88 protein-coding genes are annotated in these 101,435 nt (G+C 72.9%); 36 read left to right on the top strand and 52 right to left on the bottom strand.

All coding sequences use genetic code 11. From position 1 onward, the window contains the following. Positions 1-568: 568 nt before the first annotated feature. Positions 569-1,597 (top strand): tryptophan--tRNA ligase, encoded by a 1,029-nt coding sequence (gene trpS / locus AB0E62_RS29995; RefSeq protein ID WP_362200632.1) that lies wholly within the window; start codon positions 569-571, stop codon positions 1,595-1,597. Between the two features lie 103 nt (positions 1,598-1,700). Here trpS and proC read toward each other — a convergent pair whose 3' ends face one another. The 3 genes from proC to AB0E62_RS29980 all read right to left on the bottom strand — a co-directional run bounded on the left by proC (position 1,701) and on the right by AB0E62_RS29980 (position 3,517). Continuing rightward, a complete protein-coding gene (gene proC / locus AB0E62_RS29990) occupies positions 1,701-2,513 on the bottom strand; it encodes a pyrroline-5-carboxylate reductase (RefSeq protein WP_362200629.1) in 813 nt (270 codons plus the stop codon). Between the two features lie 96 nt (positions 2,514-2,609). Further along, positions 2,610-3,131 carry an EamA/RhaT family transporter gene (locus AB0E62_RS29985; protein ID WP_362200626.1) on the bottom strand — a complete coding sequence of 174 codons (522 nt, stop codon included), beginning with the start codon at positions 3,129-3,131 and terminating at the stop codon, positions 2,610-2,612. Between the two features lie 62 nt (positions 3,132-3,193). Next, on the bottom strand, positions 3,194-3,517 hold the full coding sequence (locus AB0E62_RS29980; RefSeq protein ID WP_362200623.1) for an SH3 domain-containing protein: 324 nt from the start codon (positions 3,515-3,517) through the stop codon (positions 3,194-3,196). A 160-nt stretch (positions 3,518-3,677) separates the two neighbouring features. Here AB0E62_RS29980 and AB0E62_RS29975 point away from each other — a divergent pair, with 160 nt between their 5' ends. Further along, the gene (locus AB0E62_RS29975) at positions 3,678-5,807 is read left to right on the top strand and encodes a serine/threonine-protein kinase (RefSeq protein WP_362200620.1); all 2,130 of its coding nucleotides are present in this window, start codon (positions 3,678-3,680) and stop codon (positions 5,805-5,807) included. Between the two features lie 100 nt (positions 5,808-5,907). Here the strand turns inward: AB0E62_RS29975 and ilvD are convergent, their stop codons facing one another. The 4 genes from ilvD to AB0E62_RS29955 all read right to left on the bottom strand — a co-directional run bounded on the left by ilvD (position 5,908) and on the right by AB0E62_RS29955 (position 9,767). Beyond that, entirely contained in the window at positions 5,908-7,761 is a 1,854-nt protein-coding gene (gene ilvD / locus AB0E62_RS29970) for a dihydroxy-acid dehydratase (RefSeq protein ID WP_362200617.1), read from the bottom strand. 123 nt (positions 7,762-7,884) lie between these two features. Further along, positions 7,885-8,505 (bottom strand): TetR family transcriptional regulator, encoded by a 621-nt coding sequence (locus tag AB0E62_RS29965; RefSeq protein WP_362200614.1) that lies wholly within the window; start codon positions 8,503-8,505, stop codon positions 7,885-7,887. Further along, positions 8,502-9,329, bottom strand: a complete 828-nt coding sequence (locus AB0E62_RS29960) for a sugar phosphate isomerase/epimerase (protein ID WP_362200611.1) — start codon at positions 9,327-9,329, stop codon at positions 8,502-8,504. Before AB0E62_RS29960 ends, AB0E62_RS29965 begins: the two co-directional genes overlap by 4 nt. Before the next feature lie 186 nt (positions 9,330-9,515). Further along, positions 9,516-9,767 carry a hypothetical protein gene (locus AB0E62_RS29955; protein ID WP_362200608.1) on the bottom strand — a complete coding sequence of 84 codons (252 nt, stop codon included), beginning with the start codon at positions 9,765-9,767 and terminating at the stop codon, positions 9,516-9,518. A gap of 472 nt (positions 9,768-10,239) precedes the next feature. Here AB0E62_RS29955 and AB0E62_RS29950 point away from each other — a divergent pair, with 472 nt between their 5' ends. Further along, positions 10,240-11,544 (top strand): MFS transporter, encoded by a 1,305-nt coding sequence (locus AB0E62_RS29950; RefSeq protein ID WP_362200605.1) that lies wholly within the window; start codon positions 10,240-10,242, stop codon positions 11,542-11,544. A 100-nt stretch (positions 11,545-11,644) separates the two neighbouring features. Here the strand turns inward: AB0E62_RS29950 and AB0E62_RS29945 are convergent, their stop codons facing one another. Continuing rightward, the gene (locus AB0E62_RS29945) at positions 11,645-12,577 is read right to left on the bottom strand and encodes a Ppx/GppA phosphatase family protein (RefSeq protein WP_362200602.1); all 933 of its coding nucleotides are present in this window, start codon (positions 12,575-12,577) and stop codon (positions 11,645-11,647) included. Positions 12,578-12,648: 71 nt separating this feature from the next. Between AB0E62_RS29945 and AB0E62_RS29940 the strand changes: the two genes are divergently transcribed. Next, the gene (locus AB0E62_RS29940; RefSeq protein WP_362200599.1) at positions 12,649-13,506 is read left to right on the top strand and encodes a hypothetical protein; all 858 of its coding nucleotides are present in this window, start codon (positions 12,649-12,651) and stop codon (positions 13,504-13,506) included. Between the two features lie 655 nt (positions 13,507-14,161). On the opposite strand, the gene AB0E62_RS29935 is transcribed toward AB0E62_RS29940, so the two are convergent. Then, on the bottom strand, positions 14,162-16,036 hold the full coding sequence (locus AB0E62_RS29935; RefSeq protein WP_362200596.1) for a hypothetical protein: 1,875 nt from the start codon (positions 16,034-16,036) through the stop codon (positions 14,162-14,164). A 184-nt stretch (positions 16,037-16,220) separates the two neighbouring features. Between AB0E62_RS29935 and radA the strand changes: the two genes are divergently transcribed. Further along, a complete protein-coding gene (gene radA / locus AB0E62_RS29930) occupies positions 16,221-17,630 on the top strand; it encodes a DNA repair protein RadA (protein ID WP_362200593.1) in 1,410 nt (469 codons plus the stop codon). Positions 17,631-17,710: 80 nt separating this feature from the next. After that, complete coding sequence (gene disA, locus AB0E62_RS29925; RefSeq protein ID WP_362200590.1) at positions 17,711-18,835, top strand: DNA integrity scanning diadenylate cyclase DisA; 1,125 nt, start codon at positions 17,711-17,713, stop codon at positions 18,833-18,835. 166 nt (positions 18,836-19,001) lie between these two features. Here disA and AB0E62_RS29920 read toward each other — a convergent pair whose 3' ends face one another. After that, on the bottom strand, positions 19,002-19,835 hold the full coding sequence (locus AB0E62_RS29920; RefSeq protein WP_362200587.1) for a hypothetical protein: 834 nt from the start codon (positions 19,833-19,835) through the stop codon (positions 19,002-19,004). 178 nt (positions 19,836-20,013) lie between these two features. Here AB0E62_RS29920 and AB0E62_RS29915 point away from each other — a divergent pair, with 178 nt between their 5' ends. The 6 genes from AB0E62_RS29915 (at position 20,014) to AB0E62_RS29890 (ending at position 25,279) form a co-directional block, all read left to right on the top strand. Next, positions 20,014-20,889, top strand: a complete 876-nt coding sequence (locus AB0E62_RS29915) for an A/G-specific adenine glycosylase (protein WP_362200584.1) — start codon at positions 20,014-20,016, stop codon at positions 20,887-20,889. A 273-nt stretch (positions 20,890-21,162) separates the two neighbouring features. After that, entirely contained in the window at positions 21,163-21,702 is a 540-nt protein-coding gene (locus tag AB0E62_RS29910; RefSeq protein ID WP_030606104.1) for a SigE family RNA polymerase sigma factor, read from the top strand. A 41-nt stretch (positions 21,703-21,743) separates the two neighbouring features. Beyond that, positions 21,744-22,346, top strand: coding sequence for a hypothetical protein (locus AB0E62_RS29905; protein ID WP_362200581.1), 603 nt, complete (start codon positions 21,744-21,746; stop codon positions 22,344-22,346). Positions 22,347-22,383: 37 nt separating this feature from the next. Continuing rightward, positions 22,384-23,082: a two-component system response regulator CseB gene (gene cseB / locus AB0E62_RS29900; protein WP_362200578.1), complete on the top strand. Its 699-nt coding sequence runs from the start codon at positions 22,384-22,386 to the stop codon at positions 23,080-23,082. Positions 23,083-23,092: 10 nt separating this feature from the next. After that, a complete protein-coding gene (cseC, locus tag AB0E62_RS29895) occupies positions 23,093-24,436 on the top strand; it encodes a two-component system sensor histidine kinase CseC (RefSeq protein ID WP_362200575.1) in 1,344 nt (447 codons plus the stop codon). A gap of 81 nt (positions 24,437-24,517) precedes the next feature. Then, positions 24,518-25,279 (top strand): SDR family oxidoreductase, encoded by a 762-nt coding sequence (locus tag AB0E62_RS29890; RefSeq protein ID WP_362200572.1) that lies wholly within the window; start codon positions 24,518-24,520, stop codon positions 25,277-25,279. Between the two features lie 118 nt (positions 25,280-25,397). Here AB0E62_RS29890 and AB0E62_RS29885 read toward each other — a convergent pair whose 3' ends face one another. Then, entirely contained in the window at positions 25,398-26,960 is a 1,563-nt protein-coding gene (locus AB0E62_RS29885; protein WP_362200569.1) for an MDR family MFS transporter, read from the bottom strand. Between the two features lie 125 nt (positions 26,961-27,085). Between AB0E62_RS29885 and AB0E62_RS29880 the strand changes: the two genes are divergently transcribed. Then, complete coding sequence (locus AB0E62_RS29880; protein WP_362200566.1) at positions 27,086-27,685, top strand: helix-turn-helix domain-containing protein; 600 nt, start codon at positions 27,086-27,088, stop codon at positions 27,683-27,685. A gap of 15 nt (positions 27,686-27,700) precedes the next feature. Here AB0E62_RS29880 and AB0E62_RS29875 read toward each other — a convergent pair whose 3' ends face one another. Next, entirely contained in the window at positions 27,701-28,252 is a 552-nt protein-coding gene (locus tag AB0E62_RS29875) for a M23 family metallopeptidase (protein ID WP_362200563.1), read from the bottom strand. A 474-nt stretch (positions 28,253-28,726) separates the two neighbouring features. Here AB0E62_RS29875 and AB0E62_RS29870 point away from each other — a divergent pair, with 474 nt between their 5' ends. Beyond that, positions 28,727-29,368, top strand: a complete 642-nt coding sequence (locus tag AB0E62_RS29870) for an HAD family acid phosphatase (protein ID WP_362200560.1) — start codon at positions 28,727-28,729, stop codon at positions 29,366-29,368. A gap of 60 nt (positions 29,369-29,428) precedes the next feature. Further along, the gene (locus tag AB0E62_RS29865; protein ID WP_362200557.1) at positions 29,429-32,425 is read left to right on the top strand and encodes an NACHT domain-containing protein; all 2,997 of its coding nucleotides are present in this window, start codon (positions 29,429-29,431) and stop codon (positions 32,423-32,425) included. Positions 32,426-32,479: 54 nt separating this feature from the next. Here AB0E62_RS29865 and AB0E62_RS29860 read toward each other — a convergent pair whose 3' ends face one another. Beyond that, positions 32,480-35,005 (bottom strand): ATP-dependent Clp protease ATP-binding subunit, encoded by a 2,526-nt coding sequence (locus AB0E62_RS29860; RefSeq protein ID WP_318202086.1) that lies wholly within the window; start codon positions 35,003-35,005, stop codon positions 32,480-32,482. A gap of 430 nt (positions 35,006-35,435) precedes the next feature. On the opposite strand from AB0E62_RS29860, the gene AB0E62_RS29855 reads away from it, so the two are divergent. Continuing rightward, positions 35,436-36,128, top strand: coding sequence for an SCO3374 family protein (locus AB0E62_RS29855; RefSeq protein WP_362200554.1), 693 nt, complete (start codon positions 35,436-35,438; stop codon positions 36,126-36,128). Here the strand turns inward: AB0E62_RS29855 and AB0E62_RS29850 are convergent. From AB0E62_RS29850 to AB0E62_RS29805, 10 genes are all read right to left on the bottom strand, one after another. Continuing rightward, positions 36,107-36,442, bottom strand: a complete 336-nt coding sequence (locus AB0E62_RS29850) for an Lsr2 family protein (RefSeq protein WP_030606126.1) — start codon at positions 36,440-36,442, stop codon at positions 36,107-36,109. The two genes, AB0E62_RS29855 and AB0E62_RS29850, sit on opposite strands and share 22 nt — an antisense overlap. A 204-nt stretch (positions 36,443-36,646) precedes the next feature. Further along, positions 36,647-37,180, bottom strand: coding sequence for an amino-acid N-acetyltransferase (locus AB0E62_RS29845; RefSeq protein ID WP_362200551.1), 534 nt, complete (start codon positions 37,178-37,180; stop codon positions 36,647-36,649). A gap of 9 nt (positions 37,181-37,189) precedes the next feature. Then, positions 37,190-37,648: a BlaI/MecI/CopY family transcriptional regulator gene (locus AB0E62_RS29840; RefSeq protein WP_362200548.1), complete on the bottom strand. Its 459-nt coding sequence runs from the start codon at positions 37,646-37,648 to the stop codon at positions 37,190-37,192. Positions 37,649-37,866: 218 nt separating this feature from the next. Next, positions 37,867-38,043 carry a hypothetical protein gene (locus tag AB0E62_RS29835; protein WP_362200545.1) on the bottom strand — a complete coding sequence of 59 codons (177 nt, stop codon included), beginning with the start codon at positions 38,041-38,043 and terminating at the stop codon, positions 37,867-37,869. Positions 38,044-38,471: 428 nt separating this feature from the next. After that, positions 38,472-39,098, bottom strand: coding sequence for a hypothetical protein (locus AB0E62_RS29830; protein WP_362200644.1), 627 nt, complete (start codon positions 39,096-39,098; stop codon positions 38,472-38,474). A gap of 179 nt (positions 39,099-39,277) precedes the next feature. Further along, entirely contained in the window at positions 39,278-40,075 is a 798-nt protein-coding gene (locus AB0E62_RS29825) for a type III pantothenate kinase (RefSeq protein WP_362200543.1), read from the bottom strand. 4 nt (positions 40,076-40,079) lie between these two features. Further along, the gene (gene nadC / locus AB0E62_RS29820) at positions 40,080-41,057 is read right to left on the bottom strand and encodes a carboxylating nicotinate-nucleotide diphosphorylase (protein WP_362200540.1); all 978 of its coding nucleotides are present in this window, start codon (positions 41,055-41,057) and stop codon (positions 40,080-40,082) included. A gap of 5 nt (positions 41,058-41,062) precedes the next feature. Next, positions 41,063-42,784, bottom strand: coding sequence for an L-aspartate oxidase (locus AB0E62_RS29815; RefSeq protein WP_362200538.1), 1,722 nt, complete (start codon positions 42,782-42,784; stop codon positions 41,063-41,065). After that, positions 42,781-43,773, bottom strand: coding sequence for a pantoate--beta-alanine ligase (panC, locus tag AB0E62_RS29810; protein ID WP_362200535.1), 993 nt, complete (start codon positions 43,771-43,773; stop codon positions 42,781-42,783). The genes AB0E62_RS29815 and panC overlap by 4 nt, the downstream gene beginning before the upstream one ends. Next, the gene (locus tag AB0E62_RS29805) at positions 43,770-44,726 is read right to left on the bottom strand and encodes a DUF2520 domain-containing protein (RefSeq protein ID WP_362200533.1); all 957 of its coding nucleotides are present in this window, start codon (positions 44,724-44,726) and stop codon (positions 43,770-43,772) included. The genes panC and AB0E62_RS29805 overlap by 4 nt, the downstream gene beginning before the upstream one ends. Before the next feature lie 168 nt (positions 44,727-44,894). On the opposite strand from AB0E62_RS29805, the gene AB0E62_RS29800 reads away from it, so the two are divergent. Continuing rightward, complete coding sequence (locus AB0E62_RS29800) at positions 44,895-46,091, top strand: beta-eliminating lyase-related protein (protein ID WP_362200530.1); 1,197 nt, start codon at positions 44,895-44,897, stop codon at positions 46,089-46,091. A 53-nt stretch (positions 46,092-46,144) separates the two neighbouring features. Here AB0E62_RS29800 and AB0E62_RS29795 read toward each other — a convergent pair whose 3' ends face one another. Next, on the bottom strand, positions 46,145-46,351 hold the full coding sequence (locus tag AB0E62_RS29795) for a hypothetical protein (RefSeq protein WP_362200527.1): 207 nt from the start codon (positions 46,349-46,351) through the stop codon (positions 46,145-46,147). Between the two features lie 163 nt (positions 46,352-46,514). Here AB0E62_RS29795 and AB0E62_RS29790 point away from each other — a divergent pair, with 163 nt between their 5' ends. Beyond that, positions 46,515-47,618: a DUF5937 family protein gene (locus AB0E62_RS29790; protein WP_362200524.1), complete on the top strand. Its 1,104-nt coding sequence runs from the start codon at positions 46,515-46,517 to the stop codon at positions 47,616-47,618. Between the two features lie 27 nt (positions 47,619-47,645). On the opposite strand, the gene AB0E62_RS29785 is transcribed toward AB0E62_RS29790, so the two are convergent. After that, entirely contained in the window at positions 47,646-48,317 is a 672-nt protein-coding gene (locus tag AB0E62_RS29785) for a response regulator transcription factor (protein WP_362200521.1), read from the bottom strand. Between the two features lie 70 nt (positions 48,318-48,387). Then, positions 48,388-49,593, bottom strand: a complete 1,206-nt coding sequence (locus tag AB0E62_RS29780; RefSeq protein WP_362200518.1) for a sensor histidine kinase — start codon at positions 49,591-49,593, stop codon at positions 48,388-48,390. A 118-nt stretch (positions 49,594-49,711) separates the two neighbouring features. Here AB0E62_RS29780 and AB0E62_RS29775 point away from each other — a divergent pair, with 118 nt between their 5' ends. Continuing rightward, entirely contained in the window at positions 49,712-50,836 is a 1,125-nt protein-coding gene (locus AB0E62_RS29775; protein ID WP_362200515.1) for an SAM-dependent methyltransferase, read from the top strand. 42 nt (positions 50,837-50,878) lie between these two features. Here AB0E62_RS29775 and AB0E62_RS29770 read toward each other — a convergent pair whose 3' ends face one another. Beyond that, positions 50,879-52,030 carry an NADH-quinone oxidoreductase subunit D gene (locus AB0E62_RS29770; protein ID WP_362200512.1) on the bottom strand — a complete coding sequence of 384 codons (1,152 nt, stop codon included), beginning with the start codon at positions 52,028-52,030 and terminating at the stop codon, positions 50,879-50,881. A 31-nt stretch (positions 52,031-52,061) separates the two neighbouring features. Here AB0E62_RS29770 and AB0E62_RS29765 point away from each other — a divergent pair, with 31 nt between their 5' ends. Both AB0E62_RS29765 and AB0E62_RS29760 read left to right on the top strand, forming a co-directional pair. Beyond that, a complete protein-coding gene (locus AB0E62_RS29765; RefSeq protein ID WP_362200509.1) occupies positions 52,062-52,565 on the top strand; it encodes a PH domain-containing protein in 504 nt (167 codons plus the stop codon). A 74-nt stretch (positions 52,566-52,639) separates the two neighbouring features. Then, positions 52,640-53,926 carry a PH domain-containing protein gene (locus AB0E62_RS29760; RefSeq protein ID WP_362200641.1) on the top strand — a complete coding sequence of 429 codons (1,287 nt, stop codon included), beginning with the start codon at positions 52,640-52,642 and terminating at the stop codon, positions 53,924-53,926. Positions 53,927-54,007: 81 nt separating this feature from the next. Here the strand turns inward: AB0E62_RS29760 and AB0E62_RS29755 are convergent, their stop codons facing one another. Beyond that, a complete protein-coding gene (locus AB0E62_RS29755; RefSeq protein ID WP_362200506.1) occupies positions 54,008-55,885 on the bottom strand; it encodes a hypothetical protein in 1,878 nt (625 codons plus the stop codon). Positions 55,886-55,979: 94 nt separating this feature from the next. Continuing rightward, positions 55,980-57,107, bottom strand: coding sequence for an alpha/beta hydrolase-fold protein (locus tag AB0E62_RS29750; protein ID WP_362200503.1), 1,128 nt, complete (start codon positions 57,105-57,107; stop codon positions 55,980-55,982). 227 nt (positions 57,108-57,334) lie between these two features. Between AB0E62_RS29750 and AB0E62_RS29745 the strand changes: the two genes are divergently transcribed. From AB0E62_RS29745 to AB0E62_RS29720, 6 genes are all read left to right on the top strand, one after another. Continuing rightward, positions 57,335-59,146: a phosphatidylglycerol lysyltransferase domain-containing protein gene (locus AB0E62_RS29745; protein WP_362200500.1), complete on the top strand. Its 1,812-nt coding sequence runs from the start codon at positions 57,335-57,337 to the stop codon at positions 59,144-59,146. A gap of 77 nt (positions 59,147-59,223) precedes the next feature. Continuing rightward, the gene (folP, locus tag AB0E62_RS29740; RefSeq protein ID WP_362200497.1) at positions 59,224-60,138 is read left to right on the top strand and encodes a dihydropteroate synthase; all 915 of its coding nucleotides are present in this window, start codon (positions 59,224-59,226) and stop codon (positions 60,136-60,138) included. Next, a complete protein-coding gene (locus AB0E62_RS29735) occupies positions 60,135-60,668 on the top strand; it encodes a nuclear transport factor 2 family protein (RefSeq protein WP_362200494.1) in 534 nt (177 codons plus the stop codon). The genes folP and AB0E62_RS29735 overlap by 4 nt, the downstream gene beginning before the upstream one ends. Before the next feature lie 269 nt (positions 60,669-60,937). Beyond that, the gene (gene folB, locus AB0E62_RS29730) at positions 60,938-61,297 is read left to right on the top strand and encodes a dihydroneopterin aldolase (protein ID WP_362200491.1); all 360 of its coding nucleotides are present in this window, start codon (positions 60,938-60,940) and stop codon (positions 61,295-61,297) included. Continuing rightward, positions 61,294-61,905, top strand: a complete 612-nt coding sequence (folK, locus tag AB0E62_RS29725; RefSeq protein WP_362200488.1) for a 2-amino-4-hydroxy-6-hydroxymethyldihydropteridine diphosphokinase — start codon at positions 61,294-61,296, stop codon at positions 61,903-61,905. Before folB ends, folK begins: the two co-directional genes overlap by 4 nt. Positions 61,906-61,997: 92 nt before the next feature. Then, positions 61,998-62,486 (top strand): DUF3180 domain-containing protein, encoded by a 489-nt coding sequence (locus tag AB0E62_RS29720; protein ID WP_362200485.1) that lies wholly within the window; start codon positions 61,998-62,000, stop codon positions 62,484-62,486. Positions 62,487-62,508: 22 nt separating this feature from the next. Here AB0E62_RS29720 and folE read toward each other — a convergent pair whose 3' ends face one another. The 6 genes from folE to dacB form a co-directional block, all read right to left on the bottom strand. Continuing rightward, a complete protein-coding gene (gene folE / locus AB0E62_RS29715) occupies positions 62,509-63,114 on the bottom strand; it encodes a GTP cyclohydrolase I FolE (RefSeq protein WP_362200482.1) in 606 nt (201 codons plus the stop codon). Positions 63,115-63,247: 133 nt separating this feature from the next. Beyond that, complete coding sequence (gene ftsH, locus AB0E62_RS29710) at positions 63,248-65,287, bottom strand: ATP-dependent zinc metalloprotease FtsH (RefSeq protein WP_362200479.1); 2,040 nt, start codon at positions 65,285-65,287, stop codon at positions 63,248-63,250. Between the two features lie 195 nt (positions 65,288-65,482). Beyond that, entirely contained in the window at positions 65,483-66,043 is a 561-nt protein-coding gene (gene hpt / locus AB0E62_RS29705; RefSeq protein WP_030606186.1) for a hypoxanthine phosphoribosyltransferase, read from the bottom strand. A 126-nt stretch (positions 66,044-66,169) separates the two neighbouring features. Then, positions 66,170-67,201 (bottom strand): tRNA lysidine(34) synthetase TilS, encoded by a 1,032-nt coding sequence (gene tilS, locus AB0E62_RS29700; protein ID WP_362200475.1) that lies wholly within the window; start codon positions 67,199-67,201, stop codon positions 66,170-66,172. A gap of 194 nt (positions 67,202-67,395) precedes the next feature. Next, positions 67,396-68,529 (bottom strand): zinc-dependent metalloprotease, encoded by a 1,134-nt coding sequence (locus AB0E62_RS29695; protein WP_362200472.1) that lies wholly within the window; start codon positions 68,527-68,529, stop codon positions 67,396-67,398. A gap of 57 nt (positions 68,530-68,586) precedes the next feature. Then, complete coding sequence (gene dacB, locus AB0E62_RS29690) at positions 68,587-70,140, bottom strand: D-alanyl-D-alanine carboxypeptidase/D-alanyl-D-alanine-endopeptidase (RefSeq protein WP_362200469.1); 1,554 nt, start codon at positions 70,138-70,140, stop codon at positions 68,587-68,589. A gap of 124 nt (positions 70,141-70,264) precedes the next feature. On the opposite strand from dacB, the gene AB0E62_RS29685 reads away from it, so the two are divergent. Continuing rightward, on the top strand, positions 70,265-70,756 hold the full coding sequence (locus AB0E62_RS29685; RefSeq protein ID WP_029381130.1) for an inorganic diphosphatase: 492 nt from the start codon (positions 70,265-70,267) through the stop codon (positions 70,754-70,756). A gap of 132 nt (positions 70,757-70,888) precedes the next feature. Further along, on the top strand, positions 70,889-72,550 hold the full coding sequence (locus tag AB0E62_RS29680; RefSeq protein ID WP_362200466.1) for a threonine/serine exporter family protein: 1,662 nt from the start codon (positions 70,889-70,891) through the stop codon (positions 72,548-72,550). Between the two features lie 27 nt (positions 72,551-72,577). Here AB0E62_RS29680 and AB0E62_RS29675 read toward each other — a convergent pair whose 3' ends face one another. The 6 genes from AB0E62_RS29675 to AB0E62_RS29650 form a co-directional block, all read right to left on the bottom strand. Beyond that, complete coding sequence (locus AB0E62_RS29675; RefSeq protein WP_362200463.1) at positions 72,578-73,597, bottom strand: DedA family protein; 1,020 nt, start codon at positions 73,595-73,597, stop codon at positions 72,578-72,580. Between the two features lie 200 nt (positions 73,598-73,797). After that, positions 73,798-74,616 carry a MerR family transcriptional regulator gene (locus AB0E62_RS29670; protein WP_362200460.1) on the bottom strand — a complete coding sequence of 273 codons (819 nt, stop codon included), beginning with the start codon at positions 74,614-74,616 and terminating at the stop codon, positions 73,798-73,800. Positions 74,617-74,689: 73 nt separating this feature from the next. Continuing rightward, positions 74,690-75,331: a PadR family transcriptional regulator gene (locus AB0E62_RS29665; protein WP_362200457.1), complete on the bottom strand. Its 642-nt coding sequence runs from the start codon at positions 75,329-75,331 to the stop codon at positions 74,690-74,692. 23 nt (positions 75,332-75,354) lie between these two features. Next, positions 75,355-75,897, bottom strand: coding sequence for a DinB family protein (locus AB0E62_RS29660; protein WP_362200454.1), 543 nt, complete (start codon positions 75,895-75,897; stop codon positions 75,355-75,357). Between the two features lie 116 nt (positions 75,898-76,013). Then, positions 76,014-77,474: an aldehyde dehydrogenase family protein gene (locus AB0E62_RS29655; RefSeq protein ID WP_362200451.1), complete on the bottom strand. Its 1,461-nt coding sequence runs from the start codon at positions 77,472-77,474 to the stop codon at positions 76,014-76,016. A 95-nt stretch (positions 77,475-77,569) separates the two neighbouring features. Further along, the gene (locus AB0E62_RS29650) at positions 77,570-78,394 is read right to left on the bottom strand and encodes a helix-turn-helix transcriptional regulator (protein ID WP_362200638.1); all 825 of its coding nucleotides are present in this window, start codon (positions 78,392-78,394) and stop codon (positions 77,570-77,572) included. Between the two features lie 371 nt (positions 78,395-78,765). Here AB0E62_RS29650 and AB0E62_RS29645 point away from each other — a divergent pair, with 371 nt between their 5' ends. Next, positions 78,766-79,239, top strand: a complete 474-nt coding sequence (locus tag AB0E62_RS29645; RefSeq protein ID WP_362200448.1) for an ATP-binding protein — start codon at positions 78,766-78,768, stop codon at positions 79,237-79,239. A 137-nt stretch (positions 79,240-79,376) separates the two neighbouring features. Here AB0E62_RS29645 and AB0E62_RS29640 read toward each other — a convergent pair whose 3' ends face one another. From AB0E62_RS29640 to rpmG, 5 genes are all read right to left on the bottom strand, one after another. Further along, a complete protein-coding gene (locus tag AB0E62_RS29640; RefSeq protein ID WP_362200445.1) occupies positions 79,377-79,646 on the bottom strand; it encodes a DUF397 domain-containing protein in 270 nt (89 codons plus the stop codon). 389 nt (positions 79,647-80,035) lie between these two features. Next, positions 80,036-80,269 (bottom strand): 30S ribosomal protein S18, encoded by a 234-nt coding sequence (gene rpsR / locus AB0E62_RS29635; RefSeq protein ID WP_362200442.1) that lies wholly within the window; start codon positions 80,267-80,269, stop codon positions 80,036-80,038. Then, entirely contained in the window at positions 80,269-81,411 is a 1,143-nt protein-coding gene (locus tag AB0E62_RS29630) for a GTP-binding protein (RefSeq protein WP_362200439.1), read from the bottom strand. Before AB0E62_RS29630 ends, rpsR begins: the two co-directional genes overlap by 1 nt. Continuing rightward, positions 81,408-81,662 carry a type B 50S ribosomal protein L31 gene (locus AB0E62_RS29625; RefSeq protein WP_362200436.1) on the bottom strand — a complete coding sequence of 85 codons (255 nt, stop codon included), beginning with the start codon at positions 81,660-81,662 and terminating at the stop codon, positions 81,408-81,410. Before AB0E62_RS29625 ends, AB0E62_RS29630 begins: the two co-directional genes overlap by 4 nt. Before the next feature lie 9 nt (positions 81,663-81,671). Continuing rightward, a complete protein-coding gene (rpmG, locus tag AB0E62_RS29620) occupies positions 81,672-81,836 on the bottom strand; it encodes a 50S ribosomal protein L33 (RefSeq protein ID WP_362200433.1) in 165 nt (54 codons plus the stop codon). 62 nt (positions 81,837-81,898) lie between these two features. Here rpmG and rpmB point away from each other — a divergent pair, with 62 nt between their 5' ends. The 3 genes from rpmB to AB0E62_RS29605 all read left to right on the top strand — a co-directional run bounded on the left by rpmB (position 81,899) and on the right by AB0E62_RS29605 (position 83,257). Next, positions 81,899-82,135: a 50S ribosomal protein L28 gene (rpmB, locus tag AB0E62_RS29615; protein WP_362200635.1), complete on the top strand. Its 237-nt coding sequence runs from the start codon at positions 81,899-81,901 to the stop codon at positions 82,133-82,135. After that, positions 82,135-82,440, top strand: a complete 306-nt coding sequence (rpsN, locus tag AB0E62_RS29610) for a 30S ribosomal protein S14 (protein WP_362200430.1) — start codon at positions 82,135-82,137, stop codon at positions 82,438-82,440. The genes rpmB and rpsN overlap by 1 nt, the downstream gene beginning before the upstream one ends. A gap of 301 nt (positions 82,441-82,741) precedes the next feature. Then, positions 82,742-83,257, top strand: coding sequence for a DUF4232 domain-containing protein (locus tag AB0E62_RS29605; RefSeq protein WP_362200427.1), 516 nt, complete (start codon positions 82,742-82,744; stop codon positions 83,255-83,257). A gap of 24 nt (positions 83,258-83,281) precedes the next feature. Here AB0E62_RS29605 and AB0E62_RS29600 read toward each other — a convergent pair whose 3' ends face one another. Then, positions 83,282-84,391, bottom strand: coding sequence for a DUF2786 domain-containing protein (locus AB0E62_RS29600; protein ID WP_362200424.1), 1,110 nt, complete (start codon positions 84,389-84,391; stop codon positions 83,282-83,284). A 331-nt stretch (positions 84,392-84,722) separates the two neighbouring features. On the opposite strand from AB0E62_RS29600, the gene AB0E62_RS29595 reads away from it, so the two are divergent. Beyond that, positions 84,723-85,469, top strand: a complete 747-nt coding sequence (locus AB0E62_RS29595) for a Clp protease N-terminal domain-containing protein (protein WP_362200421.1) — start codon at positions 84,723-84,725, stop codon at positions 85,467-85,469. Between the two features lie 61 nt (positions 85,470-85,530). Then, positions 85,531-87,219 carry a bifunctional 3'-5' exonuclease/DNA polymerase gene (locus tag AB0E62_RS29590; protein ID WP_362200418.1) on the top strand — a complete coding sequence of 563 codons (1,689 nt, stop codon included), beginning with the start codon at positions 85,531-85,533 and terminating at the stop codon, positions 87,217-87,219. Positions 87,220-87,267: 48 nt separating this feature from the next. On the opposite strand, the gene AB0E62_RS29585 is transcribed toward AB0E62_RS29590, so the two are convergent. The 3 genes from AB0E62_RS29585 to AB0E62_RS29575 form a co-directional block, all read right to left on the bottom strand. After that, a complete protein-coding gene (locus AB0E62_RS29585) occupies positions 87,268-90,735 on the bottom strand; it encodes a BTAD domain-containing putative transcriptional regulator (RefSeq protein ID WP_362200415.1) in 3,468 nt (1,155 codons plus the stop codon). An 872-nt stretch (positions 90,736-91,607) separates the two neighbouring features. After that, positions 91,608-92,327, bottom strand: coding sequence for a DUF4097 family beta strand repeat-containing protein (locus AB0E62_RS29580; protein ID WP_362200412.1), 720 nt, complete (start codon positions 92,325-92,327; stop codon positions 91,608-91,610). Positions 92,328-92,340: 13 nt separating this feature from the next. Next, on the bottom strand, positions 92,341-94,107 hold the full coding sequence (locus tag AB0E62_RS29575) for a BTAD domain-containing putative transcriptional regulator (protein ID WP_362200409.1): 1,767 nt from the start codon (positions 94,105-94,107) through the stop codon (positions 92,341-92,343). A gap of 537 nt (positions 94,108-94,644) precedes the next feature. Here AB0E62_RS29575 and AB0E62_RS29570 point away from each other — a divergent pair. Further along, complete coding sequence (locus AB0E62_RS29570; protein ID WP_362200406.1) at positions 94,645-96,579, top strand: BTAD domain-containing putative transcriptional regulator; 1,935 nt, start codon at positions 94,645-94,647, stop codon at positions 96,577-96,579. Between the two features lie 48 nt (positions 96,580-96,627). On the opposite strand, the gene AB0E62_RS29565 is transcribed toward AB0E62_RS29570, so the two are convergent. Then, complete coding sequence (locus AB0E62_RS29565; protein ID WP_362200403.1) at positions 96,628-99,492, bottom strand: amino acid adenylation domain-containing protein; 2,865 nt, start codon at positions 99,490-99,492, stop codon at positions 96,628-96,630. Next, the coding region (locus AB0E62_RS29560; protein WP_362200400.1) for a condensation domain-containing protein at positions 99,489-101,435 on the bottom strand (1,947 nt) is incomplete at its 5' end. The genes AB0E62_RS29560 and AB0E62_RS29565, both read right to left, overlap by 4 nt.

Here is a 101,435-nt window from a genome sequence, read left to right as displayed (position 1 = left end):
TCTTTTCTCGATCCGATTTCCTCGGTGCTTTCCAGGTTCCCGCTCTCGCGTTTCCCTTTCCGGCGGTTCCGACTCTATCAGATCCTTTCGGCGTCCGATCCCCGGTCGGCGGGGTTTGCCTTCCCGGCTGTTAGGCCGTTCCGACGAGTGAGACTTTAGCGGATTCCCGGCTCCCGAGCTAATCGGGGCCTGCGCCCTTTCGAACGCGGATTCCTCATTTCGCAAATACGCACGCCAAAACAGTCGGCGCCGGAGCGTCGATGAGTGGGTGGTGCTTGCGGAATGGCTGTCCGGGGACCGACCGGAGTCGGCGCTCACGTCGGACAACTCGGAGAACAGTACGGATCGGCACGGGGTGTGTCAACTCCCTGCCGGGGGGCACTCCCCGGGCGTACTGTGGACGACGTGATGACGCGTACGTGCACCCAGCTCTGGTGGGCCGCCTGACGGCGGCCGTACTCACGTATGCACTCAACGGCCGCCGCTTCGGCGGCCGTTCTCGTCTCTCCCTCCGGGTCCGAGGGGGCCGGCCGCAGGAGCGGCGGTCCCGACCAGAAGGTGAGTGGACATGACCCGTGTTTTCAGCGGGATCCAGCCGACCGGACATCTGACCCTGGGCAACTACCTGGGGGCCATGCGCCGCTGGGCCGAGGTGGACCAGTACCGGGCCGACTCGTTGTTCTGCGTGGTGGACCTGCACGCCCTGACCGTGGAGCACGATCCGGCGCGGCTGCGCAGGCTCAGCAGGCAGACGGCGACGCTGCTGCTGGCGGCCGGGCTCGACCCCGAGGTGTGCACCCTGTTCCTGCAGAGCCATGTGGACGAGCACACCCGGCTGTCGTATCTGCTGGAGTGCGTGGCGGCCGACGGCGAGATGCGGCGGATGATCCAGTACAAGGAGAAGGCCGCGAAGCAGCGGGAGCGCGGCGGCGGCGTGCGGCTGTCCTTGCTGACGTACCCGGTGCTGATGGCCGCGGACATCCTGGCGTACGGCGCGGACGAGGTGCCGGTCGGTGAGGACCAGACGCAGCACGTGGAGCTGACCCGGGATCTGGCGGTGCGGTTCAACCAGCGCTACGGGCACACGTTCGTGGTGCCGCGGACGACGCTGCCACCGGTGGGTGCGCGGGTGATGAACCTCCAGGACCCGACGCGGAAGATGGGGAAGTCGGACGAGGCGGGGAACGGGGTCGTCTATCTGCTGGACGAGCCGGACGTGGTGCGCAAGAAGGTGCTGCGGGCCGTCACGGACAGCGGACGGGAGGTCGTCCACGACCGGGCGGAGCGGCCGGGGCTCGCGAACCTGCTGGAGATCCTCGCCGCGTGCACGGGTGGGGACCCTGAGTCGCTGGCGGCCGTTTACGACTCGTACGGCTCTTTGAAGAAGGACACGGCGGAGGCCGTGGTGGAGGTGCTGCGGCCGGTGCGGGACCGGCACCGGGAGCTGTGCGCCGATCCGGCGTATGTGGAGGGGGTGCTGCGGGACGGCGCGGAGAAGGCGCGGGCGCTGGCCCGGCCGACGGTCGATGCGGCCTACAGGGCGATCGGGCTGCTGCCCCCCGTGGCGGAGCCCTCGCTGAGCGGCGCTGCCCGCTAGCCGCTCGTCAGCTGTTCGTCAGACGGGTTCCGGCCCGCGGGCGGTGGTGGCCGCCGCCCGCGGGGCACTGTGCCGGCCGGGCCGGTCAGTCCTTCTTGGCCGGTCAGTCCTTCTTGCCGGAGGCGAGTTCGCGGCTGCGGTCGCGGGCGGCTTCGAGGGCGGCGATGAGGGCGGCGCGTACGCCGTGGTTCTCCAGCTCGCGGATGGCGTTGATCGTGGTGCCGGCCGGAGAGGTGACGTTCTCCCGGAGCTTGACGGGGTGCTCGCCGCTGTCGCGGAGCATCACGGCGGCGCCGATCGCGGACTGGACGATCAGTTCGTGGGCCTTGTCGCGGGGCAGGCCGAGCAGGATGCCGGCGTCGGTCATGGCCTCGACCAGGTAGAAGAAGTAGGCCGGGCCGGAGCCGGACAGCGCGGTGCAGGCGTCCTGCTGGCTCTCGGGGACGCGCAGGGTCTTGCCAACACCGCCGAAGATCTCCTCGGCGTGCGCGAGGTGCTGCTCGGTGGCGTGGCTCCCGGCGGAGATGACGGACATGGCCTCGTCGACGAGGGCGGGGGTGTTGGTCATGACCCGGACGACGGGGGTGCCCGGGGCCAGGCGCTCCTCGAAGAAGGAGGTGGGGATGCCGGCGGCTCCGCTGATGACCAGGCGGTCGGCGGGCAGGTGCGGGGCGAGTTCGTCCAGGAGGGTGCCCATGTCCTGCGGCTTGACCGTGAGGATCAGGGTGTCGGCGGTCTTGGCGGCCTCGGTGTTGGTGACCGGGTTGACGCCGTGACGGGCGCGGAGTTCTTCGGCGCGTTCGGGGCGGCGGGCGGTGACCAGGAGGTCGGTGGGGGCCCAGCCGGCCCGGATCATTCCGCTGAGCAGGGCTTCGCCGATCTTGCCGGTGCCGAGGACTGCGACTTTCTGGCTCATGCGGATCAGTCTGGCACCGGGGTGCGCGGTGCGGGCCGCCTGTCCGGTGGGCGGAACGGCGGCGGGCCGGACCGGCCGGCCTGACGTACGGGCGGGTCAGCGGCGGCGTTTCCTGCGGGACGGGTTGCCCGTGCGGCGGGTGGCGCGGCGGGCGTGGGCCTCGCGGGCCTGCTCGTACTCCTCGCGGTGCAGCTTCTCGCCCGGTGCCTCGGTGAGGGAGCGGACGAAGTAGGCGAGGAGGGAGCCGACGAAGCCGATGGCGAGCATGCCGCGCAGGGACGCCTGGCGCTGCGGGTCGTGCCGCTTGCCGAAGCCCTCCCAGGTGTTGCGGAAGGCGAACGCGCTGCAGATCGCGAACATCACCACGACCAGCACGGTCACGAAGGGGCCGGTGTCGGCGATCCGGAGGCCCTCGTAGGCGAGGCGGAGCACCAGGCAGGAGACGGCCGCGGCGGCGAGGGAGCCCACGGCGACGCCGGCGCGGCGGGCCCCGTAGCCGTGGTCGTGGTCGACCCAGGAGGTGCCGAAGAAGCGCAGGGGCTCGGGGCGGGGGCCGCTCGGCTCCGCGCCGCCGGTGGGGGCCGCCGGGCCGTCCGGGGTGCCGGTGTCGTCGCTCACGGCACGATTATCGCCCCGGTCGCGGGCGGCCTCCCGGCCGGGGCTCGGTCCGGTGGGTGCGGTCAGCCGCAGCGGGGGGCGATGTAGCCGTCGCTGCCCGTCTGGATGTAGGCGTCCGAGACGTACTCGCCGTTGTCGATGAGGTCCCAGATGTTGGTCGTGCCGTAGGGGCCGGAGACCGTCGTGCCGGGTGTCTGGCAGTAGATCGGCAGCCGGACGCCCAGCGGCAGCACGCGGACCAGGTTGTACTCGGTGCCCGGGCCGCTGCGGACGTTCAGCCGGACGCCCGGGGCGACGGCGTAGGTGCGCAGGGCCGCGGCCGCCTGTGCCGTCACGCCGTCCTGGCCCTCGTCCACGCCCCCGGCCTCTTGTGTGTCGACAGACATGAAAGGTCCTCCCCCGTTGATTCGCGCATGCGGTGGGAGCCGGCGCGAAACCTGTGCGCGCGGCTCGGGCACAGACGCTAGCAAGCCGCCTCTGCCTGGTACGAGTCATCGATTAGGCTCCGTGCGTCGCGCGCGCGGACGAACAGCACGGGGGTGGTCCATGGCGCCACAGCGCAACGCCGGAGCGAACGCGGAAGCGGAACTTCCGGAATACGCCGGCCACTACCGGCTGGAGTCCTGTCTGGGCTCCGGCGGCATGGGGGTCGTCCACCTCGCCCGGAGCACCTCGGGGATGAGGCTCGCGGTGAAGGTCGTACACGCCGAGTTCGCCCGGGATCCCGAGTTCAGGGGCCGTTTCCGGCAGGAGGTGGCCGCCGCGCGCCGGGTCAGCGGGGCCTTCACCGCGCCCGTCGTCGATGCCGACCCGGAGGCCGACCGGCCCTGGATGGCCACCCTGTACATTCCCGGGCCGACCCTCTCGGAGCACGTCAAGCGGAGCGGTCCGATGGCTCCGGAGCAATTGCGCCGGCTGATGGCGGGGCTCGCCGAGGCGCTGCGCGACATCCACCGGGTCGGGGTGGTGCACCGGGATCTGAAGCCCGGCAACGTGCTGCTCGCCGAGGACGGGCCGAAGGTCATCGACTTCGGTATCTCCCGGCCCAAGGACAGCGAGCTGCGCACCGAGACCGGCAAGCTGATCGGTACTCCGCCGTTCATGGCGCCGGAGCAGTTCCGGCGGCCCCGCGAGGTCGGTCCGGCCGCCGACGTCTTCGCGCTGGGCTCGGTGATGGTGCACGCGGCCACCGGGCGCGGCCCGTTCGACTCCGACAGTCCGTACGTCGTCGCCTACCAGGTCGTCCACGACGAGCCCGATCTGACCGGTGTGCCGGTGGGGCTCGCGCCGCTGGTGCGGCGGTGCCTGGCCAAGGAACCCGCTGACCGGCCCACGCCGGACGAGCTGATGCGGGAGCTGCGTTCGGTGGCGGCCTCGTACGACACCCAGGCGTTCATACCGGCCCAGCGGACGGGTGGGGACGCCCCGGAGAGCCCGGCACCGGTGCCCGGCGACACGGCCGCCGGGCGGCTCCGGGTGTGGCGCCCGGGCCGGCGGCTCGGCCGCGGGCGGGCGGTGGCGCTGGCGGCGGGGGTGCTCGGGCTGGCGCTGGCGCTAGCGGGCGGGCTCGTCGCGGTGTGGGGGACGGGGCGAAACGATCAGGCTCCCCGGGACGGGACCGGGCCGGCCCTGACGGCGGCCTCCGGGGGCTGGACCGCCCGGCCCGCGGTCGGCGGGGAGGGCATGCCGCAGTGCTCCTACGGCGCCGGGAAGCTGCTCTGCGCGCGGCCGGGCGCCGTCTTCGCGCTCGACCCGGCCGACGGCCGGCTGCTGTGGCGGCACGCGACCGGGACCCGGGCCACGAGCGGTCCGCCGGTGGTCTCCGGCGGGCTGGTGCAGCCGTACACCGACGGCGGCTCCCGGCTCGCCGGGCTCGACCCGGCCACGGGCAGCCAGGTGTGGGGGCGCCGGCTGCCCGCGGGCACGGCGGTGCGCTACGCCGGTGACACGGCCCTGCTCACCGGTGCCGACGGCACGGTCACCGGGGTGGACGGCGCCACGGGCCGTACCCGCTGGCACGGGACCGTGCCGGGGCAGGGCGCGCCGTCCTTCGTCGCGTTCCCCGGCGACTCCTCGGCCTACGCGACCCGGGTGTCCGCCGACGGCACGCACACCCGGGTGACCGCCGTGGATCCGGCGAGCGGCCGGGTGCGCTGGGACGTACGGCTGCGCGGCTGGCTCAAGCCGGTCGCCGCGCGGGCCGGCGGGCCGGTGTTCTTCCTGGCCGTCGACAGCGGCTACGGCGCCCGGGAGGTCGTCCGCTACACCCCGGCGACCGGCGCCTCCCGGCGGGTCGCGCTGCCCGCCGTGCTCGACGGCGCGCACGCCACCGCGCGCGGGGACGTGGTCTACGTGCTGGCCGCCGGAGGTTCCCTGGAGGCCGTGGACGTGGCGGCGGGCCGCCGGCTGTGGCATCTGGAGACGTCGGTGAGCCGGGGTTCGCTGCCGGTCGCGCGGGCCGGGCGGGTGTACCTGACCTCGGGCGACGGCCGGCTGCTCGCCGTCGACGCGGCGCGGGGGCGGCTGGTGGGGCAGACGCCCGCACGGCTGGGCGCCGACTCGGCGCAGGTCATGAGCACACCGCCCGCTCCGGTGCCCGTCGGCACCCGGGTCTGCGCGACGGCGCCCGACGGCACGGTGTTCACCGTGGACGGCCGCGCGCCGGGGGCCTGGTGACACCGGTGCCGCAGGGCCTCGTACGCCGAAGCGCGCCGAAGTACGCCGAAGCGCGCCGAAAGGGCCGCCCCCGTCCGGAGGCGGCCCCAGTCGGTGCCGGTCAGCCCAGGCGGGACACGTCGCGCACCGCGCCCTTGTCGGCGCTCGTGGCCATCGCGGCGTAGGCGCGCAGGGCGGCGGAGACCTTGCGGTCGCGGTTCTTCGGGGCGTACACGCCGTTCAGGGCCTGCTCGCGGCGGGCCAGTTCGGCGTCGTCGACCAGCAGCTCGATCGTGCGGTTCGGGATGTCGATGCGGATGCGGTCGCCGTCCTCGACCAGGGCGATGGTGCCGCCGGAGGCCGCCTCGGGGGAGGCGTGGCCGATGGACAGGCCCGAGGTGCCGCCGGAGAAGCGGCCGTCGGTGATCAAGGCGCAGGTCTTGCCGAGGCCGCGGCCCTTCAGGTACGAGGTCGGGTACAGCATCTCCTGCATGCCGGGGCCGCCCTTGGGGCCCTCGTAGCGGATGACGACGACGTCGCCGTCCTTGACCTCCTGGGTGAGGATCCGCTGGACGGCCTCCTCCTGGGACTCGCAGACGACCGCCGGGCCCTCGAAGGTCCAGATCGACTCGTCCACGCCGGCCGTCTTGACCACGCAGCCGTCGACCGCGAGGTTGCCGCGCAGCACGGCCAGGCCGCCGTCCTTGGAGTACGCGTGCTCGGCGGAGCGGATGCAGCCGTTCTCGGCGTCCTCGTCCAGGGCCTCCCAGCGCTCGGACTGGGAGAAGGCCTCGGCGGAGCGGACGCAGCCGGGGGCCGCGTGCCACAGCTCGACCGCCTCGGGCGAGGGGGAGCCGCCGCGGACGTCCCAGGTCTTCAGCCAGTCGGCCAGGGAGGGGCTGTGCACGGCGTGCACGTCCTCGTTGAGCAGGCCGGCCCGGTGCAGCTCGCCCAGCAGGGCGGGGATGCCGCCGGCGCGGTGCACGTCCTCCATGTAGTACGTGCGGTCCTTGGCGACGTTCGGGGCGACCTTCGCCAGGCAGGGCACGCGGCGGGAGACGGCGTCGATCTCGTCCAGGCCGAAGGGGACGCCCGCCTCCTGGGCGGCGGCCAGCAGGTGCAGGATCGTGTTGGTGGAGCCGCCCATCGCGATGTCCAGGGCCATCGCGTTCTCGAAGGCCTGGAAGGTGGCGATGTTGCGGGGCAGGACGGTGTCGTCGTCCTGGTCGTAGTAGCGGCGGGTGAGGTCCATGACCGTGCGGGCCGCGTTCTCGTACAGGGCGCGGCGGGCGGTGTGGGTGGCGAGGACCGAGCCGTTGCCGGGCAGGGACAGGCCGATGGCCTCGGTCAGGCAGTTCATCGAGTTGGCGGTGAACATGCCGGAACAGCTGCCGCAGGTCGGGCAGGCGTTCTCCTCGATGCGGAGGATGTCCTCGTCCGAGATCTTGTCGTTGACCGCGTCGGAGATGGCGTCGACCAGGTCGAGCGTGCGGACCGTGCCGTCGACCAGGGTGGCGCGACCGGACTCCATGGGGCCGCCGGAGACGAACACCGTCGGGATGTTCAGGCGCAGGGCCGCCATCAGCATGCCCGGGGTGATCTTGTCGCAGTTGGAGATGCAGATCAGGGCGTCGGCGCAGTGGGCCTCGACCATGTACTCGACCGAGTCCGCGATCAGGTCACGGGAGGGCAGGGAGTACAGCATGCCGCCGTGGCCCATGGCGATGCCGTCGTCGACCGCGATGGTGTTGAACTCGCGCGGGATGCCGCCGGCCTCCCTGATGGCCTCGCTGACGATCCGGCCGACCGGCTGGAGGTGGGTGTGGCCGGGCACGAACTCGGTGAAGGAGTTCGCGACGGCGATGATCGGCTTCCGGCCGATGTCCGCACCGGGTACACCGGAGGCGCGCATAAGGGCGCGGGCGCCCGCCATGTTGCGACCGTGGGTGACTGTGCGGGACCTCAGCTGGGGCATCGTCGCTCACTCCTTCAGACGGGTGTGCCTGCTGTCGAGCGTACGCCGGTCATCCAGCTGGCGGGACAGGGTGTCCGAATCCCGGGACACCTGTTCCACGGCGGCCCCTCCGAGGACGGCTCCTCACGGGGCGGTCAGCTGGACCTGCACGACGGGGGCGACGCGGGCGATGATCCGCTCCAGGTCCGCCGACGCCAGCGGCTCCAGCCGGATCACGTACCGCAGCATGGCACAGCCCACCAGCTGGGCGGCGGCCAGTTCGGCGCGCAGCTCCGCGTCCGGCAGCTCCAGCCGGGCGGCGATGCGGCGCATCAGCTGGGCGGCGACCAGCCGGCGCAGGACGGCGGCGGCCGTGTCGTTGTCGACGGCCGAGCGCACGATCGCCAGCAGCGGGGCCCGGGTGGCGGGGTCGTCCCAGATGCCCAGCACGAACCGGGTCAGCCGCTCGCCGATCCCGTCCGCGGGGCCCTCGGCGATCGTGTCCGGCGCGTGCAGGGCGGGGGCGAAGGCGACCTCGACGGCCGCCTCGAAGACCTGTTCCTTGGTGCCGAAGTAGTGGTGCACGAGCGCCGAGTCCACCCCGGCGGCCTTGGCGATCCCGCGGACGGACGTCTTCTCGTACCCGCGCGCGGAGAACTCCTCGCGGGCGGCGGCGAGGATGCGGTCCCGGGTGCCGGCGGACTCGGTGCGCGGGGGGCGGCCCCGGCGGCGGGCGGGCGGGCCGGGGGTGCTGCCGGCGGTCATCGCCGGGGCACCCGCACGGCCGCCGCGCCCAGGTGGGCGCGGGTGAAGGCCAGGGCCTCGGCGAGGTCGGCCTCGCGCTCGGCGCCGGACATCGCGCGCCGGGTGTTCACCTCGATCACCACATGGCCGTCGAAGCCGGTGCGCACCAGGCGTTCCAGCAGCTCGGCGCAGGGCTGGGTGCCGCGGCCGGGCACCAGGTGCTCGTCCTTGGCCGAGCCCCGGCCGTCGGCGAGGTGGACGTGCCCGAGGCGGTCGCCCATGCGGTCCACCATGTCCAGGGCGTCGGTGCGGGCCGTCGCCGTGTGGCTGAGGTCGATCGTGAAGTGCCGGTAGTCGTCGTGGGTGACGTCCCAGTCGGGGGCGTAGGCGAGCATCTCGCGGTCGCGGTAGCGCCACGGGTACATGTTCTCGACGGCGAACCGTACGTCCGTCTCCTGCGCCATCCGCCAGATGCCCTCGACGAAGCCCCGGGCGTACTGCCGCTGCCAGCGGAACGGCGGGTGGACGACGACGGTGGAGGCGCCGAGCTTCTCCGCCGCCGACCGCGCCCGGCGCAGCTTCGTCCAGGGGTCGGTGGTCCACACCCGCTGGGTGATCAGCAGACAGGGGGCGTGGACGGCCAGGATCGGGACGCCGTGGTAGTCCGACAGCCGGCGCAGCGCCTCGATGTCCTGGCTGACCGGGTCGGTCCACACCATGACCTCGACACCGTCGTAACCGAGGCGCGCGGCGATCTCGAAGGCGGTCGCCGTGGACTCCGGGTAGACGGAGGCGGTCGAGAGCGCGATGCGCACGTCCGTTGGTTCAGCCACGTCCGTCACCATACGGCGTGGAGCGGGGCGGGTGCCGGGTGCCGATTCGCCGTTGTGAGGTTCGCCATGCGGGCGCGGGAGCGCGGTGCCGCTCGGGGAGCCATCCGAACTGGCTGCGGACGCCCACCGAATCGGAAGTCGCTGAGTTCCGCCGCAGTTCGATAGTGGATGAAGCAACTGTCGTCAGTTCAATTTCTTTTACGGGGGGTTGCGAGGCCGGGTCAACGTCCAGCCCGTCCACGGATGCCCGCGCCGGGCCCGGCCGAGCATCTGGGTGACCGCCGTCCCGGCCGCCTGGGCGAGGTTGGTGGTGCGGCCGGCGTACTGGAGGCGCCCTGCGTCGTCGTAGCGGCCCAGCAGCAGTGCCCGGGGAGCAGACAGCGCGCCCGTGACCGCGCCGGCGACCGCCTCCGTCGCCTCGCGCGTCTTGTACTTCTGCCAGCCCCTCACCGAAGGCGGCAGGGATCTCCAGCCGCTCGAAGACCACGCCCACCATCCCGACCGACGCCCACCACAGCCACTCGTGCACCGTGGCCGCCTCCGTGGTCGCCGGGCACAGCCCAGGGTGCCGACGGCCGCCGCGCGGCGTACACGGACTCCAGCGCCGCTCCGCGCCGCCGGTAGGGCCAGCCGGTCGTGTCCGTCCCCGACAGCCGCAGCGGATCGAAACTCGACGGAATGCGCCGGCCACTCGCCCGCCGCCCGGGCCACGCCGGCGCCGCGCCCCGCAAGCCGGCCCTGCAGCCGCTCGAAGGCAAGCCGCCCTTCGGCATCGCACACGACCAGCTCACCGTTTATGTGAGCGTCCACGACTGTCTCAGCTTCAGCCCGCATTCCGCCTCTGCCGGTGGTCGCTCGGCCGTCTGCAACAGGTGGCTCATTGTGACTCTGCGATCTGTTCCGCGTCCTAGGGTTCGTACTCGTGACGATCACTACGGGAAGGTCAGTGCTGTGGCGTGACCAGCGGTTCGTTCTGCTCGCGTCGGCTCGGACGATCTCGGTTCTGGGCAATGGGTTTGCTCGGGTGGCCCTGGCTTTCGCTGTGCTGGATCTTCCCGGCGCCAGTCCTGGGAAGCTGTCTGCGGTGCTGGCCTGCCAGTCGCTGCCTCAGCTGGTGTTCATCCTGTTCGGTGGTGTGATCGCTGACCGGATGTCGCGGTCCCGGCTCATGGTCATCGCCGATGGCGTGGGAGCGTTGGCCTACACCGGGCTGGCTGCCATGGCGTTGTCCGGACATGCACCCCTCGCTGGGATGTGTGCTCTGGCGGGGACAGCCGGACTGGCGACCGCTCTGTTCGCGCCAGCGATGGACGGCCTCGTACCGCTCGTGGTACCCGCAGAACGGTTGCAGCAGGCCAACGGTCTCCTGCGGATGAGTACGAACACCTGCCTCCTTCTCGGGCTGGCGCTGTCGGGCGTGGTCGTCGCGTGGGTCGGCGCAGGCTGGGGGCTGGCCCTGAACGCCGTCTCGTTCGCCATCAGTGCACTGCTGACAGGCCGCCTGCGATTGCCGGCAAAGCCGGCCGCCACGTCGTCCGTGTGGGCGGACCTGCGCGAGGGCTGGCACGAATTCGCCTCGAGGCAGTGGCTGTGGGTGGTGGTGATCCAGTGCACGGCCGTGGTCTCCGTCTTCAGCGCGACCCTCGCAGTTCTGGGACCGCTGGCGGCCCAGCAACATCTGGAGGGTGCCAGATCCTGGTCGGTCATCGTGGCTGCCCAGGCACTGGGAGCCATCGCCGGTGCCGGACTTGCCGTACGAGTTCAGGCCAGCCGCCCCGTTCTGGTCGCGGTCATCGCCACCTTCCCGGCCGCTTTTCCCATGCTGTTCCTGAGCATCTCGGCCCCTCTGTGGCTGATCGCCACCGCCATGTTCTGTGCGGGTGTCGCCAGCGACGTCTTCAACGTCCTGTGGGCCAGCACGCTGCAACACGAGATCCCCGAACAGGTCCTCTCTCGCGTCAGTTCCTACGACCTGTTCGGATCCCTGGCCTTCGCTCCGCTCGCTCTGCTCGCCGCTGGTCCTGTTGCCCAACGTTTCGGTTCGGGCACGGCTCTGGCCGGCTGCGCAACCGTCGTCGTACTCGCCACCCTTGCCGCCCTGTCTTCTCCGCAGGTCCGGGCACTTCGGCGCTCCACATCCCCGCTCCAGGCATCGGCAGCCACAAGCGATCAAACTGCGAAGAAGCCACCCGCTGATCCCTGCCCGTCCGAAACACCGCACACCTGAGACACCCGCACAGGTCACATGACACCATCCAGTGCGGTCGCATCCGGGAGCTGCGCCGCACCTGCCACGATCTCCGGAAACGCCGGCGTCGTCCGGGACGCTAGGCCGCGACCATGTGGTCGAGGCGCCGCAGGATCACGCCCTCCCTGAGGGCCCACGGGCAGATCTCCAGGCGCTCCACGTCGAAGAGGTCCATCGCGGCCTCGGCCACCAGGGCGCCCGCGAGCAGCTGGCCGGCCCTGCCCTCGGACACGCCGGGGAGTCCGGCACGCTGGCCGGTGGTCATGCCGGCGAGTTTCGGTACCCACGCCTCCAGGGATTGCCGCTTGAGTTCCCGCTGGACGTAGAGGCCGTCGGCGCTGCGGGCGGCACCGGCTATGCGGGCGAGCTGCTTGAAGGTCTTGGAGGTGGCCACCACGTGGTCCGGGGCGCCGAAGCGGGCGAACTCGCCGACCGTGCGGGCGATCTCGGTGCGGACGTGGCGGCGCAGGGCGCGCACGTCCTCGGGGTCGGGCGGGTCGCCGGGCAGCCAGCCGGCGGTGAGGCGGCCGGCGCCGAGCGGCAGGGAGACCGCCGCGTCCGGCTCCTCGTCCATGCCGTAGGCGATCTCCAGGGAGCCGCCGCCGATGTCCAGGACCAGCAGCTTCCCGGCGGACCAGCCGAACCAGCGGCGGACGGCGAGGAAGGTGAGCCGGGCCTCCTCCGCGCCGCTGAGGACCTGGAGGCGTACGCCGGTCTTGTCGGCCACGCGCCCCAGGACGTCGTCGGCGTTGCCGGCCTCGCGGACGGCGGAGGTCGCGAACGGCAGCAGGTCCTCGACGCCCTTGTCCTCGGCGGCCCGGAGCGCGTCCTGGACGACGTCGATCAGCCTGTCGATGCCGTCGTCGCCGATGGCGCCCCGGTCGTCGAGGAGTTGGGCGAGCCGGAGTTCGACCTTGTGGGAGTACGCGGGCAGCGGGCGCGCGCCGGGGTGGGCGTCCACCACCAGCAGATGCACCGTGTTCGAACCCACGTCCAGGACACCGAGTCTCATATACGGAACGCTACTGCCAGAACGTCCGTCCTCGGTGTCCCCGGTGCTTCCCCGCCACTTACCCTGGACGGGTGCCAAAGACGAAGAAGGCAAAGACCGACAAGGACGCCAAGAACGTCAAGGTCGGCAAGGCGGACAAAGAGCGCAAGGCCGCCAAAGCACTCGAGGAGGCGAAGGTGAGCGACGAGAAAGGGCTCGACTTCGCCCGCGCCTGGGTGGAGTTCCCGGACCCGGCGGACGACGAGCAGGTCTTCCGGTGCGACCTGACCTGGCTGACCTCGCGCTGGAACTGCATCTTCGGCAGCGGCTGCCAGGGCATCCAGGCGGGGCGCGCGGACGACGGCTGCTGCTCACTGGGCGCGCACTTCTCCGACGAGGACGACGAGAAGCGGGTCGCCGAGCACGTGGCACGGCTCACCCCGGACATCTGGCAGCACCACGACGAGGGCACGCGGGGCGGCTGGATCTCCGAGGACGAGGAGGGCTCCCGGCAGACCCGGCCGTTCCAGGGCTCGTGCATCTTCCAGAACCGGCCGGGGTTCCCGGGCGGCGCGGGCTGCTCGCTGCACATCCTGGCCCTGAGGGAGGGCCGGGAGCCGCTGGAGACCAAGCCGGACGTGTGCTGGCAGCTGCCGGTCCGGCGGACGTACGACTGGATCGACCGCCCGGACGACACGCGCGTGCTCCAGGTGTCCATCGGCGAGTACGACCGCCGGGGCTGGGGCCCGGGCGGCCACGACCTGCACTGGTGGTGCACCTCGGCGACGTCCGCCCACGGGGCGGGTGAGCCGGTCTACGTCTCCTACCGCGCCGAACTGACCGAACTGATGGGCAAGGCCGGCTACGACCGCCTGGCCGAACTGTGCGAACAGCGCCTGGCATCCCAGCTGCCCCTGGTGGCCCCGCATCCGGCGGACCCGGGGGTCTAGCGGGGGGGGTGTCCCAGCCCGGCGGGCCGGCGCGCCCGGGTCGGGAGGGGCGGTACCGCGACCCCGCACGGTGAACGAAGCCCGACAGGCGGAATGAGCCGGCAGACCGGACTGCGGCCGGACCACGGAACCGGGGGACCGGGGAACCGGGGAACGAGGGGAACGAAAGGCCGCCAAGTCCTCAGACGAAGCACCCCGGGCCCGGATCGAGGAAGCCCCCGGGCCCGGCGGGTGAGGTGGCGACGCCTCGCTCCTCGGACCGCCGTCCCGGACCTTCCTCGGACCGCCGTCCCGGACCTTGATATCGCCGCCCCAACCCCGCCGAGCCCGCCCCCATCCCAGCCGTGCCGCTCGTCTCCCGGTCCGCCGTTTCGCCCCGCCCCAACCCCGCCGAGCCCGCCCCCATCCCAGCCGTGCCGCTCGTCTCCCGGTCCGCCGTTTCGCCCCGCCCGTCCGCCGCCCCGGCCTCGCTCCCCGTCCACGGCGTTCACAGCGCCACCCCGACCCGCCCCGCCGAGCCCGCTCCGACCCGGCCCCGCCGCGCCGACCCGTCGGCCCGACCCGCGTTCCGCCGTCCCGGCAGCCTGCGGGTCTTTTCCGTCAGCCGGCGTAGCTTTCCCTCCGGGCGGGATGACCCGTGGTTGGTCCCCGCTCCCTAGCTTCCCGAAGGGCTCGGTGTCGTCGATTCGGGCGGGGTGGAGGGCGTCGCTTCCGGCGTGGGCGGTGGGGGGCTCGACGGGGGCGGTGTCGGTTCCGGGGGTGCGGAGGAGGGGGCCGGTGGAGGGGGCGCGGGTGTGGACGGGGCCGGAGAGGGGGGTGCGGAGGACGGACGGGGGGCCGGGCGGGTCGGTGCCGTGCCGTAGCCGTCGATGGAGACGACCGCGCCCGCCGGGGCCACCGCCACGCGCGCGTGCCAGGGGCCGGACGGCTCACGGAGATGATCGACGTACACCTTGATCGTCAGCGTCCGGCCGGGCGCGAGGGTCCCCGACGACCGGCTGAAGTAGAGCCACGCGGCCGGCGTGGACACCGACCAGCGGACCTCGGACGACTCCGGGGACGCCGTGAGGGTGATCAGCGTGGTGTCGCCCTCGTTCGCCGCGCCGACCGTCAGCCGGGCCGTGTCCCTCCGCGTCGTCCCGCCGACGCTCACCACCTGCACGGAGACGTCCGCCTTGCCGTCGCCGCCGATGCGCGGACCCGTCTTCGCCCTGGCGCTCCCCGCGTTCTCGTAGCCCCCGGCCGGGCCGTCGCCGAACGCGTCGGGGCCCTGGGCCTCGCGCGCGGTCGCGGACGGGCCGTCGTCCTCCCCGGCCGGGCCGCCCCGGTACGCGGCCCACAGCGCGAGGACGGGCGCGGCGACGACCGTGGCGACCACCGTCGTCGTCACGGCACGCGCCCGCATCCGGTCGCGGCGGGCCGCGCGGTCCTTGGCGTCCATCGGGAAGCCGCGCCGGTCGAAGCGGGGTACGGGCCCGCGCGCGCGTGGCTGGTGGGCCAGCGCCCTGTGCAGGGCCGGGCGCGGTGCCTCCAGGACGGGCAGCTCGGCGGGGGTGACCGTGGCGCCGGGCCAGCGGCCGGGGACGGCACGCTCGGCGGTGCGGCGGCAGCGCGGACAGTCGTCCACGTGCCGGACCAGCTCGTGGCGCAGGGTCGTGCTCAGCACCAGCCGGCTGTCGCCGGTGAGGTGGGCCACGCTCGGACAGCCGCCCGCCTCGACGACGGCGAGGGCCGCCCGGGTGCGCTCGACCTCGCAGGCGGCGGAGGCCAGCAGTTCGCGTGCGGCGGCGGGCCGCAGGCCGAGGACGGCGGCGACCTCGTGGGCGGCGAGGCGGTGGCGGACGGCGAGTTCCAGGGCCTCGCGCTGCTCGGGGGTGGTGCCGGCCGCCTCCGGCCAGGCCAGCAGGGCGAGTTCACGGCGCAGCCGCTCGTCGGCCTCCGGCCCGGGAGCCGTCTCCGGAACGCCCTTCCCGGCACCTCTGGCCGCACCTCTTCCGGCGTCTGCGCCGGCACCGGTCCCGGCCCCGGCCCCGGTGCCTTGGCCGAGCGGCGCCCCGGCGCCCGTCACCGCTCCTCGCCCGCTCTCCGCTCCTCGCCCGCCCTCCGCGCCTCTCCCCACGGTCCCGCCCCGCCCCGCCGCATGCGCCCGCTGACGTTTCCGCTTCGCCTCGGCCAGCCGGCGCAGGCACGCCCAGCGGGACAGGGCGTACAGCCAGGCTCTGAGGTCGTCGGCGGACTCGGGGAGGCGATGGCCGCGCCGCTCGGCCACCGCGAGGGCGTCGGCGAGGGCGTCGGTGGCCGCGTCGTGGTCGCACAGCACCGACAGGCAGTAGGTGAACAGGCCGTCCAGATACGGGTCGTAGCGCGCCGGAGTGCGCTGGGCGATGGCGCGCGCGGCGGCCCGGTCGCGCGCCTCACGGGCCTCGCGGGCCGCACCCGCCTCACGTGCCTGTCCTGCGTCACACGCCTCGCTGTGCGCCTGGCGCGCCCCGGTCGTGCGGGTGGTCGTCTCCGGACTGCTGCTCATCACCCGTGCGACCGTAGGCGTCGGTGGAGTGCTCATTCCGGAACCTTGAGCAGTTTTAATCCATACGGGTGAAACGATCCCTCATAAGGGGACAGGAATGCTTTGTTCCGCACCCGTATGCCGGTGGGCACCGGCCGGAAGCGCTCGCCCCGGCCGCGTTGTCAGTGCGGGGGGCTACGGTTTCCGCATGGCTGCCCGTACCAAGACCACCAAGGACCGCCCGTCGTACCGCTGCACGGAGTGCGGCTGGCAGACGGCCAAGTGGCTCGGCCGCTGCCCCGAATGCCAGGCGTGGGGCACGGTCGAGGAGTACGGCGCGCCCGCTGTGCGCACGACGGCGCCGGGCCGGGTGAGCACCTCGGCGCTGCCCATCGGCCAGGTCGACGGCCGGCAGGCCACCGCCCGTACCACCGGCGTGCCCGAGCTGGACCGGGTGCTCGGCGGCGGCCTCGTACCCGGCGCGGTCGTCCTGCTCGCGGGCGAGCCGGGCGTCGGCAAGTCCACGCTGCTGCTGGACGTGGCCGCCAAGTCGGCGAGCGCCGAGCACCGCACCCTCTATGTCACCGGCGAGGAGTCGGCGAGCCAGGTCCGGCTGCGCGCCGACCGCATCGGCGCCCTGGACGACCATCTGTACCTGGCCGCGGAGACCGACCTGTCCGCCGTCCTCGGCCACCTGGACGAGGTCAAGCCGTCCCTGCTGGTCCTCGACTCGGTGCAGACGGTCGCCTCGCCCGAGATCGACGGCGCGCCCGGCGGCATGGCACAGGTCCGGGAGGTGGCCGGTGCCCTGATCCGCGCCTCCAAGGAGCGCGGCATGTCCACGCTGCTGGTGGGCCACGTCACGAAGGACGGCGCCATCGCCGGCCCCCGCCTCCTGGAACACCTGGTGGACGTCGTCCTGCACTTCGAGGGCGACCGGCACGCCCGCCTGCGCCTGGTGCGGGGCGTGAAGAACCGGTACGGGGCGACGGACGAGGTCGGCTGCTTCGAACTGCACGACGAGGGCATCACGGGCCTCGCCGACCCCAGCGGCCTGTTCCTGACCCGCCGCGCCGAGCCGGTGCCGGGCACCTGCCTGACCGTCACCCTGGAGGGCCGCCGCCCGCTGGTGGCCGAGGTGCAGGCGCTGACCGTGGACTCGCAGATCCCCTCCCCGCGGCGCACGACGTCCGGTCTGGAGACCTCGCGGGTGTCGATGATGCTCGCCGTCCTGGAGCAGCGCGGCCGGATCAGCGCGCTCGGCAAGCGGGACATCTACTCCGCGACGGTGGGCGGCGTGAAGCTGTCGGAGCCCGCCGCCGACCTCGCCGTCGCGCTCGCGCTCGCCTCCGCCGCCAGCGACACCCCGCTGCCGAAGAACCTGGTGGCGATCGGCGAGGTGGGCCTGGCCGGCGAGGTCAGACGGGTCACGGGGGTGCAGCGCAGGCTCGCCGAGGCGCACCGGCTGGGCTTCACCCACGCCCTCGTACCGTCCGATCCGGGGAGGGTGCCGTCCGGCATGAAGGTGCTGGAGGTCGCCGACATGGGCGAGGCGCTGCGGGTCCTGCCGCGCTCCCGTCGCCGAGAGGCCCCACGGGAGGCGGAGGAGCGCCGGTAGACTTTGCCCTGGTCTCGCCCGTCCGTACGAACCGAGTGCGGGTGCGGGAGCGCGTCAGAACCTGCGACCGGAGGAGTGCAGTGGCAGCCAACGACCGGGCAGCGGCTCCCGGCAAGTCCGGTGGGAGTGCCGGTTCCGAGGGTCTGATGCGCGCCTCGCTGAGCGCCGTGGCGCCGGGCACGCCCCTGCGGGACGGCCTGGAGCGGGTCCTGCGCGGCAACACCGGCGGTCTCATCGTCCTCGGCTCCGACAAGACGGTGGAGGCGATGTGCACGGGCGGGTTCGTGCTGGACGTCGAGTTCACCGCCACCCGGCTGCGCGAGCTGTGCAAGCTGGACGGCGGCATCGTGCTGTCGTCGGACCTGTCGAAGATCCTGCGCGCGGGCGTGCAGCTGGTGCCGGACCCGACGATCCCCACCGAGGAGACGGGCACCCGGCACCGCACGGCGGACCGGGTGAGCAAGCAGGTCGGCTTCCCGGTGGTCTCGGTCTCCCAGTCGATGCGGCTGATCGCCCTGTACGTGGACGGTCAGCGGCGCGTCCTGGAGGACTCGGCGGCGATCCTCTCCCGCGCGAACCAGGCGCTGGCGACCCTGGAGCGGTACAAGCTGCGGCTGGACGAGGTCGCGGGCACGCTGTCGGCGCTGGAGATCGAGGACCTGGTGACGGTCCGGGACGTCTCGGCGGTCGCGCAGCGGCTGGAGATGGTCCGCCGCATCGCCACCGAGATCGCCGAGTACGTGGTCGAGCTGGGCACCGACGGCCGGCTTCTCGCGCTCCAGCTGGAGGAGTTGATCGCGGGCGTGGAGCCGGACCGGGAACTGGTCGTCCGCGACTACGTGCCCGAGCCGACGGCCAAGCGGTCCCGCACCGTCGAGGAGGCGCTGGCCGAGCTGGACGCGCTGACCCACGCGGAGCTGCTGGAACTGGGCACGGTGGCGCGTGCGCTGGGCTACACCGCGTCGCCCGAGTCGCTGGACTCCGCGGTCTCGCCGCGCGGCTTCCGCCTGCTGGCCAAGGTGCCGCGGCTGCCGGGCGCCATCATCGACCGGCTGGTGGAGCACTTCGGGGGCCTGCAGAAGCTGCTGGCCGCGAGCGTGGACGACCTGCAGGCCGTGGACGGCGTGGGCGAGGCGCGGGCGCGCAGCGTACGGGAGGGGCTGTCGCGGCTGGCGGAGTCGTCGATCCTGGAGCGGTACGTCTGAGGTCCGGCGGGGCGCCTGACAGCTCGGGCCCTTGCGTCGTACGGCGGCTGCGGGTGCGCTGCGGCCACTCGGGCCCTTGCGTCGTACGGCGGCTGCGGCCACTCGCGCCCACGCGGCGCGGCCGCGCAGTGTCACGGCCCCGCGCCCCTTCGGGGGTGCCGTCCCGTCAGTCCGCTGACAGGACGAACGACGCCTGGAGCTTGCCGTGACCCGGGGCCTTGGCCTCCAGCAGGTACGTACCGGGCTTCGCCGGGCCGCCGGACGGCGTGCCGCAGTGGGCGGTGCTCGGCTTGCGGTCCCACTTGACGGTGTAGGTGATGCTCTGGCCGGCCGGCACCCGGAAGGCGAGGCTGCCCGGGCCCTTGGGGCAGTCGTCCGAGGACCAGAAGGGGTCGTCGCCGTCCGCCGGGGTGATCGTCAACACCGCGTGTTCCGGACCGAGATCGACCTTGCAGTCCGCCGACGAGCCGTTGCGCGCGGTGAGTTCGAAGGTCGGGGTCTGGTCCGGCGAGTAGGAGTTGCGCACGCTGCGCAGGCTCAACTGCACCGCGGTGGCCGTGCAGTCGGACAGCGCGGTGGAGCCGGGGAGCGCGTCGTCCGCGGCGACGGCGGCACCGGAACCCGCGCCCGGGGCACCGGCCGAGCCGGAGGAGCCGCCGGCGCCGGACGAGCCGCCGGAAGAACCGGCCGACCCGGTCGCACCGCCGGTGCCGGAGCCCCCGGAGGCCGCGCCGCCGCCGGTGTCGCCGCCGCCCGACTCGTCGCGCCCGCCCGGGTGTTGGCTGATCGCGGAGCCGGACGGACTCGGTCCGGGCGTGATGACATGCGTGGGGTTCTTGCCGTCGGACCCGGCGGTGCCCTTCTTTCCGCCCCCGCCGCCGGTGGTGACGATCAGCGTGATCACCAGCGCCAACAGGGCGACCACGGACAGCAGTACGACCCTCCGACGCCAGTAGATGGAGGAGGGAAGCGGCCCGACCGGATTGCGCAGAGATCCCACGCGCAAACTGTACGAGAGATCGCCGCGCTTGCTCGCGTCACCCGCCGCGACGCGGTGAACTTTTCCGGATCATCATTTGGTAACTGCGTTGGACGGCACGGTTCTTCCCCCTTCGCCACGCTCGGTGACCGCGCCCTCACGCACGCGGCCCGGCCACCCGTGGCAGGATCGAAGGGCCATGACTGAGAAGCTCCACGCCCCCGTGATCGCCTGGTTCGACGCCCATGCCCGTGACCTCCCCTGGCGCCGCCCGGAGGCGGGCCCGTGGGGCGTGATGGTCAGCGAGTTCATGCTCCAGCAGACCCCGGTGAGCCGGGTCCTGCCCGTCTACGAGGAATGGCTGGCCCGCTGGCCGCGCCCCGCCGACCTGGCGAAGGAGGCGCCCGGCGAGGCCGTGCGCGCCTGGGGCCGGCTCGGCTACCCGCGCCGCGCCCTGCGGCTGCACGGCGCCGCGGTCGCCATAACGGAGCGGCACGGCGGGGACGTGCCGACGGACCACGCGCAGCTGCTGGCGCTGCCCGGGATCGGCGAGTACACGGCCGCGGCCGTCGCGTCCTTCGCGTACGGGCAGCGGCACGCGGTACTGGACACCAATGTGCGCCGGGTGATCGCGCGGGCGGTGACCGGGGTGCAGTACCCGCCGAACGCGACCACGGCCGCCGAGCGGCGCCTGGCGCGGGAGCTGCTGCCCGAGGACGAGCGGACCGCCGCGCGGTGGGCCGCCGCCTCCATGGAGCTGGGCGCGCTGGTGTGCACGGCGAGGAACGAGGGGTGCGGGCGGTGCCCGATCGCCGCGCAGTGCGCCTGGCGGCTGGCGGGCAAGCCGGAGCACGCGGGGCCGCCGCGGCGCGGGCAGACGTACGCCGGTACGGACCGGCAGGTGCGCGGCAAGCTGCTGGCCGTGCTGCGGGAGGCGCACGCGCCGGTGCCGCAGGCGGTGCTGGACCGGGTGTGGCACGAGCCGGTGCAGCGGGCCCGCGCGCTGGACGGGCTGGTCGCGGACGGCCTGGTGGAGCCGCTGCCCGGCGGTCTGTACCGGCTGCCGCTCGGCTGACGTACAGCCAGATCACAGTCCTGCGGCTTCCGTTACGAAGGAACCGATGCGGCAGATCGCCGCATAAAGGGACGTAATTCCCTTGCGCCATACCCCGGTGCGGCCTCCGTTACACAACCGACGGACAGCCGAGGGCCGGCCGCAGGCTGGTCCGCACAGCCCCGTGACAACCGCTCCGTAGTTTCTTCTCCGTGCCCGGCGGACCACCGGGCACGGGACAGCGGGACCTCCGGCACGAGCCGGGGGCGCGACGGGGAACGGAGGCGGTCGATCATGGCGCAGGGCGAGGTGCTCGAATTCGAGGAGTACGTCCGCACCCGGCAGGACGCGCTGCTGCGCAGCGCCCGCCGGCTGGTCCCGGACCCGGTCGACGCCCAGGACCTGCTGCAGACCGCGCTGGTGCGGACGTACGGCCGCTGGGAGGGCATCGCCGACAAGCGGCTCGCCGACGCCTATCTGCGCCGGGTCATGATCAACACGCGGACCGAGTGGTGGCGGGCGCGCAAGCTGGAGGAGGTCCCGACCGAGCAGCTGCCGGACGCCTCCGTGGACGACGCCACCGAGCAGCACGCCGACCGGGCCCTGCTGATGGACGTCCTGAAGGTCCTCGCACCGAAGCAGCGCAGTGTCGTGGTGCTGCGACACTGGGAGCAGATGTCCACAGAGGAGACGGCCGCGGCCCTCGGCATGTCGGCCGGTACGGTCAAGAGCACGCTGCACCGGGCGCTCGCCCGGCTCCGCGAGGAGCTGGAGGCCCGCGATCTGGACGCACGCGCGCTGGAGCGTGAGGAGCGGGAGCGTTGCGCGGCCTGACCGGGGCCGGATCCGAACGGGTCCGAGGGAGTTCACAGGCGGTGATCGCGGTGGGGGCCGCGCTCGCCGCCCTCGCCCTTTTCCTCGCCGCCTGCGGCAGCGGGGGCACCGGTGCCCGGGACGAGGGCCCGGCGCACGCCTCGGCCGGGGCGGTGGCCGACGCCTCCCCCTCCGCCGGGACCGCCTTCGGCAAGTTCCGGCGGGTGGACGCCGTGGCCCTGCTCGAACGCGACCCCCAGGTGTCGCCGGCGGTCAAGCGGGAGCTGAAGCCGTGCGACGGCGACGACTACCAGGTGGACGTCTCGTACGGAGACCTCACCGACGCCCCGGTGGACGACGTCGTCATCAACGTGATGACCTGCGCGGACTGGGTCGGCATCGGCTCGTACGTCTACCGGGACGTGAACGGCGCGTTCAAGAACGTCTTCAAGAGCGAGGAGCCCCCGGTCTACGCGGAGATCGACGGCGGCACCCTGTCGGTGACCAGGCAGTATTACGAGCAGAACGACCCGATCTCCAGCCCCTCCGGTGACATCGTGACCCCCTACACCTGGAAGGCGGGCCGGTTCGTCCCCGGCAAACCCACCCGCAACGAGTACGGCAATTCCACCGACGCGTCCCCGCAGCCCGTACCGTCCCCCTGACCCCCGCACGCACACCACGAGGACTGAGAACACCGGGATGGCAGACCAGACCCACGTCCTGTTCGTCGAGGACGACGACGTCATCCGCGAGGCCACCCAGCTCGCCCTGGAGCGGGACGGCTTCGCGGTCACCGCGATGCCCGACGGCCTGTCCGGCCTGGAGGCGTTCCGGGCGGACCGGCCGGACATCGCCCTGCTGGACGTCATGGTGCCGGGCCTGGACGGGGTCAGCCTGTGCCGGCGGATCCGGGACGAGTCGACCGTCCCGGTGATCATGCTGTCGGCGCGCGCCGACTCCATCGACGTCGTCCTCGGCCTGGAGGCGGGCGCCGACGACTATGTGACCAAGCCGTTCGACGGCGCCGTGCTGGTCGCCCGGATCCGTGCGGTGCTGCGCCGCTTCGGGCACGCCGGCGGGGAGCGGGCGCAGGAGTCCGGGGCCTCGGCCGCCGGCACGCTGGCCTTCGGGGACCTGGAGATCGACACCGACGGCATGGAGGTACGGCGGGCCGGGCAGCCGGTGGCGCTCACCCCGACCGAGATGCGGCTGCTGCTGGAGTTCTCCTCCGCGCCGGGCACCGTGCTCTCCCGCGACAGGCTGCTGGAACGCGTGTGGGACTACGGCTGGGGCGGGGACACCCGGGTCGTGGACGTGCATGTGCAGCGGCTGCGGCAGAAGATCGGCCAGGACCGGATCGAGACGGTCCGCGGCTTCGGCTACAAGCTGAAGGCCTGAGCGGGCCGGTATGCGGGGGATCTTGCGGCACCCGGTCCGGCGCATGGAGCGCGCGGGACTGCGCACGGGGCTGAGATGGAAGCTGAGCGCGGCGATCGCGCTGGTGGCCGGTCTGGTGGCGGTCGTGCTCAGCCTGGTCGTGCACAACGCGGCCCGGGTCTCGATGCTGGACAACGCGCGCGAGCTGGCCAACGACCGCCTGGTGCTGGCCCAGCGCAACTACGAACTGAACCGGGGGCCGGTCTTCCCCTACGTCAAGGTGGACGACCCCGAGCTGCCGGAGGCGCTGCGCCGGAGCGTCGAGCGGGCCCGGCGGGCCAGTGACGTCTCCGGGCACGGCAAGGACCCGGACATCTGGGCGGCCGTACCGGTCAAGGGCGGCCATGTGCTGTCCGTGCACATGCATCTGCCCGACCGCAGCACCGACATGCTCAAGGACCTGGACCAGGCCCTGGTCATCGGCTCGGTCGCGGTGGTGCTCGGCGGCAGCGCGCTGGGCGTGCTGATCGGCGGCCAGCTGTCGCGCCGGCTGCGCAAGGCCGCCGCGGCGGCGAACCGGGTCGCCAACGGCGAGACCGACGTGCGGGTGCGCGAGGCCATCGGCGGGGTCGTACGGGACGAGACCGACGATCTCGCGCGCGCGGTGGACGCCATGGCGGACGCGCTGCGGCAGCGGCTGGAGGCCGAGCGGCGGGTCACCGCCGACATCGCGCACGAGCTGCGCACCCCGGTGACCGGCCTGCTCACGGCGGCCGAGCTGCTGCCGCCCGGCCGACCCACGGAACTGGTCCTGGACCGCGCGAAGGCGATGCGCACGCTGGTCGAGGACGTGCTCGAGGTGGCCCGGCTGGACAGCGCCTCGGAGCGGGCGGAGCTCCAGGACATCATGCTGGGCGAGTTCGTGGCGCGCCGGGTGGCGGCCAAGGACCCGGACATCGCCGTACGGGTGGTGCACGAGTCGGAGGTCACCACCGATCCGCGGCGCCTGGAGCGGGTCCTCTTCAACCTGCTCGCCAACGCCGCCCGGCACGGCCGCCCGCCGGTCGAGGTCACCGTGGAGGGGCGGGTCATCCGGGTCCGCGACCACGGCCCCGGCTTCCCCGAGGAACTGCTGGCGGAGGGGCCGAGCCGGTTCCGCACCGGCAGCAAGGACCGCGCCGGGCAGGGCCACGGGCTGGGACTGACCATCGCGGCCGGCCAGGCACGGGTGCTCGGCGCCCGGCTGACCTTCCGCAACGTACGCCCCGCCGGCACGCCCGCCGAGCGGCCCGCGGAGGGCGCGGTGGCCGTCCTGTGGCTGCCGGAGCACGCCCCGACCAGCACCGGCAGCTATCCGGTGCTGCCGGTGTCCTGAGGGGAGCGGCGCGGAATACCGTCGGGGGCGGGCGAGTTGGGCACGGTCGCCCCTGTCCGCCCACAGCCGCACGGAGCACCGATGAGCAGCCGCACCTCCTCCCCCGGCCCCGACTCCTCCCGCGCCGCCCCGCTCCGGGGGCGCACCGTGGTGCTGATCGGCGGTGGTTCGGGCATCGGGCTGCGGGTGGCGCACCAGGCCGTGGCGGCGGGTGCCGAGGTGGTGCTGGGCGGACGGACCCCGGCCCGGCTGGCCGCCGCCGCCGAGCGGCTGGGCCCGGCGGCCGTCTGGCGGACCGTGGACATCACCGACAAGGCGTCCCTGGCCGCGTTCTTCGCACCGCTGGAGCGGGTGGACCACCTGTTCACCTCGGCCGCCTCCTACCGGGTCGGCCCCATGCTCGCCCTGAGCGACGAGGACGCCGAGAGCCCGTTCGTCTCCAAGTTCTGGGGCCAGTACCACGCCGTCCGGCACGCCGCGCCCAAGCTGGCCGCCGACGGTTCGGTGGTCCTGATGTCCGGCGCGGCCGGGGCGCGGCCGCCGGCACCCGCGCCCGCGTACGCGGCCTGCAACGCGGCGATCGAGGGGCTGGGGCGCGGTCTGGCGGTCGAGCTGGCGCCGGTCCGGGTCAATGTCGTCTCGCCCGGCACCGTCGACGGGAACCTGTGGGCGGGCCGTCCCGCCGCGGACCGGGAGGCGGCGTTCGCGCAGTACCGCAGGGACACGCTGCTGCACCGGCTCGGCACGGAGGACGAGATCGCACAGGCCGTGGTGTTCCTGTTCGCCAACGGCTTCACGACCGGCTCGACGCTGTATCCCGACGGCGGCTACACCCTGCGCTGACCCGCGCGGCGGCACCGGCCGGCGTCGCCCTCGGAGCAGACACCCCGCAGGAGAGCCGGAAGGAACGGCCGAAGGCCCCGGCGGCGGACACGCGCCGGGGCCTTCGGTCCGGGGAGGCTCAGAGGGCCTCGGCCATCGGCTGCGGCGCCGCGTCGGCGCCGGCGGCCTTCGGCCCGCCCTGCAGCGGCACTTCCTTGACGAACAGGGACGCGATCAGCACCAGCACCGCGATCCCGGCGCCCAGCAGGAACGCGGAGTGCGTTCCCGCGGACACCGCGTGCTGGTAGGCCTCGCGGGCCGCCGCCGGCAGCTTGTTCAGGCTGTCCGCGTCGAGCTGCGCCGACTTCGCGGTGAGCTTCGAGCCCACCGTGCCGGCCCGCTCGGCCATGACGTCCTGGACCCGGTGGTTGAACAGCGCGCCCATGATGGCGACGCCGAAGGAGGAGCCGAGCGTGCGGAAGAGGGTGGCCGAGGAGGAGGCCACGCCCATGTCCTTCAGCTGCACGCTGTTCTGCGCGACCAGCATGGTGATCTGCATCAGGCAGCCCATGCCCGCGCCGACCACGGCCATGAAGACGCCGGAGGTGAGCCGGCTGGTGCCCGTGTCCATGGTCGACAGCAGGTACAGGCCGACGATCATCAGGGCGCCGCCGGCGATCGGGAAGACCTTGTACCGGCCGGTGTTGGTGGTGATCCGTCCGGCGATCATCGACGTCACGAGCATCGCGCCGAGCATCGGCAGGAGCAGCAGGCCGGAGTTGGTCGCGGACGCGCCCTGCACCGCCTGCTGGTACAGCGGCAGGAACAGCGTGGCGCCGAACATCACGAAGCCGGTGATGAAGCCGATGACGGCCATCAGGGTGAAGTTGCGGCTCCTGAAGATGTGCAGCGGCAGCACCGGCTCGGCGGCCTTGGTCTGCCAGAACACGAACCCGATCAGCGCGGCCACGCCGATGCCGGTCAGCTCCATGATCCGCGCGGAGGTCCAGGCGTACTCGGTGCCGCCCCAGGTGGTGACCAGCACGATCGCGGTGATGCCGACGGTCAGCAGGACGACGCCCAGGTAGTCGATGCCCGCCTTGGACCGCTTCCTCGGCAGCTGGAGCACGACGGTGACCAGCGCGAGAGCGACCGCGCCCAGCGGCAGGTTGATGTAGAAGGCCCAGCGCCAGCCCCAGTTGTCGGTGATGGTGCCGCCGACCAGCGGGCCGCCGATCATGGCCAGTGCCATCACGCCGGCCATCATGCCCTGGTACTTGCCCCGCTCCCGGGGCGGCACCAGGTCGCCGATGATCGCCATGACGCCGACCATGAGACCGCCGGCGCCGAGCCCCTGCACGGCCCGGAACCCGATCAGCTGGCCCATGTCCTGCGCCATGCCGCTCAGCGCCGAGCCGATGAGGAAGATCACGATGGAGCTGAGGAAGGCGCCCTTGCGCCCGTACATGTCGCCGATCTTGCCCCAGACCGGGGTGGAGGCCGCAGTGGCCAGGGTGTAGCCGGTGACGACCCAGGAGAGGTGCTCCAGGCCGCCCAGTTCGCCCACGATCGTCGGCATCGCCGTGCCCACGATCATGTTGTCGAGCATCGCGAGCATCATCGCGATCATGAGGGCGAGCAGAACCACTCGCACACTTCTGGGGCGTTTGCCCGCTATGACGCCTTCTACTGTGTCCGCCATCGTTTTTCCGTTTCCCCCAGGGCAGTACTTACTTGCCGCCCGGCTAGTTCTCACTACACTGGAAGGTAGACGCGTTACTAGCCGGGCGTCAAGTAAGTTTCCGCGGGAGCGCGAGGAGTACGAGGATGGGCGGCACCATGGACGGCACCAAGCAGCAGCGCCGCGGCAACACCCGCCAGCGCATCCAGGACGTGGCCCTCGAACTCTTCGCGGACCAGGGCTACGAGAAGACCTCCCTGCGGGAGATCGCCGAGCACCTCGAGGTCACCAAGGCGGCGCTGTACTACCACTTCAAGACGAAGGAAGAGATCATCGTCAGCCTCTTCGAGGACCTGACGAAGCCGATCGAGGACCTGATCGAGTGGGGCCGTCGGCAGCCGGGCACCCTGGAGACCAAAGAGGAGATCATCCGCCGCTACAGCGAGGCGCTGGCGGGCGCGGAACGCCTCTTCCGCTTCATGCAGGAGAACCAGGCGACGGTACGGGAGCTGCGCATCGGCGAGACCTTCCAGGACCGGATGCGCGGACTGCGGGACATCCTCGTCGACCCCGAGGCGGAGCTGGTGGACCAGGTGCGCTCGGTCAGCGCGATGTTCACGCTGCACGCCGGGATGTTCGTGCTCCAGGACGTCGAAGGCGACTCCGAGAAGAGGCGCGCGGCCGTTCTCGAAGTCGCCTTGGACATGATCCGGCAGGCGCACGAACACGCCTGCCGCAAGGGCTAGGAGCAGGTCGGACGGTCAGACCGTCACGCCGTGGGAGCGCAGGAACGCGACCGGGTTGACGGCGGAGCCGTAGTTCGGGGTGGTGCGGATCTCGAAGTGCAGGTGGGGACCGGTGGAGTTGCCGGTGGAGCCGGACAGCGCGATGTGCTGGCCGGTCCGCACGACCTGACCGATCCGCACGTCGATGCGGGACAGGTGCGCGTACTGCGAGTAGGTGCCGTTGCCGTGCTTGATGACGACGGCGTTGCCGTACGCCGGACCGTCGCCGGCGCCGTTGGGGCCGGCCTTGACGACGGTGCCGCCGTGCGCGGCGACGACCTCGGTGCCGGTCGGCACGGCGAAGTCCTGACCGCTGTGCTTGGCGACCCAGTGGCTGCCGGCCTGCATGTAACCGGCGGAGAGCGTGTAGTGCTTCACCGGGTCGACCCAGGACGTGGCGGACGCGGTGGCGGCGCTCGCGACCCCGGTGCCCAGCACGGCCGTGGCGCCGAAACCGGCGGCCAGGACGGCCACGCGGGTGCGGAGCGAGGACGTACGGGCGGAGCGGGACGTGAAGCGTCGGAACATCGTGACCTCGTGAGTTCGGGGACTGGTCGGCCGCCCGGTGCGCGGACGTCCACGAGGACATCCACCGAAGCGGCCATTACTTGGTAACCGAGCACCCCGAAGCCTGACAAAGAGCCTCTCTACGGCACCGAGTAGTAGATGGCTTCCAAAACAGACAATTACCGGCACTCATCCGGTCCGGGAGCCACCCTCCCTGACGTCGGACTTTCCCTCGCCCTCCGCCGCGACTTCCGGGATAAAAGTCCCTTTTATCCGCCTATTTCCATCCACTGAGCGCCTTAGTAGGTGACGTAGGTCCTGTGCGGCACATCACCGGCCGGATAACCCGGCGGGCACGGAATTGTGACCCAGGCCGCTGTCCGCCTACCGCCCGGTAACCCTGTCGTTCCTCCCGCGCCACCCTCGGCCCGGATCATGCCCCTGTCATTCAGGACGCGTACGGACGCGCGTACGGACGTGAGAGGACCCCCACCGATGACCAGACGCCCCTGGGCGCGCCGCAGCTCCGTGACCGCCGTCTCCGTGGCCGCGCTGGCCGCCCTGGCCGTACAGACCGCCCCGGCCGTACAGGCGGCGGACAGCACGCCGGCGGCCTCGGCCCGTCCGGTGGCCGCCGCCGCGAAGGCCGACCGCGCCACCTGGCAGAAGGACTGCCAGGCGGTCATGGACCAGGCCCTGCCGTACCTGAAGCAGCGCATCGCCGCCGCCCGGCCCGGCGAGAGACAGGCGATCGTCCTCGACATCGACAACACCGCCCTGGAGACCGACTTCGGCTTCAGCTACCCCCAGCCCGCCAACCGGCCCGTCCTCGACGCCGCCCGCTACGCCCAGGAGCACGGCGTCTCCCTCTTCTTCGTCACCGCCCGCCCCGGCGTCCTGTACTGGCCCACCGAGTACAACCTCGAACACGACGGCTACGAGGTCTCCGGCCTGCGCGTGCGCGGCCTGACCGACCTCTTCGAGGACGTCGCCGCCTACAAGACCGCCCAGCGCGCCGGCATCGAGAAGGACGGCTACACGATCATCGCCAACATCGGCAACAACCCCACGGACCTGTCCGGCGGCCACGCCGAGAGGGCCTTCAAACTGCCCGACTACGACGGCCAGTTGTCGTAACACCCCGCGTCCCCACTGACTAGGCTCTCTCCATACGCCGTACGCACACGGGGGTGACGGATGGAGCCGGCGGTACTGGGCGGCAAGCTGGTCTCGAGCCTGATCGGCCCGCTGGTGAGGAAACTCTTCGTCCAGGACGGCCCGGGCGCGGCCCTGGTCGACCGGCCGGTACGGCTGTCGGCGCTGGTGTCGTTCCGGGGCGAGAAGCGGACCCTGGGCGAGAAGGAGGTCCACCGGCTGGCCGAGCGGATCGTGGCCCAGGCGGTGGAGTCGCCGGGCGAGCCCCCGTTCCCCGCCGACGAGCAGGCGGCCGTCGCCGACGCACTCGCCCGCCGCCTGCTCGCCCTCGGGGAGCTGGAGATGGAGGACGTGCAGGCCGTACGGCTGGGCAGCACGGAACTCGCCCGGCGGCTGCTGCGCCACGCCCCGCCTCCTGTCGGTCTGTCCACCGACGCCCACGCCTTCCTCGACTCCGCCGCCGAGTGGGCCTGCCTGCACATCCTGGAGTTCTTCACCCGGCGGTCGTCCTTCGTGGCCCGCACCCTGGTGGAGCAGAGCCGCGCCCAGGCGGAGCTGATAGCGAAGGTGGACGAGCTGATCGCCCGCACCCCGCGCCCCGACGCCCGCGACACGGCCTTCGAACGCCGTTACCTGCCCTACCTCGCCGATCGCCACGACCACATCACCATCTACGGCATCGACCTGCGTGACTCCCCCGACCGCTGGCCGCTCGAAGTCGCCTACCTCAGCCTGGAGGCGACCATCCAGGACGAGTGGCCACGCGGCCCGGAATCCGCGGAGCGCCCGCCCGCCACCCCCGGCCGGCTGCCCGCAGAGGAGGCGCTGACCGGCGGCTCCCGCGTCCTCCTGCGCGGGGACGCCGGTTCCGGCAAGACGACGCTGGTGCAGTGGCTGGCGGTCACCGCGGCCCGCGACGCCGGCCGGATCCCCTTCGTCCTCCCGCTGCGCACCCTGGTCCGCACCGGCCCGCTGCCCGCGCCGGACGGCTTCCTGACGGCGGTGAGCTGTCCGCTGACCCCGCCCCAGGGCTGGGCCGAGCGCGTGCTGGCCGCGGGCCGGGGCCTGCTCCTGGTCGACGGCCTGGACGAGATCCCGGCCACCGACCGCCACGGCGTCCGCCACTGGCTGCGCTCCCTGCTCGCGGCCTACCCCGGCAACGCCGTCCTCCTGACCTCCCGCCCGACCGCCGTACGCCCCGACTGGCTGGGCGAGGAGGGCTTCCGGGAACTGACCCTGGCCCCGATGCGCCGTGCCGAGGTGGCCACGTTCGTGCGCCGCTGGCACGAGGCCGCGCGGGCGCCGGAGTACGAACAGCCGCTGCTGGACTCGCTGCGCACCAAGCGCGACCTGGCCCGGCTGGCCACCAACCCGCTGATGTGCGGCCTGATCTGCGCCCTGCACCGGGAACGCCGGGGCTATCTCCCCACCGGCCGCAAGGAGTTGTACGACGCCGCCCTCACCATGCTCCTCGCCCGCCGGGACCGGGAGCGGGGCATGGGCGCCGAACTGGGCGAGGAGGCCCAGCTGGAGCTGCTCCAGCGGCTGGCGTACGCGCTGGTGCTCAGCGGCCGCACGGAGATGGACCTCGATACGGCCGAGGGAATCGTGGAGCGCTGCCTGCCCGCGATCGCGTCGGCGTCCGGGGACGCGGCGACGGTGCTGCGGGCGCTGCTGCTGCGCAGCGGCCTGCTGCGGCAGCCGGCGGAGGGGGTGGCCGACTTCGTCCACCGCACCTTCCAGGACTACCTGGGCGCGCGCTACGCGGTGGCGGAGGGCCATCTCGACGTCCTGGTCAGCCACGCCGACGACACCCAGTGGGAGGACGTCATCCGCATGGCGGTGGCCCAGGCGAGGCCCCGCGAACGGGTCTCGGTCCTGCGCCGGTTGCTGGCCCGTGACACCCCACGCCTGACCCTGCTGGCCCTGGCCTGCCTGGAGCACGCGGCGGCTCTGGACCCGGGCGTCCGGTCGGAGGTCGAGGAGCGGGCGGGCGCGCTGATCCCGCCCCGGACGAAGGAGGACGCGAAGGCCCTGGCGGAGGCGGGCCCGCTGGTCCTGGAACTGCTGCCGGGACCGGAGGGCCTCACGGACGAGGAGGCACACGGAGTCACGGTCACCGCCTCCCTGCTGGGGACGGAGGAGCCGGACGCCGCGCTGGCCGTGCTACGGCGGTTCCGGGACCACCCGGACCTGGATGTGCGGCGGCAACTCGTGGGCACCTGGGGGCGCTTCGACGCCGGTGTCTACGCGGCCGAGGTGCTGGACCACCTGGACCGCACGGACCTCGTCCTGACCTGCGAGTCGGCGGAGCAGCGCGCGACGCTGGCCCGGATGCGTCCGTGGCACCGCCTGCACTTCAGGGGCGAGCACCGGATCGAGGACATCCTCGCCGCGGTACCGGCACCGGAGGCGGTGACGGCCCTCACCCTGTCGGCCGACCCGGAACTGACCGATCTGGGCGCCCTGGCGCCGTTCCGTTCCCTGCGCGCTCTGTCGGTGTACGACTGCCCCGCGGCAGGCGGTGTGGAGGGCCTCGCCGAGTTGCCGCTCGCGCGGTTCGACTGCTCGAACATCGCCGAGGTGAACGGACTGCGTGCCTTGCGGTCGCTCACCAGGCTCTCCGTGAACCAGCGGCTGCCCGGCACCGATCTCCGCCAGGTCCTGCCGGTCGACGCTCCGCTGGAGTTCCTCCACCTTGACGAGTACAGCATCCAGGACACACGGCTGCGCGGGCTCGAGCACTGGACGGATCTGCGCACGCTGAGCCTCGGACTGCTGCCCGCCTACCTGTCGGCCGACGACTGGAGACGGCTCGGCGGCCTGTCCGAACCGGCCCCGCTCCATCTCGACATTCCAGAACTCCCCGGCATCCGGGCGTTGCGCGTCTACTGGGCACTCGGCACGGAGGATCTGTCCACTCTGGCAGCCCGGCTCCCGGGCCTGCGCTCGGTCAGCGTGGCGACCCACCTCGACCTTGCGCTCTCCCACGTCGAGGCCCTCTTCCCGCACGCGCGAGTGGCTCTGCTGCAAGGCTGAAGGGGCCGGCGCCCAAAGGCACCGGCCCCTTCACCCGGCTGAACCGCCGGAGGCCTACGCGTCCTTGCTCAGGTTCGGACCCGCTCCGCCCGCGGCCTGCTCGATCGGCGGGGCGTCCGGCAGAGCCGACTTCTCCTCACCGCGGAAGGTGAACGTGGCGGCGTCGCCCTCGCCCTCGGTGTCCACGACCACGATGTGACCGGGGCGCAGCTCGCCGAAGAGGATCTTCTCCGAGAGCGTGTCCTCGATCTCGCGCTGGATCGTGCGGCGCAGCGGCCGGGCGCCCAGCACCGGGTCGTAACCCTTCTTGGACAGCAGCTCCTTGGCGGACTGGGAGAGCTCGATGCCCATGTCCCGGTCCTTCAGGCGCTCGTCCACCTTGCCGACCATGAGGTCGACGATCCGCAGGATGTCCTCCTGCGTGAGCTGCGGGAAGACGACCACGTCGTCCACGCGGTTGAGGAACTCGGGGCGGAAGTGCTGCTTCAGCTCGTCCGACACCTTGTTCTTCATGCGCTCGTAGTTGGTCTTCGTGTCACCCGCGGCGGCGAAGCCGAGGTTGAAGCCCTTGGAGATGTCCCGGGTGCCGAGGTTGGTCGTCATGATGATGACCGTGTTCTTGAAGTCCACGACCCGGCCCTGGGAGTCGGTCAGGCGGCCGTCCTCCAGGATCTGCAGCAGCGAGTTGAAGATGTCCGGGTGGGCCTTCTCGACCTCGTCGAACAGGACGACCGAGAACGGCTTGCGGCGCACCTTCTCCGTCAGCTGGCCGCCCTCCTCGTAGCCCACGTAGCCGGGGGGCGAACCGAAGAGACGGGAGACCGTGTGCTTCTCGCTGAACTCCGACATGTCGAGGGAGATCAGCGCGTCCTCGTCACCGAAGAGGAACTCGGCGAGCGCCTTGGACAGCTCGGTCTTACCGACACCGGACGGGCCGGCGAAGATGAACGAACCACCCGGACGCTTCGGGTCCTTCAGACCGGCGCGGGTACGGCGGATCGCCTTCGACAGCGCCTTGACGGCGTCGTTCTGGCCGATGACCCGCTTGTGCAGCTCCTCCTCCATGCGGAGCAGGCGGCTGGACTCCTCCTCGGTCAGCTTGAAGACCGGGATGCCGGTGGCCGTGGCGAGGACCTCGGCGATCAGCTCGCCGTCGACCTCGGCGACGACGTCCATGTCGCCGGCCTTCCACTCCTTCTCCCGCTTCGCCTTGGCGGCGAGGAGCTGCTTCTCCTTGTCGCGCAGCGAGGCGGCCTTCTCGAAGTCCTGCGAGTCGATCGCGGACTCCTTGTCCCGGCGGACGCCGGCGATCTTCTCGTCGAACTCGCGCAGGTCCGGCGGAGCGGTCATCCGGCGGATGCGCATCCGCGAGCCGGCCTCGTCGATCAGGTCGATCGCCTTGTCCGGCAGGAAGCGGTCCGAGATGTAGCGGTCGGCCAGGGTGGCCGCCTGGACCAGGGCCTCGTCCGTGATCGAGACGCGGTGGTGCGCCTCGTACCGGTCGCGCAGGCCCTTGAGGATCTCGATCGTGTGCGGCAGGGACGGCTCGGCGACCTGGATGGGCTGGAAGCGGCGCTCGAGGGCCGCGTCCTTCTCCAGGTGCTTGCGGTACTCGTCCAGCGTGGTCGCACCGATGGTCTGGAGTTCGCCGCGGGCCAGCATCGGCTTCAGGATGCTCGCCGCGTCGATGGCGCCCTCGGCGGCTCCCGCACCGACCAGCGTGTGCAGCTCGTCGATGAACAGGATGATGTCGCCGCGGGTGCGGATCTCCTTGAGCACCTTCTTCAGGCGCTCCTCGAAGTCACCGCGGTAGCGGGAGCCGGCGACCAGGGCGCCGAGGTCCAGCGTGTAGAGGTGCTTGTCCTTGAGCGTCTCGGGGACCTCGCCCTTGACGATGGCCTGGGCCAGGCCCTCGACCACGGCGGTCTTGCCGACGCCCGGCTCACCGATCAGGACGGGGTTGTTCTTCGTACGGCGGGACAGCACCTGCATGACCCGCTCGATCTCCTTCTCGCGCCCGATGACCGGGTCGAGCTTGGACTCACGAGCGGCCTGGGTGAGGTTGCGGCCGAACTGGTCCAGGACGAGAGAGGTCGAGGGGGTGCCCTCGGCCGGGCCGCCCGCGGTGGCCGTCTCCTTGCCCTGGTACCCGGAGAGCAGCTGGATGACCTGCTGCCGCACCCGGTTGAGGTCTGCGCCCAGCTTGACCAGGACCTGGGCGGCGACGCCCTCGCCCTCGCGGATCAGGCCGAGCAGGATGTGCTCCGTGCCGATGTAGTTGTGGCCCAGCTGAAGGGCCTCGCGGAGCGACAGCTCCAGGACCTTCTTGGCACGGGGGGTGAAGGGAATGTGGCCGGACGGGGCCTGCTGGCCCTGACCGATGATCTCCTCCACCTGCTGGCGGACCGCCTCAAGCGAAATGCCGAGGCTCTCCAGGGCCTTAGCGGCGACACCTTCGCCCTCGTGGATGAGACCCAGGAGGATGTGCTCGGTGCCGATGTAGTTGTGGTTGAGCATCCGGGCTTCTTCCTGAGCCAGGACGACAACCCGCCGCGCGCGGTCGGTGAACCTCTCGAACATCGTTAATCGCTCCTCAGAGCGGTCAGGCAGTGGGGGGAACTTCCCCTCCCTGTCCTTCCGCAGCTTAGTCCCGCAAGCGGGGACCGCTCATTCCAACTGCCGACACCGTCGATGGCCTCCTGACCGTGTGCGCCGACATCTGCTCCAACCCGATGGTGCGAGACGATGTTCCCGCAGGCCAGGCAGTTACCCCACTCGCCAGTACGCCTTCGGCGAACGTGAGACGGCCTGTTCTGCGTGTCGCCCCCTCCCACTAGGGATGTCTTACCCGCAGGGACTGACACTCCATGCCGCGCGCACCGGTTCCCTCCGCTATGGGCGAACAACCTTGCGTCTCCCCGGACCCCCGCGCGCCTCCTCGACCGGCACGCTGCGCAGCCACTGCGGCACCCAGCGTAACTCGGATGCCGCTGTGCCGGTTGCAGTGGGCATGCCTGGCTCCGCTCCCCTGACACCCGCGCTCCCCCTCCCCCGCCGGCCCGTCACCCCGGGCGCACCGGCGCCCGGCGGCCCGGGCACCGGCCTCGGCCCGGAGGCCGGTGCCCGGCACTGGTACGAGAACGAACTGGGCTGGCCGACCGTGCCCGGACGGCCGCTGCGGCTGGTCACGGGGGTGCGGTTCGACGTGCTGGAGGTGCCGGCCGAGGCGGGCGCGCGGGCGCTGCGGCATCTCGCGCCGGGCTCCCCGGTGATCCTCCGGGGCGACCGCATGGAGCTGCTGCTGGCCCCGGGCAGCGCGGAGGAGCTGCCGGGACTGCTGGAGTGGCTGGAGTGGGCCCCCGTGACCCTGGACCTGCGGGCCCTGGGACCGGGCGGCACGCTGGCGGCCCCGGCGCCGGCCGGCCCCGCGGGGACCGGGTCCCGGCGGGCGGTGTCAGCGCAGGGGGCCGCTGTGTGGCTGCGGCCCCCCGGACCGGGACGCGAGGACGTCGAGGCCTCGCTGCCGGCCATGCCGGGCCTGCCGGGTACGGCGGCCGGGCCGGCCGTGGGACGCGTGCGGGGCGCCCCCGATCTCGTACGGCTGGTGGACACGGTGGCAGCGCACTGTCACCGGGTCCGGTTGCGGCGCGGGTGCGCCGGGCGTCCCGCCGGCCGGCGGGATCAGCCGTTGGCCTTCTCGTAGGCCTCACGGATCGACGCGGGAACGCGGCCCCGGTCGTTGACCTCGTAACCGTTCTCCTTCGCCCAGGCGCGGATGGCCGCGGTGTCCTGGTTGCCGCCGGAAGCGGCACGCGCCTTTCCACGCCCGCCGGAAGCACGGCCACCGGTACGGCGTCCGCCCTTCACATAGGGCTCGAGAAGGCCGCGCAGCTTGTCCGCGTTGGCGGTCGTGAGGTCGATCTCGTACGTCTTGCCGTCCAGCGCGAACGTCACGGTCTCGTCCGCCTCGCCGCCGTCGAGGTCGTCGACAAGAAGGACCTGAACCTTCTGTGCCACCGCATTTCCTTTCATCGATAACGTTGAGGACCAGCGGGTGTGCGGCGTCCGCCGTTTCGCCGCCCCTGTTATATGCAGTACTGCAGTACGTCGGAAAGCAAACCGCTTTTGCCGGAAAAACACAAACCCTCGGGAGCGACTCGGCACCCGGACCCGGTCCGGAAACATGCGCGTTTCGGACATAGGGCACCAGGGCAATGACGATCACAGATGCAGAAGCATCCGGCTGTTGCCCAAGGTGTTCGGCTTCACTCGTTCGAGACCGAGGAACTCCGCGACGCCCTCGTCATAGGAACGCAACAGCTCCGCGTACACATCGGTGTCGACCGGCGTCTCGCCGATCTCCACGAAGCCGTGCTTCCCGAAGAAGTCCACTTCGAAGGTCAGGCAGAAAACGCGGCGAACGCCGAGCCAGCGCGCGGTCTGCAGCAACTTCTCCAGCAACTGATGCCCCACGCCGGCGCCCTTGAGGCCGGGCTTCACCGCCAGAGTGCGCACTTCCGCCAGGTCCTCCCACATGACGTGCAGCGCCCCGCAGCCGATCACCTCGGCGTTGTCGTCGCGTTCGGCGACCCAGAACTCCTGGATGTCCTCGTAAAGCGTGACGGGCGCTTTGTCGAGCAGGATGCGGTCGCGGACGTAGGCGTCGAGGAGGCGGCGCACGGCCGGGACATCGCTGGTCCGGGCCCGCCGGACGGTGATGGCTTTTGCGGGGACTTCGGGACGCTCTGCTGACATGAGCGGACGCTATCGCCCGTCGGCGTCCTTCGCCGAGCCGGGGTTCTCCTCTTGCCGGGCTTCGGGGGCTTCCTGTTGCCGGGCTTCGGGGGCTTCCCGGGTTTCTTCCGGCCCCTGGACGATGCGTACGGCGTCCCTGAGGGCCTGGCGCTGTTCCTCGCTCATCATGCCGAAGAAGGCGACGAGAGCGGCGGCCGGGTTGTCACTCTGGGACCAGGCGTCGTTCATCAGGGCGGCGGCGTACGCGGCGCGTGTCGACACGGCCTCATATCGATAGGCCCGGCCTTCCGCCTCACGGCGGACCCAGCCCTTCTGATGGAGATTGTCCAAAACGGTCATCACGGTGGTGTACGCGATCGAGCGTTCCTGCTGGAGGTCTTCCAGGACTTCTCGAACGGTCACCGGGCGGTTCCACTTCCACACCCGCGTCATGACCGCGTCTTCGAGTTCTCCCAATGGGCGAGGCACAGCTCAGACAATAGTGGGAGATCCGGTCAAACGCGTGCCGGACGTGCGCTATGCCTGCAAACCCGATCAAAAAGGGCGCGGACTCCGGAAACGAAGGTCCGGTGGGGAGGGTGAGCCGGCCGAGGGCACACGAACGAAACCGGCGGCAGGGCTCGCCGCGTCACGAAGGCCCCTGCCGGGGCGGGGAATCCGGGGATCCAGCCGTCCGGGGCCCGCGCTCAGGCGTCGGCGGCGGGGCGCTGGGGCGCGCCGTCCATGCGGGCGAGCGCGGCGTCGACGGCCGCGTCCTCCTTGGCCTTGGCGGCCCCGCCCTGGGTCTTCACGATCACCCTGACCACACCGATGAAGAACGCGGCCATGACGACCGGGGGCACGAGCGCGGAGACGTAGTCCATGCATCCAGAGTAGCCACGGGAACCCGGACGAAAGGCCCGGGGTACACGAACCGCCGACACGCCCACCCGGCCGACAGCACCGCGACAGCGCACAGGCAGCGCCGGGCCTTCCGCCCCCCGCGGCCGACCACCCCGCAGCCACCGACGACACACGGTCGCCGACAGGACCCCGGCACCCGGCCACAAACCCGCACGAGCAATGCAGACGGAGGTCACCCGCCCTCCGGTCCGCAGCCGCCGACGACGACCGGCCCCTCGACGGGGCCACTCGCGCCCGACAACGGGACCCGTACGGGTGGTGCGGGTGGGGAACTCACCCCTCACCGACCCGCAGCCGCCGACGGCGAACCCCGGCAGGGCCGCCCGCACGCCGGCCACGAAACCCGCGCGGACGGTGCCGGCCGGAAACGGGTCCGGCCGGAGGCCGGTCAGACCGCGGCCAGTTCCTGCGGAGCAGCCGGCGGCTTCGGCTTGCGGCGCGGGAAGACCTCGCCCGGCGTGGGAATGGGCCGCTTCGGCGTCCCCGGGGCCGAGCCGGGCCGCTCCGCCGGAGGTGCGGGCTTCTCCGTGGGCGCTCCGCCCGTCCCGTCGTCCCGCCGTGACCCGGACTCCCCCGCCCCGCCCGGGAGGGCCAGCAGACGGGTCCGCGCGGGCGGCACCGCGGGGGCCGGCACCCTGCGCGCACCCTGTGCGAACCGTGCCCGTACGTCCTGTTCGGCCAGCGCCCGGCAGCGCTCCAGCAGCGCCGCGGCCACCCGGTTCCCGCTCAGCGCGCGGAGTGCGGCGAGATCGTCCGGTGCGGGGCGGTGCCCGGCTCCGAGGGCCTCCTCCAGCAGGGTGAGGTAACCGGCGGCCGTACCCGGCAGAGCGGCCCGGTAGCGGCCCAGGTCGGCCACCAGGAAGGCGCGGAGTCTGGCACCCTCGCTCAGCGCCTCGTCCAGCGACTCGGCGAGCCGGAGGCAGTCCTGCACGTCCTCGGCGGAGGCGTGGCCGGGGTGGAGGGCGAGGGCGAGGGCACGGCGGAGCACACGCAGCTCCTCCGCGCCGAACGCCATGCCGCCGCGGGATCCGTATGGCGTGGGCATGCGGCGACGCTATCGCTAATCGGACAAAAGCGTCAGATCAGGATGTTTTTCCGTCGCGTGTCGTTCCCCGGTTCCCTCGTCCGGGGCCACCGGGGAGGCCTGGCGAGGCCCCGGGGAAGGCCGGCGCCCGCGCGGGCGCCGGCGCCGCCTCACAGCCGGGACACGTTCCGTTCGTAGACCAGGCGCAGCCCGATCAGCGTCAGCCACGGCTGGTGCTCGTCGATCACCGAGGACTCGCCCAGCACCATCGGCGCGAGCCCGCCCGTGGCGATCACCGTCACGTCGTCCGGGTCGTCGGCCAGCTCCCGGGCCATCCGGTCCACCACCCCGTCGACCTGGCCGGCGAACCCGTAGACGATGCCCGCCTGCATGGCCTCGACCGTGTTCTTGCCGATCACGCTGCGCGGCCGGGCCACCTCGATCTTCCGCAGCTGCGCGCCCTTGACGCCCAGCGCCTCCACGGAGATCTCGATGCCGGGCGCGATCACCCCGCCGATGTACTCCCCGCGCGCGGAGACCGCGTCGAACGTGGTCGCCGTGCCGAAGTCGACGACGATCGCCGGGCCGCCGTACAGCTCGACGGCCGCGACCGCGTTGATGATCCGGTCGGCGCCGACCTCCTTCGGGTTGTCGGTGAGGATCGGCACGCCCGTCTTCACGCCCGGCTCGACCAGGACGGCGGGTACGTCGCCGTAGTACCGCCGGGTGACCTCGCGCAGCTCGTGCAGCACCGACGGCACGGTGGCGCAGATCGCGATGCCGTCGATGCCGTCGCCCAGTTCCTCGCCGAGCAGCGGGTGCATGCCCATCAGGCCCTGCAGCAGCACCGCCAGCTCGTCCGCCGTGCGGCGCGCGTCCGTGGAGATGCGCCAGTGCTCGACGATGTCCTCGCCGTCGAACAGGCCGAGGACGGTGTGCGTGTTGCCGACGTCGATGGTGAGCAGCATGGCGTCACTCCGCTTCGCGCAGATCCAGGCCGATGTCCAGGATCGGCGAGGAGTGGGTGAGCGCGCCGACGGCCAGGAAGTCCACGCCCGTGTCGGCGTACGCGCGCGCGTTCGCGAGCGTCAGCCGGCCGGAGGCCTCCAGCAGCGCCCGGCCGCCGACGATGCCGACGGCCTCCGCGCACTCGCCGGGCGTGAAGTTGTCCAGCAGGATCAGGTCGGCGCCCGCGTCCACCACTTCGCGCAGCTGGTGCAGGGTGTCGACCTCGACCTCGATCGGCACGTCCGGGAAGGTCTCCCGTACGGCCTTGAAGGCCTGCGCGACACCGCCGGCGGCGACCACGTGGTTGTCCTTCACCAGGGCCGCGTCGGACAGCGACATGCGGTGGTTGACGCCGCCGCCGCAGCGGACCGCGAACTTCTCCAGCGCGCGCAGCCCCGGGGTCGTCTTCCGGGTGTCGCGCACGCGCGCCTTCGTGCCCTCCAGCGCGTCCGCCCACGCGCGCGTGGCGGTCGCGATGCCGGACAGCCGGCACAGCAGGTTCAGGGCGCTGCGCTCGGCGGTGAGCAGGTCGCGGGTGCGGGTGGTGACCGACAGCAGCTTCTGCCCGGCCTCGACCCGGTCGCCGTCCTCCACGTGCCGTTCGACCTCGAACTCGTCCGTGCAGACCACGGAGAGCACGGCCTCGGCGACCCGCAGGCCGGCCACGACGCCCGCCTCGCGCGCGGTGAGGTCGCCGGTGGCCACCGCATCCTCGGGGATGGTCGAGACCGTGGTCACGTCCACGCCGCCGTCCAGGTCCTCCTGGATGGCGACGGTGGCGATGTCCTCGACCTCGACGGGGTCGAGCCCGGCGGCGGCCAGCAGCTCGGCGAGCGCGGGGTCCAGCCCGCACTCCAGGTACTCCTCGTCGCCCTCGGCGCCGCAGCCGCAGCCGTCGCCGCAGCCGCCGGTCGGGACGAGAGGAAGGTCGTCGGTGCTCACGTCTGTCACTGCTCCTGGGGGCGCTGGGTCTGCCGGGTAGGGGGGAAGTCTGCGGTGTCGGTGGTGCGCACGGCCAGCGACCGGTCCGGATTGAGCCGTACGACGATGTGGCGCCGCCAGTGGGTGTCGTCGCGGTCGGCGCGGTCCTCGCGCCAGTGGCAGCCGCGGGTCTCCTCGCGCAGCCGGGCGGCGGCGACCAGGACCCGGGCCACGCACAGGAGGTTGGTGGCCTCCCAGGTGTCCACGCCGGGCTCGGCGGTCTTGCCGTTCTCCTCCAGCGCCTCCCGGGCCTCGGCGTGCAGCCGCTGGAGCCGGCCGGCGGCCCGGGCGAGGGACTCCTCGGAGCGCAGCACGCCCGCGCCCTCGGTCATGATCCGCTGGATGGCGAACCGGGTCTCGGCGGCGAGCAGCGGGTGGGCCGGCTGGTCCGGCTGCGGGACGGGCGCGGGCACGCGCGCGTGGAGGCCGCCTCCCGCCCGCTCGGCGGCGATGTCGGCGGCGATGCGCTCGGCGTAGACGAGCCCTTCGAGCAGGGAGTTGGAGGCGAGCCGGTTGGCGCCGTGCACACCGGTGCACGCCACCTCGCCGCACGCGTACAGGCCGGGCACGGTGGTGCGGCCGTGGGCGTCGGTGCGCACGCCCCCGGAGGCGTAGTGGGCGGCCGGGGCGACCGGGACGGGCTCGGTGACCGGGTCGATGCCGTGCGCGCGGCAGGCGGCCAGGATGGTCGGGAAGCGCTGCTCCCACATCTCGGCGCCGAAGTGCCGGGCGTCCAGGAACATGTGCTCGGCGCCCTGCTCCAGCATCCGCCGCAGGATGCCCTTGGCGACGATGTCCCGGGGCGCCAGCTCGGCCAGCTCGTGCCGGCCCACCATGAAGCGCACGCCGTCGCCGTCGACCAGGTGGGCGCCCTCGCCGCGCACCGCCTCGGAGACCAGCGGCTGCTGGCCCTCGGCGTCCGCGCCGAGGAACAGCACGGTCGGGTGGAACTGCACGAACTCCAGGTCGGAGACCTCGGCGCCCGCGCGCAGCGCCAGCGCCACGCCGTCGCCGGTCGACACCGACGGGTTGGTGGTCGCGGAGTACACCTGGCCCATGCCGCCGGTCGCGAGGACCACCGCGGGGGCGTGCACGGCGCCCACGCCGTCGTGCTGGCCCTCGCCCATCACGTGCAGGGTGACCCCGGCCGTACGGCCGTCGGCGTCCGTCAGCAGGTCCAGGACCAGCGCGTTCTCGATGGTGTGCAGCCCGCGCGCGCGGACCGCCGCCACGAGCGCGCGGGAGACCTCCGCGCCGGTCGCGTCGCCGCCGGCGTGCGCGATGCGGCGCCGGTGGTGGCCGCCCTCGCGGGTGAGGTGGATGCCGCCCTCGTCGTCGGTGTCGAAGTGGGCGCCGGTGGAGATCAGCCGGCGGACCGCGTCGGGGCCCTCGGTGACGAGGGTCCGTACGGCCTCCTCGTCGCACAGGCCCGCCCCGGCCACCAGGGTGTCCTCGAGGTGCTGTCCGGGGGTGTCGCCCTCGCCGAGGGCGGCGGCGATGCCGCCCTGCGCCCAGCGCGTGGAGCCGTCGTCCAGCCGGGCCTTGGTGACCACGACGGTGGTGAGTCCGGCGGCCTGGCAGCGCAGGGCCGCGGTCAGGCCGGCCACCCCGGAGCCGACGACGACCACGTCCGCGGAGATGGCCCAGCCGGGGGCGGGCGCGTGCAGTCGTATGCCTGTGCTGGTCACGAGGCGGCTCCGAAGGTGAGGGGGATGTTGTCGATCAGCCGGGTCGCGCCGACCCGGGCGGCGACGGCGAGGACGGCCTCGCCGGTGAAGTCGTCACCGATCTCGCCGAAGTCGGCGGGGTCGACCAGCGCCAGGTAGTCCAGCCGCAGCGGCGGGTCGAGGCGGGCGGCCTCGTCCAGGACCTGGCGGGCGGCGGCGCGCACGGCCGCCGGGCCGCCGGGCGCGGCGGTGGCCACGGCGTGCGCGTCGGCCGCCGCGCGGGACTCGCCTATGGCGCTCAGCGCCTCGGCACGCGCGTGCGTGGAGGGCACTTCCCGGGCCCGCGCGCGCAGCGCCTCCTGGGCCGCGTGCCGGTCCCGGCCGGCGAACAGCGCGCGGGACAGCGCGAGCGCGGTCCGGCGCTCGTCCGGCGACAGGTAGCGGTTGCGGCTGGACAGGGCGAGCCCGTCCTCCTCGCGCACGGTCGGCACGGCGACGATCTCGACACCGAAGTTGAGGTCCCGCACCATGCGCCGGATCAGGGCCAGCTGCTGGGCGTCCTTCTGCCCGTACAGGGCGACGTCGGGGCGGGTGAGGTGCAGCAGCTTGGCGACGACGGTGAGCATGCCGTCGAAGTGGCCGGGCCGCGAGGCACCCTCCAGGCGCGCGCCCATGGGGCCGGCCGACACGCGCACCTGGGGCTCGCCGCCGGGGTACACCTCGTCCACGGAGGGCGCGAACACGGCGTCCGCGCCCGCCCGCCCGGCGAGTTCCAGGTCGGCGTCCAGGGTGCGCGGGTAGCGGTCCAGGTCCTCGCCGGCGCCGAACTGGAGCGGGTTGACGAAGACCGTGACGACGACCTCGCCGTCCGGGCCCGCGATCTCGCGGGCGGAGCGGATGAGGGTCGCGTGGCCCTCGTGCAGGGCGCCCATGGTCATCACGACGGCGCGGCGGCCGTGGCGCACGCGCGCGTGCAGCTCGTCGGCGGTGCTCAGCAGGGCGGTGGTCATCGGTCGTTCCCCTCGGTGCCGGTCGTGCCGTCGTCTCCCTGGTCCGGGTGGCCCCCGTCGGCGAGTACCCCCAGGAGGTCCTCGGCGAGTTCCGGCTTCAGCAGGCCGGCCGCCAGCGCGCGGTCGGCGGTCGCGCGGGCCATCGCGAGGTAGCCGGCCACGGTCTGCGGGGCGTGCCTGCGCAGTTCGGTGATGTGTGCGGCGACCGTGCCGGCGTCCCCGCGGGCGACCGGGCCGGTCAGGGCGGTGTCACCGGAGCGCAGCGCGTTGTCCAGGGCGGCGCCGAGCAGCGGGCCGAGCATCCGGTCGGGCGCGCCGACGCCGGCCGTGCGCAGCAGTTCCATGGCCTGGGCGACGAGGGTCACCAGGTGGTTGGAGCCGAGGGCGAGGGCCGCGTGGTAGAGCGGGCGGTTCTCCTCGCTGATCCACTCCGGTTCGCCGCCCATCTCGATCACCAGGGCCTCGGCGGCCAGCCGCAGTTCCTCGGGCGCGGTGACGCCGAAGGAGCAGCCCGCGAGGCGCTGCACGTCCACGGGGGTGCCGGTGAAGGTCATCGCCGGGTGCAGGGCCAGCGGCAGCGCGCCCGCGCGCAGGGCGGGGTCGAGGACCTTCGCGCCGTACCGGCCGGAGGTGTGCACCAGCAGCTGGCCCGGCCGCACCGCGCCGGTCCCGGCGAGGCCGGCGACCAGGCCGGGCAGGGCGTCGTCGGGGACGGTGAGCAGCACCAGGTCGGCGCGCTGGAGCACCTCGGCGGGCGGCACCAGCGGGACGTCCGGGAGCATGGCCCCGGCGCGCCTGCGGGAGGCGTCGGAGACTCCGGAGACGGCCACCGGGCGGTGCCCGGCGAGCTGGAGGGACGCGGCCAGCGCGGGGCCCACGCGGCCGGCGCCGACGACACCGACGGTGAGCCGCGCGGGGCGGTCCTTGAGGTCTGGCTGGTGGACTGTACTCACGCGACGGCGGCCTTCCCGTTCCAGTCCGCTCTGGGTACCGGACGATTTCTCGTCATGTTAACGCTATCGGGTGGGCCGACGGCCGGTTGTCCACAGGCTGTGGGTTTGTCCACACCCCCGCGCGAAAAACCGACGGCCCGCGCGCGGGGGGAACGGCATGATCCGTCCATGACTGATGCGGCGGTACCGGACGGACACGAGGACGACGACCTGCGGGCGGGCGTTGAGCCCCCTGCGGCGGAGCGGATGCGGGAGCGGCGGCGGGCCGCCTTCGCGAAGGCGGAACGGGTGCTGTGGCGGCCGGGCTTCCGGCGCACGGTGCGCGAGCGGCTGGCGTTCCTGGACGCGGCGTCCGAGGTGTACGACCTGGACCGGTACGCGGACGTCTACGGCGACGGGATCGTGGAGGACCTGGAGAAGCGGGTCGCGGCCCTGCTCGGCACGGAGGCCGCCGCGTTCTTCCCGACCGGCACGATGGCCCAGCAGGTGGCCCTGCGCTGCTGGGCGGGCCGCACCGGCAGTCCCACCGTGGCCCTGCACGCCCTGGCCCACCCCGAGGTGCACGAACGGCATGCGTTCAGCCAGGTCAGCGGGTTGCGTCCGGTACGGGTGACCGGTGAGCCCCGGCTGCCCACGGCGGCCGAGATACGCGACTTCCCCGAGCCCTTCGGGACGCTGATGCTGGAGCTGCCCCTCCGGGACGCCGGTTTCGTGCTGCCCGCCTGGGAGGAGCTGACCGAGGTCGTCGAGGCCGCGCGGGAGCGGGACGCGGTGGTGCACTTCGACGGCGCGCGCCTGTGGGAGAGCACGGTCCGCTTCGGCCGGTCCCTGGCGGAGATCGCGGGCCTCGCCGACAGCGTCTACGTGTCGTTCTACAAGTCCCTCGACGGCTTCGGCGGGGCCGCGCTGGCCGGCCCGGGGACGCTGGTTGAGGAGGCCAGGACCTGGCGGCACCGGTACGGCGGGGCCGTCTTCCAGCAGTTCCCCACCGTGCTGTCCGCACTCGTCGGACTGGAGCGCGAGCTGCCCCGGCTGCCGGAGTACGTGCGGCACGCCCGCGTGGTCGCCGCCGCGCTGCGCGAGGGCCTGGCGGCGGCCGGGGTGCCGTGGGCGCGCGTGCACCCCGAGGAGCCGCACACCCACGAGTTCCGGGTCTGGCTGCCGTACGACGCCGGCGTCCTGATGGAGGCGGCCGTGTCCCAGGCCGAGGAGACGGGCACGTTCCTCTTCTCCGAAGCCTGGGACCGGGGCGGGCCGGGGCTGGCCTTCACCGAGGTCTCGGTGCGCTCTCAGGGCCTGGAGTGGACGGCGGACGACGTGCGGACGGCCGTCGCCGACTTCGCGCGGCGGCTCCCCGGCGCGTGACCGGCGCCCGCCCCGCGCCCGTCCACACGGCCCGCACGCCGTGGGCTACGGCGTCACAGCGCTCTCGGGTCCAGCCACCGGCGCAGGGCGTACCGCAGCCGGCCGTGGGCCGGGCGCTCGGCGACGACGGCGCTGAAGGGCCGGTGGTCCCTCACCGCGCGCAGCGCGTCCAGGTCGTGCCGGCCCGGCGCGGGCGGTTCCGGCTCGCCGTGCAGACGGGCGCGGTAGCTGTCGAGGAGGTACTGCTGGGTGATGCTCATGGCGGACCGCCTTGTCGGGACGTGGCTGATCGGGTGACTGATCGGGCTCCGCGGCTGCCCCGGTGCCTCAAGCCTGCTGGCCCGCCGCCCGGTTGTCCCGTCGATTGACGGCTGACGTCAAACGACGGGGGCCGCTGTCAGTGGCCGGGTGCACGATGGGGGCATGAGCGTGACCATCGACATCACCGGACTGCCCGTGGAGCGGGTCGCCGTCGTGCCGTCCCCGCTGGCGGAGCTGGGGATGGCGCTGCACGCGCTGAGCGAGCCCGGCCACCATCCCGACCTGCGGGGCTGGGCGACCGCCGTCTCCTCCCGGCTGGAGCCCTGCCTGGCCGACCGGCTGTGCGAGGCGGACTTCCTGTGGCGTTCGACGTTCTCGGACGTCTTCGCCCCGTTCGCCGGCATCCCGGGCGGGCGCGCGCTGCCCGGGGCCACGCTCGCCGAGGAGCTGGACCTGCTGGACAAGCTGACGGACGCCCAGTTCGTCAACGCGGCCCTGGAGTTCACCTGCCAGCTGCGCTACGACGTCCAGGAGGACGGCCCGCTGGACGATCCGGAGCTGCGCCGGCGCTCCCTGGAACTGGCCGCCGCGCGCGGGGCCGTCCAGGAGCGGTTCACGCGCCGCCTGCTGACGGACCCGCCGGCCGTGCGCGCGTGGTTCCGGCAGCTGATGCTCGACTGCGACGACGCGTTCTTCGCCGACACCTGGGCCCGGATCCAGCCCCAGCTGGCCGCCGACGCCCGGCACAAGACCGAACTGCTGCGCCGCAAGGGCCTCGGGGAAGCCCTCGCCGCCCTGTCCGGGGCGGTGTCGCTGGACGAGGAGGGCCGGGTGATCACGGTCGACAAGCTGGTGACGGGCCGCACCGCCACCGGCGACGGCGGCCTGGTGCTGGTGCCGACCAGCCTCGGCTGGCCGCACGTGATGGTCCTGCACCGGTACGGCTGGCAGCCGACGATCACCTATCCGGCGAGCGGTCCCCGGCCGCAGGCCCCGTCCGTGGAGCAGCTCACGCGCCGGCTGGACGCGCTGGCGCACCCGGTGCGGATGCGGCTGTGCCGGCACCTCGCGCGCGCCCCGCACACCACCAGCGAACTGGCCGACGCGCACGGCATGACCGCGCCCGAGATATCCCGGCACCTGTCGGTGCTGAAGAAGGCCGGCCTGATCACCGACTGCCGGCGCGGCCGGTACGTGCAGCACCAGCTGGACCTGACCGCGGTGGCCCGGCTGGGCAGCGACTTCATCGAGGGCGTCCTGCGCTGAGCACCGCCCCGGAGCCGGCCGGTGAGGTCAGCCGTGGCCGCCCGCGCGGACGAGCCCCGTCTCGTACGCGAGGACGACCACCTGCACCCGGTCCCTGAGGCCGAGCTTGGTCAGGATGCGGCCCACGTGGGTCTTCACCGTCGCCTCGCTCAGCACCAGCCGGGCCGCGATCTCGCCGTTGGACAGGCCCTGCGCGACCAGCACCATCACCTCGCGCTCGCGCTCCGTGAGCCGTTCCAGCTCCTTGTGCCGGGGCTCGTTGCCGGTGGCGGGCAGCATCGGCGCGAAGCGGTCCAGCAGCCGCCGGGTGGTGGAGGGCGCGACGACCGCGTCGCCGCTGTGCACCGCGCGGATCGCGGCCAGCAGGTCGCCGGGCGGCACGTCCTTGAGCATGAAGCCGGAGGCACCCGCCTTCAGCCCGGAGAAGGCGTACTCGTCCAGGTCGAACGTGGTCAGGATGAGCACCTTCGGCGCGTCGGGCTCCGAGCAGATCCGCCGGGTGGCCTCCACGCCGTCCAGCTTCGGCATCCGGACGTCCATGAGGATGACGTCGACGGCGGTGGACCGCACCACCTGAAGGGCCTCCACGCCGTCACCCGCCTCCGCGACGACCTCCATGTCCGGCTGGGCGGCGAGCACCATCCGGAACCCGGTGCGCAGCAGCACCTGGTCGTCGACGAGCATCACGCGGATCGTCATGGGTCCTCTTCCGTGTCTTTCGGTTGCCGTCTTTGTGGTGCGGTGGGGCGCGCGGGAGCGCGCGACGGGGTCAGTGCGCCGGCTTGAGCGGCAGCAGGGCGCTGATGCGGAATCCTCCGCCGGGGCGCGGCCCCGCGTCCAGCGTGCCGCCGACCATGCCGACGCGCTCGCGCATGCCGATCAGGCCGTGCCCCCGGCCGTCGGCGCCGCCCTCCTCGTACAGCTCGTGCGGGGCACCCTTGCCGTCGTCCTCGACCAGCAGGCCCAGGCCGTCGTCGAAGTAGACCAGCCGTACGCTCGCGCCCGCCCCCGGGCCGCCGTGCTTGCGCGTGTTGGTGAGCGCCTCCTGCACGATCCGGTACGCGGTCAGCTCCACCCCGCTGGGCAGCGGCCGCGGGGTGCCCTCCACCTTGAAGTCGACCGGCAAGCCGGAGCTGCGGCACTGCTCGACGAGGTCGTCGATCTGCTCGACGTCGGGCTGCGGGACGTACTCCCCGGTCTCCTGGTGCTCGCCGGTGCGCAGCACGCCCAGCAGGCGGCGCATCTCGGCGAGGGCCTGCCGGCCGGTGGAGGAGATCGTCTCCAGGGCCTTCCTGGCCTGGTCGGGCGCGGTGTCCAGCACGTAGTTGGCGCCGTCGGCCTGCACCACCATCACGGACACGTTGTGCGCCACCACGTCGTGCAGCTCGCGGGCGATACGGGCGCGCTCGGCGGCGACCGCGACCTTCGCCTGTGCCTCGCGCTCCTTCTCCAGGCGGGCCGCGCGCTCCTCCAGCTGGGCGAAGTAGGCCCGCCGGGTGCGCATGGAGTCACCGAGCACCCAGGCGAGGGCGAAGGGCACCGTCTGGAACACGGCGATGGCGACCTGCCCGGCGAAACTGGCCTGCTCCTGCGGCCAGCGGATCTGCGCCAGGGTCGCCGCGCAGAGGCTGACGGACAGGGCGAGCCGGGAGGACCAGCGGGCGCCGACCGCCGCGACCGTGTAGGTGATCACCAGCATGGCGAAGTCGGCGACGGTCGTCTCGACGTCCAGGACCAGCTGGGCCAGCCCGGTCCCCAGGGCGACCAGCAGCATCGGCTCCGGGAAACGGCGGCGCAGCGCCACGACCACGCACAGGACGGCGGAGACGGCGATACCGGCGGGCAGCGACCCGTGGTGGTGCGGCGAGCCGTCGAAACTGACCTCGCTCATCCCGGACATCCCGAACAGGACGACGGCCCAGAAGGTGTCGACCCAGATCGGGTGGCGGCGGAGGAAGTCATAGAGGCGCTGCACGTAACCCAGCGTAGGGAAACCGGGTGCGTGCGGGGGTCAACCGGAGGGCCGATCCGCGCCCGGCGCGCGTACTCCGCAAGGTGGATGTCGTGCTCATCTGTGCGCCTAGGCTGGCCCCGTGACGGACGAGACGACGGCGGGGGAACGCCCCGGGGATCCCGGCCCGCGCGGCTGGCGCGCGGCGGCCGGGGCGGCGCTGTACGGGCCGGGCGGCTTCTACCGGCGCCCGGAGGGCCCGGCCGGTCACTTCCGCACCTCCGTGCACGCCTCCCCGCTGTTCGCGCGGGCCGTGGCCCGGCTGCTGTGCCGGGTCGACGCGGCGCTCGGCCGGCCCGCCGTGCTGGACTTCGTCGACCTGGGCGCCGGGCGCGGCGAGCTGACGCGCGGGGTGCTCGCCGCGCTGCCGGCCGGGGTGGCCGCGCGCACGCGCGCGTACGCCGTCGAGATCGCCGGCCGCCCGGCCGGCCTGGACGGACGGATCGACTGGCGGAGCGAGATCCCGGACACCGTCACCGGGCTGCTGTTCGCCAACGAGTGGCTGGACAACGTGCCCGTGGACGTCGTGGAGGCGGACGCGGCCGGCGTGCCCCGGCTGGTGCTCGTCGCGGAGGACGGCTCCGAGCGGCTCGGGGAGCCGGTGACGGGGGCGGCGGCCGACTGGCTCGCGCGCTGGTGGCCGCTGCCGGCCGAGGCGGGACTGCGGGCGGAGATCGGGCTGCCCCGGGACGAGGCCTGGGCGGCGGCCGTGGCCCGGGTGGCGCGGGGGCTCGCGGTGGCCGTGGACTACGCGCACACCCTGGACACACGCCCGCCCTTCGGGACGCTCACCGGCTTCCGGGAGGGCCGCGAGACGGCGCCCGTGCCGGACGGCTCGTGCGACATCACGGCACACGTCGCACTGGACGCGTGCGCGGCGGCACCGAACGCGGTGGCACCGCCGCGCACACCGTCGGCTCCGGCGCGGGCGCCCTCCGACCCGGCACAGGGAACTCCCGGGACAGCGCGCGAGCTGCCGAGTCCGCGCCTGCTCACACAGCGCGCCGCCCTGCACGCCCTGGACATCACCGGCGTACGCCCCCCGCTCGCGCTGGCCTCCACGGACCCCGCCGGCTACGTCCGCGCCCTCGCGAGCGCCGGGGAGGGCGCCGAACTCACGGCGGCGGGCGGCCTCGGCGACTTCGGCTGGCTGCTCCAGCCGGTCGGCGTCCCGGACCCCCTCGGGCCGGGCCCGCGGGCACCGTAGCGGGCCCGGCGCGGCCCGCGTGCCGACGGCCCGCTCGACGGCCTACTTGTCGATGTCGCCCACCACGAAGAACATCGAGCCCAGGATCGCGACCATGTCCGCCACCAGCGTCCCCGGCAGCAGCTCGGTCAGCGCCTGGATGTTGTTGTACGAGGCCGAGCGCAGCTTCAGCCGGTACGGGGTCTTCTCGCCCTTGCTGACCAGGTAGTAGCCGTTGATCCCGAGCGGGTTCTCGGTCCAGGCGTACGTGTGCCCCTCGGGGGCCTTCAGCACCTTCGGCAGCCGCTGGTTGATCGGCCCGGGCGGCAGCTCGCCGAGGCGGTCCAGACAGGCGTCGGCGAGGTCCAGGGCGTTGTGGGTCTGCTCCAGCAGCACCTCGAAGCGGGCGAGGCAGTCGCCCTCGGCGCGGGTCACCACCTTCAGGACGTCCTGGAGATCGCCGTAGGCCAGGTACGGCTCGTCGCGGCGCAGGTCGAAGTCGACGCCCGAGGCGCGTGCGATGGGCCCGCTCACGCCGTAGGCGTGCACCGCCTCGGGCGCGAGCACCCCCACGCCGCGCGTGCGCCCCCGGAAGATCTCGTTGCCCAGCACCAGGTCGTCGAAGACGTCCATGCGCGAGCGCACCGCGGCGACGGCCTCGCGCGCGCGTGCCGTCCAGCCCGCCGGCAGGTCCTCCTTGAGGCCGCCGACCCGGTTGAACATGTAGTGCATGCGCCCGCCGGAGACCTCCTCCATGACGTTCTGGAGCACCTCGCGCTCCCGGAACGCGTAGAACACCGGCGTGATCCCGCCCAGCTCCAGCGGGTAGGAGCCGAGGAACATCAGGTGGTTCAGCACCCGGTTCAGCTCGGCGAGCAGGGTGCGCGTCCACACCGCCCGCTCGGGGACCTCCATGCCGAGCATCCGCTCCACCGCGAGGACCACGCCCAGCTCGTTGGAGAACGCCGACAGCCAGTCGTGGCGGTTGGCGAGCACGATGATCTGCCGGTAGTCGCGCGCCTCGAACAGCTTCTCGGCGCCCCGGTGCATGTACCCGATCACCGGCTCCGCGCGGACGATGCGCTCGCCGTCCAGCACGAGTTTCAGCCGCAGCACGCCGTGCGTGGACGGGTGCTGCGGACCGATGTTGAGCACCATGTCGGTGCTCTCCGCCGCACCGCCGATGCCGACCGTGGTCTCCGTCGTAGGAGTCATGGGCCCAGTTTCCCCTACGTACGCTGGGCTCATGGAAACGGGGAGCCTGGACGGGACCGGAACGCCGGCGGACCAGCCGGTGTGGCGGCGGCTGGAGCCGGGGCTGCTGCGGGTGCGGCGGCTGCTGCTGACGGTGTGGGCGGGGGTGTTCGCGGTGGCGGCCGGCCTGCTGCCGGGGCTTTTCGCGGGCCCCGCGTGGGCGGCGTGCGCGCTGCTGCCGCCGGCGTGCGCCGCCGTGTGCTGGCGGCTGCTGGAGCGCAACTGGCGCTCCTGGCGCTACGCCGAGCGCGCCGACGACCTGCTGATCAGCCGCGGTGTCCTGTGGCGCGAGGAGACGGTGGTGCCGTACGGGCGGATGCAGCTGGTGGAGGTGACCTCGGGGCCCGTGGAGCGGCGTTTCGGGCTGGCCACCGTGCAGCTGCACACGGCCGCCGCCGCGACCGACGCGACCATCCCCGGCCTGGACCCGGCCGAGGCGGAACGGCTGCGCGACCGGCTCACCGAGCTGGGCGAGGCACGATCGGCGGGCCTGTGACGCCCCCGGAGCGGGCCGGGGGCGCGGACGGCGGCACACCGGAGCGCGCGGCCGACGCCGGGCGGCCGCCCGTCATCGAGCGCCGGCTGCACCCGGTCACGCCCCTGCGCCGGGCGTGGGCGCCGCTCGCCGTGCTGGCCGGCTGGGCGGTGCACGACCCGAACGGCGCGCAGGAGCAGCTCGCACGGCTCACGGACACCATGCTCCTGCTGGGGCTCGCGGTGCTGGTGCCGGCGGCCGGCCTCTACGGCTTCCTGACCTGGTGGTTCACGCACTACGCCGTCACCGACACCGAGCTGCGGATCCGCACCGGACTGCTGTTCCGGCGCACCGCGCACATCCGGCTGGAGCGGGTCCAGGCCGTGGACGTCTCCCGCCCGCTGCTCGCGCGCGTGGCGGGTGTCGCCAAGCTGCGCATCGGCGTCGTAGGCACCGACGACAAGGACGAACTGGCCTTCCTGGGCGAGCGCGAGGCGCGCGCCCTGCGTGCGGAACTGCTCGCGCGCGCCGCCGGTTTCGCTCCCGAGACGGCGCGTGCGGTCGGAGAGGCACCGGCGCACATCCTGCTGCGTGTGCCCCCGCGCGAGCTGGCGCGCTCCCTGGTGCTGACGGGCGCCACCTGGGGGTCGCTGTGCGCCGCGCTGGTCGTCCCGACCGTGCTGTGGCTCGTCACGGACAACCTGTGGACGGTCCTCGCCACCGCCCTGCCGCTGCTCGGCACGGCCGGGGCGAGCAGCGCGGGCCGGTTCGTCACCGAGTTCGACTGGACGGTGAGCGAGTCCCCGGACGGGCTGCGCATCGACCGCGGACTGCTGGACCGCGCCCACGAGACGGTGCCGCCCGGCCGGGTGCAGACCGTGCGGATCGTGGAACCGCTGCTGTGGCGGCGGCGCGGCTGGGTCCGGGTCGAACTCGATGTGGCCGGATCCGACAACTCGGTGCTGATACCGGTCGCCCCGCGACCGGTCGCCGAGTCGGTCCTCGCACGAGTGCTGCCCGGGGTGACGGTGCCGGCGGAGCTGTCGCGGGCGCCGGGCCGGGCCCGCTGGTGCGTGCCGGTGTGGTGGCGCGGGCACGGGCTCGCGGTCACCGGTCCGGTGTTCGCCGCCCGCAGCGGCCTGCTGTGCCGCCGGCTCTCGCTGGTCCCGCACGCCAAGGTGCAGAGCGTACGGCTCACCCAGGGGCCCTGGGAGCGCCGCTGGGGCCTCGCCGACGTCCATGTGGACACCGGGGCCGGCAAGACCGTCACAGCCCGGCTGCGCGACGCCGCGGAAGCCGCGCGGCTCCTCGCCGAGCAGGCGGAGAGGTCCCGTACGGGCCGCAGGGACGCCCCGCCGGACCGCTGGATGACGCCGGGCTGACCGGCACGGGATCCGGCCGGTACGCCGCGGGCCCGGCTCCCTCGGGGGAGGCCGGGCCCGTTCCGTGCTGCCGCATGTCGCTCAGGAGGCCGCGCTGCGCAGCCCCTGTACGTCGATCTGCTCGGTCTCGTCGTGCGCCGTCAGGTCGATGATCTGACCGGCCCCCCGGGACCGCTCGTCGGCGGGCTTGAACCCGGTCTCGGCCTCGGCCTTGTGCACGGCGAGCGCCTCGGGGCCCACGACGTCGGCCAGGTCCTCGTTCTGCACCGAGTCCAGCGCGGCCTTCGGGGCGCCCTTCTGCGTGCCGAAGAAGTCGAACCCGCCCTCGGTCACCGGCCGCCGCGCGGGCGCGGGCGGCACGACGGCCACGGCGGCGGGCACACCGGGGCTCCCGGCAGCCGGCCCCACGGGCACGGCCCCGGCCGCCGGCACGCCGTCCACGGCACCGTACGGCCGCTCCGCACCGCCCTGCGCCTGCGCAGTGGCGGGACGAGAGGCGCCGGCCGCCGGGGCGTGGGAGGCGGGACCGGCGACCTCGGGGGCCGCTCCGGGCACGGACCCGGCAGCCGACACCGACCCAGCAGCCGGAGCCGCGGCGGGCCCGGCAGCCGGAACCGAGCCGGGAACGATCGCGGACCCCGCAACCGGAGCGGATCCGGAAACCGAGGCGGCCCCCTGCGCGGGAGCCGGAACGGCAACGGCCCCAGGACCCTGAGCGGCCCCCGGCACGGAAGCGACCCCGGACCCAGCAGCCACAGCGGACCCCGAAGGCGGAGCAGCCCCCGCCGCAGAAGCGGCCCCGGGCCCGGCAACGGGAACCGAGCCGGATGCGGCACCCGGAGTCGACGCGGACGCGGGAGCAGCCCCCGGAGCAGACCCGGCGACCGGTGCCTCCTCGGGCCGGGATACGGGCCCGGTCTCGGTCTCGGTCTCGGTCTCGGAAGCGGGAGCGCTCCCCAGCGCCGGAGCGGACGCGTCGCCCTCCGGCCCGGAAGCGGACGCGTCGCCCCCCGGCCCGGAAACGGGCGCGTCGGCCGCGGACCCCGCGCCCTCGCCATCCGCCGGCCCGGAAACCCGCTCCGCGCCGGCCGTGGGCACCACCGCACCCGGCGTCCCCGCCACGGCTTCCGCCGGACCGGGCTCCCCCGCTCCGGACTGGACCGCACCAGGCGCCGCGCCCGCGAGTCCGACCGCACCCGGCGCGCCCGTCAAGGGCTCCGCCGCCCCGGTCCCGTCCGTCACCGACGTCCCCGCGCCGGGCTCATCCGCCTCGGTCCCGGCTTCCGTCGCCGCACCCGCCGGACCGGAGCCGCCCTCGGGCTCCGCCGGGGCCTCCCGTTCGAGGCGGGCCAGTGCCGTGAGGGCGCGGCGGTACAGGCGGGCGCCCTCGGAGGAGAACACCGCGGGGGCCGACGGCGCGGCCCCGGCCGGGCCGGAGGGCCCGGCGCCGCGGGCGGGCGGCAGGGCCGGGGCCGTCGGGCGGGCGGGTCCCGGGTCCGGTGCGGTCGCCTCGAGTTCCAGCAGCCGGCGCCCCTCCAGGGCGCTGGCCCGCTCGGTCTCGGCGGTGGCGTACCGGCGCAGCAGCGCGGCGTGCTCGTTGCGCAGTCCGGCCAGTTCGGCGCGCTTGGCGCGCAGCCGCTGCTCCAGCTTCGCGCGCAGCTCGCGGGACTCCTCGATGTCGGTCTCCAGTTCGGCGACCCGTTCCTCGAAGCGCCACTCGTCACCGGCACGCGCGCGCGTCAGCTCGGCGACCTGCCGGCCCGCCTGGACGTCCCAGCGGCGCATCACGAACGCGCCGAGGACCGAGGTCGCCGCCGCGGCGGCGGCCAGCGCGCGCAACACCGTGGCCTCGGAGAACACCCAAGGGGCCGACGCACAGACGACGGAGACGCCGGCGATCGCCGAGGGAGGCAACAGCCGGTGCAGAGGAGAGGAATGGCGGTGGCGTCCACGTGGCATGGCCAGAAACTTACCGCGCGTAGGTGGATCGTGGGCCCCGGGCCGTAAAAACACGGCCACACCGGGGACCTCACGATACGTCAGGGCACGCGGCTCAGTGATCGGTCAGCCGCCCGCTGATCCACTGGAGCGTCGGCGGTATCTCGCGCCGCCAGGTGTTGAAGTTGTGCCCGCCGCTGTCGAGGATGATCGACGAGATCCGGGTCTCGTCCGTGGCCTGCACCTGCTGGATGAACTTCATCGTGGCCTTGTAGTTGTGCTCCCCGACCCTGCTGCTGGTGACGAGCAGCGAGGTGTCCGGCGCGGGCTGGTGCCGCAGCAGCCAGAACAGGTCGGCGCGGTTGCGCAGCTTGGCGTCACCGTGGAAGAGGTCGCCGGTGGTGGGGTCGATCGGCGCCTTGTAGTACGGCGACAGGCCCGCGCCGGCCGCGTACACCCGCGGGTGGTGCATGGCGAGCTTGAGCGCGCAGTAGCCGCCGGTGGAGTCGCCGATGACGCCCCAGCCGCCCGGGTGCCCGCCGGCCCGGTAGTGGCCGCGCACGGCGTCCGGCAGGTCCTTGGCGAAGAACGTCTCCGCCTGCGGCCCGCCCGGCACGTCCACGCACTCGGTGTCCCGCGGCGGCGCCACGGTCGGCCGCAGCATCACCAGGATCATCGGCTGCACGCGCCCGTCCCTGGCCAGCCGCTGCGCGGTGCTCGGGTAGTCCAGCTTGTCCACCAGCGACCGCGCGGTGCCCGGGTAGCCGGTCAGCACGACGGCCGTCGGGAACGTGCGCGTGCGGTACCGCGGCTGGAAGTACTCCGGCGGCAGGTACACGTACGCCGGGGTCGCGATGTGCGTCGTACGGCCGACGATGTCCACCTTCTGGATCTGCCCGCCCAGCTCCGGCCGCGTGGCGCGCACGCCGGGCACCTCGGAGGTGGAGACCACCTGGAGCGGGCCGCCGCCGGCGCCGTGCTCCGAGTGGTCGACCACCACCCCCTGCCCGGTCTCCGTGCCGAACAGGTCGGCCCAGCTGGCGTAGAAGCCGAAGGCCTGGTTGGCGGCGAGGCCGACGGAGGCGAAGAGCGCCACCTGCGTGGCCAGCAGCAGGCCGACCCGCCCGCCGACGGACCGCCAGGTGAGCCGGGCCAGGCGCGGCCACAGCCACACCGTGCCGATGAACAGCACGGCGGCGACCGCTATCGCCAGCATCAGCACTATGTTGCTCGTGAGACCCATGGGCTGTTTCCTGCCTGCGCTTTCCGCCCGTGCCGTGCCCACGCCTGGTGCGCGCGCTCGCCCGGGGCTTTCCTTGGCCTTTGACCCGACTTTCCGGTGCGGAGTGAACCTCCCGCGCCCAGACACCGTCCTAGAGGGCGCAATGTCGCCGGATGCCCCGATCGGCACCGGAATCAAGGTCTCTCGCACAACTACGGGATGCGATGTCTGTCAGGATAGATGGGGAAATGTCGGGCGAGGTTCCGGGCCGGGCACGCCGGACTCGGCGCCTGCCGCGCGCTCCGCGCCCCGAGTCCGTTCCCGTTCTGGTCGGCCGGGCGGCCACGCTCGTGGGCCTCCTGGACATCGCCGCGGGTGTCTTCCCGCGCTTCCGGCACAGCCGTATGCACGCCCTGGCCGAGGTGCTGCCGGGCTCCTTCGGGCCGTTCGCGGCGGCGCTCTCGCTCAGCGCGGGTGTGCTGTTGCTGCTGCTCGCGCACGGGCTCAAGCGGCGCAAGCGCCGGGCCTGGCGGGCCGCGGTGGCGCTGCTCCCGGCGGGCGCGGCGGCCCAGTTCGCGTACCGGCACTCGCTCGTCGGCGCGGTCATCGCGGTCGCCCTGCTGGTGCCGCTGCTGCGCCACCGGGACCAGTTCGCCGCCCTGCCCGATCCGCGCAGCCGATGGCGCGCGCTCGCCAACTTCGTGCTCATGAGCGCCGGTTCGCTCCTCCTCGGGCTCGTCATCGTCAGCGTCCACCCGGGCCGGACGATCGGCGACCCGAGCCTGGCCGACCGGCTGACGCACGTCGTCTACGGGCTGTTCGGCTTCGAGGGCCCGGTCGACTACCAGGGCAACACCTCCTGGACGGTCGCCTTCTCCCTCGGCGCGCTCGGCTGGATCACCGCGGCCACCACCATCTACCTGGCCTTCCGCCCGGAGCACCCGGCCGCCCGCCTCACCGCGGAGGACGAGGAGAAGCTGCGCGCCCTGCTGGCCCGGCACGGCGGGCGCGACTCGCTCGGCCACTTCGCGCTGCGCCGCGACAAGGCGGTGGTGTTCTCGCCGAGCGGCAAGGCCGCGGTCACCTACCGGGTGGTGTCCGGGGTGATGCTCGCCAGCGGCGACCCCATCGGGGACGTCGAGGCCTGGCCGGGCGCCATCGAGCGCTTCATGGACGAGGCCCGGGCCCACTCCTGGACGCCCGCCGTCATGGGCTGTTCGGAGACCGGCGGCGAGGTGTGGACGCGGGAGACCGGCCTGGACGCCCTGGAACTGGGCGACGAGGCGGTGGTGGACGTGGCGGATTTCTCGCTCGCCGGACGCGCGATGCGCAATGTGCGCCAGATGGTCAAGCGCATCGAGCGGGCCGGCTACGAAACCCGGGTACGGCGCATCCGTGACCTCGGGGAGGCCGAGCTGGAGCGGATCCGCCGGGCGGCGGAGGACTGGCGCGGCACGGACACCGAGCGCGGCTTCTCCATGGCGCTCGGCCGCATCGGCGACCCGGCCGACGGCGACTGCCTGATCGCCACCGCGCACAAGCAGGACGAGGAGCCGGGCGAGTACGGCGACCTGAAGGCGATCCTGCACTTCGTGCCGTGGGGGACGGACGGCGTCTCGCTGGACCTGATGCGCCGCGACCGCGCCGCCGACCCGGGCATGAACGAGCTGCTGATCGTCGCCGCCCTCCAGGCCGCCCCCAAGTTCGGCATCACCCGGGTCTCGCTGAACTTCGCGATGTTCCGCTCCGCCCTCGCGCGCGGGGAGAAGATCGGCGCCGGTCCGGTGCTGCGCGCCTGGCGCGGGCTGCTGGTGTTCCTCTCGCGCTGGTTCCAGATCGAGTCGCTGTACAAGTTCAACGCCAAGTTCCAGCCCCGCTGGGAGCCGCGGTTCGTGGTCTACCGGGCCCCCGCCGACCTGCCCCGGATCGGCTTCGCCGCCATGCAGGCCGAGGGCTTCGTCGACCTCGCCGTGCCGCTGCCGCGCTTCCTGCGCCGGCGCCGCCCGGCCCCCGGCCGCCCGTGCGCGCACGTGGGCGAACGGGACGTCCGGGCGGTCTGAGGGCCGGCGGCCGTCCGGTGCGGCCCGCGGGGGGCCGCCGCGCGTTCCCGGCACCGGCCTGGGCCTACGCTGAACGTATGAACAGCATCAGCGGGCGCGGCCGGGTGGCCGGCCTTCCGGCATGGGACCGGTGCGCGGTCATGGGGGTCGTGAACGTGACCCCCGACTCCTTCTCCGACGGCGGCCGCTGGTTCGACACCACCGTCGCCGTCAAGCACGGCCTGGACCTGGTCGCCGAGGGCGCGGACCTGGTCGACGTGGGCGGCGAGTCCACCCGGCCCGGCGCCACCCGCGTGGACGAGGCCGAGGAGCTGCGCCGGGTCGTCCCCGTGGTGCGCGGCCTGGCCTCCGAGGGCGCCGTCGTCTCCGTCGACACCATGCGCGCCTCCGTCGCCGAACAGGCCCTCGCGGCCGGCGCCGTCCTCGTCAACGACGTCAGCGGCGGCCTGGCCGACCCCGCGATGATCCCGGTGGTGGCCGCCGCGGGCGCCCCCTTCGTCGTCATGCACTGGCGCGGCTTCCTCCAGGGCGGCAACGTCAAGGGCGTCTACGCGGACGTGGTCGGCGAGGTCGTCGGGGAACTGCACGCGCGCGTGGAGGCCGTGCTGGCCGGCGGCGTCGCCCCGGACCGCGTCGTCGTCGACCCGGGCCTGGGCTTCTCCAAGGAGGCCGAGCACGACCTGGCCCTGCTCGCCCACCTGGACCGGCTGCGCGCCCTCGGGCACCCGCTGCTGGTCGCCGCCTCCCGCAAGCGGTTCCTCGGCCGGGTGCTGGCCGGACCCGAGGGCCCGCCCCCGCCGGCCCGGGAGCGGGACGCGGCCACGGCCGCCGTCTCCGCGCTCGCCGCGCACGCCGGCGCGTGGGCGGTACGCGTCCACGAGGTGCGCGCCACGGCGGACGCGGTACGGGTCGCGCGGGCCGTGGAAGAGGCACGCGGCGCGGGTCACGCCCCCGGCGCGGACGGCGCGGACGGGGCGGAAGAAGCCCGGTGAGCGCCCCCCACACCGACGTCGAGCAGGTGGAAGCCGCCAACACCGCCTTCTACGAGGCACTGGAGCGCGGCGACTTCGACGAGGTCTCCGCGCTGTGGCTGACGCCCGCGGAACTGGGCGTGGACGAGACGTACCACGACCCCGCGGACACCGGCGTGATCTCCTGCGTGCACCCCGGCTGGCCGGTGCTGACCGGCCGCGGCGAGGTCCTGCGGTCGTACGCCCTGATCATGGCCAACACCGACTACATCCAGTTCTTCCTCACCGACGTGCACGTCTCCGTGACCGGCGACACCGCGCTGGTGACCTGCACGGAGAACATCCTCAGCGGCGGGCCCGCCCCGGAGGAGGGCGCGGAGCTGGGGCCGCTGCTCGGCCAGCTCGTCGTCGCCACGAACGTGTTCCGGCGCACCCCCTCGGGCTGGAAGCTGTGGTCGCACCACGCCTCCCCCGTCCTCGCCGAGAGCGCCGAGGACGACGACGACACCGCAGTGGACGGCGTGGATCCGGACGACGGTCCCCTCGCCTGACCGGCCGCCGGCCCCCGCGCCGGGCGGCGGACCGTCCGGCGGACGGGCAGGTGGCCGGAATCACCTACCCCCGGGTAGAAGCGGCTACCGGTCCGTGACAGTGCCGGGTCCCCCGGGGGAAACCCACGGTGAACCCTCCGGGTTCCGGCCCGGGCCCCGCCCCCGCGGCCGGGCTCTGTCGGTGCCCGCAGGTAGATTCGTCTGAGACCGGTGTGCCGCCCGCACGCGGTACGGGCCGGTCCTTCCCGACGATTGCAGGAGTGATTCGCGTGGATCGTGTCGCGCTGCGCGGCCTCAAGGCCCGTGGGCACCACGGCGTGTTCCCCAAGGAACGCGAGGAGGGCCAGACCTTCATCGTGGACCTCGTGCTCGGCCTGGACACCCGGCCGGCCGCGGCCGACGACGACCTGACGAAGACCGTGCACTACGGCATCGTGGCCGAGGAGGTCGTGGCCGTGGTCGAGGGGGAGCCGGTGGACCTCATCGAGACCCTCGCCGAACGGATCGCCCGGACCTGTCTGAAGCACGAAGCGGTCGAGGAGGTCGAGGTGTGCGTCCACAAACCGGACGCGCCGATCACCGTCCCCTTCGACGACGTGACCGTCACCATCACCCGGAGCCGAGTATGACCCGACCTTTCCGCCAGGGTCACAGCGACCCGACCGTCCAGCCGGTGCCCGCCTCGGTCGTCGAGCAGGTGGACGCCGCCGACACGACCCTGCACAACCCCCAGCGGGCCGTGATCTCCCTGGGCTCCAACCTCGGCAACCGCCTGGAGACCCTCCAGGGGGCCGTGGACGCCCTGGAGGACACCCCGGGCGTCCGCGTCAAGGCCGTCTCGCCGGTGTACGAGACCGAGCCGTGGGGCGTCGAGCCCGGCAGCCAGCCGTCGTACTTCAACGCGGTCGTCGTGCTGAAGACGACCCTGCCCCCGGCCTCCCTCCTGGAGCGGGCGCACGCCGTCGAGGAGGCCTTCAACCGCGTCCGCGACGAGCGCTGGGGCCCGCGCACGCTGGACGTCGACATCGTCGCCTACGCCGACGTCACCTCGGACGACCCGCGGCTCACCCTGCCCCATCCGCGCGCCCACGAGCGCGCCTTCGTGCTGGCGCCCTGGCACGACGTGGACCCCCAGGCCCAGCTCCCCGGCCGCGGCGCGGTGGCCGAACTGCTGACCGCGATCACCCGTGAGGGCGTGGCACACCGTGCGGACCTGGAACTCCGGCTGCCCGAGTAGTCGTTAAGGTCGAGACGGGTCAGCGGCCGAGACGGGCCGGGATCCGTAACGACCACCGTCCGGGAAGCGTCCGGGGGAACTGAAGGGACACCGTGAGAGAGCTGCGCATCAGGGTGCTGGCGGGCGTGTTCGTCGTGGCCGGCGTCCTGTCCTGGGCGGGCGCCCGCCTCTGGAACTCGACCGGGACCCTGCCGAGCGTCCCCCTGGCCGCCCCCGTGGTCCTCGCGCTGATCGCGGTGGTCCTGCTCGCGACGGCGCTCTCGCTGCGCGCCCGGCTGAGGGCGCAGCGCGAGCGCCGGCCCGGCGCCAAGGGCGTCGACCCGCTGATGGCCGCCCGGGCGGTCGTCTTCGGCCAGGCCAGCGCCCTGGTCGCGGCCCTCGTCGCCGGCATGTACGGCGGCACGGGCGTCTTCCTGCTGGAACTGCTGGACTTCCCGGCCCGCCGCGACCAGGCGATCTACGCCGGGTTCTCGGTCCTGGCCGGGGTCGGCGTGATAGCGGCCGCCCTGTTCCTGGAGCGGGTGTGCAGGCTCCCCGAGGACGACGACGAGAACCCTCCCGGGGCGCAGCCGGCGGCCTGACCGCCGGCCCCGGCCCGCCGGGTCAGCGCGCCATGATCAGGCTCATCGCCTCGTTGCGCGTGGCGACATCGCGCAGCTGACCGCGCACGGCGGACGTTATGGTCTTCGCGCCCGGCTTGCGGATACCGCGCATCGACATGCACATGTGCTCGCACTCGACGACGACGATGACGCCCCGCGGCTCCAGGATCTCCATCAGGGAGTCCGCGATCTGCGTGGTCAGACGCTCCTGCACCTGGGGCCGGCGGGCGTAGACGTCGACCAGGCGGGCCAGCTTGGACAGCCCGGTGATCTTGCCGCTCTCGGACGGGATGTAGCCGACGTGGGCGACGCCCCGGAACGGCACCAGGTGGTGCTCGCAGGTCGAGTACACCTCGATGTCCTTCACGAGGACCATCTCGTCGTGCCCGATGTCGAACGTCGTCGTCAGGACGTCCTCCGGCTGCTGCCACAGACCGGCGAAGATCTCCCGGTAGGCGCGCGCGACCCGGGCCGGCGTCTCCCTGAGCCCCTCGCGGTCCGGGTCCTCCCCCACCGCGAGCAGCAGCTCGCGCACGGCGTTCTCGGCGCGCTTCTCGTCGAACTCGCCGATGCGGCCCTCGCCGTCCAGCGTCACCGGGTCGGTCATCTGGTTCCTCGTTCCCGCGCCATGACGCGCGTCTGTCTCGCGTTCCGAAACTGCGGACATGCGAAATGCCGCGCCCCCCAGGCTAGAACCTGGGGGGCGCGGCATTCATTCCGGGCCGGGTGTCCGGGGCCGGTCAGCTCTCGGAGCGGTCCTCGGGGGACTGCTCCGTCACCGGGGCGGACTCCGCCGCCGTCGACTTCACGGTGCTGATCGACGCCGTCGCGCCGTTCGCGCCGTTGGTCAGTGCCAGCTCCTTCGGGGAGAGCACCGGCGGACGGGTGGACGGGGTGCGGCGGGAGGAACCGGTCCAGGCGGGCCGCGGCGGACGCTTGACGATCGGGGCGAAGATCTCGGCGATCTCCTCCTTGCCCAGGGTCTCCTTCTCCAGCAGCTGGAGAACGAGGTTGTCGAGCACGTCGCGGTTCTCGACCAGGATCTCCCAGGCCTCGTTGTGCGCGGTCTCGATGAGCTTCTTGACCTCTTCGTCGACCAGCGCGGCGACCTCTTCCGAGTAGTCCCGCTGGTGGGACATCTCACGGCCGAGGAACGGCTCGCTGTTGTCCCCGCCGAACTTGATCGCGCCGAGACGCTCGGTCATGCCGTACTGCGTGACCATCGCGCGGGCCAGGTTGGTGGCCTTCTCGATGTCGTTCGCGGCGCCGGTGGTCGGGTCGTGGAAGACCAGTTCCTCGGCCGCCCGGCCGCCCAGCATGTAGGCGAGCTGGTCGAGCATCTCGTTGCGGGTGGTCGAGTACTTGTCCTCGTCGGGCAGGACCATCGTGTAACCGAGGGCACGGCCGCGGGAGAGGATCGTGATCTTGTGGACCGGGTCGGAGTTCGGCGAGGCCGCCGCGACCAGGGCGTGACCGCCCTCGTGGTACGCGGTGATCTTCTTCTCCTTGTCCGACATGATCCGGGTCCGCTTCTGCGGGCCCGCGACCACACGGTCGATCGCCTCGTCCAGCGCCTTGTTGTCGATCAGCTTCTGGTCGCCGCGGGCGGTGAGCAGCGCGGCCTCGTTCAGCACGTTGGCGAGGTCGGCACCGGTCATGCCCGGGGTGCGGCGGGCCACGGCGGCCAGATCGACGTCGGGCGCGACCGGCTTGCCCTTCTGGTGGACCTTGAGGATCTCCAGGCGGCCCTGGAGGTCCGGCGGGTCGACCGCGATCTGCCGGTCGAAGCGGCCGGGGCGCAGCAGGGCCGGGTCGAGGATGTCCGGCCGGTTGGTGGCGGCGATCAGGATCACGCCGCCCTTCACGTCGAAGCCGTCCATCTCGACCAGCAGCTGGTTCAGGGTCTGCTCGCGCTCGTCGTGACCGCCGCCGAGGCCGGCGCCGCGGTGGCGGCCGACCGCGTCGATCTCGTCCACGAAGACGATCGCCGGGGCGTTCGCCTTGGCCTGCTCGAACAGGTCACGCACCCGGGAGGCACCGACACCGACGAACATCTCGACGAAGTCGGAACCGGAGATCGAGTAGAACGGGACGCCCGCCTCGCCCGCGACGGCGCGCGCGAGCAGCGTCTTGCCGGTACCCGGGCGGCCGTAGAGCAGCACGCCCTTGGGGATCTTGGCGCCGACGGCCTGGAACTTGGCCGGCTCCTGGAGGAACTCCTTGATCTCCTGGAGCTCCTCGACGGCCTCGTCGCAGCCGGCGACATCGGAGAAGGTCGTCTTCGGGGTGTCCTTGGTGATGAGCTTCGCCTTGGACTTGCCGAAGTTCATGACCCGGGAGCCGCCACCCTGCATCTGATTCATCAGGAACAGGAAGACGACCACGATCAGGACGAAGGGGAGCAGGGAGAGCAGGACGCCGACGAACGGGTTCTGCTTGGACGGCGAGACCGTGTAGCCGTCCGTGATCTGCTTTTCCTGGTACTTGGTCTGCAGCGTGCCGGCGAGCTGCACACCCTGGTCGCCGATGTAGCTCGCCTGGATCTTCGAGCTGCCCTCGACCTTGTAGCCGTCCTTGAGCGTGACCTTGATGCTCTGCTCGTCACCGGTGGTGAGCTTGGCCGACTCGACCTTGTTCGCGTTGATCGCCGCCACGACCTGGCCGGTGTCCACCGTCTTGTAGCCGCCGGACGAGCCGACGACCTGCATCAACACGACCACGGCAAGGACGGCCAGCACGATCCACATGACCGGCCCACGGAAGTATCGCTTCACGTCCATCCATACGGAGCGGTGCCGCCCCGTCCCTCCTGCCATAGTGAGTTTGATAAGACAGTTCTTCTGACGGTACCCCAGCATTGGTGCCCGAAGCCGCACGGAGCCGATTCGGCGGCTGGGAAAACCCGTCTCCGCTTGCTTCAACGGAACGGAACCCGCTGGGGTTCCCGATCGTCCTACTGGCTTGGGCCGACTGGCTCAGCCGCCGTAGACGTGGGGCGCGAGCGTACCGACGAACGGCAGGTTGCGGTACTTCTCGGCGTAGTCGAGGCCGTAGCCGACGACGAACTCGTTCGGGATGTCGAAGCCGACCCACTCCACGTCGATGGCGACCTTGGCGGCGTCCGGCTTGCGCAGCAGCGTGCACACCTTCAGGGAGGCGGGCTCGCGGGAGCCCAGGTTGTTGATCAGCCAGGACAGGGTCAGCCCGGAGTCGATGATGTCCTCGACGATCAGGACGTGCCGCCCCTTGATGTCGGTGTCGAGGTCCTTGAGGATGCGCACCACACCGGAGGACTGGGTGCCCGCGCCGTAGGAGGACACGGCCATCCAGTCCATCGTGACGGGGGTGGACAGCGCCCGGGCGAGGTCCGCCATGACCATCACCGCGCCCTTGAGGACGCCGACGATGAGCAGGTCCTTGCCCGCGTACTCCGCGTCGATCTTCGCGGCCAGCTCGGCCAGCTTCGCGTCGATCTCTTCCTTGGTGATGAGCACCCGCTGGAGGTCGGCACCCATGTCTTTCGCGTCCACCCGCATCACTTTCGGTCGTCCCGCACTTACGGCCGCGTGCGCGGCCACCGGCTGCGGCCGCGTGTACGGCCCGAGGGGGCCGCCCGGCCCGCCGGAGGGCACCGGGTGTGGGCACTCCGCGGGGGCCGGTCGTCAGCCTTGCCGAATCACCAGTCTGCCACCCTGCCGCTGGGCGACGACCCGGCCGGGGAGATTGATGGCCCCCTGGCCGCGCCAGCCGGTGATGAGCCGGTCGACTTCCTCGATGTGGCGGGCGAACAGCGCACCGGCCGGGGCGCCCGCCTCGATGGCCGCGCGGCGCAGGATCCGGCGGCGTACGGCGGGCGGCAGGGCGTACAGCTTGGCGCACTCCAGCAGGCCGGCCGCGTCCCGTACGGAGGCCTCGGCCTGCCGGGCCCAGGTGTCCAGGGCGTCGGCGTCGTCGCGGGAGAGCTGGGCGGTGCGGGCCAGCGCCTCCACCACGCCCTTGCCGAGGGCCTTCTCCAGGGCGGGCAGTCCCTCGTGCCGCAGCCGGGAGCGGGTGTAGGCCGGGTCGGCGTTGTGCGGGTCGTCCCACACCGGCAGGGACTGGACCATGCAGGCCTTGCGGGCGGTCTGCCGGTCCAGGTGCAGGAAGGGCCGCCGGTAACGGCCGCCGGCCCCCGAGACCGCGGCCATGCCGGACAGGGAGCGGATGCCGGAGCCGCGGGCGAGGCCCAGCAGGACGGTCTCGGCCTGGTCGTCGCGGGTGTGGCCGAGCAGGATCGCGGCGGCGCCGTGGCGTTCGGCGGCGGCATCCAGGGCGGCGTAGCGGGCGTCCCGGGCGGCGGCCTCGGGGCCGCCCTCGCGGCCGACGGTCACCGCGACGGACTCGACCGGGTCGAGGCGCAGCTCGCGCAGGCGCACGACGACCTCCTCGGCGCGGAGGCCGGAGCCGGGCTGGAGGCGGTGGTCGACGGTGATCCCGCCGGCGCGGACGCCGAGCTTGGGGGCCTCGAAGGCGAGGGCGGAGGCGAGGGCCATGGAGTCGGCGCCGCCGGAGCACGCGACGAGGACGAGCGGGGAGGGGGGCCGCTCGGCCGCCGTCGGCCCCGCGGGCGCGCGGGAGGTCTGGTCGTTCAGGATGTCGTGGAGGACGCGGCGGACCGCCAGGCGTATCGCCGCGACCGCAGGATGGGGACCCATGTCCGGTTCCCTTCATGAAGTTTTCCGGGGGGTGGACCCCGGGGTCGGTCACTCAGAGTGTGTAGATGGTGACAGAACCGGGGCGTTCCCCGAGCATCGCACGCCTACGCATGGCATACGGTCCCTCGGACGGGTGATTGGAGGGGCGTTCGCCTGCCGTCGGCCGGATCCGCTTCACGACTCCGCCGCGCCGTTCACCCCTCGGCCGGGCCGTGCACCCGCGCGACCCAGTCCGCCGGTTTGGCGATCTCCGCCTTGGTGGGGAGGGTGTTGGGCGAGGTCCACACGCGGTTGAAGCCGTCGGTGCCGACCTGCTCGACCACGGCGCGCACGAACCGTTCGCCGTCGCGGTACTGCCTCAGTTTGGCATCCAGACCCAGCAGCTTGCGCAGGGCGGCGTCCAGGCGGGAGGCGCCCTTCGCCCGGCGCTGCTGGAACTTCTCGCGGATCTCGGCGACGCTCGGTACGACGCTGGGGCCGACGCCGTCCATGACGTAGTCGGCGTGGCCCTCCAGCAGGGACATCACGGCGGTGAGCCGGCCGAGGATCTCCCGCTGGGCCGGGGTCTGCACCAGTTCCACGAAGGAGCGCCCGCCGTCCTCCTCCTCGCCCTCGGGACGGCCGCCGGCCAGGGACTGCGCGGCGTCCCGGATGCGCTCCAGGAAGGTCATCGGGTCTACGTCGGTCTCCGCGAGGAACGACTGGATCTCGCCCTCCAGGTGGTCGCGCAGCCAGGGCACGGCGGTGAACTGGGTGCGGTGGGTCTCCTCGTGCAGGCACACCCACAGCCGGAAGTCGTGCGGCTCGACGTCGAGTTCGCGCTCCACGTGCACGATGTTGGGCGCCACCAGCAGCAGCCGGCCGCCGCCGTTCGCACCGGCGGGCAGGTCGCGGCCGGCGGGGGCGAAGGTCTCGTACTGGCCGAGGACCCGGGAGGACAGGAACGACAGGAGCATGCCCAGTTCCACGCCGGTGACCTTGCCGCCGACGGCGCCGAGGACCGCGCCGCCGGGGCCGCCGCCGCGCCGTTCCTGCATCTTCTCCAGCAGCGGTTTGAGGATCTCCCGGAAGCCCGCGACGTTGGCCCGGACCCAGCCGGGGCGGTCCACGACGAGGACGGGGGTGTCGTGGGTCTCCTCCGTGCCCATCCGGGTGAAGCCCCGGACGTGCTCCTCCGAGGCCTTGGCGTGCCGGCGCAGCTCCGCGACGACGGCCCTGGCCTCGTCGCGGCTGACGTCGGGGCCGGGCCGTACCAGCCGTGTCGCGGTCGCCACCGCGAGGTTCCAGTCGACCATCCCGGGAGATGCGGTGCCACCGAAGCCAGTCATGTTGTCAACCGTACGTGAGCGTTCCCGCTTGGGGCAGGCCGTGGGGGCCGGTGGTGGTCAGTTCGCGAGCGCCGTCGCCGCCTTGTCCAGGGCCGACTGGGCCTGGGCCGGGTCCGTGGTGCCGGAGGCCAGGAAGGCGAAGGCCAGCAGGTGGCCGGAGGAGTCCACGACCGTGCCGGCGAGGGCGTTCACCCCGGTCAGGGTGCCGGTCTTGGCACGCACGAGGCCGGACGCGCCGTCGGCGTAGCGCTCGCTCAGCGTGCCGGTGAACCCGGCCACGGGCAGGCCGGTGAGGACCGGGCGCAGGCCGGGGCGGTCCGGGTCGGCCGCCCGGACCAGGAGGCCGGTCAGCAGGCCGGCGGTGAGCCGGTCGGCGCGGTCCAGGCCGCTGCCGTCGCGGAAGACGGCGCCCGCCGTCGGCAGGCCCAGCCCGCGCAGCTGGGTGGCGACGGCCCCGGCGCCGCCGGCGAAGCTCGCCGGACGTCCGCCGGCCAGGGCCGTGTGCCGGGCCAGGGCCTCCGCGATGTCGTTGTCGCTGTACGTGAGCATGCGCTCGACCAGGGCGGACAGCGGCGGCGAGGAGACGGAGGCGAGGGTCTGCGCGCGCGTGCTGGCCTTGGAGGGTCCGGGGTGCGTGGTCGTGATGCCGGCGGCCTTCAGGAAGCCCGCGAATTTCACCGCCGCGTCCGCCGCCGGGTCGCCGACGCGGATCACCGGGCCGCTGGTCGAGTCGTCGGTGCGGCCCTCGTCGGCGGTCAGGGCGGTGACGGGGGCGAGGTTGTCGTTGACGCCGATGGGGTGCAGGGCGGGGCCGGTGAACAGGGTGGTGTCGTAGGACAGGGTGATCCGGTGGATGCCGCGTGCGCGCAGGGCCTTCGCGGTGTCCGCGGCCAGGGTCCGCAGGCTGGCCCAGCCGGCGGCGCGGGCGCGCGCGGTCAGGGTGGGGTCGCCGCCGCCGACCAGGACGAGTTCCCGGGTGTCGGGTTCGAGGGCGGTGCGGGTGGTGAGGCGGTGGTCGGGGCCGAGGGCGGACAGGGCGGCGACGGCGGTGGCGATCTTGGTCGTGGAGGCGGGGGTGAGGGCCTTGCCGGCGTCGGCGTCGTACAGGCGTTCGCCGGTCGTGGCGTCGACGACGGCCGCCGCGTGGTCGCCGCCCAGCTCGGGGGCGTCCAGGAGGGGCTCCAGGGCGTCCGAGACGGCCCGGGCGTCCGGCGCGGTCCGTCTGGTGCCCACCGCGCCCGCGACACCGCCCAGTCCCGTCAGCACGGGTCCCGCGCTCGGTGCGGGCCGGAGACCGCCCGGGGCCGTGCCGGGGCGACCGTGATCTGCGCCACCTGACCGCTCGAAGGCGGCGGCGCGGTCCCGCTCGGCCGTACGCTGACCCGTGGCGTCCCAGGGTCCGGCCGCGGTCACCACACCGGCGGCCAGTGCCAGGCCGGCGGTGGCGGCGCCCGCGGTGTACTGCCAGGTCCGGACGGTGCGCGGACGGGGGAGACGGGGGAGGTGCGCAGGGCCGGTCCGCACGGCCTTCGGCAGCCGTGCGAGCTTCGGCCGCACGGCCGTCACGGCGCGCGCGAGACGTGGTCGGACGGCGTTCGCGAGCCGCGCCACCCGCGGTCCCGCGGTTCGCCAAGGCCCCAGCTCTGGCACGACCACCAGCCCCTTTCGCGATCACACACCTGCGTGAGGGACACTTAACCACCAGAACTATGTGCTGATCATGGAGGAGCCACCGGTGGAGTTCGACGTCACGATCGAGATCCCGAAGGGTTCGCGGAACAAGTACGAGGTGGACCACGAGACCGGCCGGATCCGCCTGGACCGTCGCCTCTTCACCTCGACCGCCTACCCGACCGACTACGGCTTCGTCGAGAACACCCTCGGCGAGGACGGCGACCCGCTGGACGCGCTGGTCATTCTGGACGAGCCGACCTTCCCGGGCTGCCTGATCCGCTGCCGTGCGATCGGCATGTTCCGGATGACGGACGAGGCGGGCGGCGACGACAAGCTGCTGTGCGTGCCGGCCACCGACCCGCGGGTGGAGCACCTGCGGGACATCCACCACGTGTCGGAGTTCGACCGCCTGGAGATCCAGCACTTCTTCGAGGTCTACAAGGACCTGGAGCCCGGCAAGTCGGTCGAGGGTGCCAACTGGGTGGGCCGTACGGACGCCGAGGCGGAGATCGAGCGGTCGTACAAGCGCTTCAAGGAGCAGGGCGGTCACTGACCCCCGGCTTCCCGTGGACGGGCCGCACGCCGAGCGTGCGGCCCGTTCGCATGTGTGCACGCATGCGGCCCATCGGGGTACGTGTGCGCATACTGAGGGCTACGCAAGGTGTCGTGCAGGGAGCGGTGCGAAGTGACGGAGGCGGAGGACCGCAAGCCCCGGTCGGACGAGGCGCGGTACGACCCGGAGATCACCTCCGAGTTCGCGATCCCGCGGGGTCTGGACGTCCCCAAGGGCGGCGGTGAGAGCGAGACGACCTCCGAGTTCGCGGTGCCGGAGGGGCTGCAGACGCCGCAGCCGGCCGGTGCCGAGCCGGAGGGCTCCGCGTTCACGCCGCCGCGCACCTACAGCGCGAAGGAGGCGCCGGCCGCGTTCACGCCGGCAACCGGGGTGCCGCTGGTCAGCCTGATCAAGGACGCGCCCTGGCAGGACCGGATGCGCACGATGCTGCGCATGCCGGTGACCGAGCGGCCGGCCCCGGAGCCGGTGCAGCGCGAGGAGGAGGGCGGCCCGGCCGTCCCGCGCGTGCTGGACCTGTCCCTGCGGATCGGCGAGCTGCTGCTGGCCGGCGGGGAGGGCGCCGAGGACGTGGAGGCCGCGATGTTCGCGGTGTGCCGGTCCTACGGCCTGGACCGCTGCGAGCCGACCGTCACCTTCACCCTGCTGTCGATCTCGCACCAGCCGTCCCTGGTGGACGACCCGGTGACGGCGTCCAGGACGGTACGGCGGCGGGGCACCGACTACACCCGGCTGGCGGCCGTCTTCCGGCTCGTGGACGACCTCAGCGACCCGGAGACCGAGGTCTCGCTGGAGGAGGCCTACCGGCGCCTGGCGGAGATCCGCCGCAACCGGCATCCCTACCCCGGCTGGGCGCTGACCCTGGCCGGCGGGCTGCTGGCCGGTGCGGCCTCCCTGCTGGTGGAAGGCAAGCTCGACGCGATCGTGTTCGTGGCGGCGGCCGTCGGTGCCATGCTCGGCGACCGGCTGGCGTGGCTGTGCGCGGGCCGCGGGCTGCCGGAGTTCTACCAGTTCATGGTGGCCGCGATGCCGCCCGCGGCGATAGGGGTGGCGCTGACCCTGGCCCACGTGGACGTGCAGGGCTCGGCGGTGATCACCGGTGGGCTGTTCGCGCTGCTGCCGGGGCGGGCGCTGGTCGCGGGGGTGCAGGACGGGCTGACGGGCTTCTACATCACCGCCTCCGCGCGGCTGCTGGAGGTCATGTACTTCTTCGTCGGCATCGTCGCCGGGGTGCTGACCGTCCTGTACTTCGGCGTGAAGATCGGCGGCAAGCTGAATCCGGAGGCCGCGCTCACGGTGACGGAGCAGCCGGCGGTGCAGCTCGCGGCCTCGATGCTGCTGTCCCTGACCTTCGCCGTCCTGCTTCAGCAGGAACGTTCCACCGTGCTCTGGGTGACCCTGAACGGGGGCGTCGCCTGGTCGGTGTACGGCGCGATGCACCTCACCGGCCGCATCTCACCGGTGGCCTCCACGGCGGTCGCGGCGGGCCTGGTGGGCCTGTTCGGACAGCTGCTGGCCCGGTACCGGTTCGCTTCCGCGCTGCCGTACACGACGGCGGCGATCGGACCGCTGCTGCCCGGTTCCGCGACCTACTTCGGGCTGCTGTCCATGGCCCAGAACGACGTGGACAAGGGGCTGGTGTCGCTGGCCAAGGCCGTGTCGCTGGCCATGGCCATCGCCATCGGGGTCAACCTGGGCTCGGAGATATCCCGGTTGTTCCTGCGGATCGGCTCCGCCGGGAAGCGCCGGGCGGCGAAGCGGACCAGGGGCTTCTGAGCGCCGTACGGTCCGGGGTCCCGGCGGCTACGGGCGGCGCTGGTCGTACGGGTAGCCGTTCTCGTCGTACTGCTGCTGGTCATAGCCCTGGCGCTGGTCGTAGCCCTGCTGCTGCGGGTGCTGCTGCTGGTTCCACTGCTGCTGCGGGTACCGCTGCTGGTCGTACGGCTGCTGCTGGTGCTGCTGCTGTCCGTCGTAGTACGGGTCGTAGCCCTGCTGCCGGTTCCAGTCCCGCTGCTGCGGCTGCGGGTACCCGGGCTGCTCGTACCGCTGTTCCTCGTGGCGCGGCTGTTCCGGCTCGATGCGCCGCAGCTGGGTCGTGGCGTCGTCCATGACCGGGGGCTGCTGCCGGTACTCGGGCCGGGGCTGCTGGTGGGCGGGCTGCGCCGGCACCGGCTGGGGCTGCGGCCGGGTCCGGGCGGCCTTCTTCTCCTTGGCGCGGGCGCGCAGGAACTCGATCGCGATCGGGATCACGGAGACGAGGACGATCAGGATGAGGATCGCCTCGATGTTGTCCTTGACGAACGCGATGTTGCCGAGCCAGGAGCCGAGCAGGGTGACACCGGCGCCCCACAGGACACCGCCGATGACGTTGAAGACCAGGAACGAGCGGTACTTCATGCCGCTGACGCCCGCGATGATCGGCGTGAACGTGCGCACGACCGGCACGAAGCGGGCCAGGACCAGGGACTTGGGGCCGTACTTCTCGAAGAACTCGTGCGCCTTGGTGACGTTCTCCTGCTTGAACAGGCGCGAGTCCGGGCGGTTGAACAGGGACGGGCCGACCTTCTTGCCGAACATGTAGCCCGCCTGGTCGCCCAGGACCGCGGCGAGGCAGATCAGGCCGATCGCGGCCCACAGCGGGAAGTCGAGATCGCCGGAGGTGATCAGCAGGCCGCAGGTGAACAGCAGCGAGTCACCCGGCAGGAAGAAGCCGATGAGCAGGCCGGACTCGGCGAAGACGATGAGCAGCAGGCCCCAGATGCTGTAGGTGTCGAGCAGGTAGTTGGGATCGAGCCAGCTCGGGCCTAGGGCGAGTGTCATCACGGGTCCGGGCTCCTGAAGGGGTGAGGGCGGCTACGGCTTCCGAGTGCGGCCGCACAAAGCTATCAACGCGATGTGCCGTGCCCAGGTTCCACCGGTCGCTCCAGGATGCCCTGTGCGAGGCCCCGGAGAAAGCTGTGCCTCCGGGGACACGTGAGGTTCCGGCCCGGGAGCGAACCCCGTGCGCTCCCGGGCCGGTCGGCTCAGGACCCGGTGTGCCGGGCCGCGTTCGCCACGATCGCGTCCCGCATGTAACGGGCCAGACCGGGGCGGATCGCCTCGTACGTGGCGGTGAACCGCTCGTCGGTGACGTACATCTCGCCGAGGCACGTGTGCAGCTCGTGCCCACAGTCGTAGTACGCGCGGGTGATGAACCGGCGGTGTTCCTCGGCGACCTCCATGGCCGCCTCCGCGTCCGCGGGCACGCCCTCGGCGAGCAGGGCGGCCATCCGGCCGTGGACCGCGTCCAGCTCGGCGTTGAGCCGCTTCCAGTCCTCCTTGGTGTAGGAGGCGGTCCGGTCCTGCGACTGCCGGTAGGCCTCGGTGTGGCCCCAGCGCCGCTCCACCTCGTCCGCGTGCTCGTCCGGGTCGAAGTCGCCGAAGACCTCGAACTTCTCCTCCGGTGTCAGGTTGACGCCCATCTTGCGTGCCTCCATGGCGTGCTCCACGGCCGCGGCCATCTTCTGGAGCTTCTCGATCCGGGCGGTCAGCACGTCGTGCCGGCGGCGCAGGTGCGCGCGCGGGTCCGTGTCCGGATCGTCGAGCAGGGCCGCGACCTCGTCGAGCGGGAAGCCGAGCTCCCGGTAGAACAGGATCTGCTGGAGCCGGTCGAGATCGGCCTCGGTGTAGCGCCGGTGCCCGGCGTGGGTACGCCCGCCGGGCACGAGCAGTCCGATCTCGTCGTAGTGGTGCAGGGCGCGCACCGTGATCCCGGCGAATCCGGCGACCTGGCCCACGGAGTAGACCCGTCCCGGGTGCCGCTCCTGTCCCACGGGCCGTGCCTGTCCCACGGGGTGGCTCACTTCTTCCGCTCCTTCGGTCGGTACGCCGTCCACCCTGCGCCCTCACGTCGCGTGAGGTGCAAGCCGAGGCCGCTCAGCGGTCGTCCTCCGGGTGCCGCTCCCCCGTCGCGTACGGGTTCTCCCGGCCCTCGGCGAGGACGCCGACGAACGGGTCGCCCTCGCCCGCGAAGGTGTACGCGCCCGCTTCCAGCCGGTCGACCAGGCCCTGGGTCCAGGCCGCGTCGGAGTCGGCCGTGTGGAGCCACATGCGCATGATCTCGCCGATGTGGCCGAGCTGCTGCGGGCCGCCCTCGGGGAGGTAGTCCCCGGTCACGGAGTCCCGCCACCGCCCGATCCGGCGGATCCGCTCCCGCAGCAGTTCCACGGCCTCCGCGCGGGGCAGCTCGACCAGGAAGCCGAGGGCCGCCGACCGGACGTCGGGCTTCTGGTCGTAGGAGACCAGGGACTCCCGCAGCAGCCGGAGGAACTCCTCCTCGCCGCGGCCGGTGATCTCGTACTCGGTGCGCGGCGGCCCGCCGGCCGTGGACGGCGCGGTCTCGTGCGCGCGCAGCAGTCCCTGCCGGGCCAGCTGCTTCAGGGCGTGGTAGACCGAACCGGGCTTCGCGTTGGACCACTCGTGCGCGCCCCAGTACTCCAGGTCGTTGCGCACCTGGTAGCCGTGGGCCCGGCCGTGCTGACGGACCGCGCCCAGCACGAGGAGACGGATCGCTGACATGGGGTCCAGGTTAGGACCCCCGGTCAGGCCGGGGTCCCCGCCTCGGCGACCAGCTCGAACGCGGTCTTCCCGTCGAGCGACTCGCGGATGATGTCGGCGTGGCCGGCGTGCCGGGCCGTCTCGCGGATCAGGTGCAGGCACAGCCAGCGCAGCGAGACGCGGCCCTCGGGCGGGAACCAGGGGTCGGGCGGCAGCGGGAAGGTGTCGTTCAGGCTGGGCGCGGACCGGATCAGCTCCTCCGTGCCGGCGGCCACCCGCTCCCAGTAGGCCAGCCGCGCGGCGACCGTCTCGTCGTCCGTCAGGCGGAACGACTCGTGCCAGTTCGACGGGTCGCGCCGCACGGCGGGCGGCTCCCGCCTCGCCCGGGCGACCCAGCCCTGCTCCGTCTCGGCGACGTGCTTGAGCAGGCCGCCCAGGGACAGTTCGCTCGCGCTCGGACGGGTACGGGCCTGCTCCTCGGTCAGCCCGAGCAGCGCCCGGCGGATCCCGCCGCGCTGCTCCTCGAGGAACGCGAGCAGCGCTCCCCGCTCGTCGCCCTCGTCCTCCGCCGGAACGTGCGTGACCATGACCCGCCGCCTCTCGTCTGGCCGTCCGCCGGGGTTCTCCCCGGCAGGAACGACGCTAGGGGCCATTGCGGTCAGGTCCTGGCCGCAATGGCCCCCGTGCGGGATCAGAGGTACGGCTAGAACGGGAATCCGCTGCGGCCGTGCTGGATCGAGATCCACTTGACGGTGGTGAACGCCTCCAGCGTCGTCTCGCCGTTGAGGCGGCCCACGCCGGAGTGCTTCTCCCCGCCGAAGGGCACGATCGGCTCGTCGTGCACGGTGCCGTCGTTCACGTGGAACATGCCGGTGTCGATGCGCTGGGCGAAGGCCACCCCGCGCTCGATGTTCCCGGTGTGGACGGCACCGCTCAGGCCGTACGGCGTGCCGTTGACGATCCGCACCGCGTCCTCCTCGCCGTCGAACGGGATGAGGAAGACGACCGGGCCGAAGACCTCCTGCTGGAGCAGCGGCGAGCCGGCCGGGACGCCGGTCAGCACGCTCGGCTCGACCAGGTTGTTGGTCGTGGTGCCGTGCACCAGGGCGGTGGCTCCCTCGGCGAGCGCCTGCTCGACGGTCCCGGAGACCGCGGCGGCCTGCGCGGAGTTGATCACGGGGCCGATCACGGTCTGCGGGTCGGTCGGGTCGCCGACCTTCAGGGTCCTGACCTTGGCGACGAACTTCTCGGTGAACTCCTTGTGGACGGAGCGGTCCACAAGGACCCGGTTGGCGGCCATGCAGACCTGGCCCTGGTGCACGAACCGGCTGAAGACCGCCGCGTCCACCGCGTAGTCGATGTCGGCGTCGTCCAGCACCACCAGGGCGCTGTTGCCGCCGAGTTCGAGGACCGAGCGCTTGAAGTGCCTGGCGCACACGGTGGCGACGTGCCGGCCGACCTTGTCGGATCCGGTGAAGGAGATCACCTTCGGGACGGGGTGCTCGATGAACGCGTCACCGATCTCGGCGATGTCGGTGACCAGGACGTTCAGCAGACCGCCGGGCAGCCCGGCGTCCTCGAAGATCTTCGCGATCAGGGTGCCGCCGGCGATCGGGGTGTTCTGGTGCGGCTTGAGCACCACGCCGTTGCCGAGGGCGAGCGCCGGGGCGACCGACTTCAGCGACAGCAGGAAGGGGAAGTTGAACGGGCTGATCACCCCGACGACACCGACCGGCACGCGGTAGACGCGGTTCTCCTTGCCGTCACCCGGCGAGGGCAGGATCCTGCCCTCGGGGCGCAGCGCGAGGTGGACCGACTCGCGCAGGAACTCCTTGGCGAGGTGCAGCTCGAAGCCGGCCTTGACGCGCGTGCCGCCCAGCTCCGCGGTGATCAGGTCGGCTATCTCCTGCTCACGGTCCTCCACCAGCCGCAGCGCACGCTCGAAGACGGCCCGCCGGGTGTAGGGGTTGGTCTTCGCCCACTCCTGCTGGGCGCGAGCGGCGGCCCGGTAGGCCAGGTCCACCTCCTCGACGGTGGCCACGGTGATCGAGGCCAGCTTCTCGTCGTTGTAGGGGTTGAAGTCGATGACGTCCCAGGAGCCCGTGCCCGGGCGCCACTCGCCGTCGATGTACTGCTGGGCCAGGTCGCTGAAGTAGGACGACATGTGATCCCTCAATCGCTAGCGGACACCAGTTCTGCGCCGTGTCTGACAGGACGTCATCGTACTGGCGGGTACCGCTGGTTGAGAGCCCTTCCGGGTCAGGAGAGTTGCAGGAGGCCGCGGAGCAGATCCCGGCTCTCGTCCGGGCCGGGACTGTCCTGCTGGAGCTCCTTGAGGGCCTGCTCGTACTGGGCGACGTCCTCGCGCTTGTCCAGGTAGAGGGCGCTGGTCAGCTGCTCCAGGTAGACCACGTCGGACAGGTCGGACTCGGGGAAGCTGAGGATGGTGAAGGCACCGCTCTCGCCGGAGTGCCCGCCGAAGCTGAACGGCATCACCTGGAGCCGCACGTTGGACCGCTCGGAGAGGTCGATCAGGTGCTGGAGCTGGCCGCGCATCACGCCCCGGTCGCCGTAGGGGCGGCGCAGGGCGGCCTCGTCCAGGACGATGTGCAGTTCCGGCGCGTTGTCGGAGAGCAGGTACCGCTGCCGCTCCAGGCGCAGGGCGACCCGGCGCTCGATGTCGGCCGCGCTCGCGCCCTTCATGCCGCGCCGGACCACCTCGCGGGCGTACTCCTCGGTCTGGAGCAGGCCGTGCACGAACTGCACCTCGTAGACCCGGATCAGCGAGGCGGCGCCCTCCAGGCCCACATAGGTGGGGAACCAGCTGGGCAGGACGTCGGTGTAACTGTGCCACCAGCCCGCGACGTTGGCCTCCCGGGCGAGGGAGAGCAACGACTCGCGCTCCGCCTCGTCGGTGATGCCGTAGAGCGTCAGCAGGTCTTCGACGTCTCTCGTCTTGAAGCTCACCCGGCCCAGCTCCATGCGGCTGATCTTCGACTCGGAGGCGCGGATCGAGTACCCCGCCGCCTCGCGCGTGATTCCCCGCGCTTCCCGCAGTCGCCTGAGTTGCGAGCCGAGCAGCATCCGCCGCACCACCGATCCGGGCTCTCCCGCGCTCACTTTCGCCAGCCTCCCCAACCGTCTCCCAGGGGCCGAAGTCTGCCACTAAAACACTCCGAGCAGTACTCGCCCGGTTACGGAAACGGAAAGAGCTCGGCCGTTTCCCCGGGGCCCTGACCGGGCAAGAGGTCCGGACCTCTGGCAGGCGGCCGGGCGAACTCGGCGGAAAAAATGGCCAAGAAGCGGTACGGGATGTGCCATTTCGGCCGCGTGCACGTGCATCTGCCCTTGCATCTGCTCTGCGCTTCCGAAACCATGGGTGCCGCGCCACCGCTGCATCGCAACGACCGCGAAATCCCGGGGGAGTGCCTCGCATGGGGACGAATGGATCGACCATGCTCAAGCCGTTACGGCAGGGCCTTCCGCCGCTGGATCCCGCGGCCGTGTCCGATGCCGCCTCCTGCGCCCTCCCCGCCCGGTACGAGGCGGTGCGCGAGGCCCGGCGCTTCACCCGCGACACCCTGGGGCAGTGGGACGTCGGCGAGCGCTTCGACGACGTGTGTCTCGTCGTCTCCGAACTCGCCACCAACGCCCTGCGCCACGCGGTGCCGGCCGTCCCCTGTCCCGGCGACGGGCTCCCGTCCGTGCGGCTGCACCTGATGCGCTGGAGCGAGCGCCTGGTGTGCGCGGTGCGCGACCCGAGCCACGAGACGCCGGTGCCCGGGGACTCGGACGACTTCTCGGCCGAGTCGGGCCGCGGCCTCTTCCTCGTCGACTCCTTCGCCGACAGCTGGGGCTGGCACCCGCTCGCGGGCACCCTGCGGGGCAAGGTGGTCTGGGCGCTGTTCCGGCTGCACCCGGCGGGCTGATCCGCCGCGGCACCGGCGCACGCCCGGTTTCTACGCGCGTACACCGTGACTCGTCCGGTGCGGGTGCCGTTGTCCGGCCGCCGCGGGTGCCGGTGTCCGCCTCGCCCGTGCGCGGGTGCCGCCCGCGCACGGGCAGCTCAGCTCGTGACCAGGTGGTCGAACTCGCCGTCCTTGACCCCGAGGAGCATCGCCTCGATCTCCGCCCGGGTGTAGACGAGCGCCGGCCCGTCCGGGAAGCGCGAGTTGCGCACGGCGACATCGCCGCCCGGCAGCCGCGCGAACTCCACGCAGGAACCCTGCGAGTTGCTGTGCCTGCTCTTCTGCCAGGCCACTCCGTCCAGCTGCGTGGCAGCCATGCCGTTGTACACGTCGTACCCCCCGTACACGCCGTCAACGTCGCGGTCCACAGATCGCTCCCCGCTGGTGCACCGGCTGTGTGGCCATAGGTGCTGTGGTCAACTGACCCGGATCATAACTCTGTTCACGTGCAGATGCATGAGCAGATGCACGTGCACGAGCGGTGTTCCCGCGGTTACAGCCTTGACGTGTGCTTTACCAGAGCCGTCCGGGCGTCTGCCCGGGAGCAGGCAGGTCATGCCGTGCCCCCGCACTGAGAGAAGACGCTTACCGTGCCTCTCATGTTCCACGGTCCGGCAACCGGCCGGCCCACCGGACCGGCCGCAGCGGCGTCCGCCCAGCGGAGGAACGGACTCCGGTCGTGACGGAGATCATGCGGTACCGGCCGGCGCCGCCCTGCGGGGGAGTGCGGGGCGGCGCCTGCCTGCGAAGGGACGGATCAGCGGCCGGGGTACGGCAGCAGCGCCATCTCCCGGGCGTTCTTCACCGCCCGCGCGAGCAGCCGCTGCTGCCGGACGGTGACCCGGGTGACACGGCGGCCGCGGATCTTCCCCCGGTCGGAGAGGAACGTCCGCAGCAGGCCGGTGTCCTTGTAGTCGACGGTGGTGATCCCGGCCTCGTCCAGGGGGTTGGGGCGGTTCCGCACGGACGGGCGGTCGCTCTTGCGGGGCATCAGACCTCCAGCAGGGTGTCGAAGGCGGGCGGGAGCCGCCGCCAGGAGTCCCGTCCGGCGGCGTACTCGGCGTCGGTGAGCAGGCAGGACTCCAGCAGCCGGGCCAGTCCCTCGCGGTCGAGGGCGGGCGAGGTGAACACGAGGTGGTTGCAGCGGTCGCCGTGCTCCGGGTGCCAGTCCAGCGCGGCGGCGGCCCGGCGCACCGGCGGGACCAGTTCCCAGGCCGCGTCCGGCAGCGCGGCGAGCCAGGGCCCGGCGCTCTCCACGCACAGCGCGCCGCCGGCCGCGTCCCAGTGCAGCAGCGAGTCCGGCTTGTCGGCGAGCCAGAACCGGCCCCGGCTGCGGGCGGCGGCGCAGGTCAGGTCCTCCAGTGCCGCGTACAGCCGCTCCGGGTGGAAGGGCCGGCGGCGGCGCCAGACCAGGGTGGAGACGCCGTGGCCGTCGGCCTCCTGGGGCAGCAGGGCACAGGCCGGGTGCTGGGCAGCGGCGGCGGCCTCCACGTCGAAGCCGGCGAGAGCGGCCCGGGCGAGCGGTCCCCGGGCCCCGGTCTCCGCGCCGACCGGGATCCGGCGGGCCGTCGGGTGGAGCTGGGCCAGCAGTTCGTGGTCCTCGTCGCCGGCCTCCGGGGAGTCGGCCACGGCGAGCACGGGTGCGTACTCGAGCTGCCGGGCGAAGGTGTCGGCGACCGTGCGCCGGTCGGTGGCCGCCGCGGCGAGCCCCGCCTCGGCGAGGTCGTCGCCGTTGCCGAGGTACGGCAGCACCAGCGCCGGGTCCACGGCCGTGATCACCGACGTGACGGCCAGTCCGCCGGAGGCGATCACCTCGGCCATCGCCTTGGGCTCGACGGAGTCCCACAGCTCGACGACCGCCAGCCGGGTGTCGCCGGTGCCGGCGAGCCGGCGCAGTTCGGGCACCAGGTCCTCGCGCAGCGCACAGCAGGCGCAGTCGTTCACCAGGGGCGTCTGCCCGCCGGACACGAGGCCGGCGCGGTCCCGCACGGTCCGCGTGACGGTGCCGGCCGGTGCCGTGGAGAGGTCGTGGTGGAGTACGACGCTCCCGGGCACGTCGGCGAGCAGCCGGTCGACGGCCGCCGTGCGGGCGGCGGCGTGCAGCCCGCCGACGACGGCCACCGCCAGGCTCACGCCCCGCCCCGCTTCCCGAACCGGCGCTCGAAGCGCTCGACGCGTCCGGCGGTGTCCAGCACGCGCGCGGTGCCGGTGCAGAAGGGGTGGCTGACGTTCGAGATCTCTACGTCCACGACCGGGCAGGTGTTGCCGTCCTCCCACTGCGCCGTCTTGTCGCTCGTCAGGGTCGACCGGGTGAGGAAGGCGTGGCCGGAGGCGCGGTCGCGGAAGACGACCGGCCCGTAGGCGGGGTGGATTCCCTTGCGCATGGCGGAGGTTCAGCGCTCCTCTCGGAAGTCGGCGTGCCGGCCGGCGACGGGGTCGTACTTGCGCAGCGTCATACGGTCCGGGTCGTTGCGGCGGTTCTTGCGGGTCACGTAGGTGTAGCCGGTCCCGGCGGTGGACCGGAGCCTGATGACCGGGCGCAGCTCGTTGCGTGGCATGCTGCTACCTTACTGAAAATGAATTCCATTTGCTGACTCGATGCGAGGAGACCTACGTCACCATGTCCGCGCACTGCATGCTCACCGGGGCCCGGCCGGGCTTCGGCAACCGCGTCTCCCACTCCCACCGGCGCACCTCCCGCCGCTTCGACCCCAACATCCAGACCAAGCGCTACTGGCTGCCCGGCGAAGGCCGGTACGTCCGGCTGCGGCTGAGCGCGAAGGGGGTCAGGACGGTGGACGCGATCGGTGTGGAGGCGGCCGTCGCCCGCATCCGCGCCCGGGGGGTGCGGGTCTGATGGCGAAGAAGAGCAAGATCGCGGGGAACGAGCGGCGCAAGGAGGTCGTCGCCCGCTACGCCGGGCGCCGCGCCGAACTGAAGGAGACCATCCGCCGGCCCGCCACCTCCGAGGCCGAACGGCTCGCCGCCCAGCGGGAACTGCGGGCCCAACCGAGGGACGCCTGCGCCGCGCGGATCCGCAACCGCGACCAGGTCGACGGCCGCCCCCGCGGTCACCTGCGCGCCTTCGGGCTGTCCCGGGTGAACCTGCGGGTACTGGCCCACCAGGGCTTCCTGCCCGGGGTGCGGAAGTCTTCGTGGTGAGGACGGCCGGCCGGGGCCGGTCGCGGGCCGTGCGGTGACGGCGGTAGTGGCGGCCTGCCTCCGGAGGCGAGGCGGCCGGGGACGGTCCGCCGTCGGCGGCAGTGCCGACCGGGCCCGGTGGCGAGCCGCCCGGGACACGGTGCGGCGCGCCGGGGGGCGGTGAGAGGTACGGCGGGGATGGCGGCCGGGCCGTAGGGCCTCGCGGGGGCGGGAAGCGGGTTGCGGAGGGGCGCGCGTACGGGGCGCGGGGGCAGGCGCCATGATGCAGGGGCACCGTCACCACCAGGACAGGGACCCGCCCATGCGCGCCATTCCGCTCACCGTCACCGTTCTCGCCGCCGCCCTGCTGCTGACCGCCTGCGACGACGGTGGCCGAAAGAACGGCACCAAGGCCGGCTCGGCCTGCGAGATCGGCGGAGTCTCCGTGCAGATCGGCTCGGCGAGCGTGGCCCCGGCCGCCGGGGACACCGGCGAGATCCCGGTCAGCCTCACCAACCAGAGCGCCCCCTGCACCCTGGACCACTTCCCCGGCGTCGTGCTGAGCGGCGAGGGCGGGGAGGCCACCGTGCCCCCGCTCAAGGGCGCCAAGGCCCAGAAGCTGAAGCTCGCCAAGGGCGACTCCGCGTCCTTCTCGATCACTTACGTGCGCGGCGAGGGCGGTGCGAAGAACACCCTCGCGGCCAAGAGCGTGAAGGTCACCCTGCCCGGCACGGACACCGGCCGGAGCTTCCCGTGGCAGTACGGTCCGGTGGCCGGGAAGGCCGACGGGAGCGGGCCGGACGCCTCGGTGAGCGCCTTCCAGCAGGTCGGCGACTGAGGCCCCGGTCCGGCGGTCCCGGGATCACTCCAGTCGCGGACGGGCCCTGACCTGTGCCCGGTCCGCCGCGCGGGCGCCCTCCGTCCAGCCCGCCGCGTCGCTCACGCCCCGCAGCCGGGTCGTCGTGGTCTGCGGGAACATGCTCTCCAGCCGGCCGGTGACGGCTGTCTCACGCGTGGCCAGCACCGGCAGCAGGTCCTGGGTCACCTGGGTCTCGGCGGCGGCCGCGAGCCGGTCGCCCACGCGGTGCGCGTAGGCCGCGAGGAACGACTGCCGGAACGTCTTGGTCCGCTTGCGCCCGCCGGCCCGCTGGGCCGCCTCGGCCTTGGTCATCGCGTGCGTGGCCTGCACGAGCAGCGAGGTGTAGAGCAGTTCGACGGCCTCCAGGTCCGCCTCGAAGCCGACGACCGTGGAGAAGCCGAGCGGTTCGTTCCACACCGCGCGGCAGTGGTTGGCCGTGGCCACCGCGTCCAGCAGGACCGCCTTGGCCTGTTCGTACGGCGGCTCGACCCCGATCCGGCAGGCGCCGGGCGCGTCCGGCGCGGGCGCCCCGGCGGCGAGCAGCGCCTCGTCGACGCTGTGCCGGGCCATCAGCTCCTGCGCCTTGGCGCTGAGCGCTTCCGCCTCCTCGGGATAGCCGGTCGCCTCGGCCTTGGCGAGCAGCGCGCGGATGCGGCCGAGCAGGCGGGAGGCGGCCGGGCCCGGCGCACGGCGCTGCTCGTCCTCCAGCGGCTCCAGGGCGGGCAGGCGCAGCAGCAGGCGGTACAGCTCCAGGACGGTGGTGGCGTGCGAGAAGCGGTCGGCGGTGGGGTCCGGGCCGGTGGGCAGCGCGGCCAGCTGGCCGGCCCAGCGGCGCCCGCGCGGGCGGTCCCGCCCGGACTGCGCCCGGATCAGCGCGGCGGCCAGGTGGACGTGCGGGTCCTCCAGCTCGCGCCGCACCAGCCGTACGACGTCGGCGGGCTGCCAGCCGCGTCTCCAGGCCGCCGCCACGAGCTCCTCGCCCCGCCGCGCGAGTTCGGCGTCGGCCCCGGGGTCGGCGGCGAGCAGGGAGGCGCCCGTGTCGAGCCCGGTGTCGGTGTCGTCGTGGAGAGCGGCCCGGAAAGCCCGCTCGACGGTGCTGGCGGTACTGGTCACAGACCCGATCGTGCCACGCGGCACCGACAGGCGGGACAGGCTGTCCACAGGCTGTGGACAGCTCCGGCGAGGAGGGCCTCGGGGACGCCCGGCACACACATCCGCCCAGGCCCCGGCGCGACCACCACGCACGGATCGCCCTAAGCACGCCAGGTCACACGGATCGCCCTACACACGCCAGGCCACCCGGCCGGAACACGCCGCACGACCGCACCGGCCGCCGAACCCGGCACACGCCGGTCCGCTCCGACCGGCACGCGCATCCGCCCCGAACCGACGCCCGTGTCAACCATCTGTTGACACCCTGCGGGACGCAACCTACGGTTGACACATGGCGAGCCATCAGAAGATCGCTTCTTCCGTGCGCCTCGACGACCTCATCGAGGCGATCAAGAAGGTCCATCCCGAACCCCTCGACCAGCTCCAGGACGCGGTGATCGCCGCCGACCACCTCGGTGACGTGGCGGATCACCTGATCGGGCACTTCGTCGACCAGGCCCGCCGCTCGGGCGCGTCCTGGACCGAGATCGGCCGCAGCATGGGCGTGACCCGGCAGGCGGCGCAGAAGCGGTTCGTGCCCAAGGAGTCCGCCGACCTCGACCCGGGCCAGGGCTTCAGCCGCTACACCCAGCGCGCGCAGAACGTGGTGGTGGCCGCGCACAACGAGGCGCTGGCCGCCCGCAACACCGAGAGCCGCCCCGAGCACCTCGTCCTCGGCCTGCTGTCCGAGCCCGACGGCCTGGCCGCGAAGGCGATCACCGCGCAGGGGGTGGCCCTGGACGCCGTGCGCCAGGCCGCGACCGCCGCGCTGCCGCCGGCCGCGGACGACGTCCCCGACCTCGTCCCCTACGCCCCCGACGCCAAGAAGGTCCTGGAACTCACCTTCCGCGAGGCCCTGCGGCTCGGCCACAACTACATCGGCACCGAACACATCCTGCTGGCCCTGCTGGAGCACGAGAACGGCCAGGGCGTCCTCGCCGGCCTCGGCATCACCAAGCCGGCCACCGAGGAGCAACTGGGCAGGATGCTGGCGCTGCTGCTGGAGAACACCCCCGAGCCGGGCGCCTCCCAGGGGTGACTTCGCAGGTCAGGAGCAAGGTCACGGTCGATTGTCAGACCCGCCTGCCACACTCGCGGACATGACGGACCGGTGGGCGCTCGCACCGGCCGAGGACGGAGGCGTGGACGTCGCCCCCCTCGGCCCGGACGGGCTGCCCGCCGGACCGGTGCGGCGGGAGAGCGATCCCGCCGGGGCGGTCGGGAGCCGCCCGGAGGTGACACGCTGGGTGTGGCGGTCGACCGCCGAGGTCTATCCGCGTCTGCTCGCCACGGGGGTGCGAGTCGAGCGGTGCTACGACATCGAGGACGCCGAGACACTCCTGCTGGGCCACGAGGGCCGGTACGGGGAGCCACGCTCGGCCGCCGCCGCCCTGGCCCGCCTCCGCGGCGGCCCCGTCCCGCCCGACCCGCCGCAGCGCGCGGCCGAACCGGGCGCCCAGTCCCCGCTGTTCGAACCCGCCGGCCCCCGCCTGCCCCTGCCGGACCTGCTCGCGGTCTACGCCGAGCAGCAGCGCCGCCTCCGGAACACCGCCCACCCCGACCGGATGCGGCTGCTGACCGCCGCCGAGTCGGCCGGAATGCTGGTGGCCGCCGAGATGAACCGCTCCGGCCTGCCGTGGAGCGCCGGCGTCCACCGCGGACTGCTGCACGAGCTGCTCGGCGAGCGGTACGCGGGCGGCGGCGCCCCACGCCGCCTCGCCGAGCTGGCCGACGAGGTGTCCGCGGCCTTCGGCCGCCGGGTGCGGCCGGACCTGCCCGCCGACGTGGTCAAGGCCTTCGCGCAGGCCGGGATCAAGGTGAAGTCGACCCGCCGCTGGGAGCTCCGGTCCGTCGACCACCCGGCCGTCGCCCCGCTGCTGGAGTACAAGAAGCTGTACCGCATCTGGGTGGCGCACGGCTGGTCCTGGCTCCAGGACTGGGTGCGCGACGGCCGTTTCCGCCCCGAGTTCCTGGCCGGCGGCACGGTCACCGGGCGCTGGGTGACCAACGGCGGGGGCGGTCTGCAGATCCCCAAGGTGATCCGCCGGGCCGTGGTCGCCGACCCCGGCTGGCGGCTGGTGGTGGCCGACGCCGACCAGATGGAGCCGCGCGTACTGGCCGCGATCTCCCGCGACCCCGGTCTGATGGAGGTGGCCGGCCGTGAGAGCGACCTCTACCAGTCCGTCTCCGACCGCGCCTTCTCCGGCGACCGCGAGCAGGCCAAGCTCGCCGTGCTCGGCGCGGTCTACGGCCAGACCTCCGGCGACGGCCTGAAGAACCTCGCCGCGCTCCGCCGCCGTTTCCCGAAGGCCGTCGCCTACGTCGACGAGGCCGCCCGCGCGGGCGAGGAGGGCCGGCTGGTGCGCACCTGGCTGGGCCGCACCTGCCCGCCGGCCACCGGCTCGGGCGAGGACACCGCACAGGAGGCGGGCATCCCGCTCGGCGAGGAGGAACCCGAGGGCCAGTCCGGCTGGGTCCCCGGGTACGCCTCGACCGACTCCCGCGCACGGGGCCGCTTCGCGCGCAACTTCGTCGTCCAGGGCAGCGCCGCCGACTGGGCCCTGCTGCTGCTCGCCGCGCTGCGCCGCACCCTGTGGGACATGGCGGCCGAGCTGGTCTTCTTCCAGCACGACGAGGTGATCGTGCACTGCCCGGCGCAGGAGGCCGACACGGTCGTCCGGGCCATCCGCGACGCCGCCGCCCTGGCCGGCCGCCTGACCTTCGGCGACACCCCGGTGCGGTTCCCGTTCACCACGGCGGTGGTGGAGTGCTACGCGGACGCCAAGTGAGGGGGCGGGGCGGCGCTTCGCCACGGGGGCGGCGTACGGCGGGGTCGCTCAGCCGGTCCCACCCGTCCCGTCGGCGGTGGCGGTGTCGTCGGCCGCGTCGGGCCGGGCGCCCAGCAGGTTCCGCAGCTCCGTCAGGACCGTCTGCTCGTCCGTGCCGTCCAGTGCCGCGTGTGCCGCGCGCCAGGCGTCGTACGCCTCCTCCGTCCGCCCCTGCTCCCGCAGCAGGAGCCCGTGCTGGTGCAGCGCCAGCCCGCCCATGTAGCGGTCGGCCCGGGCATCGGCGCGGTGCAGCAGTTCGGCGCACTCTTCGGCCGCCCGCCCGCCCTGCCCCAGCTGCCGCAGCGCGCGGACCAGGCCGAGCCGGGTCTGGGCCTCGCCGTGCCAGTCGCCGTGGCCGCCCAGGATGCGCAGGCTCTCCTCGAAGTGCCGGGCGGCGCGGTCCGGTTCGCCGAGGCTGAGGTGGGCGTAGCCGATGTTGCAGTGCGCCGAGTGCCGCACGATGACCGCGCCGATCCTCTCCCCGATCGCCAGCGAGCGCCGGTGCTGCTCGATGGCGGCGCGCGGGTCGGTGTGCTCGTAGAGGTTGCCGAGGTGGCTGCGGGTGACGGCCTCGCCGTAGGGGTCGTTCAGCAGCCGCGAGTAGGTGAGGCTCCGGCGCAGCGCCTCCCCCGACTCCGCGAACCGGCCGAGCCCCTCCAGCAACAGCCCCCGGTTGTTCAGACAGCGCCGGATCCGGGAGACCATGCCCAGCCGCCCCCAGATCTCCAGGGCCTCGTCGGTGAGGGCGAGCGCGTCGTTCTGGCGGCCCGTCATGAAGTGCAGGGCCGCCAGGTCGCACAGCGCGTACCCCTCGGCCGCCCGGTCCCCCAGCCGCCGTGCCGCCCCGAGCCCGGCCCGTCCCAGCACCTCCATCTCGGCGACCCGGCCGCTGCGCTGCACGTACGGGGAGAGCAACCGGGTGAGCACCGAGAGGTGGGCGGCCGTGCGCGGATCACGGGTGCCCGCGTTCCGCGCCACCAGCGCGACGACGTTCTCCAGCTCCGTCTCGCCCCAGGCGAACGCCTCCTCGGCCGACTCGAAGGGCGCGAGGGCGGCCACGTCCGCCGCGTGCCCGGCCGGCTGCGCGGCGGTCGGCCGCCGCCGGTCGTCCTGGTCGATACCGGGCTCCGTGATCGCCTCCAGCACCCGCTCGGCGACGGCGGCGTACCAGCGCAGGGCGACGAGGTCGGCGCAGCCGGGACCGTCCGGCCCCGGGGGCACGTCCCGCGTGGCGGCCCGGGCATCCGCGTCCGCCAGTTCGCGGGCGAAGTCGCGGACCAGGTCGTGGGGTGCGTAGCGGCCGTACGCCGTCTCCTCCAGCAGGGCGACGTCGACGAGGCGGTCCAGTGCGGCCTCGGCGCGCCGCTCGTCGGTGCCGGTGAGGCGGGCGATCAGCGGAGCGCCGTACGTCGGCAGGTCGAGCGCGCCGATACGGCGCAGGGCGAGGGCCGCGTCCCGGTCGGCCTCGCGCCCGGCGGCGGCGAGCGCGTCGTGGGCGACGGCCAGGGAGCGGCGGACGCTCAGATCGTCGTACTCCAGGTGGTGCAGCCGGCCGCCGGTGTCGGCGAGCTGACCGGCGAGGACGTCCGGGGTGAGGGCGCGGCGGGCGGCGAGCCGCGCCGCGACCACCCGCAGCGCCAGCGGGAGCCGGCCGGTCAGCTCGACCAGCGGGTGGCCCGCGTCCAGGCCCGCGCGCCCGCTGACCGCACGCAGCAGGGCCGCGCTGTCCTCGCCGGTCAGCGGGGAGAGCGGGAAGCGCTGGGCGCCGTCGAGGGCGGTGAGCGGCGAGCGGCTGGTGACGATCACCGCGCAGCCGGGCCCGGCCGGCAGCAGTGGCCGCACCTGGGCCGCGTTCGCCGCGTCGTCCAGCACCAGCAGGAGGCGGGCCGGGGCGAGCAGCGAGCGGAGCAGCGCGGCGGCGGCGTCGGGATGTTCGGGGATGTTCCGGGGGCCGACACCGAGGTCGCGCAGCAGCGCGACGAGCGCCTGGGCGGCGGTGAGCGGGGTCATGCCGGGGGTTGCGCCGTGCAGATTGACGTAGAGCTGTCCGTCGGTGAAACGCTCCCGCAGCTCATGGGCCATGTGCAGGGCGAGGGCGCTTTTCCCGACCCCGGCCATCCCGCTGATCACCGCGACGGCGGCACCGGAGGCGGACGGTCCGGTCAGCGCCCGGCGCAGCGCGCGCCGTACGTCCGTCCGCCCGGTGAAGTGGGCCGGCCGAGCGGGCAACTGGGCCGGCCGCGGGGTCTGCGGCACGGGCGGGGCGGTGCCGTCCTGCGGGGAGCCGGCGGCCGTGGCGCCGGCGGTGGGCCGCGGGGCCGGGGACGCGGCAGCGGTACCGGGGTGCGCGACGGCGGCGGGCGCGCCCGCGGTTCCGAGGCCGTCGGCACCGAGACCGGCATCGACGGAGCCGGTGCCGTCGTCGGTGCCGGCGCTGCCCGCGGGGGCCAGGCCGGCGGCTTCGGCGACGCGCAGCTCCTCCCCCGCCCGGGTCTCCGGCCGGAAATCGCCGTGCGCCCGCCCGCCGCGGCCGCGCAGCACCTCGACATGCGCCTCGCGGACCGCCGGGCCGGGTTCGATACCGAGTTCCTCCACCAGGCGGGTGCGCAGATCGCGGTGGACGGCGAGGGCCTCGGCCCGGCGCCCCGTGCGGTGCAGGACGAGCATCAGCTGACGGTGGTAGGCCTCGCGCAGCGGATGCTCGGCGACCAGGGCCGACAGCTCGGGCACGAGGGCGGCCAGGCGGTCGCCGCCGAGGGCGAGTTCGGCGTCGTAGCGCCACTCCAGCAGGAGCAGCCGGGCCTGCTCCAGGCGCTGCACGAAGGCGTAGCCGCCGAGGTCGGCGGGGAGCCCGCTGAGCGGGGTGCCCCGCCACAGCGCGAGCGCGTCGGCGCAGGCCCGCAGGACGCCCGGCCAGTCCCGCCGGGCGTGCGCGGCCCGCGCCTCGGCGACCCGGGCGTCGTAGACGTGCACGTCCAGCTCGCCGTGGTCGACCCGCAGCACATAGCCCGGCGGTACGGCCCGGAGCCGCTCGGGGTCGTCCAGGAGCCGGCGCAGCCGGGTGACGTGGTTGTGCAGGGAGGCCTGCGCGGAGACGGGGGGCGCGCCGCCCCACAGCGCGTCCTTCAGCACCTGGACCGAGACGACCCGGCCGGGCTCCAGCAGCAGCGCGGCGAGCAGGGCACGGACCTTGGGACTGCCGATGGACCGGACGTGACTGTCGGAGGCGTCGGCCCCGGGCCCGCCGCCCTCCTCGGCGGTACGGCCGGGAGCCGCGGCACCGGAGGCCCCCGGCGGGCCCCCGCCCGGACCTGCGGAAGAAGGGTCGCCCGGGCCACGGGCAGCGGAGGCGCCCGGGCCGTCGGGAGAGACGTCGCCCGGGGCCCCGGGAGCGGGATCGTACGGATCACCGCACGTCGGTCGGTCGTAGAGGACCGGCGGTCCCAGCAGTCCGAAGCGCAGCTCGCACCGCCGCATCACGCCGCTCCACAGCCTTCCCGCGCGGTCGGGCCGACCGCGCTCCGCGGCGGGCCCGCGCCCACCGATGTCCGGCGGAAACCCGCCCCGTCCACAACGGTTTCCCGCCACCTCCTGCCCACCGAACGGCCCGTGGAACCCGCCCCGCCCGAGGAACCTGTTCCGCTGCCGGACGGGAAGTCCGGCCGACCGCCCGGCGGCCCGCTGACGAACCGTTGGCCACATGTTAGCGATCCGTTGGCGAATCCTGATGTGATCATTCCATCGGATCCGGCTCGACGGCGCGCGCGTAAGTCGCGTAACTCGGGGGAGTGTCGCCGCAGGCTGGATCCGGGGACGACAAGGGCCCCGGCCGGCGGAGGTGAACGACCGGGGCCCCGTCCCGCCCTCGCCATCGGCCGGCCTCCTCTCCCCCGGTGCCCGCCTTCCCCGGCCCCTCGACGGACCCCACGGGCGGGCTGCGGCGCGGCGCGCCGGCTTGAACCCCCGTTTCGGCCTGCGGCTGACCGTGACCTACCGGACCGTGGGCGGTCCCGACGCGCAGGCCGCGGTGTCCGGCCCGCGATCCACCGCACGGCCCGAGAAGCCCCGGCCCACCCGCTCGAGCACGCGGGCACCGACTCCCCCGCCGCGGGCGGCCCGCGTCCCTCTGCGGCCTGGCTTTCCGCGCTCCCTGCTGGGAGGTCGGAGCCACCCGGCGCGCCCGGCCGCGCAGCTTCTCGGCGCAGGCGCGGCACGGGGCCCTCCTGCCGCACCGGCCACCGGTGCCGGATGCCACGACTCCCCCTGACGCCGGACCGAGCCCGCCAGAAGACCGACGGGGCCGGACGAGCGGGGCCGGGCCCGCGTGCGAGCGCCCGGCCCCGCTCGCGTCACGACGTGAGCGACACGTCGCCACCCACCGTGCGCAGCTTGATGGTGTGGGCAGAGCCGGAGTCGGTGGTCACCGCCACCTTGCTCTTGCCGCCCGTCGACTTCGCGTCCACGGCGTAGGAGGCGGTGGAGGGCACGTTGACCGACACGTTGCCGCCGTTGGTGTCCACGTCGACCTTGTCGGGAGCCTGGGTGAAGTTCCCCGTCATCCCACCACCGGAGACCCTGGCCACCAGGCTCTTCCCCGCGAGTTCGTCGGCCCGCAGGGAACCGCCCGTGGTGTGCGCCTCGACGGAGCCGGCCAGGTTCTTCACCACGATGCTCCCCCCGAGTTCCACCAGCCGCACCGACGACAGCGAGCTGGGCACCTTCACGTGGTAGGTCATATCGCAGTCCGAGTCGTCGATGGGGCCGCAGTCGGGGCCCGCGGAGAGCGACAGCTTCCCGTCGGAGACCTGACGGCCGGTCTTCGGCCTGTCCCCCGTATACGTGATCGTCTCGGTGACGCGCACGGTGGTGCCCGAGTCGCCGGTCACCTCGATGTCACCGCCGGAAGCCTCGATGGACAGCGCGGTCACCTTGTCGGAGACGGTGAACGAGCGGGTGTCGGTGTCCTGGTCGCTCACCGCTCCGCCCTCGCAGCCGGTCAGTAGCGCGCCGCTCAGCATGGCGGCCGCCACGGCCGAGAGGCAGGATCGGGTCAGGAATGAGGGGTTCAACTGATCTCCTGTGTTACTTCGCCGCGTGTGCGCGAAGGCGGGGGGCGGAGGGCGTGGTGCTGAGGTGTCCCTGGGTTGCCGCGTAGAGCCGCACCAGCTCATGGCAGCGGTACTGCAGCCGGCCTTCCCGGTCGACGCCGCTGATCTCCAGCAGCGCCGCGTCGACCAGGTTCTCCAGCCTGATCTCCGCCTCGGCCTCCGAGATGCCGCACCGGGTCGCCGCCCAGAGTACGGAGAAGGGGCCGGTGCCGATCCCGCCGAGAGCGGACAGCATGGAACGGGCGCCGTGGTCGAGCAACCGCAGTGAGGGCTGCAGGACTTCGCTCACGCTCAGGTCGCCGAAGCTCAGTTCGGCCAGCCGGTCCCACGGGTCGGCCAGCCGGCGCGCGAGCCAGGCGGCGGGCCATTGGGGTCTCGAAGCCAGCCGGGCCCCGACGATGCGCAGCGCGAGGGGCAGTCCGGCGCAGTAGGCGACCAGGTCGTCGGCGGTGTCCTGGTCGGCGGCGATACGGGACCGGTCCGCCGCCGAGGCCAGCAGGTCCATCGCGTCGTCGTCGTCGAGCGGAGGGAGGGCGATGGTGTACGCCCCTGCCACCCGGGCCAGTTGGGTGTGGCAGGTCACCAGGACCGCGGCCTCGGCGCTGCCCGGCAGCAGCGGGTCCAGCTGAAGCTCGCTGACAGCGTTGTCCAGAACGATCAGCAGACGCTTGCCCGACGTGCGGGTGCGGTAGAGGCGGACCAGTTCCTCCAGGTCGTCCGGGGCCGTCCGGCTCTCGTCGAGAGCGGGCTCGCCCAGTGCCCTCAGCAGCACGACGAGGACATCGCACGCGTCTCTCGGCGCCCCGTCGGTGCCGCGCAGGTCCACGTACAGCTGGCCGTCCGGATAGCGTCCGGCACTGGCGTGCGCGGCATGCACGGCCAGGGCCGTCTTGCCGATGCCCGCCATCCCGGTGAGCAGGAACCGTCGCGGTCGCCAGGCATCCGTGTCCCCGGCCGGCGCGATCATCGAGGTGAGCATGGCCAGTTCGGCACGGCGGCCGGTGAAGTCGTCGATGTCGGGCGGCAGCATCGCCGGTACTTCCGGGTACCGTCCCGAGGTGATCGGGGCGGGCGACTCCAGGCCCAGTTCGCCGCCGAGTACGGCCTGGTAGGTGGAGTCGAGGGCGGCGCCCGGGTCCACGCCGAGCTGCTCGGCGAGCACCTTGCGGCCCTCGTGGTAGGTGTGCAGCGCGTCGGCCTGCCGGCCGCACCGGTAGAGCGCGGTCATCAGCTGGGCGCGCAGCCGTTCGTGGGTGGGCAGCTGGGCGACCAGGGCGGTCAGTTCCCCGGTCACCTGCTCGTGCCTGCCGAGCGCGAGATCCGCGTCGATGCGGTTCTCCAGGGTGCGGATGCGTGCCTCTTCGAGCGGTTGCCGCTCCACGTCCTGCAGGTGCTCGGTGGCATTGGCCAGCGCGGGGCCCTGCCACAGGTCCAGGGCCGCGCGCAGCAGTTCACCGGCCTGCTCGAACTCCTGTCGCCGCAGGCGGTCCCGGCCCTCCTGTGCCAGCTCCTCGAACCGGTGGAGGTCGGTACGGCTGCCGTTCGCGACGAAGCGGTAGCCCGGCTGCTGCCGGACGATCTCCACCTCGTCCCCGAGGTGCTTACGCAGCCGGGATATGTAGGTGTAGATCTGCGCGTTGGCCGTGGCGGGCGGATCCCAGCCCCAGAGCAGCGAGCTGAGCCGCGCGTCCGAGACGACCCGCCCCCGGGCCAGGAGCAGAGCGGCCAGGACCGTATGCACTTTCGAACCGGACAACGCGACCCGGACATCACCGTGCCATGCCTCGACTGGCCCCAGAATCCGCAATTCCATACATCGCCCCGTTCAGTGGTTACCCCGTGTGTGCGACTCCTGAAGGTAGGAGAGCCGCCTTTCGTGCGGCTATCACTTCGATTTCGGCCCTACACGCGTTCCCCGAGGGGAAGGAAACCGGAACGTGAGGCACCCTCACTTTTTCTGTCCCAGCCCCGGATGTCCGGCCCGCGGCACCCGTCACCGCCCGGCACAGCGGCACTTCCTACTACTTCAAGCCAAGTGATACAAGGCCCACCCGGTCCTCCACGCGGAAAGGTACCCGTATCGAACAACCGCAGAACCCCGTGCACCCAAGGCCGCGAGCCCCGTCGCCCCCAAGGCAATTCACTTTTCAATCTCGCCGGATAGTCACCTCTCATCAATCCGTTCGACGCTGGACTACCAGTCGGTAGGTGTCCACAATGAAACTCTCCCGGTAGCCTCGGGAGACGTGCTGGTCAACGGGGGGAAGGACTCTGCACGATGAAACAGGCTGTCTTCAGGCTTCTTGGACCACTGGACGTCCGGATCGACGGGGAGCCGGTCAGGCTCGGGGGGCCACGCCATCGCACCATTCTCGCCATGCTGCTGCTGACTCCAGGTCAGACCGTGTCGGTGGACGCACTCACCGAGGCGGTATGGCCGAGCGGTGCTCCCGCCACGGCGCGTAACCAGATCGCCATCTGCGTGGCCGGCCTGCGGAAACTTTTCAAGGACGCGGCCGGGCAAGGTGATTTGATTACCACCTCGCATCCCGGCTACGTCATCAACCTGCGCGGACACCGAATCGACACCGCGGACTTCGAGGAGCTGGTGAGCCGGGCGCGGGAGGCCATCCGCACGGGGAAGACCTCCGAAGCCTGCTCCCTCTTCGCCGAGGCACTCTCGCTGTGGCGCGGCCGGGCCCTGGACGGAGTCACCGGGCAGCGCATCGAAGAGGAGATCGCCCGGCTGGAGGAAACGCACCTCGACGTGCGCGAGGAACACGCGGGACTGCGGCTCCAGCTGGGCCGCCCGCAGCCACTGATCGCGGAACTCACCACTCTGGTGACGGAACACCCCTTGCGGGAACGGGCCAGAGCCCATCTGATCCTGGCCCACTACCGGGCCGGACGCAGGGCCGAGGCCCTTGAGGTCTTCCGCGAGGGCCGCGACCTGATGGTGCGGCAGCTGGGTATCGAACCGGGGCCCGCGCTGCGGGGACTGCACGATCTCGTACTGCAGGACGCGCCGGAGCTGGGCGGCCCGGCCACCGACCCCGGTGCCATTCCGGCCGGCCGGGTGCCGGCCGAGCTCCCGGCGGCGCCTGTCTCCTTCACCGGCCGGGTCCCGGAACTCGCGGCGCTCGACCGGATGCTGGTCGAGCGGGCCGGCCGGGTCCCGCTGACCGTGGCCGCGATCAGCGGCGTCGCCGGCATCGGGAAGACGGCGCTGGCCATCCACTGGGCGGAGCGGGTCGCCGAGCGCTTTCCGGACGGGCAACTCTTCACCGACCTGCACGGATACGACGAACGCGACGCGCTCATCTCGCCGTTCGCCACACTCGACCGGTTTCTCCGTGCTCTCGGCGTGCCCGCGTCCCGGATACCCGCCGACCTGGTCGGCCGGTCGGCGCTCTTCCGCAGTGTGCTCGACGGCAAGCGGGTACTGATCGTGCTGGACAACGCCCGGTCGTTCACCCAGATCCGTCCGCTGATGCCCGGCAACGGCCGCTGCTGTGTGGTGATCACCGGCCGAGAGCGCATCGAGGACCTGATCAGCCACTACACCGTGCTGCAGGTCGGGCTCGACGCGATGGCTCCCGCGGAGGCACCGGTGTTACTCGCCAAGCTCGCCGGCGAAGAGCGGATCGGCTCCGATCCGGCGGCCGCCCTCCGGCTCAGCGAACTGTGCGACCGGCTTCCGCTCGCCCTGCAGATAGCCGGCGCCCGGCTCGTCTCCAAGCCCCACTGGTCAGTACAGCATCTGACCAGCCGGCTCATGGACCCGGCCCGGCGGATGAACGAACTCAGCCCAGGCCAGGGCGGAGTACGGGCCGGGTTCGGGCTCAGCTACCGGGCCCTGCCGGCCGTCGGCCGACGGCTGTTCAGGCGGCTCGGTCTGCTGAGCACGCCCGACTTCGAGCCGTGGGCCAGCGCCGCCGTACTCGACACGGACCAGCTGGACGCCGAGAACCTCATGGAGAGACTCGTCGACGCCCATCTGGTCCAGGTCGTGCCGGGGTCGGGTCCGCACACCATCCGCTACCGGTTCCAGGAACTGATGAAGATTTTCGCCCGGGAACGCGCGGAGGCCGAGGAGAGCGCAGAGGAACGCCGGGCCGTGCTGGAGCGCTTCCAGCAGCGGCTGGCCGAGGTCCGCGGACGCGGCACGGCAGAGCCGTCACTGACCTGCCACGCGGGGCGGACACCGGGCTGAAGAACGCCGCGCCGGACCGCGGCAGGGGCTGCCCCTCATCCGTTGCGGTCAGTCCGCGGCCACCTCGAGTTCCCGGCCCAGCAGCGCGGCGACCGCCTTGTAGACCTGCTTTCCGTTGTCCGAGTTGGTCATCACCACGCAGCCGTTGCCCGAGCGCAGCTGCATCGAGGTCAGCGCTCGATAGCCCGCGGTCTGCCCGCCATGGCCGAAGTCGGGGTCGGTCGACGAGCCGTCGACCACCGTGCCCAGGCCGTAGAAGCTGCCCGGGAAGGCCTCCGTGAGCATGGCGTCCACCGGCTTCGCGGAGAGCAGCCCCGACAGGCCCAGGTGAGCCTGCCGGATCTCGACGGCGAGCTGCGCCAGGTCGGCGGGTGTGGACCACAGCCCGCTGCCCGCGTGCACCGGCCGCAGCCGGTGGCCGCCGAGCAGTCCACGGGCATGCTGGTCATGGCCTGCGGCCAGGTCCTGGGGGACGGAACCGTCCGTGACCGCCGGCGGCAGGAACGTACTGTCCCGCATGCCCAGCGGGCGGAACACCAGCTCGGCCGCCAGCTCCTGGAACTCCTGGCCGGTCACATCGAGCAGCAGCTGCTCGACCATGGCCCACTGGCTGCCGGCCTTGCGGAAAAGCGCCCCGGGTTCGTGCTCCGCCCAGACGTCGTCCAGTACGGCGGACAGTTCCGGCATGGTCTCGTCCGGCCGCCACCACGCGCTCGAGGTCTGCGAAAGACCCGCCGTGTTGGACAGCAGATGGCGCAAAGTGAGCGGGTTCCCGCCGACGGCCCGGGGTGCCTTGCGGTGAGACAGATAGCCGTCGATGTCCGCGTCCAGGTCGAGCACACCTCGGTCGACGAGCCGCAGCGCCGCGAAGGCGGTCACATGCTTGCTGATCGATCCGGCCTGGAACCGGGTCCGCAGGGTCACCGGGGCGCCGGTCTCGGCGTTCCGTGTCCCATAGGCCTGCACACCGACCAGCTGGCCGTCCCTGAGCAGGGCGACCGCCGCGCCGGGCACCCCGTGGGCCACCATCACCTCGGCCACCTCGGGCGTGCTCAGCGCGGAACGTGACACCATGGTGGCCTTCACCGATTTCGCTCCCTCGTCGCTCTCGTCGCCCTCATCCGGCGTCACGCCATCGAGTGCGACCGCGAGGTCCTCGATGGTCTCGCTGTCCAGCAGCATCCGCAGCGTCAGCTCGAGTCCGGCCCGCCGGGCGGCCGTCATCACATGGACGATGCGCATGGAGTCGGCGCCCAGGTCCGCCAGCCGGTCCCGCACACCCACTTCTGCCACGCCCAGCACCTCGGCGCAGGTGTCGACCAGCAGCTGCTCGGTCCTGTTCCGCGGCGCCACGTACTCCCGGTCCGTGACCAATGCCGTACGGCCGGGTGCGGGCAGCGCCTTCCGGTCGAGCTTGCCTGCCGGGCTCAGCGGCATGGCGGCCAGCATCATGAAGGCCGCGGGCACCATGTACGACGGCAGGGAGGCCGCCAGGTGGTCACGCAACTCGGACTGGTCCAGCTCCGCTTCGCCGTCCGGCCGGTTGGGGACCACGTAGGCGGCAAGCCACTTCTCACCGCCTGCGTCCTCCCGGGCGATCACCACCGCGTCACGCACCCCGGGGTGCGTCAGCAGCAGTTCCTCGATCTCGCCCAGCTCGATCCGGTAGCCGCGGATCTTCACCTGGAAGTCGATCCGGCCCAGGAACTCCAGATCTCCGTCGGAACGGAAACGGCCCAGATCACCGGTGCGGTACATCCGCGAGCCGGGCGGCCCGCCGAACGGCTCGGGGACGAACCGCTCGGCGGTCAGCGCGGGCCGGCCCACATAGCCGCGCGCCGTACCGGCACCGGCGATGTACACCTCACCGGCCACACCCACCGGAACGGGCTGCTGAGCCGCGTCGAGCACGTACGTCCGGTAATTCGGCAGCGGACGCCCGAGCACCACCGCCTCGGGGTCGGATACCACGTCCCAGGCGTGCGACCAGACCGTGGTCTCGGTCGGCCCGTACTGGTTGAACAACTTGTCCAGCCGACTGCGCAGCTCCCGGGCCAGCGGCAGCGAGCACTCCTCGCCACCGGTCACCCCGACCAGCGGGCGGCGGCCGAGCCCGGCGGCCAGCAGCAGCTTCCAGCCGGCCGGGGTGGCCTGTGCATGGGTCACCCCGGCGTCGTCGATCAGCTTCAGCTGAGCGGCGGGGTCGTTGGAATCCTCGTCGTCGGCGAGGACCACTCGGCCGCCGGAGATCAGCGGCAGATACATCTCGGCGGTCGAGATGTCGAAGGACAGCGACGTGGCGGCGAGCCAGACGTGCTCCGGCTTGGATCCGTAGCGCTGCCGCAGCGAGAAGAGCATGTTCAGCAGGGCGTACTGGCCGATCTGCACACCCTTGGGGCGGCCGGTCGAGCCGGAGGTGAAGAGGGTGTACGCGAGCCGGTGCTTACGGCCCTCGTCCTTCAGATCCGCCGGATCACGTACGGCCGATGCGTCCGGGGCGGTAGCGGGAAGCCCGGCGATCTCCGCGCGGGCCCGGTCGAGATGGATGAACTCCCCCTCGTACCTCTCGCCCACCCGCTCGGCCAGCGTGCCCTCGGTCACGATCAGGCGGGCGCCGGACGTCTCCAGCATGTAGTTCAGCCGGTCCGCCGGCAGTCCGGCGTCCAGCGGCAGATGCGAGCCGCCCGCCTTCCAGATGCCGAGCAGGCAGGGCAGGGTGTCCGGGCCGCGGCTCAGCAGCACACCGACCACCGACTCCGGCCCCACGCCGGCCGCCCGCAGATGGTGCGCGATGCGGTTGGCCCGGGTGTCGAGCTCGCGGTAGGTGAGGGTCACCTCCCCCGTCTGCACGGCGATGGCGTCGGGTGTCGAGGCGGCTGTCGCCTCGATCACCTCGTGCACATACCTGCTCATACCCACTCCACCTCGGTGTCGTTCCAGTCCTCAAGGACCTGGGTAAGCTCCGTCGTGGACAGCAGCGCCGCGTTCGCGTCGCCGTCCGGATCGCCGGCCATGGCCTCCAGCACCGCCCGGTACATTCCGGCGAGCCGCTCGGCGTTGGCCCGGTTCAGACCGGTGCTCACGGCCCGGAGAACCAGCCGCCCCGGCACGTTGGCGATCGACAGGGTGAACTCGTTCGAGCTGTCGCCGGCCCCGGCTTCCCAGTCCACCGGCCCGTCGCCCAGTGCCTGGTTGAAGTCCTGGTAGCGGTACATGATGTCGAACAGCCTCTGCCCGCCGGCCAGTCGCTGCACCGCCGGGAGCGGGTAGCGGCGGTGGCTGTAGACCTCGGCCTCGCGGTCGAAGACCTGCTGGATCAGCTCGCGCCAGGTACGGGCGCTGCGGTCGTGCGCGAAGGGCAGGGTGTTGAGGTACATGCCGTACACCCGCTCGACGCCCGGCTGCTCCGGACGTGCGCTGTACAGCACCCCGGTGTGGAAGGCAGGTTCGTTGGTGACCGTGCTGAGCACCTTCAGATGGGTGGCCAGGAGCACGGCCTTGAAGGAGGTGCCCGTGGACTTGGCCAGTGCCCGCAGTTCCGGTTCGATGTCGCGGAAATCGATGGACAGCTTGAAGTCCTCGCGCGGTGCGCCGGGGCCGTCCCCCCAGTCGGGCGGGAGCACGGTCATGGCGTGGTGGTCGACGATCCGCTGCCAGTAGCCGCGGTCGTCATCCGACTCCAGTGCCTCCAGCTCGGCCGCGATGAAGTCGGCGTAGCGGACGGCCGGCCGCTCGTGCCGCTCCGGCTCCTCCCCGTTCGCGTAGGAGCGGTAGAGGCCCAGCACCTCGAGGAGCAGCGACTGCTGGCTCCAGCCTTCCGTGATGGCGTGGCAGTGGGTGAAGCCCAGGTGCCATGCCTCGTCGGACTCGATCAGCGCGGAGATACGGAGCAGCGGCGGCCGGGAGAGATCGAACAGCTCGTTCCGTTCGCGCGCGATGTGCGCCGTACGCGACGCCGCCAGCTGCTCGGCGTCCTGGCCCCGCAGATCGTGCACGGTGACCGGGATCTCGGCGCTCTCGTGGACCAGTTGGAGGGGCAGTTCGTAGTCCTCGAACGCGATGGACGTGCGGAGCATCTCGTGGCGTTCCACGATGGTCTGCCCGGCGCGGCGGAGCGCGTCGGCGTCGAACGGCCGGCCGTCCGCGATCCTGAACGTCGAGGTGTTGTGGTACTTGTTCAGGCCGTCGTCGGCGAGCAACTCGACCAGCATGCCGAGCTGCACACTGGAGAGCGGGTACGCGTCGACCAGCCCGGCGGGGAGAGTCTCCCGCACCGGCGCGGCGATGAGCGAGAACGGCGCGGCGGGGGTGAACCCCGAGCCGGTTTCCGTACCCCCGAGTGCGGCGGCGAGTCCGGCGACGGTGCGGTGCTGGAACACATCGCGGACGCCGGCCTCGAAGCCCTCGGCGCGCAGGGCGCCGACCAGGGCGATGGCCTTGATGGAGTGACCACCGAGGTCGAAGAAGTTGTCCTCGACACCGACCCGCTCCAGCCCCAGCACCCGGCCCCAGACCGCGGCGATCCGCTCCTCGGTCACCGTGCGCGGCGCCACATACGTGTCCACAGCGGACTCGTCCGGGTCCGGCAGGGCACGGCGGTCGATCTTGCCGTTGGCCGTCAGCGGAATCGAGTCCAGCGCGGTGAACACCGAGGGAACCATGTACTCCGGCAACGAAGCACCCAGCCACTCCGCAAGCCCCTCCACAGCACCCACCACATACGCCAGCAACCGCTGATCCCGCGACACCACCACCGCCGCATCACTCACCCGCGGATGAGCCACCAACGCCGCCCGGACCTCACCCAGCTCCACCCGGTACCCACGGATCTTGACCTGATCATCCACACGGCCCAG

This window comes from Streptomyces sp. NPDC038707 (assembly GCF_040636485.1).
GTDB lineage: Bacteria > Actinomycetota > Actinomycetes > Streptomycetales > Streptomycetaceae > Streptomyces.
Note: the sequence above shows the minus strand (reverse complement) of the source record. Positions and strands in the feature narration are given on the sequence as shown.

What these genes read in the sequence shown, in the direction of transcription:
- trpS (WP_362200632.1), top strand. Translation starts at nt 569, where the DNA reads ATGACCCGTGTTTTCAGCGGGATCCAGCCGACCGGACATCTGACCCTG.
- proC (WP_362200629.1), bottom strand. Translation starts at nt 2,513, where the DNA reads ATGAGCCAGAAAGTCGCAGTCCTCGGCACCGGCAAGATCGGCGAAGCC.
- AB0E62_RS29980 (WP_362200623.1), bottom strand. Translation starts at nt 3,517, where the DNA reads ATGTCTGTCGACACACAAGAGGCCGGGGGCGTGGACGAGGGCCAGGAC.
- AB0E62_RS29975 (WP_362200620.1), top strand. Translation starts at nt 3,678, where the DNA reads ATGGCGCCACAGCGCAACGCCGGAGCGAACGCGGAAGCGGAACTTCCG.
- ilvD (WP_362200617.1), bottom strand. Translation starts at nt 7,761, where the DNA reads ATGCCCCAGCTGAGGTCCCGCACAGTCACCCACGGTCGCAACATGGCG.
- AB0E62_RS29965 (WP_362200614.1), bottom strand. Translation starts at nt 8,505, where the DNA reads ATGACCGCCGGCAGCACCCCCGGCCCGCCCGCCCGCCGCCGGGGCCGC.
- AB0E62_RS29960 (WP_362200611.1), bottom strand. Translation starts at nt 9,329, where the DNA reads ATGGTGACGGACGTGGCTGAACCAACGGACGTGCGCATCGCGCTCTCG.
- AB0E62_RS29945 (WP_362200602.1), bottom strand. Translation starts at nt 12,577, where the DNA reads ATGAGACTCGGTGTCCTGGACGTGGGTTCGAACACGGTGCATCTGCTG.
- radA (WP_362200593.1), top strand. Translation starts at nt 16,221, where the DNA reads ATGGCTGCCCGTACCAAGACCACCAAGGACCGCCCGTCGTACCGCTGC.
- AB0E62_RS29915 (WP_362200584.1), top strand. Translation starts at nt 20,014, where the DNA reads ATGACTGAGAAGCTCCACGCCCCCGTGATCGCCTGGTTCGACGCCCAT.
- AB0E62_RS29910 (WP_030606104.1), top strand. Translation starts at nt 21,163, where the DNA reads ATGGCGCAGGGCGAGGTGCTCGAATTCGAGGAGTACGTCCGCACCCGG.
- cseB (WP_362200578.1), top strand. Translation starts at nt 22,384, where the DNA reads ATGGCAGACCAGACCCACGTCCTGTTCGTCGAGGACGACGACGTCATC.
- cseC (WP_362200575.1), top strand. Translation starts at nt 23,093, where the DNA reads ATGCGGGGGATCTTGCGGCACCCGGTCCGGCGCATGGAGCGCGCGGGA.
- AB0E62_RS29890 (WP_362200572.1), top strand. Translation starts at nt 24,518, where the DNA reads ATGAGCAGCCGCACCTCCTCCCCCGGCCCCGACTCCTCCCGCGCCGCC.
- AB0E62_RS29885 (WP_362200569.1), bottom strand. Translation starts at nt 26,960, where the DNA reads ATGGCGGACACAGTAGAAGGCGTCATAGCGGGCAAACGCCCCAGAAGT.
- AB0E62_RS29880 (WP_362200566.1), top strand. Translation starts at nt 27,086, where the DNA reads ATGGGCGGCACCATGGACGGCACCAAGCAGCAGCGCCGCGGCAACACC.
- AB0E62_RS29875 (WP_362200563.1), bottom strand. Translation starts at nt 28,252, where the DNA reads ATGTTCCGACGCTTCACGTCCCGCTCCGCCCGTACGTCCTCGCTCCGC.
- AB0E62_RS29870 (WP_362200560.1), top strand. Translation starts at nt 28,727, where the DNA reads ATGACCAGACGCCCCTGGGCGCGCCGCAGCTCCGTGACCGCCGTCTCC.
- AB0E62_RS29865 (WP_362200557.1), top strand. Translation starts at nt 29,429, where the DNA reads ATGGAGCCGGCGGTACTGGGCGGCAAGCTGGTCTCGAGCCTGATCGGC.
- AB0E62_RS29860 (WP_318202086.1), bottom strand. Translation starts at nt 35,005, where the DNA reads ATGTTCGAGAGGTTCACCGACCGCGCGCGGCGGGTTGTCGTCCTGGCT.
- AB0E62_RS29855 (WP_362200554.1), top strand. Translation starts at nt 35,436, where the DNA reads ATGCCTGGCTCCGCTCCCCTGACACCCGCGCTCCCCCTCCCCCGCCGG.
- AB0E62_RS29845 (WP_362200551.1), bottom strand. Translation starts at nt 37,180, where the DNA reads ATGTCAGCAGAGCGTCCCGAAGTCCCCGCAAAAGCCATCACCGTCCGG.
- AB0E62_RS29835 (WP_362200545.1), bottom strand. Translation starts at nt 38,043, where the DNA reads ATGGACTACGTCTCCGCGCTCGTGCCCCCGGTCGTCATGGCCGCGTTC.
- AB0E62_RS29830 (WP_362200644.1), bottom strand. Translation starts at nt 39,098, where the DNA reads ATGGCGTTCGGCGCGGAGGAGCTGCGTGTGCTCCGCCGTGCCCTCGCC.
- AB0E62_RS29825 (WP_362200543.1), bottom strand. Translation starts at nt 40,075, where the DNA reads ATGCTGCTCACCATCGACGTCGGCAACACGCACACCGTCCTCGGCCTG.
- panC (WP_362200535.1), bottom strand. Translation starts at nt 43,773, where the DNA reads ATGACCACCGCCCTGCTGAGCACCGCCGACGAGCTGCACGCGCGCGTG.
- AB0E62_RS29800 (WP_362200530.1), top strand. Translation starts at nt 44,895, where the DNA reads ATGACTGATGCGGCGGTACCGGACGGACACGAGGACGACGACCTGCGG.
- AB0E62_RS29795 (WP_362200527.1), bottom strand. Translation starts at nt 46,351, where the DNA reads ATGAGCATCACCCAGCAGTACCTCCTCGACAGCTACCGCGCCCGTCTG.
- AB0E62_RS29790 (WP_362200524.1), top strand. Translation starts at nt 46,515, where the DNA reads ATGAGCGTGACCATCGACATCACCGGACTGCCCGTGGAGCGGGTCGCC.
- AB0E62_RS29785 (WP_362200521.1), bottom strand. Translation starts at nt 48,317, where the DNA reads ATGACGATCCGCGTGATGCTCGTCGACGACCAGGTGCTGCTGCGCACC.
- AB0E62_RS29770 (WP_362200512.1), bottom strand. Translation starts at nt 52,030, where the DNA reads ATGACTCCTACGACGGAGACCACGGTCGGCATCGGCGGTGCGGCGGAG.
- AB0E62_RS29765 (WP_362200509.1), top strand. Translation starts at nt 52,062, where the DNA reads ATGGAAACGGGGAGCCTGGACGGGACCGGAACGCCGGCGGACCAGCCG.
- AB0E62_RS29755 (WP_362200506.1), bottom strand. Translation starts at nt 55,885, where the DNA reads ATGCCACGTGGACGCCACCGCCATTCCTCTCCTCTGCACCGGCTGTTG.
- AB0E62_RS29750 (WP_362200503.1), bottom strand. Translation starts at nt 57,107, where the DNA reads ATGGGTCTCACGAGCAACATAGTGCTGATGCTGGCGATAGCGGTCGCC.
- AB0E62_RS29745 (WP_362200500.1), top strand. Translation starts at nt 57,335, where the DNA reads ATGTCGGGCGAGGTTCCGGGCCGGGCACGCCGGACTCGGCGCCTGCCG.
- folP (WP_362200497.1), top strand. Translation starts at nt 59,224, where the DNA reads ATGAACAGCATCAGCGGGCGCGGCCGGGTGGCCGGCCTTCCGGCATGG.
- folK (WP_362200488.1), top strand. Translation starts at nt 61,294, where the DNA reads ATGACCCGACCTTTCCGCCAGGGTCACAGCGACCCGACCGTCCAGCCG.
- folE (WP_362200482.1), bottom strand. Translation starts at nt 63,114, where the DNA reads ATGACCGACCCGGTGACGCTGGACGGCGAGGGCCGCATCGGCGAGTTC.
- ftsH (WP_362200479.1), bottom strand. Translation starts at nt 65,287, where the DNA reads ATGGACGTGAAGCGATACTTCCGTGGGCCGGTCATGTGGATCGTGCTG.
- hpt (WP_030606186.1), bottom strand. Translation starts at nt 66,043, where the DNA reads ATGCGGGTGGACGCGAAAGACATGGGTGCCGACCTCCAGCGGGTGCTC.
- tilS (WP_362200475.1), bottom strand. Translation starts at nt 67,201, where the DNA reads ATGGGTCCCCATCCTGCGGTCGCGGCGATACGCCTGGCGGTCCGCCGC.
- AB0E62_RS29695 (WP_362200472.1), bottom strand. Translation starts at nt 68,529, where the DNA reads ATGACTGGCTTCGGTGGCACCGCATCTCCCGGGATGGTCGACTGGAAC.
- AB0E62_RS29665 (WP_362200457.1), bottom strand. Translation starts at nt 75,331, where the DNA reads ATGTCAGCGATCCGTCTCCTCGTGCTGGGCGCGGTCCGTCAGCACGGC.
- AB0E62_RS29660 (WP_362200454.1), bottom strand. Translation starts at nt 75,897, where the DNA reads ATGGTCACGCACGTTCCGGCGGAGGACGAGGGCGACGAGCGGGGAGCG.
- AB0E62_RS29655 (WP_362200451.1), bottom strand. Translation starts at nt 77,474, where the DNA reads ATGTCGTCCTACTTCAGCGACCTGGCCCAGCAGTACATCGACGGCGAG.
- AB0E62_RS29650 (WP_362200638.1), bottom strand. Translation starts at nt 78,394, where the DNA reads ATGCTGCTCGGCTCGCAACTCAGGCGACTGCGGGAAGCGCGGGGAATC.
- AB0E62_RS29645 (WP_362200448.1), top strand. Translation starts at nt 78,766, where the DNA reads ATGCTCAAGCCGTTACGGCAGGGCCTTCCGCCGCTGGATCCCGCGGCC.
- rpsR (WP_362200442.1), bottom strand. Translation starts at nt 80,269, where the DNA reads ATGCCCCGCAAGAGCGACCGCCCGTCCGTGCGGAACCGCCCCAACCCC.
- AB0E62_RS29625 (WP_362200436.1), bottom strand. Translation starts at nt 81,662, where the DNA reads ATGCGCAAGGGAATCCACCCCGCCTACGGGCCGGTCGTCTTCCGCGAC.
- rpmG (WP_362200433.1), bottom strand. Translation starts at nt 81,836, where the DNA reads ATGCCACGCAACGAGCTGCGCCCGGTCATCAGGCTCCGGTCCACCGCC.
- rpmB (WP_362200635.1), top strand. Translation starts at nt 81,899, where the DNA reads ATGTCCGCGCACTGCATGCTCACCGGGGCCCGGCCGGGCTTCGGCAAC.
- rpsN (WP_362200430.1), top strand. Translation starts at nt 82,135, where the DNA reads ATGGCGAAGAAGAGCAAGATCGCGGGGAACGAGCGGCGCAAGGAGGTC.
- AB0E62_RS29605 (WP_362200427.1), top strand. Translation starts at nt 82,742, where the DNA reads ATGCGCGCCATTCCGCTCACCGTCACCGTTCTCGCCGCCGCCCTGCTG.
- AB0E62_RS29595 (WP_362200421.1), top strand. Translation starts at nt 84,723, where the DNA reads ATGGCGAGCCATCAGAAGATCGCTTCTTCCGTGCGCCTCGACGACCTC.
- AB0E62_RS29590 (WP_362200418.1), top strand. Translation starts at nt 85,531, where the DNA reads ATGACGGACCGGTGGGCGCTCGCACCGGCCGAGGACGGAGGCGTGGAC.
- AB0E62_RS29585 (WP_362200415.1), bottom strand. Translation starts at nt 90,735, where the DNA reads ATGCGGCGGTGCGAGCTGCGCTTCGGACTGCTGGGACCGCCGGTCCTC.
- AB0E62_RS29570 (WP_362200406.1), top strand. Translation starts at nt 94,645, where the DNA reads ATGAAACAGGCTGTCTTCAGGCTTCTTGGACCACTGGACGTCCGGATC.
- AB0E62_RS29565 (WP_362200403.1), bottom strand. Translation starts at nt 99,492, where the DNA reads ATGAGCAGGTATGTGCACGAGGTGATCGAGGCGACAGCCGCCTCGACA.